A 115,343-nucleotide genomic window follows, 5' to 3' on the forward strand; every position below is an offset into this window, starting at 1 on the left:
TATCTGTGGTGGGCGTTAGAAGATTGACGGGGGCTGCCCTTAGTACGAGAGGACCGGGGTGGACTCACCGCTGGTGAACCGGTTATTGTGCCCACGGTACGGCCGGGTAGCTACGTGGGGTTTGGATAAGCGCTGAAAGCATCTAAGTGCGAAGCCGGCCCGGAGATGAGTCTTCTATTGAAGGACGTTAGAGACGATGACGTTGATAGGCGGCAGGTGCAGGACGGGAGACCGTTACAGCCGAGCCGTACTAATGACCTGAGGGCCGAAGCGTTGACATTGTTGGTGGGAGTCTGGTGATTGTGAATCTCTTTCTTCTTAAAGAAGCTTAAAAAAGAACCATCCACGGTAGGTGTGTCCGTTGAGGCACAGCACCGCACGAGCTGGGATGGTGGCAAGGGTGCGGGGGAACACCTCTTCCCATACCGAACAGAGCCGTTAAGCCCCGTTACGCCGATGGTACTGGAGTCACTTCCGGGAGAGTAGGTTGCCGCCACCACAGATTATCCGTCCCCATTTCAGCAATGAGATGGGGACTTTTTTTTGCCCTTTCCAGAGCTTCTAAATGCTTCTCTACAATTACAGTCTCACCTCTTACCTTTCATCTTCAAAAACTGGTAGGTTCATCCGAAAAAACAGCCGTTTCACTCCTTAGTGGTTGTTCATCTTACTATTTAAGAGGAAATTTGTATATGTAGTCAGTCTTCCAAATGGCTGAAATAAAACTAAGGAAACTATGAACTTAATGAAAGTTTCTGAAGTTTCAATTTCAAAAAAGTAGTAAGTCGTTGGAAATCAAGGAGCGTATTTTATCCAAAGCAGAAGCCCTTTTCTGGAAATTTGGTACACGTAGCATCACTATGGACGATATCTCACGGGATATCGGTATTTCTAAGAAAACGCTTTATCAACATTTTACCGATAAGGATGATATTGTCTATCAAGTTATTCAATATCGGATGGATCAGAATCGGGAAAATGTGTCGTGTCGATTAGCGACTGCTCAGGATCCAATTGAAGAGATTCTACTGGCGTCGGAATTAATGCGGCAATATTTGGCAGAAATGAACCCAGCTCTACTAATTGACGTGCAACGGCATTATCCGAGGGCCTGGGAGATTTGTACCGAATTCAAAGAAAAGTTTTTGCTTGAATCCATCCGGTCAAACTTAAAGAGAGGTATAGAACAGGGCCTCTACCGATCGGAAATAGATATTGAAATAATGGCCAGACTTCGCGTAGAACTTATACGCATGGCCTATGATACAGATGTTTTTCCCAGGATGTTGGCGGGTATGAAAGAAGTACAAATTCAGCTACTTCATCATTTTGTGCGTGGGATACTTACTGAAAAAGGATCAATTATCTACAACCAATATGTTCAACAATACCAGAATGACCCCGCATTTTCTCCCAAGTAAACCGTTTCTGCTACTACTGCTTACGGGATTATTGGGTTCGGTAATGGCTCAAACTCCTCATGATTTCTCATTAAATGAAGCTATCCGTTTTGCTACCCAACAAAATCTTAATGTAAAGAATACGCAACTCGATGCACTAAGCGCCGAAGCACGTATTAAGGAAGTGAAAGGCCTCGCGCTACCCCAAATAAATGTTGGAGCGTCGGCAACGTATAATGCCATCATTCAGAAGTTTATTTTTCCTGCGGGTGGTTTCGGTGCGCCCGTGGACTCCACCTCAACCGGTGGGGGAAGTAGCAATGGCGATGATGTTACGGCTATCCCTTTTGGGGTAAAATACCAGGGAAGTGTTGCCGCCAACGTCAACCAATTAATCTTTGACGCATCTTATAAAATCGGTCTCAGAGCTGCAGCGACGTACCGGGAACTGGCTCAGAAAAACATTGCAGCCTCTAAGATCAACGTGGCCGAACAGGTTGCTAAAGCTTATTATGGTGTTCTGGTGAGTACAGAACGGCTAAAGCTGTTGGATTTGAATATCACCCGAGTTGATACGCTTTTGCGGGAAACGAGAGCCATGAACAGCCAGGGATTTGTTGAAAAGATCGACATAGATCGTTTGGAAGTCCAGTTAAATAACTTGAAAACCGACCGGCAAAATGTGAAGAACCTGGTTGACCTAAGTTATAACCTATTGAAATTTCAGATGGGGTTACCCATCAACGCACCCATTCAGTTGACCGACCAGATCGAAACGTATAGCCAGCAGGATCTGGAACGGGCTGCCGTTTTGGACTCGGCTTTTGACTACGGTCAGCGCATCGAATTTTCAACTTTACAGACTCAGATTACACTGGCCGATTTGGATTATCAGAGCATCGGAAAGCAATACTACCCCCGTTTGACCGCGGCTGCCACCTACGGGCACAACAACGGTCGCAATAACTTCATGGATTTCTGGACGACGCAGTGGTTCAATTCAGCGGCTATTACCCTAAACTTGAATGTGCCGGTATTCGACGGCTTTCAAAAACGTTATGCGGCCCAGCAACGGAAGATTGCTATCGACAAGGCCCGGCAAAGCGGAGAACTCCTGAAGAACTCCATCGACCTACAGATCAGGCAGGCAACCGTAACGCTCTCCAATAACCTGCAAACGCTGCAGAGTCAGAAACGCAATATGGATCTGGCGCAGGAAGTGGTCCGGGTTACGCGCATCAAGTATAAGGAAGGCGTCGGTTCTAACATTGAAGTGCTGAACGCCGAAACTTCTTTCCGGGAAGCACAAACCAATTATTTCTCGTCTTTACTGGATTATATGATTACAAAAGTTGACCTCGATAAAGCGCTGGGCAAATTATATACCGGTCAATAATCTCCATTTCTATTCACGCTACTCAAGCACTACTATACAGTAATCAAAGATGAAAACTTACTACATAATCGGATTGGCAACGGCCTTGATGGTGTCTTGCTCGTCAGAGGAGAAAAAGTCGGACTTGGCGTCTAAAAAGCAGGAACTAGCCGAGTTGAAAAGCCAGCAGAGCGAATTATCAACAAAAATCCGTGCGTTGGAAACCGAGGTTGCCAAACTCGATCCAAAGCAGGCTGAACAAACCAGAATAAAGGAGGTAACCGTAACGCCATTAGCGGCCACTACCTTCAAGCATTTTGTTGAGTTGCAGGGGGCAATTGATGCTAAGAACAACGTGCAGGTAAGCCCAAAATCGGGTGGTGCGATTACGGCGGTCTACGTCAAGGAAGGCGATGCAGTTAAAGCCGGTACGGTGCTGGCCAAGATCGACGATCAGATTTTACGGGAATCTCTGGAAGAAATCAAAAACCAGTTGACGCTGGCAAATACCGTGTACGAAAAGCAGGCTAATCTCTGGAAGCAGCAGATCGGTACGGAGATTCAATTTCTGCAGGCCAAAAATAGCAAGGAAGGACTCGAAAAACGGTTGGCCACTCTGAATGCCCAACTGTCGCAATCGAACGTTACTTCGCCGATTTCGGGGATTGTAGACCGGGTAAACGTGAAGGCGGGTGAATCGGCAATGCCGGGCGTTGGGATTGTCAATGTAGTCAACCTCTCACAGCTCAAAGTAGTGGCGAAAGTGGCGGATACCTACGCGGGCAGTGTGCGCCGGGGCGATGCGGTCATCGTTCGTTTTCCGGATATCAACAAAGAGCTGACAACCCGGATCAGTTTCGTGTCCACCACGGTTGATCCCCTCAGTCGCACGTTTACGATCGAAGCCCCGCTGCCGTCGGACAACAGTCTCAAACCGAACATGCTGGCGCAGATCAAGATCAACGATATTTCAAAAGAGAAAGCCATCGTCATCAACCAGAATCTGGTACAGAGTACAGAAAACGGCCAACTGGTTTATGTAGCGGTCAATGAAAATAACAAGAAAGTAGCCAAAGCCCGGCAGGTGAAAACGGGGTTGAGCTACGGCGGTCAGATTGAAATTACGGACGGGTTGCAATCGGGCGATCAGATTATCACGCAAGGTTATCAGGAGTTAGTGGACGGACAACCGATAAATTTCTAAAACAGGAGGCACACGGATTCGGCGGGTTCAACGGATTTTGACTAATATCCGTTCGGATCGGTTTAATCTGCCCGTTTTTGTGTTCCTCTACAACTCTTAAAGCCCATGAAGTTCGAACAGTATAAAACCCTGAGTTTTACCAACTGGTGCGTAGAGAACCGGACGGCCATTTACATCTTTACCATTATCATCACGCTGGGCGGTTTGGTGGTGTATAATAACCTGCCCAAAGAGCAGTTTCCGGATATCAAAGTACCGCAGATTTACATCAACACGGTTTACCTCGGTACGGCCCCGGCGGATGTGGAAAACACCATCAACAAGCCGATCGAGAAGCAGTTGAAGTCCATCAACGGCGTTAAGAAAATTAAATCCAATGCGTTGCAGGATGTATCAGTGATCCTGGTAGAGTTTAACCCGGATGTTCAGATACCGGATGCTTTGCAGCGGGTTCGCGACGCGATCGATAAAGCCCGGCAGGATTTACCGCAGAAACTGGATAACGGCCCGACGGCGCAGGATGTCAACTTTTCCGAATTCCCAATTATGAACGTCAACCTGGCGGGAAATTTCTCACTGAAACGGTTGAAAGAGTACGCGGAGGATTTGCAGGACGCCATTGAAGCCATGCCCGAAATCAGCCGGGTGGATATTGTTGGAGCACTGGAACGCGAAATCCAGATCAACGTGGATTTGCCAAAAATGCAGTCGGCGGGACTGGCATTTTACGACATTCAGCAGGCCGTTCAGGGTGAAAACATCAACGTCTCCGGTGGTGACCTTAACGTTGACGGGGTTCGCCGGACGCTGCGGGTAAAAGGCGAGTTCAATGCCGTAGATCAGTTGCAAAACCTGCAAATCCGGACTTCAACGGGCGCAACGGTTCGCCTGGGCGATGTTGCCCAGGTTCAGGATAGTTTCGAAGAACAGCAGGATTTTGCGCGGCTGAACAACAAATCCGTTGTGACGCTGAACGTGATCAAACGCTCCGGCGCTAACCTGATTTCGGCTTCCGATAAAATCGAAGAAGTCATTAGCGAATACAAGGAAACCCGTTTTCCGCAAGGGCTGGACATCAAGGTGACAGCCGACCAGTCGGAACGAACCCGGGCCGATTTGCACGATCTGGTCAATACCGTAATTCTCGGTTTTATTTTCGTGGTATTGGTTCTCATGTTTTTTATGGGGGTTCGCGATGCCATTTTCGTTGGGTTATCGGTACCGCTTTCGGCGTTGGTGGCTTTTGTGTGTATGCCAATCGTTGGTCCCGTCGTCGGGACGGTATTTACCTTGAACACCATCGTTCTCTTTGCCTTTTTGCTGGGCCTAGGGCTGGTTGTGGACGACGCGATTGTGGTGATTGAAAACACCCACCGTCTGTTCAACCTGAATAAAGATTGGGACATTAAGAAGTCGGTAAAAGCGGCCGCCGGTGAGGTGTTCATTCCGGTATTGTCCGGTACGCTAACCACCATTGCGCCTTTCTTCCCGCTGCTTTTCTGGCCGGGCATTGTAGGGGAGTTTATGAAGTTTTTGCCGCTGACGCTGATTCTGACGCTGTTCTCGTCGTTGTTTGTGGCCTATGTCATGAACCCGGTTTTTGCCGTCACGTTCATGAAACGCCACGATGATGATCACCACGAAGACAATCAGGGTTTTGCCCCAATTCGCCGGCCGTTAATCATCATGGCTGTTCTGGCCGTCATCGGCTACCTGATTGACCGCGGCATTGGTAACTTCCTGGTGTTCTTCATGGTTCTTTACGTTTTTAACCACTATATCCTCACCCCATACATCATCGTTCCTTTCCAGGAGAAACTGTTGCCCAAGCTGAAAAACGGGTATCGGAAGCTGATTAACTGGATTTTGGTCGGCTGGCGGCCCATCGGCGCGATTGCCAGCATGGTTGTCTTGCTGTTTGTGACGTTTTTCCTGATGGGCATCGTGCAGCCGAAGGTTATCTTCTTCCCCAGCGGTGACCCGGATTACATCTACGTTTACAACGTGATGCCGGTTGGTACGGATGCTAACGTGACGGATTCGGTCACGAAGATTATTGAAAAACGGGTTTTTGATGTCTTGGAAAAAAATAAAGCTACGGGCATCGTCAATTCAGTGATCGCAAACGTAGGTAAAAACGCCGGTGACCCCTATAACCCGGATCGTTCGGACACGCCCCACAAATCGAAGGTGACGGTGGCGTTTGAGAAAAAAGAACTCCGGAACGGTATTTCATCCGAAGTGCTGCTGAATGAAGTCAGGACAGCCATGCAGGGCATTCCCGGAACGGAGATTTCGGTGGAGCGGGAAAGCAACGGGCCGCCAACCGGAAAACCGATCTCGATTGAAATCTCCGGGGACGATTTTAAAACCCTGTCAGGTTTGGAGAAGCAGGTGCGTCAGAAAATCGCCCAGTCCGGTATTCAGGGAATCGACCAGTTGAAATCCGACTTGATTACCAACAAACCGGAAATTGTAATCAACATCGACCGGGAAAAAGCCGAGCGGGAAGGAATTTCGTCGGCGCAGGTAGCGATGGCGGTTCGGACGGCTTTGTTTGGTCTGGAAGTATCGAAGTTCCGGGATGATAAGGATGAATACCCCATCATGGTCCGGCTGAAACCGGACGACCGGAGCCAGATCGAGCAACTACTCAGTCTGAATATTGTGTACCGGGACATGAACATGGGCGGTCAACTGCGGCAGGTTCCCATTCAGTCGGTCGCTAACATCAGCTACTCGACAACGTTCAGCCAGATTAACCGGCAGAATCAGGAGCGGGTTATTACGCTGGCTTCTGATGTGGTGCCGGGCTTCAACGCCAACGAGATTGTTGCGCAGATTCAGCAATTGATCACGGACATCGAAGTACCGAATGGGTACGTCATCAAAATGGGCGGTGAACAGGAAGATCAGGCGGAATCGATGAACTTCCTGACGTCGGCATTTGGCCTGGCCATGCTGCTGATTTACCTGATTCTGGCCACGCAGTTCAACTCGGCGGGCAAACCCGTTATCATCTTCTTCACGATTGTGTTGTCGCTGATCGGGGTGTTGTTGGGCTTTATGATCACCGGAAAAACGTTTTCCGTCATCATGTCCGGGGTTGGCATCATCGCGCTGGCGGGTATCGTAGTGAAGAACGGTATTCTGCTCATTGAATTCATTGAGGAACTCCGGGGGCGGGGGATGCCCCTGCGCGAAGCCATCATTGAGGGCGGGGCCATCCGTCTGACGCCGGTATTATTGACAGCTTCGGCGGCCGTGCTGGGTCTGGTTCCGTTGGCGCTGGGTCTGACGATCGACTTTGTCGGCCTGTTCCGGAATTTTGCCCCGCACGTGATCATCGGCGGGGATAGCGCGGTATTCTGGAACATCCTGGCCTGGACGATCATCTACGGGCTAACGTTCTCAACGGTTCTGACGCTGGTGATTGTACCGTGTATGTACTGGGTCAGCGAAAAAGTGAAAGGCCGGATCTCGAAAAAATCAGCCGAATCCGTTCGCGAACCAGAATTAGTGAATGAATAAATAACTAACTGTATTGAACCGAAAAACCCACGGTGTCTGTTTACGCTGTGGGTTTTCTTTTTGCGTCGCTATGAACCGTCTTGTCTTGTTTGTCATTGTATCGGCCATTTTAGTCCTGATCGACTGGTATGTTTTTCAGGCTATCAAAACCGTCATCCGCTCAGCGTCTGAAACCACCCAGCGGATTGTTCAACTCGTCTACTGGGGTTTTACCGCGGTCACCATCGTCACCTACCTGACGATGCAGTTGTTGCCGCCAGACGCGGTCGGGCGCATCGCCCGGGGCTTTATCTGGTCGGCCATTCTGATACCATATTTCTCCAAAGTATTTGCTGTCCTGTTCATTTTCGTAGACGATCTGGGGCGGTTTGTGCGCTGGGTGGCTTCGCTTTTTTACCGGCCCGACATCCGCGAAGCGGTGAACGACACCACGCAGTCGACCATCCCGGCGACGAACGTCATTCCGCGTTCCGAATTTTTGATGAAAACCGCTTTGGTCGCCGGGGCGGTGCCGCTGGTCGCGTTCTCGTACGGCATCATTTCGGGGGCGCACGATTACCGCATCCGCCGGATCAAGTTGCCGCTCAAAAATTTGCCCTCGGGTTTTGACGGGCTGAAAATTGCCCAGCTTTCGGACATTCACTCCGGCAGTTTTTTCAATAAGACGGCCGTGAAAGGGGGCGTAGAAATGCTGCTGCGTGAAAAACCGGATCTCGTCTTTTTTACGGGCGATCTGGTAAACAATACCGCCGATGAGGTCGAAAATTACATCGATATTTTCAGCAAGGTTAAAGCGCCGATGGGCGTTTATTCAACGCTGGGCAACCACGATTACGGCGATTACGTCAGTTGGCCAAACCAGCAGGCGAAACGGCAGAATCTGCAGAATCTGATGGCCGCTCATAAACTGATGGGCTGGAATCTGATGATGGACGAAAACCATATTTTAGAACAAAATGGTGACAAAATCGCTTTAATAGGCATCCAGAACTGGGGGTCGGGCCGGTGGCCGAAATACGGTGATCTGGCCAAAGCCTACAAAGGCACCGAAGATTACCCGGTCAAGCTGTTGCTTTCTCACGACCCCAGCCATTGGGACGCTCAGGTACGGCCACAATTTCCGGATGTTGATGTGCAGTTTGCGGGCCACACGCACGGGATGCAGTTTGGCGTTGAAGTCGGAAGCATCCGCTGGAGTCCGTCGCAGTATGCCTACAAACAATGGGCCGGGCTTTATCAGCAAGGCCAGCAGTATCTGTATGTCAATCGGGGCTACGGGTACCTGGGCTACCCGGGGCGCGTCGGTATCTGGCCCGAAGTCACCATTTTCGAATTGAAAAAAGTGTAAATCTGAACCTGGAGTACGGGAATTAAAACGGTCGGCACGGACCGCCCTGCGCCGTAGCGGAAGCCAGCAATTTAACCCAATGGCTGGCCGATTCTGGTCAAGCTGCGGAATTCAGGTTCAGAACGATAATCCTAATTCAGACAAACAACCCATGAAAAAGCTTTTCCTGCTTGCTGGCGGCCTTCTGGTCGCACTTGCTTCTTACGCCCAGGCTCCGTCCTGCTGCGACCAACCCGTTGCGGAGGTCAATAATGACATGGCCTTGCTGGCCAGTAACAAATCCTTTGTGATGCTTCACGAAGAACCGTTGCCTTTCACCTACAAGAGCGCGGCCGGCGAAATGGTAAAATTCAAAACGCCCGACGGCAAAGAGGCCAACGGCTTTTTGCTCAAGGCTCCGAAGGAAACCAACAAATGGCTGTTTGTTTATCAGGAATGGTGGGGCCTCAACGACTACATTAAACAGGAAGCCGAGAAGCTTTACAACGACCTTAAAGATGTAAACGTGCTGGCCATTGATATGTACGACGGGAAAGTGGCAACGACCCGCGAAGAGGCTTCAAAACTGGTTCAGGTGCCGCGCGAAAGGCTGGGAGCCATCATGCAGGGCGCACTCTCGTATGTGGGGCCACAAGCGCAGATTGCGAACGTGGGTTGGTGTTTTGGGGGCGGTATGTCGTTGCAGTCGGCTATTCTGGGCGGTAAACAGACCATGGGCTGTGTAATTTATTACGGTCAGCCGGAAAAAAACATCGAGCGCCTGAAAGCCCTGAACACCAATGTACTGGGAATTTTCGGTGCCAAAGACTCCGGTATTCCGCCCGCAGCCGTGTCGGAATTCGAGAAAAACATGAAAGAAGCTGGCAAAGACATCACCATCAAAATGTACGATGCCCCCCACGCCTTTGCCAATCCGAGCAATCCGGGTTACGACAAAGAAGCGACGGCCGATGCTTATCAGATCACGCTGAATTACTTGAAAACGCACCTGAAAGTCTAGTCAGATAGTAGGCCAGATTCGAACAAGTTTTTCGAATTATGCGTTAAACCATTATGAACCAAACGGGTCTAACAGGTATCCAGTATTTACCAATAGACTGTTATCATCATGAAAACGCATAATCTGACTTCGTTGCTGGTGATTGCCCTGCTGGGGATTGTATTAACCAGTTGTGCGCCTTCGGTTGGCGTTGGTGTGAGAGCTGATTACGGGCCGGGTCATCCCTATGGCTACGGTTATGCTCCCTACCGGTATTATCGCCAGCCACCCGTTATTGTGACTCCTCCGCCGAGAGTTTACTATAAATCGCATCCCCGGCGTTACCGGGAGCGTCACTACCGAAACGATTACCGGCGGGCCCCGCAATACGGCTACCGTCCCAACCGCGGCAGCCGAGGACCACGTTAACAGAAAATACCGTCGTAAAGGCGGTATTTTTTTATAGTCAGGCCTTGGCATGCTTGCAAAAAGTAAATCGTAAGAAAAACTTTACCCTGATTACGCACTTTTCAAATTTCTTTGCGTTTACTAGATACAAAGAGCCGGAGAATTATGAAAAAGCTTGTATTGCTGGGAATTACGATATGCTTGATGCTTCCACTGGAAGCTCCGGTTGAAGCCGCCGTCGTTAAGACATCCCATAGCGAACTAAAAAATACGGAAAGCTTCAAACGGAAAAAAGCCCGTGGATACCGGAAGAAAAAAGGGTTCATGTGGGGCCTTTTTAAGAAGAAAAACTCGTGCGGTTGCCCTAAGTTTTAATCCGAACGCATCTTAAATTGTACTTATAGCCGGGGCAACCCGGCTTTTTGTTTTTTAGTCGGTTAATAAATTGTAAAATACTGTTATTCAGCTAAAAATTACGTATCTTTGCGGCTTAATTGAGAGGACAACAGAAAACCACCGAAAAACTACCTTCCCACGATCAGACGCAACGAGTCTTTCATCTATTGTCTATACTCTTTTATCACAATATTGTATGCAATCTATTCGCAACATAGCTATCATAGCACACGTTGACCACGGTAAGACGACGCTGGTTGACAAAATTATTCACGCTTCCAAGATTTTTCGTGAAAATCAGGAATTCGGTGACCTGATCCTGGACAACAACGACCTGGAACGGGAACGGGGTATTACGATTGTGTCGAAGAACGTTTCTGTTCGGTACAAAGACGTAAAAATTAACATTATCGATACACCGGGCCACTCCGATTTCGGTGGTGAAGTGGAACGCGTTCTGAAAATGGCCGACGGTGTTTGTCTGCTGGTTGATGCCTTCGAAGGTGCCATGCCGCAAACCCGGTTTGTCTTGAGCAAAGCGCTGCAACTGGGCTTGAAGCCAATTTTGGTCATCAACAAGGTCGACAAAGAAAACTGCCGGCCGGAAGAAGTACACGAAGAAGTATTTGACCTGATGTTTAACCTGGGCGCTACCGAAGAGCAGTTGGATTTCCCAACAGTGTACGGTTCGTCAAAACAGGGTTGGATGGGTCCGGACTGGCAAAATCCGACCGAAGACATTACCTACCTGCTGGACACGATTTTGGAAACCATCCCGCCCGCTCCGGTCGTGGAAGGAACTCCCCAAATGCAGATTACATCGCTCGATTATTCGGCCTTCGTGGGTCGGATCGCCATCGGCCGGGTTGTGCGCGGTACACTGAAAGAAGGCGCTAACATGGCTCTGGTCAAAGCAGGGGATGTGATTAAGAAAGTTAAGATTAAAGAGCTGCAAACCTTCGAGGGACTTGGTAAGCAAAAAGTTGCCGATGTACAGTGCGGTGATATTTGTGCCGTAACCGGATTGGAGGATTTTGAAATTGGCGATACGTTGACCGATGCCGAAAATCCTGAAGCGCTTGAGCGGATTGCGGTGGATGAACCGACGATGAACATGCTGTTCACGATCAACAACTCGCCATTCTTCGGCAAAGAAGGAAAATTCGTTACCTCACGCCATTTGCGTGATCGGTTGTATAAAGAAATTGAGAAAAACCTGGCGCTACGGGTTGAAAACACGGATAGCGAAGACCGGTTTCTGGTATATGGACGCGGGATTCTACACTTGTCGGTCCTCATTGAAACCATGCGCCGGGAAGGCTACGAGCTACAAGTGGGTCAACCTCAGGTGTTATACAAGTTTGATGATAACGGCAATCGGCTAGAACCGGTAGAAACCCTGGTGGTGGATGTACCGGAAGAAACTGCCGGAAAAGTAATTGAACTGGCCACCCAGCGGAAGGGTGAACTGTTGATTATGGAGCCGAAGGGCGATTTGCAACACCTGGAGTTTGAAATTCCGTCACGCGGGTTGATCGGTTTGCGGTCGAACGTTCTGACGGCAACCTTCGGTGAAGCCGTCATGACACACCGTTTCAAAAGCTTTGAACCCTATAAAGGCGCTATTCCTGAGCGGATCAACGGTTCCCTGATTTCAATGACCAGTGGAGTTGCCACGGCTTACTCCATTGACAAATTGCAGGATCGGGGTACGTTCTTTATCGAGCCGGGCGACGAAGTTTATACCGGTCAGGTAATTGGCGAACACAACCGCCAGAACGATATTGTGGTGAACGTACAAACCGCGAAGCAGCTGACGAACATGCGGGCTTCGGGTTCTGACACCAACGTCCGGATTGCACCGAAAGTATCGTTCTCGCTCGAAGAATCGATGGAATACATCCAGAAAGACGAATACCTGGAGGTAACGCCGAAGTCGATGCGGATTCGCAAGATTTATCTGGACGAAAACGAACGCAAGCGCAATCAGCACAAGTTTGCGATGGCCTAAAAAAAGCCCCGGCACCAGCCGGGGCTTTTTGTTTAAAAACTAACGCCTAACCGAAACGCAACCCGGTTGTAAACCCGGTGTTCAACTTTGTGAATCTCGTTCCAGCCCAGCGGTTTATCGGTTTCAGCCTCCTGCCGTTTATAACTGAGGGACATAATAAAGTTGGCATTCTGGGGCCGGCCGATGCGAAAACCGATGCCGGGTGAGATCACCCAGCCCCCCCGCGTTTCATATCCCGTCGGATCTTCGTTAAACCAGGTAAAGCCGTATCCCGTGTCAAAACTAGTAAACACCCGAAGGTTCTTTTTTCCCGGTTGAGCGAGGTCATACCGGACCCCCGCGCAGACCGGCGTCAGCAATACCGTGTTGTACCAGTCAGCCCCCACGGTTCCGCCCAAGGCCAGCTTTGGCCGAATCTGAACACCGTTGAACGTCTGAGCCGTGAGGTTCTGACGTTTTTTGACGTTTTCGGTGGCCAGATTGACGTTGTAACGAACTTGCCCGAATGCCATGCCAACTTCTGTCATGTTCGTAAAAACGGGCTTAAAACGGTCTTTTTGTGCGAAGGTCGGTAAAGCGCAAAAGTACAATAGCCAAACGGCTATGCCAACTAGATTTTTCATGCATGAAGGTGGTTAGCTGGCCGGATAAGGACGTTGAACGGGAATTTTGCTCAGCAAGCGCAGTTTTTTCGGATTGCTGTAATCATACTGGTAAAATCCATCCATCCCGATTAGCAGCAGAGAAGTTCCGAGCGGAATGACATCAAATGCGTGGAAACCTTCCAGATGCTCCAGTTGGTCGATATTCAGCGCATCGTTGGCATTGAAGGTTTTCAGGCCGTAGGCACCTTCACTGATAAACAACGTCGGAAAGTCAATGCCCAAACCGTGCGGGTTTTTCATCGGGTACGTCTTTAGCAAACGCGGGTTATACAGGTTCGATACATCGACCACCTCTAGTTGATTCGTGAATCCGACGCAGGGCGAACCCGAACGCAGAGTTACATAGGCTTTATCTTCGTGAACCACCACCGGATCACAAACCTGAGCGTGCTGGAAGGTCGACATCCGGACGGGCTGTTCGGGATTGCTGTTGTCGTAAATATGCATACCCGTCTGAGCACCGATGAACAGCTTATCTTTGTACGGAAAGATGGTTTCGATACCCCAGCCAAGGTTGATCTTGTTGCCTTTTTTGGGATTGGCGGGCGTTCGGATATCAAACAATTGCATTTCCGACTGGCTGACGGTATACAGGTAGTTGTCGTACAAGGCAAATCGGGCCATCGAGCCACCTGTACCATTTGTGCTGGGCACGGGCGAACCATTCGGAGCGTTGCTGAAATTCTGTGAAAGACCCCCGCGCATATCAAAGAAAACGCAGTTGCGGCACCCGGCGGTCGTTACGGCATCCTCGCAGTCGGTGCTAACGGTTTGGGTAACGTATTCAGCCTTCTGATCACTGATCAAATCCTGCTGAACGTTCCAGAAACCGCCTTCAAACTGCCCATTCGGGAAAACATCTTTGACACGATTCAACTCGCGGATGTTTTGCGGATCCCGAATGTCGAAAGCCACTAGGTCCATGTAGCTGTCGGCGTACAGGATGTTGTTGCGAACGGCCATGTCACCATTGCCCGGAATGCGCAGAAACGAGACCATCTTGGGGTTCGCCGGATTGCGGTTGTCAATCACGTGGATTCCTTCTTTGATTTCATTAATGAACAGAAAGCCGTCTTTGGTGTAGATCTTACCCGGGCTGGCAAGCGTGCGGGGCTGTTCGGTTTGGATACCGTTGCGCACCTGGGCAACGGTTAGTGTGAAGGGCGTGTACTGCCGGAACGTCCGGGTTTCCTTGCATTTGTCGGTGCAGCCGTTCAGGCCCACCAACACGATCCCGAGGAGCGCGTAAAAAGTCAGTTTCATACAACAGGTGTTTAGGTATACCATTCTTCTGACCCCCCTGAATATGAAAGCGTTGGAATATATAGACAAAAAATTACCCGGCAGGCAGGGCCGCCGGGTAATCCGGTTTGCACAATGAATCAGAGGTCAAAGTTTTCGATATGTGTATGTGGCTCCGTCGGCTATCACACCGTCATTCGGGGCTCGTTCGTAGAGCAATAGCGTATTTTCCTGAAGGCGATACGGCTGGTAGGTCTTATTCTGATAATAAAGGGCCTCCGTAAAACCTGCGATGTTTTCAATTTGCGTAATGCGGAAACTCCCGTTTTCTTCTTCCCGGTCGTTTTTTAGCCGTCGAAAAGTTCCGTCGGCGTAATAGTCCAGCGTTTCTGTGTAGCCTGCCTGCTGAGGAGTGGCAACTGTTCCTGTCATACCGTACTTAATCTGGCTCAATTCCCACCGACCCACCAAAGGAGAATATTTTTCGGGAGCGGGCGAGCAGCCGCAGGAGGGCTCGCAGGCTAGGGCCGCAAAAATCAGAGCAAAAAGCAGTAGCGATGTCTGGAACGGTTTCATTTCATAAAAGGGGCGGAGTCCGGCTGGTGTGGATTCTTACCGGCCCCGCTCCCTATTTTCAGGTTGTATTATTTTTGTTTTTCGTATACCAGCGCATCGGCATCACTGCTTCCCGGAAAAAACCGCAGCCGGTTTCCAGTGGCTTCGTACCGTTTTACGGCCTGTAGTTTTTTAAAGTATTCCGTTTCAAACTGCATGGCATCCGCCGGTCCCGCCATTTTGGTCGAACCAATAGCGCTAATCTGCACGTCATCTGATGCCGACGAACCGATCAGTGTTCCGAAGTAGTGATTAACTGACGAGCGGCCGGCAATTTTATAAGCCACCCGGTTGGTAACTTCACCGCTGGTGGAGTCAGAGGTCAGTACCAGACTGATTTCAAATTTTGAACCCGGCTCAACGAGCTTGTAAGTTCCGGCAAAACTGGCGGCAGAGAGCGGTTGAATCGTTGTATTTTTTTTATCGTTGCAGGAAGCAGCGATCAGAAAAATCGCTGAAACCAAGATGAGGATAGTTTTCATTGTACCGTTGTTTGTGGATTCATTATTTTGCCCATAAAGAGCACGGAACCCGTTTCTTTTTCGGTAATCAGAACGACGAACGGCCGGTCACAAATCAGCGATGGAGGCATGGAGGTCGTTTCAACACCAATGCTGGTTACTGCTGCGGCTTCGGTTCCTTTCTCATCGACGGCCACAAACGTATTCTGCTTAACGTAGCTAACTTTCAGCCCTTCCTTTGTGCTGATGCCGGTAAAGTTGGCAGCATCCGTAAAAGCCGTTGGCATTCCCATTTGAGATAGCGCATCGTTAAGATTGGCTTCGTACTCCAGCGTAAACTTGGGCAGCCCAATGGCTACTTTAGTTTCCTTCAGGGACTGCTGCAATTCGGCCCATTCGGTTGCGTTTAGGTTGCTGATGAGCGCATCCACCGACGAGTTTTCGTTTGGCAGCAAAACCGTCATGGAGTAAGTGCCATTGCCATACGGCAGCTGAAAGGCGCCATAGGTGGGGCGGAACGCATGGCGAAGACCGCCCGTCATGGTCATCAGTTTTACCTGCTTAGTGGAACCGGATGCCAGTTCAAACGGTGCATCAACGGTACTCTTGGGATCGAATGGGCGTTTCCAATCGCCTTTGAAGTACAGGGCATTCAGCAGAAACAGCACATGGTTGTCTTTGATTTCCTGAATGACATTCTTGATCTTGGCGTTTGTGTTGTCGCTAGCCCACTGATTAATCTTAGTAATGACCGGAGCTGGATTGTTAAAATCTTCGCCGGAAATCTGGGCGTTAAACGTTTTCTTGGTCGCATCGAGGTACGAGGGCTCCACGGAAAAACCGTTGCGGTACCAGACGGAATTAGCCAGTTTTGTTGTTACTTTCGGATCAGCGGTGGGCAATCCCTGCATTAAAAGCTCATAGGTTTGGTTGGCGTCGGCCAGCGAAACACCGTCCAGATGCATCGCTTTTTTCATTTCATCCGCCGTCTGCCCGGCCGCACCGTTCAGCAACATACCAAGGGCCATGTGCAGACTCAGCGGTGAAACAAAAATGTTCTCGTCTTTTTTTGCCTGCTCGTTGATGCGCTTCAGAAAATCAAACGAAAAGTCGTTGGTCTTCTGGGCAAATAGCCGCGCTTTCGGGGTCGCTTTTAAACCAACGGTCGGCGGGTTTGGCGAGTTTTCGGTCTGACAACTGGCCGTCGTCAGAAAAAAAGCGGCTGCCAATGTGCTTGAAATAAAGGCTACTCTTCTCATCTCAAATAGGATTTAATTTACCATCTTGAGCGCTCAAGAGTAAGGACCCGATTGGAAATGAATTGGTTGTAAGGGAGCTTGAAAAAAAGAAGGAAAAATGAAAATATGTGGGATTCCCCCGCCGGCCGATGCTGTCCAGGGAAATCCCACCTATTAAAAATGATAATTCAACCCAAAGCCGACCCCAACCGCTTGCGGGCGAATTTGCAGTTGGGCGTCCGGGTTAGTTCCGTTTTGCAGCGATTGCTGGTAAGAACCCGTTAAGGAACCCGACCAATGATGAGTAGGATGGTAGTTGATCCGTAAACCCGCCGTTCCGGCCAATGCAGTAGGGCGATAGACCTGGTCCATCGGGTTAACTTCCAGTGCATCGTTAATTGTATTCTTCAGAAAAACGTTGGCCATCAGACCGCCCAGCAGGGAATAGCTGAATTTGTGTTCGGGCAGAATGTGATAGCCGATCTGAACCGGAACCTGGATATACTGAAAGTTGTTGGAAACGACCTGATTGGACGGAACAACCGTCAGGAAGGAGGCATTTCCATTCGATTTATCAACCAGCGTAGGTGCCAGATACGAATTATTGGGCGAGTCCATTGCCAGTTGTGGGAGCGCTGGATTGCTGCTCCGAATGGCGTTGACCAGCAGGTTTTCGGTCTGATTCGTGAGCGCATTGGTCACGACACCGTTGTTCTGGGTCTGCGAGCGCCCGTTTAGGTACTGAATACCCGCTTCCACCGACCAGTGTTTGCTCAACTTGACACCAGAGCTAGCCTGCCAGGCCATGGATACCTGCGCCTGATTCTGGAGCGAGGAGGTGTTGTACTGGCGGCTATTTTGTTGAACACCGTTCATGGCTACATAGGTCTGGCTGAAATTCGACTGCACACTGGCCATCGGATTGAACGACATTGGGGTGGCCGTCAAAGCCGCCCAGTACTCTTTTCGGGAGCGTTCTTTTTCCGTTGGCTCAATCACAGTTTCCGGCGCCTGGTACCAGATGATGCGGCTAATTGGAGCCGGTTTCTTGGCAAGGGCTGACCGGCTGTTGATGTAAGACGCTTCGTAGGCCAGTTGCGTGTCGGCGGTCAGGTCGGCAGCTAGGGCCGTGTTTTGCAAGGTGGCTGGTGTCGCTTCGGAGGGTGTACCACCGTTGACCTGAGCCGCGCCAGTCGGACGGTTGGCCCGGCGCGATTGGTAGGCTATCATTGCCTGCGGCTGAGTAGCCGGATTGTTTTCGGATCTTCTGGCTAAAACGGCTTTGTTTTTGCCAAGCTGATCAGGCGTGCCCGTCGCTTCTGACCGGTTGCGGGCGGTCGTCGCGGGTTGGTTGGCGGCCAGGGTTTCGTCGCGGTTCGGAGCCGTTTCTAATTTCGTATCCGAGTTGTCAGGTGTTACTTCCGGCTGGGCGGAAACGCGGTTCGGCCCGGCCGCTTGTTTACCCGCATTCGAGTTGGTAGCCGAATTGGTGGTTTGGCTTACCGTCGGAGAATTCAAACCGGCATTATCGATGGACTGCGTTGCCCACCAACCTATCAATAGAGTAATAACGGCAGCAGCTACTCCGTATGCCCACGGTTTTGCGCGGGGCCAGAGCGGTATTACCGGCGTCGTGTCTTCCTCGTCCAACTGACGGACAATACCGTCCCAAAGCTCATCGGATGGGCTTTCGGCGGCATCTTCGAAGACCTTGCGCCATTCTGCATTAAATTGTTCTTCGTTCGAGAGACTCATTTCGGAATCGGACGTTCGTTCTGAATCTTTTGTTGCAGCAGCATGCGAGCACGCGAAAACTGCGATTTAGAGGTACCTTCTGAAATATCCAATAATTCGGCGATCTCGGGGTGCGTGTACCCTTCAATTGCGTACAGGTTAAATACGGCCTGACACCCCGGCGGGAGTTCCTGCACCATCTTTAAAAGCTGTTGATAGTGCAGACCCGATAAGCTGTCTTCCGTCTGCGGTAATACATTAGGAGCAACATCATCCAGTTCGGCTTGGTTTTGCCACGGCTTTTGTTTGCGGATGTGCTTAAGTGCTGTGTTAATCACAATGCGCTTCAGCCACGCTTCCAGCGGGCACTCAAACCGAAATGTATCCATATGCTGGAAGGCTTTCACGAAGGCATCCTGCAGCACATCCTCGGCGTCGTCACGGTTTTTGGTGTACCGTTGGCTAACGACAAAGAGCTTCCTGGCGAATAACTCGTACAGTTTTCGCTGAGCAGTTCGGTCCTTATGTCGACAGCCGTCAACTAACGCTCGTTCATCCAACATATCAATTCATGGCTACTGACCCCAACGCCGGTCCAACGGTTGGAAAGGATTATAAAATAAATTTAAGCCTAACTCGCTGGCTACGAGAGAATATTACTTTTTGCCTGTACTTTTGAACAAAATCTATTCCTAAACTTTCATGAATCGACGTACGGCGCTCCGGCAAACGCTGGGTTTTATTGGGGTAAGTCCCCACCTGTCAGCACCTCTTTCAAACTTTAAAATTAGTTTACAAAACCGAAAGGACCAACGTTTTCGCGTCGGGGCCTGTGACTGGTCAATCGGCCAGTCCAGCAAAATCGAAGCGTTCGACGTAGCCAAAACCATCGGCCTCGACGGTATTCAGGTGAACATGGGATCGGAAAAAAACGACATGCACCTGCGCCGGAAAGACCTGCAAAAAGCCTGGCGCGAAACGGCCCGAAAAACCGGTGTACAGATCGGCGGTCTGGCCCTGGGCGAGCTCAACAACATTCCGTACAAAGCCGACCCGCGGGCCGAACAATGGGTCCAGGACAGTGTCGATGTGGCCAGGGCGCTCGGCGCTAAAAACGTTTTGCTGGCTTTCTTTAACAAAGGCGATTTGAAGAACGATCCCCAGGGTCGGAAGGTGGTTATTGACCGGTTGAAAGCCGTCACCCCCAAAGCCGAAAAGGCAGGGGTGGTGCTGGCGATCGAATCGTGGCTGAGCGCCGAAGAGCATATGGCGATCATTGAAGCCGTGGGCTCACCGGCTCTGAAAGTTTATTACGACGTCTGCAACTCCACCGTAATGGGATATAATATTTTAAAGGAAATTCGCTGGCTTGGAAAGCAAAATCAGATCTGCGAATTCCACTTTAAGGAAAACAGCTTCCTGCTGGGGCAGGGCAAGGTCAACTACCCCGAGGTTCGGAAAGCACTTGACGACATTCAATACCGGGGTTGGATACACATCGAAGGTGCTGTGCCAGAGGGTAAAAACATGTTGGAAAGTTACACTTATAATAATAAGTTTGTAAGAGAGATTTTGTCATAGGATGGGACGATCACTGTTCCACGAAATTTTAGAATAAGTACTTATTATAATAAGTTTGACTACTCTTAAATGTTGTTTTTCAGGTAATTATTCCACGTGGAACACCCGATAATGAAAGCAGCTATTCCAAACTCGACCCAACTTTTAAGTACGTCCATCCTACTGGGAGCCTTGTCCTGGTGGAGTATTCAACCGCAAGAAACGCGCCAGTTCGAGCACAGCATGTCCGAGCCGTCAGAACCTTCCAGACGGGGTTCGATGATGGTCGCTGACTCCAGTAAACTGTACCTGCCCGACGACCTGGAGGCTACCGTCTGGGCCGAAGCTCCGATGTTCTACAACCCGACTAACATCGACGTAGATGCCCGCGGTCGGATCTGGGTGACGGAGGCTGTCAACTACCGAAACTTTAACAACAAACCGGGAACCCGTCTCGACCATCCGAACGGCGAACGGGTCATGATTCTAGAAGATACTAACGGCGACGGCAAGGCTGATCGGGCGAAGGTGTACGTGGAAGATAAAGATTTAGTTTCGCCCTTGGGAATTGCCGTAATCGGGAACAAAACCATTGTTTCGGCGGCCCCGCATCTGGTCATCTATACTGACGAAAACGGCGACGACAAACCCGACAAAAAAGAGGTATTTCTGACCGGCTTTGGAGGACTCGATCACGATCATTCGCTGCACGCACTGGTGACCGGACCCGACGGCAAGTGGTATTTCAACACGGGCAATGCCGGGCCCCATACGGTCACCGACAAGGCGGGGTGGACGCTTCGCTCCGGAAGCATTTACACCGGCGGGACGCCCTATAATAAACTCAACAAAGGCAACATGGTTAGTGACGACGGCCGGGTTTGGGTGGGCGGTCTGGCGCTCCGCATCAACCCGGACGGAACGGGGCTGAAAGTGTTGGGCCATAACTTCCGGAATAACTACGAAACTGCCATCGACTCCTACGGCAACCTCTGGCAAAACGACAACGACGACCAGGTGGTGGCCTGCCGGACGAGTTGGCTCATGGAAGGTGGAAACATGGGCTACTTCAGTCAAGACGGGACCCGATTCTGGCAGGGCGACCAGCGGCCCGGTCAGACAATTCCAACGGCCCACTGGCATCAGGAAGACCCGGGCGTGATTCCGGCGGGCGACATCAGCGGAGCCGGATCGCCAACCGGTATGGTATTTTACGAAGGAGATCAGCTCGGCGAAAAATACCGGGGTTTGTTGCTGAGCGCCGAAGCGGGTCGCAACGTTATCTTTAGCTACAAACCCGAACCGCAGGGCGCCGGATACCGGATGCCCCGAACTGATTTCATCAGCACCTTCGACAAAGTTGACGAAGACTACAAATGGAATGACATCAAAGAAGACGTTCGCAAATGGTTCCGCCCGAGTGATGTTACCGTCGGAACGGATGGTGCGTTATACATCGCCGACTGGTTTGACCCGGTGGTGGGCGGGCACCAGATGAAGGACCCCAAAGGCTACGGGCGTATTTACCGAATTACTCCAAAGGGCAAAAGTCTGAAGGTTCCGGAAATTAACACCGCTACAACGAAAGGACAGATCTCGGCATTGACGAATCCCGCCATCAACATTCGGGTGTTGGGTTTCGATAAGCTTAGAGCGCAGGGTGACAAAGTGGTGAAACCCGTCGCCAAACTACTCGACGCACCGAACCCGTACCACCGCGCCCGGGCGGTCTGGTTGCTCGCCCAGCTCGGACCCAAAGGCCGGAAGAAGGCAGAAGAATTGTTGAAGTCGGATCAGGTCGATTTACGGGTCACGGCTTTCCGGGCCTTGAAGCAGGTCCAGCCGGATGTACTGGCGCTGGCCCGGCAAATGGTTGATGATCCATCGCCGGCGGTTCGGCGGGAAGTCGCCATCGCTTTACGGGATGTTCCATTTGAGCAGTGCCGGGACTTGCTGGTAAAATTGGCAAATCACTACGACGGGGTTGATCGGTATTATCTGGAAGCCGTCGGGATGGCGGCAGACAAAAAAGAAGAGGAGCTGTATGCGGCCCTAAAGCCGTTGATTCCGGTCAGCCCCCTTCAATGGGATCAGAAAACCGCTAACCTGATCTGGCGCCTGCACCCGCTCAGTACGGCCGACTTGATGAAGCAACGTGCTTTGGCTCCAACCTTGACTGCCGACGCCCGCAAACAGGCGCTGGTGGCCCTGGGTTTCATGAAAGACCCGACAGCCGCCCGGGCAATGGTACAACTGACCAAACTGGATGACAAAACAATCGCGCAACAAGCCGAGTATTGGGCTAACTTCCGCCGGTCGAACGACTGGGCCACCTTGCTGAACTGGGACGAAGTAATGCCACCAAAATTATCGGAGATTGAGCAGAGGGCGTTGGCCCTCCGGCAGAAGTTGATGGAAGAATACACCCCGGCCGAAGAGAAGCTGAAGCTGGCGAAAGAAATGGCCATCAGCCCGGAAGGCGGAAAGCTATTGGTGGGTCTGGCCGCTGAAAAGAAGCTGCCCGAAAGTTTGAAACCGGCCATCAGTGAAATCATTTTCACCAACCCCGACCAAAGCGTGCGAACGATGGCGGGCGATTATTTCAAACGGCCCAACGGCGCCACGGCTTTGTCCCTGAAAACCATTGCATCCCTTGCGGGCAACGAAACGGCGGGGCTGGCGGTTTTTAAAACCACCTGCGCCACCTGCCATCGTCACGGTGAACAGGGGAAAGACATTGGCCCGGAACTAACGAAGATTCACCAGAAATTCGACCGGAACGGATTGCTCGACGCCATTCTGAATCCGAGCGCGGGTCTGGCATTCGGTTACGAACCTTGGCTGGTGACCACCAAAAACGGACAGACCTATTACGGCTTTCTGATCAGTGACGGCCAGCAGGCGCTGGTCATAAAAGATGCGGCTGGGCAGAAACACACCGTCCCTACGGCCCAGGTTGCCTCCCGCAAACAATACAGCACGAGCCTGATGCCCGATCCAGCCTCGCTGGGGCTTTCGGAGCAGCAATTGGCGGATTTGGTAGCATATTTATTGAAGAAGCCTTAAACGGTCTCAGAGCGGGATTGCACCGACCAGCGGATTGATTGGAAATATGGCTTTTCCCGCTGTCCCTTAAGTCGGTGCAATCCCGGTTGTCGTTATTCCCAATTCAGGTCTTTTCCCGAGCTCATGAGCAGGAAAACCGTTGGCTGACCATTTTGCTGACTTTTGAGGAAGCGTTGTAATTCGGCTGGGTCCGTAAACACGCGCAGATCGGGGCGGTCGAAGGCCGTGATGATATCGGCCGGGTCAATGGCCTCGAGTTTTTTGGCTTCGAGCGTATGCGGACTGTAGAAGACGGCGGCTACATCGGCTTTATCGAGTTTGTCACGGTATTGCGTCAGGAAATTTTTGTTGAGGCTGCTAAACGTGTGCAGTTCGACACAGGCAATCAAGCGGTGATTGGGGTACTGCGCTTTGACCGCTTCGGTTGTCGCTTCAACTTTTGAGGGAGCGTGGGCAAAATCCCGGAAAACCACCGTCGGGCCGTCATCAACCACCTTCTCCAGGCGTTTGTGTGCGCCTTTAAAGCTCTGAATGGCTTCGTAAAACATTTCCTCCGTGATGGCGAGGTGATCGCAGACGGCCAGCGCCCCGCTGATGTTTTTCATGTTGTGCTCCCCGAATATCAGAACCGGTACTGATCCCTGATTTTTGGTCACCAGAAACGTCTTCCCGTCTTCAATCCGGTACGGGTGTACATCATAAGGCTGGCGGGTCACATCCTCCCGCTCTTTCAGGGCAATTACATCTAGCATGTCGTCGGTATCATCGAAAACAATCGTACCGGATTTGAACATCCCGTCGGCCAACAGTTCGAACTGATCAACGTATTCTTCGTAACTGGGATAGAGATTGACGTGATCCCAGGCAATGCCGCTGATGAGAACAATATGGGGTTGGTAATGTAAAAACTTCGGTCGCCGGTCGATGGCTGACGAACCGTATTCGTCGCCTTCAATAACAATAACGGGGGCATCCGGCGTTACCTTAACCATCATGTCAAAGCCTTCGATCTGGGCCCCGACCAGGTAATCAAAATTGCGGTTGTGGTATTTCAGAACGTGCAGGATCATCGCCGTAATGGTGGTCTTGCCGTGACTGCCGGCAACGACGATGCGTTGTTTGTTCAGGCTTTGCTGGTACACAAATTCCGGGTAGGAGTAGATGGGCAGGTTTAATTCCCGCGCTTTCTGCAACTCGGGGTTGTCGGGCCGGGCGTGCATGCCCAGAATGACCGCATCCAGAGTGGGCTGAATGGCATCCGGGTTCCAGCCGGTTTGAGCGGGCAGTAAACCGTATTGTTGAAGGCGGGTCCGGGAGGGTTCGTGAATTTCATCGTCGGAGCCGGTGATGTGGTGTCCCTGTTGATGAAGTGCGATGGCCAGATTATGCATCACACTACCACCAATGGAAATAAAATGAATCGTCAATGGCTTCATTCTGTCAAATTTGTAGCGCTAAAAATACAAGTTCTTTTGATTTTAAACCGAAAATCGCTTCAGAGGTCCCGAAACCGTCCGGATTTTTCAAAAACACCCGCAGCGCATTCTAAAATTTAACTTTGCTAATCGAATCAAAACCCCAGTTTTTTCGTTTTCCTTAATGTGAATGAATTGCCAAGCAGCAGCTTGAAAATCAGGCGTCGGTTCAGGCTTACATTTTGTTTTTGTAAACACGTTCCTGCGTCATTGCAAAGCTGCCTTTTTTATGGCATTTTCGCAGACTTTTTTCGAAACCAAAACACGCTTCTATGCTTCTGCCGAAAGGATGAAAAGCTACAACGACCTGATCGAACAGACCTTTGAATTCCCGACACTTGAGTTCAAAGTTGAAAACAATAATTTGCTGTTCAACAATGTTCCGCTGATGGACATCATCAAGCAATACGGAACCCCGTTGAAACTGACCTACCTGCCCAAAATCACCGAGCACATTGAACACGCCCGTCTGTTGTTCAAGAATGCCATGAAACGGTATAATTACAAGGGTACATACACGTACTGTTACTGCACCAAGTCGTCGCATTTTCGGTTTGTGCTGGAAGAAGCTTTAAAAAATAAAATTCACCTGGAAACCTCATCGGCTTTTGACATTCCCCTGATTCGGGAACTGTATAAAGACGAGAAGATTGATAAAAGTACCTTCATCATTTGCAACGGGTACAAGCGGCCGCTCTATACCCAGTACATTGGTGAGTTGCTGAACGAAGGATTTAACGTTGTGCCGGTGCTGGACAACTTGAAGGAGATCGAAGCCTACCAGGATGTAACCGCCGAAACCGTTAACTTGGGAATCCGGATTGCGACCGATGAGGAACCGAACTTTGCGTTCTATACGTCCCGGCTGGGAATTCGCTACAGCGATATCAATGAACTTTACCGTTCTAAGATTCAGAACAGTGGTAAGTTCAAGTTGAAAATGCTGCACTTTTTTATCAATACAGGTATCAAAGACAGCGCATATTACTGGAGTGAATTGAGCCGGTTTATGTATAAATACTGCGAGCTGCGTAAAATTTGCCCGGATCTGGACTCAATTGACATCGGGGGCGGTATGCCGATCCAGACGTCTTTTCAGTTCACCTACGACTACCAGGCCATGGTCGATCAGATCGTGGAAAGTATCCAGTGGATCTGCAACAAAAACAACGTGCCGGTGCCGCACATCTTCACGGAGTTCGGCAGTTATACGGTTGGTGAGAGTGGCGCCGTTATTTACAAAGTAATCGATCAGAAACTGCAAAACGACAAGGAGTTGTGGTATATGATCGACGGCTCGTTCATTACACAGTTGCCGGATTCATGGGGCCTGGGCCAGAAGTACATTATGCTGGCGGTAAACAATTGGGATAATCCGTATCAGAAAGTCAATCTGGGCGGCCTAACGTGTGACTCACACGACTTTTACAACACGGAAGCCCACAGCGCCGATTTGTACCTGCCCATCTTTGAACAGGATACGGAGGATCAGTACATCGGCTTTTTCCACACGGGGGCTTACCAGGAGTCGCTGGGCGGCTACGGCGGTATTCAGCACTGCCTGATTCCGGCGCCACAGCACGTGATTGTGGACCGCGACAGCGAAGGCAAGCTTACCACCCGGCTTTTTGCGGCCGAACAGGATAGCGATGTCATGCTGAAAATTCTGGGCTATACCAATCCGACGGCACCTAACACGCGCGAAATTGAAGCAGCTAAAGCGGCTGAACAAGAACAGGAGGAGCAGCAGCCCGTTGAGGAACTGGAAAAACAGGAAAATTAAAATATAGCATAGTTTTTGCCTGTCCACAACCATTCGAATGGTTGTGGACAGAAAACGAAAGAAGAAATGAAAAAGATAAGCATCGTTCTGGGCCTGGTTGCCCTCGTATCGCTCGGTTCTTGCGCACGGCGGTCGTGCCCGGCTTATGACAGCCAATTGCAGCCGAAACATCCCGCTCCGGTGAAGCAGGTAGCTTAATTAAAAAGCTGCATTTACGACCATTTTTGACGCTTCCAGTAGATTGGCCGCCTGTTGATCCCCAACGGGCGGCTTTGGTATTTCGTGCGTGATGTGCACAGTACGGACGCCGACGCGCTGACCGGCCTGCATATCGCGCAGGGCATCGCCGATCAGCCACGACCGGCTAACATCGATATTGTACTTGGCAATCGCTTTCTCCAGCATCAGCGAATCGGGTTTCCGAAGCAGCGACTGGGTATCAAAATCAGGGTGGTACGGGCAGTAATAAATGTCGTCAATCAGATGACCGCACCGCTCCTGCAGATACTCGTGACACCGCATTACATCGTTGCGCGAATAAATACCACGGGCAATTCCGGCCTGGTTGGTAACTACAATTAATAAATAACCGGCGTTCTTCAGCAGTTGTAGACCTTCAACGACTCCTTCCGGAATAATAAAATCTTCAACTCGGTACACGTAGTCGGTCCGGTCTTCGTTCAATACGCCGTCACGATCCAGAAAAATACATTTACTCATTGTGTGGAATACGGTTATTTATCGGTAACGGATTCTCTACCGCTAATTGTTTCGTATAAATAGTATTTTATTTGCAACAATTAGTAATAAAATGCTATTTTTTTAGAGGACGTTAACAAAAAAACCGAACGGAATGTGTTTATAGACTGGGATTTATGCGTTAGAAAGTAAGACGAAAAAATAGTATAATGAAACAATGGTTTCTGATTGTATGGTTTTTGGGTTTTGGTGTACTACAGTCGGCCCGGGCGCAGAAGATTGTCCAGCGCGACTATGACCCACCCCAGCGGAATGTAAAAGGGGGCGGAAAAGTGGTAAAGGTGGAATACACCAACCACAAGATGATTGTATTTTTCGTCGCGGAAGACCGGGACTACGCTCAGCGAGCTACGATTTACGGTCCGGGGCACCCCAATTGCTGGCGTTTGTTCGACACGAAAAGCCAGCAGGAGTATGCCCTGTTGTACATCAAAAATATCAAGGCGGACGGGGAACTGGTGGGAAGCATACTGGATGATCCGAGCGGTGTTCGTCTGCGCGACGTAAGGAGCATTACGTGTGAGGCTCACTTTGAGCGGCCGGGTAAAAACGTGCTTTCCGTTGATATGATTGAGCAGGACGTTGAGCGGTATGAAGGGCGGGTGGATCCCCGGAATCCGTTGGGGGGAGTCAGCTCGCAGTGGCCGTACAACGTATACGATCTGCGGGTAATGGTCTACCGGGATGACTTGAAAAATTCCAAACCGCCCGTTCGGAAGGCACCAGTCAAACCGGCTCCAAAACCCACGCCTGCGCCCGCAAAGAAACCGTTGCCCAAAGTAGTAACGCCACCGGACTCGGTGATCGCTCAGATACCGCGCAGAGAGTCGCCCAAACCAGCCCCGGCGGGAAAGGTGGAAAACTTTGGATCGAACGTGGAAGCGGGCCGGACCTACCGGTTGAATAACCTGCTGTTTAAGCAGTCGGCTTACGTAATTGAGCCCAAATCGTACCCGGAACTCGATTCGCTGGTGGCCCTTATGAACCGGAATCCGGGCATGGAAATCGAACTGGCGGGCCATACGGACAATGTTGGCGACCCCAGACTAAACGTGGCGCTGGCCCAAAAACGGGTTGATGCCGTTAAAAGCTATCTGGTAAACAAAGGCATCCAGTCGGCGCGAATCCAGACCAAAGCGTACGGGGGCAGCAAACCGATTGCCGATAATTCACGCGAGGAAACCCGCCGGCTAAACCGCCGGGTGGAAGTAACCATTCTAAAATAAAGCTACACAACAATAGAGTACACGAACTCAAAAGCGCTGGTTTTGGTAAATCAGCAACGCTTTTCAGCGGCAACGAAATCTTGCAGCGATCCGCTGGTGGACTTTCTGTGGGCAATGAGTTAAAAACGGACCAGAATGCCTAGTAGGATGGCCTCCAACCTTTCTTTTACCATTCGGCTGGTTGGAGGACGTGCGCCTTTGAGCGGCCGGCGCGTAATCACTAGTACGTAGCCCTGAAGTTAAAATCTAAACCCTCTGATGAAACGTAAAAAACCGAGCCAGACCGCCAAACGCAGGCTGGTATCAGTGGCTTTTTTGCCCACCACCCGCCAGGTAATTCTAACGGGGCTGGTTTTGGGAAGCTGCCTGTTATACGGAATGCAGGAAGTGATACACCGGCTGGAAGCCGGTCACGACTGGCCCAATTACGGCGGGAATAAAGCCGGTAATCGGTACTCGCCCCTCACCCAGATCAACACCGGGAACGTTAGTAAGTTGCAGGTGGCCTGGATGTACGATGCCTCCGAAAAGCCCGATGCAAACGGCCGCCGGAGAGAACGCGCGATCCAATGCCAACCCATCGTCATCGACGGTATTCTGTATGGAACAACCCCTGAACTAAAACTCTTTGCCCTCCGGGCCGACACGGGGGAGCAACTCTGGAAATTTGAACCTTCAAAAGACGACCGGCTGAACTCCAACCGGGGCGTTATGTACTGGGAAAACGGGGCTAACAAGCGCATTCTGTACACCGTAGGAGCAAGCCTGTACGCCGTCAATGCGCAGAACGGTCAGATCATCAACAGTTTCGGCAACGACGGGCGGGTGGATTTGCACCAGGGGCTTCAGACAAACCTGGATCATGACGTGAGCAAGCTGTCGGTGACAGCCACAACGCCCGGCATTATTCACCGCAATACCGTGGTGATGGGGTCGAGCGTTTCCGAATCGGGCGATGCGGCTCCGGGGCACATCCGGGCGTTCGACGTGGTAACCGGTAAACTGAAATGGGTTTTCCACACCATTCCGCAACCCGGCGAGTTTGGCTATGATACCTGGCCGAAAGACGCCTACAAAAAGATCGGGGCCGTTAATAACTGGAGCGGTCTGTCCCTCGACGAAAAACGGGGCGTCGTTTACTTCGGGACGGGTTCGCCCGCTTCGGATTTCTACGGCGGTGACCGAAAAGGGGCCAACCTGTTTGCCAATTGCATCATGGCGCTCGATGCCGAAACCGGCAAGCTGAAATGGTATTACCAAACCATCCACCACGACCTTTGGGACCGCGATCATCCGAGTCCGCCGAATCTGATCACGCTGAACCGGAATGGAAAACGGGTAGATGCGGTCGTGCAGGCTACGAAAGACGGGCAGGTGTACGTGCTCAACCGCGACACCGGCGAATCGCTGTTTCCGGTGGAGGAACGCAAGGTACCAACCAACGGGTTACCGGGCGAACATCCGTATCCCACGCAGAAATTTCCGCTCAAACCGCTGCCGCTGACCCGGCAGGTTTACACCGAAGCCGACATTACCAATCTCTCGCCGGAAGCCCACGCGTTTGTGAAAGAGCGTTTTGAGAAAATTCGCACCGACCACAAGTTTGCTCCCCCGAGCACAACGGGTACGCTGCTGTTTGGCTACAGCGGGGGCGCTGAATGGGGCGGCAACTCGATTGATGCAGACGGGATTCTTTATCAGAATGCCAACGAAGAGCCCTGGGAGCTGATTATGGCAGAACGGGCCAGTCTGAATAAACCGGAAGCACCCATAACCGCCGGGAATGCACTTTACGTTACCAATTGTGCCGCCTGTCACGGGCAGGACCGGAAAGGTAGTGGCCCGGAACTGCCCCCCCTGGTGGATATTGGTAAAAAGCGCTCGGCCGACGAAATTAAAGCCATTCTGAAAACCGGAAGCGGCCGGATGCCGTCATTCCAGCACCTGCCGGAAAAGGACCGCGACGCCATCGTCAGCTTTCTGCTGAACCAGGAAACCGGTCCGAAGGTGGCTAATAACCAACCGAACGCTACGGCTGCGACGAGCAAAAGTGGCTTTCCGTACCAGCCGGCCTACGTAAGCAAAGTCTGGCGACGGTTTACGGATCAAAATGGTTATCCCGGAATCAAGCCGCCTTGGGGTACGTTGAACGCCATCGACCTGAACACCGGCGAGTATCTGTGGCGGGTTCCATTGGGCGAGTACCCGGAACTGGCCAAAAAAGGCGTGCCAACCACCGGGACCGACAGTTACGGCGGGCCGGTATCCACGGCGGGCGGGCTGGTGTTCATCGCCGGAACCAAAGACGAAAAAATCCGGGCGTTCGACAAAAAGACGGGTAAGGTGGTCTGGGAATACCAGCTTCCGGCGGGCGGTTTTGCCACCCCGATTACCTATGAAGTGGCCGGTAAACAATACGTGGTGATTGCTGCCGGTGGTGGGAGAGGGCAGAAGATTGGCGGGAACTACATCGCGTTCGCCTTGAAATAACTTTTTACGATCCTTAATCTGCTAAACCCAATCATGAAAAATTCTGAAATTCAAAACGAAAACACCCGCCGGAACGCCCTGAAAATGCTCGGCTTGGGTTCGACGGCCGGCATTTTCGGCTTGTTCGACAGTCCCCAGGCCCGCGCCGAGAAGTACGTTACCCCGTCCTACGCCAAAGGTATGGCTCCCGTCACGATTAAATCCGTCCGGGCCATTACCACCGCGCCGGGCGGCCCTAACCTGGTGATCGTCAAAGTAGAAACGTCGGAGCCGGGGCTGTACGGTTTGGGCTGCGCCACCTTCACCCAACGGGCGTTGGTGGTCGTTCCGGCCGTTAACACCTACCTGAATGAATTTTGCGTGGGCAAAGATGTGGATAACATCGAGGATATGTGGCAGGCGGCTTACGTCAGCTCCTACTGGCGCAACGACCCGGTGTTGAACAACGCACTTTCCGGGCTGGATCAGGCGTTGTGGGACATCAAGGGCAAACGGGCCAACATGCCGGTGTATCAACTGCTGGGTGGAAAAGCCCGGATTGCCGTTGATACGTACACCCACGCCAGCGGACCGACGCCCGAAGCCATTGCCGACAAGGTTCAGCAGTTTATGGAGCAGGGATTCCGGCACATCCGGATTCAGCAGGGTGGTTACGGGGGCGTTGGGGCGATGGCCGAACTCAAACCGGATTTCAAAGCCGCCGGATTTGGCAAGGAGTCCGACGATTTTTCCGATCAGCGAACCTACTTGAAGCGCGTGCCCAAAATGTTCGAGGTGGTTCGGAAGCGGTGCGGGGAGGACGTAGAACTGCTGCACGACATGCACGAACTGACCGAACCGATGGATGCCATCAACATGATCAAGCAACTGGAAGAATACCGCCCGTTTTTCATCGAAGACCCGTTCTCGCCCGAAAACATGAAGTGGTTTAAAACGCTGCGGCAAACGACTTCGGTGCCCATTGCGATGGGCGAGTTGTTCAACAACACCAACGAGTTCAAGGAACCGATGGTGAACCAGTGGTTTGACTACATCCGCATTCATATTTCGCAGATTGGCGGCATTACCCCCGCCATGAAGGTGGCCCGGCTGGGTGAGTGGTTCAACATCCGCACGGCCTGGCACGGTCCGGGTGATACCTCGCCGGTCGGTCACGCAGCCAACAACAGCATTGACATTGCCGTCTGGAACTTCGGAATTCAGGAGTCACAGATGTTTAATGACCGCGTGAAAGAAGTCTTTCCGGGCTGTCCGACGATCAAGAACGGCTATTACACTGTAAGCGAATCGCCGGGGCTGGGCATCGACATCAACGAGAAGGAAGCCGCCAAATACCCCATCGGCACCAAATCCCGCTGGACCGTCCGCAAAAATGACGGCACCATGCTGCGGCCTTGATTCTTAGCGTAGAATGGTCTAAATCTGGCTCACTTCGGTGGGGCCAGATTTTTTTGTTTCCGTATTTGACGCCGGGCTTTCAAACGAATGGCGGAACGTAAAAGCGTAAGGAGTAGGGCCCAACTGGCTCAGGGCATTGAGCCGCTGGCGGGCTTCCAGCGGAGTTGGAAAATGACCGGCTTCTATCCACCACAAAACCATATAAGCGCCCTGGAACTTACTGAACCACTCCCGGCGACGCTTCATGATGGCCGTGTGGGCGGTATGGTACGTATAGTTTTTGAGAGCGTCTATCGTTTCCCAAACCGAGAGGTTGACCAGAATCAGGTTATCGTCGAAGGCCTGGATTGCGGTAGCGTCTCCTTCTTCGGTTTTAAGCCGCCAGACGAAGCCGGGGCTTTGATCGGCCAGCGCGTTGATGGGGTCCAGGTTCGCAACGAAGTCGGCCATCAGAGGGCTGTCAAGGGGAGCCAGCATCTGGGCGACGTTGACCTGGGCAAGTTGATAGGTAGCCATAAAAGAGCAGTTGAGGAGCCAAAGTTGGGACGGTGCGGACGTCCGTTCAACGCCGGTCTGCCTGAACTGCCAAAAGTCCCGCTTGAAATAGCCGTAGCGAAGTACGGGCGGTAAGCGGGCTTACAGAAGCTCCCGATGCTAGTGGGCAGGCCATAAAAAGATAGTCCGTGCCTGCATTTCCCGGACGGAAGCGCAAAACACGGACTACGTTGTAACAAATGTACGGTACTATAAAGCCGCCAGGTTCTCTTCCAGCGTCTTGATTTTCGCTTCGGCGTCGGCCAGTTTCTGCCGTTCGCGTTCGATGACTTCCGGTTTGGCGTTGGCCACGAATTTTTCGTTGGACAGCTTTTTCATTACCGACTCCAGAAAACCTTTGGCGTAGGATAATTCCTTCTCAATATTGGCCCGTTCCTGCTCAACGTCAATTTCTCCGGCGATGTTGACGAAGAACTCCGTGCTTTTAATCAGGAAAGATACCCCTTCAGCTTTTTCGGTAACGTAGCTGATTTCGGAAACCACCGCCAGTTTCTGAATCAAACTTTCGAGCGGCCGGAAACGGGCTGCGTCGTCGGTTTTGATTGCCAGCGGAAGGGCGGTTTTCGGGCTGATCTGCTTGCTGTTCCGCAAATTCCGAACGGCAGAAATGATTTCGAACAAGGTATCAAAATCCGCCAGCAACGCCTTGTCAACGGCTCCGGCGGTTGGGTAATCCGAAACGCAGATGCTTTCACCCTCTTTCCGCTCGCTCACCTCCTGCCAGATTTCTTCCGTAATGAACGGCATGAACGGATGCGCCAGCTTCATGAGTCGTTCGAAAAAATTAATCGTCGCGTCGTACGTAACCTGGTCGATGGGCCGGACCTGATCCTGCTGCTCGTAGCCCGGCTTAATCATTTCGAGGTACTGCGAACAGAAATCGTCCCAGATCAGCTTGTAAACGGTCTGCAGGGCGTCCGACATCCGGTATTTGCTGAAATGGTCTTCCAGGTCGATTAGTGTCTGGTTCAGCTTCGATTCAAACCACTGAACTGCCAGCGGTTTTTCAACCACCGACGTATCTTCGCTCACCCGCCAGCCTTTCACCAACCGGAAAGCGTTCCAGATTTTGTTGCAGAAATTACGGCCTTGCTCCACCAATTTCTCATCGTACAGCAAGTCGTTGCCCGCCGGGGAACTGAACAGCATACCCGTCCGCACACCGTCGGCCCCAAATTGTTCAATCAAGTCAATGGGGTCCGGTGAATTTCCTAACTGTTTCGACATTTTACGGCCAAGTTTATCCCGTACCATTCCGGTAAAATACACATTCTGAAACGGTTCCTGACCCTTGAATTCGTAACCTGCCATAATCATCCGGGCAACCCAGAAAAAGATAATGTCAAAGCCGGTAACTAGGTCATTGGTGGGATAATAATAATCCAAATCGCCCGGCGCGGCTTTCGGATCGTTCGAGTCGTTGGATGGCAGAAAAACCGACATCGGCCAGAGCCATGACGAAAACCAGGTGTCGAGCACGTCCTCGTCCTGTGTCAGGTCGGTTTCGCTCAAGGCAAACAACTGGTATTTGTCGCGGGCAATCCGCAGGGCATCCTTCTTGGTTTTGGCAACGATGATGGTGCCATCTTTCATGTAAAACGCCGGAATCCGGTGGCCCCACCAGAGTTGACGGCTGATGCACCAATCGTGCGGAGCTTCCATCCACGAGCGGTACATGTTCTTGAACTTTGCCGGGTGCAACTGAACGGTATCGTTCATGACGTTTTCGAGCGCCGGTTTCGAAATCTCCTTCATTTTCAGAAACCACTGCAGCGACAGCTTTGGCTCAATAACCGCGTTGGTCCGTTCCGAAAACCCGACGTTCGATTTGTATTCTTCGGCTTTAACCAGATACCCTTTTTCTTCCAGTTCCTTGATGATGGCTTTCCGGGCCGCAAACCGGTCCTGGCCGACGTAAATCTGCGCTTTTTCGTTCAGCGTTCCGTCGTCGTTCAGAATGTCGATCACCGGCAGGCGGTGTTTGATGCCCAGTTCGTAGTCATTCGGGTCGTGGGCGGGCGTTACTTTCAAACCACCCGTACCGAAATCCATCGTCACGTAGTCGTCGGTGATAATCGGGATTTCCCGGTTGATCAGCGGAATCAGGGCTTTTTTGCCGTGCAGGTGCGCATACCGTTCGTCGTTGGGGTTCACGCAGATGGCAGCATCGGCCATGATGGTTTCGGGCCGAACCGTGGCAATGGTGATGTAATCCGGCTCACCGCCCGACTCGGCACTGCCCGCAATTTCGTACCGAATGTAAACCAGTTTCTGCTGAACCTCTTTGGTAATCACTTCCTCATCCGAAACCGCCGTCCGGCCCTGCGGGTCCCAGTTCACCATCCGAACACCCCGGTAAATCTGACCTTTGTTGTACAGATCCACAAACGTGTCAATGACGGCATCGTACAGCGCCGGTTCCATGGTGAAGCGCGTACGGTCCCAGTCGCAGGACGCACCTAGCTTGCGGAGTTGTTTCAGAATGATACCCCCGTATTTGTGGGTCCATTCCCAGGCGTGTTCCAGAAACTTCTCCCGGCCAATGTCACGTTTTTCAATGCCCTGCTCCTTCAGCATCGCCACCACTTTCGCTTCCGTTGCAATGGATGCGTGGTCGGTTCCCGGCACCCAGCAGGCGTTTTTGCCCTGCATCCGGGCTTTCCGAATCAGCACGTCCTGAATGGTATTGTTCAGCATGTGGCCCATGTGCAGCACCCCGGTTACGTTCGGGGGCGGAATGACGATGGTGTACGGTTCGCGCTCGTCGGGAATGGAATGAAAAAAGCGGTTTTCCAGCCAGTACTGGTACCACTTTTCCTCGATGTCTTTCGGATTATACGTCTTTGAAATCATGTCGATGCGAAGTGCGAGGTGAGACTAGAGATAAAAGATTGTTCCGATTGGCTAAGTCTTTTCTCCTTTGTCTTACTTCTCTTGTCTATTTCATCCACAAAATTAGTCAATTCAGAACGGGCGCGAAAACGAAACACCGGATTTGGTGGTTTTACGTTCACACGACCATCTTTCTACGCTCATGGACTTCGGAAAACTGCCCAACGTTGATACCGTTGACTTTACGTTACCGGCCGACTCGCCCTTCAATCAGACGGTTTGGGACAAGGTAGAGCCGGCCGCGGCTCCGGAAGTATTTATTGGCGGGCCGCTCTGGTCGAATAAAACGTACGTAGGCCGAATTTATCCGTCGCAGGCCAAAGAGCGGGATTTCCTGCATTATTACACCCAGCAATTCAATACCATTGAACTGAACAGCACGCACTACCAGATTCCGACGGCGGGGATGATCGAAAAGTGGAAAACCGAAGCCGCCAGTTCGTCGATCCGCCCCCGGTTTGTCTATTGCCCCAAGTTTCCGCAGGCCATCAGCCACGAGCGGGCGCTGGTGGCCGCCGAATCGCTGACGGAGGAATTCGTCAATGCCGTGCTGAGTCTGGAAGAATTTCTGGGCACCACCTTTCTGCAACTGCCGCCGAATTTCGGACCGGATAAATGGCCGGTGCTCGAAAAATACCTGAAAAGCTTGCCCGACGATCTGGAAGTGGCCGTGGAGTTTCGGCATCCCGACTGGTTTCGCAAACCGGGCGTCTGGCAGCAAACGCTCGAACGGCTTTGCGCCCTGCACCGCCATGTGGTCATGAGTGACGTGGCCGGTCGGCGGGATGTGCTGCACATGAGTCTGACCAGTCCGAATCTGGTGCTACGGTTTGTGGCGAACGATGGTCACCGGACGGATCAGGAAAGGGCCGACGCCTGGGTGGAACGCCTACACACCTGGTTTGGCAAGGGGCTGCAAACCGCTTATCTGTTTATTCACGGCGGGGAAGAAAACGACACGACACCCGACCTGATTCGGTACTGGGTGCAGCGGCTTAACGCCGTTTGCGGCCTGAACCTGCAGGAGCCAACGATTCGGCCAGAAGTGGTTCAGGGCAGTTTGTTTTGATATAGTTGTCCTGAGATTTGCTATCTTAGGATATTAAAGAACCGGGCTATGAATTATAAAGAACGAATCGTTGCTGATCATCAGATTATGCTGGGAAAGCCGGTTATCAAGGGAACCCGAATCACGGTTGAACTTTTGCTGCGCAAAATGTCTCAGGGGGCAGCGGTACAAGATTTGCTGGTTATGTATCCGCATCTGGAAGAGAAAGATATTCAGGCGGCTTTACTGTATGCTTCTGATGTGCTGGCTAACGAAGAGGTGATTCATTTGAACGCGGCATGATCATCGCCGATGAGAATATTGATCACACCCTCATTGAAGCAATTCGGGCGGCTGGCATTGAAACTGATTCTGTGTATGAAACCCGGCGAGGCATTCGGGATGAGGTTATCATTGAAGCGTCACGCAATCCGCCCCGCATCATTCTGACGGAAGACAAAGATTTTGGCGAATGGGTGTTTGCCCATCATGTGACAGACATTAGTGTTGTTTTCCTGCGTTATGATTTCAGAGACACGGGTCGAATGAAGGAAATTCTGGTAAAGTTGTTCATAAATAGAATAGAAGATTTGATTGGTTGTTTTACAACAATAACGGTTGACAAAATCAGAATACGGCGTATTCGTACCGACTAGCAACAATGTTTTGATTTTATAACGGGCCGGTTTACATTTGCCCTATGAATTCCGCAGAAACCATTCGTTACCATCATCATTCTGTCTGTTAGTACGGCAGAACGGATGCGTTTTTGGGGTTGAGCAACGAAACAACGAATTCCCGATACCAGACCCGGTTCTGCCACGAGCCGGGTTTTTTATTATGAAAACCGTCATAATCAAATACAACGCCGGAAATGTGCAGTCGGTTATGTACGCGCTGGACCGCATCGGCGCCAGTTACCTGCTGACCGACGACGAAGCCGAAATTCGCTCGGCCGATAAAGTGATCTTTCCCGGTGTCGGTGAAGCCAGTACCGCGATGGCCTACCTGCGCGAGCGGGGGCTGGACCGGGTCATCCCGTCTCTGAAACAGCCGGTGCTGGGTACCTGCGTCGGGATGCAACTACTTTGCCGGTATTCGGAGGAAGGCGATACCACCTGCATGGGCGTGTTCGATGTCGATGTCCGGCGGTTTCCGGCAACACCCGGTTTTAAAGTGCCGCACATGGGCTGGAATGGCCTGACGGAACTGAAAGGACCGCTGACCGAAGGGTTGCCGGATAATGCCTACGTCTATTTTGTGCACAGCTACTGCGCCGACGTTTGCCCGGAAACCACCGCGGTTTGCAACTACGTTCGGCCGTTTAGCGCCATGCTGCAGAAGGAAAATTTTTACGCGGCCCAATTTCACGCCGAAATCAGCGGCAACATCGGCCAGCGGATTCTGGAAAATTTTTTAAAAATAGATTTATAGACATGAGAAGATAGACAAGAGAATAAAGACGAACAAAAACCGTCAAAACATCCTCTTGTCTCAACTCTCTTGTCTTAACGGTCCGCCGTCGCGGCTCTTTTGTCTAAAAAAATGCACATTATACCCGCAATTGACCTCATTGATGGCAAAGCCGTCCGGCTGACGCAGGGCGATTACAGCCAGAAGAAAGAATATAACGCCCGCCCGCTCGAAGTGGCCCAGCAATTTGAAGATGCCGGTTTGACGCGCCTGCACCTGGTCGATCTCGACGGTGCCAAAGAGAAACGCGTCATCAACTGGAAAGTGCTGGAACTGATTGCGGGCAAAACCCGGCTGCAGATCGATTTTGGCGGGGGCGTTCAATCCGACGACGATTTGCGGATCGTGTTTGAATGCGGGGCCAAGCAGGTAACGGGCGGCAGCATCGCCGTTAAAAAACCGGACGTATTCGAGCGGTGGCTGAGTCAATACGGTCCGGAAGCGATCATTCTGGGCGCAGACGCTAAAAACGAGAAAATTGCGGTGAGCGGCTGGGAAGAATCCACGGAGGTCTGGGTGTACGACTTTGTGGAAAACTATGTGGAAAAGGGGATAAAATACGTGATCAGCACGGATGTTGCCAAAGACGGCTTGCTGGAAGGGCCGTCGTTTGAGCTATACCGGACCATGCAGGATCAGTTCCCCGCTCTGAACATCATCGCCAGCGGGGGCGTCAGCGGGATGCAGGATCTGGAGGTGTTGGCGGACATGAACGTTTTCGGCGTCATCGTTGGAAAAGCCATCTACGAAGGCCGGGTGGAGCTGAAGGAATTGTCGAAGTTTTTATAATGAGAACAGCTGTTACATAGAGTTTATGCCTAGTTAACTCTAAACAACGGCACTTTAACGTATGCTGACCAAACGCATCATTCCCTGCCTCGACATCAAAGACGGGCGGACCGTAAAAGGCACCAACTTTGTTAACCTGCGTGACGCGGGCGACCCGGTTGAACTCGGCGCAATTTATGCCCGGCAGGGGGCCGACGAACTGGTTTTTCTGGACATTACGGCGACCGTCGACGAGCGCAAGACGCTGATTGAACTGGTCCGACGGGTGGCGCATGTCGTCAACATTCCGTTCACGGTCGGCGGAGGCATTTCGTCGAAAGCGGACGTGTCGGCGCTGCTCAACGCCGGGGCGGATAAAGTTTCCATCAATTCTTCGGCGGTTCGGAATCCGGCGCTGGTGGATGAACTGGCGCAGGAATTCGGCAGTCAGTGTATTGTGGTGGCCATCGATACCCGGTTTGTCGACGGAGAACACATTGTTCATACGCACGGCGGGCGGAAACCGACCGAAATCCGGACGATTGCCTGGGCGAGAGAAATTGAAAGCCGGGGGGCGGGGGAAATTTTGCTCACGTCGATGGACACTGACGGCACCAAAGCCGGTTTTGCGCTCGAACTGACGGCGCAGATTTCCGGCGCGGCTAACATTCCGGTGATTGCGTCGGGCGGGGCCGGTTCGATGGAGCACTTTGTCGATGTGTTTACCAGCGGGAAAGCCGACGCCGGGCTGGCGGCCAGCATTTTTCACTTCAAGGAAATCGAGATTCCGGCCCTAAAGCGGTATCTGAGCAATCAGGGAATTCCCATGCGCACCACCGACTGACTTATTGGTCGTACAATAAATTAACCGGTCGGCTTCGAACTGCGGAAAACCGTCGGGAGTTGTGTATATTTGACTCTTACCTACAAAGCAAATGGAAAACCAAGAACCTGATCAGGAAGGTCAGATCAACGTTGAATTGACGGAAGAAATTGCGGAAGGCATTTACGCCAACCTGGCCATGATTGCGCATTCCAACAGCGAATTCATTATTGACTTTATCCGACTGATGCCGGGCGTTCCCAAAGCAAAGGTTAAATCCCGTATCATCCTGACGCCCGAACACGCCAAGCGTCTGTTGACGGCTTTGAAAGAAAATATTCGCAAGTTTGAAGACAGCTACGGGTCGATCAACGGTGCGGAAGAAGCCTTTCGGTTCCCGACACAGTTTGGCGGACCCATCGGCGAAGCCTAATTCGGTAATGTCCAGCGAAATACTGAAAATTAATTCACCGCGCGTTTGGGTTTTCCGTCCGGTTTGACTAATTTTGCACTCCTATTTTTGCGGAGGACTGTAGTAATACCAATTCTGATAAAATGCCTACGATACAACAATTAGTACGCAAGGGCCGCGAAAAGCTGACATTCAAATCGAAGTCACCGGCGCTGGACTCTTGCCCACAACGTCGTGGCGTGTGTACGCGCGTGTACACCACCACCCCCAAGAAGCCAAACTCGGCTTTGCGTAAAGTAGCCCGTGTGCGTCTGTCGCACGGCAAAGAAGTGAACGCCTATATTCCGGGCGAAGGCCACAACCTGCAGGAGCACTCCATCGTGCTGGTGCGCGGTGGTCGGGTAAAAGACCTTCCAGGGGTTCGTTACCACATCGTTCGGGGTGCGCTTGATACCGCCGGTGTAAACGGCCGGAAACAGGCTCGTTCGAAGTACGGTGCAAAACGTCCGAAACCAGGTCAGGTAGCGGCTCCGACGAAAGGCGGAAAAGGAGGAGGTAAGAAAAAATAAGTTACCCCTTCATTTTAAATTGACTGAGCGTTGAAAAGATGCGCAGCGCTTAGAGTAAGATTTATCATCTGAAGATCATGAGAAAGGCAAAACCAAAAAAGAGATACGTATTACCCGATCCTAAATTCAAGGAGACGCTGGTAACGAAATTTGTAAACAACCTCATGTACGAAGGGAAAAAGAGCCTTTCGTACGCCATTTTCTACGACGCGCTCGAGCTGGTTGAGAAAAAAACCAACGACAACGGTCTGGATATATGGAAAAAGGCGTTGAACAACGTAATGCCTTCAGTTGAGGTAAAAAGCCGTCGGGTGGGTGGTGCAACATTCCAGGTTCCAACGGAAGTGCGTCCTGATCGCAAAGTATCAGTAGGCATGAAATGGCTGATCAAGTATGCCCGTTCACGTGGTGAGAAAACCATGGTAGATCGTTTGGCTGCGGAAATCATAGCCGCATCAAAAGGTGAAGGCGCTGCCGTTAAGAAGAAGGATGACACGCACCGGATGGCTGAAGCCAACAAGGCTTTCTCGCACTTCCGGTTCTAATCCAACCGAGTTCGATTTATCAAAAAGGCCGCTCATTCCGAGTGGCCTTTTTGTTTAGAATGCCATCATAAATTCATTCAGGTTGGCTTCCGGTTCCAGATTCAACCGTTTCCGAAGTCGATACCGTTTCAGTTCAACCCCGCGTACGGTAATGTTGAGAAGTTTGGCGACCTCCTTGCTCGAAAGGTTCATGCGCAGGTAAGCCGCCAGCCGCAGGTCGTCGGGTGTCAACCCACTGTACTGACTGAGCAGCTGCTTGAAAAACTGCTCGTGGACCTTGTTAAAATTCTTCTCAAACACTTTCCAGTCCTGCCGGCTTGAAAGATTGGAATCAATCAGCTTGATCAATTGGTTAATATGTCCCGTCGCCCGATCAATGGCTTGCCGTTGCTGCACTTCGTCTTTCAGCTTCTCAACTTCGTCTTTTAACTTGATTAACAGGTCATTCTTGTGAATCAGATTCATAGTGGTGTTGGCGAGCTCTTCGGCTTTTCCAATGACATCCTGTTCCAGCTTTTCCTTTTGAAGCTGAATCATTTGCTGCCGGTGCCGTTCCTGCTCGCGGGCCAGCTTTTCCTCCATTTGCTGCCGTACTTTCAACTGGTGGGCGCTCACCTGTCGGCGGTGAACGTAAAAGCTCAGACCAACCGTCCCGCAAAGCAGCAAAAAATAACTCCAGTAAGCCCACGGGCTCTGGTACCAGGGCGGTAAAATTTCAAATGGTAGGGCTGTAAACGTACCGTCGGTGCTGGACCTTACCTGAAACGAGTATCGACCCGGCGGTAAGCTGGCGTAGTCTTTTTCGGCAACCCGGCTGAAATCAGACCAGTGATCGTCCAGTCCCACCAGTCGGTAACTGAACAGCGGCTCCTGAATCGACTCGGGTAAGCTAAACTGAAGGACGAGGTGATTTTCTTCGGCATCCAGAATCGGCGATGTTGACAACAGAGCAGCGGCATCACGAAACGTAAAGAACCGTTGTTCCGAGCCACTTACCACGGCTAGTTGCCGGATCAGCGGTTTTGTGGTCAGTTGCCGGTTACTCACCGTCAAAATTTCCTGGCGTGGCAGGAGGGCATACCCTTTTTCAAAGCACAACAGGTAATAAGCCGAGTCGAGCGGCACGATGTTTTCGTAGTCATCCATCCAGGAAAAATTGCTGACGGCAAACTCGGCTTTCAGGCCGTCGGGTCTGGCTACGAGCAGATTACCGTCCTGCCGCAGAAAGAGAAGTTCGTTTTTCCAGCCCGCAAAAACCCGCCGGATACCGCCGGAAATCCGAAAGTTGCGTTTCAGTTGTTCGTCTTTTGGATACGTTGGCGCCCACTTTAACCCGCTTACCTTCCGCAGATCGGGCGACAGTTTAACGGCATACACTCCATTATGAGCGTGGCGCAGCCAGATCTGACCGGCCGAATCTTCCCAAATTTCCCGGATGGGTTCGTTGAAGCCGCTTACCGTATGGCTAAACTGCCATCGTCCGTTACCGTCGCGCTGATAAACACACAGCCCCGTATAGGTTCCCTGGAGGGCCAATCCAGGACGGGAAGCCAGCGGATGCAGTCGCCAGCCACCCGCCTGTTGGGATAGCCGCTCCCAGCCACCGTCGGCCGCAATCCGGTACGTACCCGAATTGTGTCCGCACAGCAGTTGATCGTCCAGAACCGTTAAATCCCAGACCTGCCCCTGCGATCCTTCAACGAGGTGATAAACCGGCATCCCGGAAGGGAGAAAGTCGCTCCAGTAAACCCCGTGATTCGTACCTAAATAGAGCTTGTTGTGATACAGAACGGCATCGTAAGGGGTACCCAGCTGCCCGTTGGGATCGCTGTAATATTTCAGCGGGTAACTGAAAGAAATGGCGTCAATGCCGTCATCGAGTCCAGCCCATAAATTTTCCCGTTGGTCGAGCGTCAGCGAAAGGACGGTGTTATTTTGCAAACCTTCCCGCTGATTGGCGGAATACAGAATCGCTCCGGTGGTGTCCGTCACAACGATGCCGTTCAGAATGGTACCAAAAGCGTAGCGCCCATCCGGCAATGCCAGGCCTTTATTACACTGATACCGTTGCAGCAACTGACTGGCCGCGTGTTGAAAGCGGGCAAGCCGTCCATTGCGGTAACTAAACAACCCGTGGTCGTGCGTACCAATCAACAAACCGTCTGACCCAAGCGGCAGGATGGCATGAACCGCCGTTGTAGCCAACGATGCGGTGCCGGGAAGCGGCACAAACTTTCCATGGATCATTTCATACAAACCGCTTCCAATGGCCTGCAGGTAGTAGCGATTCTTGACGGCGTACAGAAAAAGGACGTTGCCCGGCAGATGAAGTTCTTCCATGCGGCCAAGGCGGTAAAGAAAGGCGGTTGAGAAAGACTGAAAGAAAACGAAATCCGGGCCGACGACGATATTCCAGATTTCTTCCTTCGCAAACCGCTTGCTGCGAATCAGCGTCGTCAAAGAATGATACTGAAGCTCGCCGGTTCGGTTGGCCTGCCAGTAGCCAATTTCGCCCAGCCCACCCGTAAAGATTTTCCCCCGCTGGTCTACCGCTATAGCACGGACAATCGCCTGCCTGGGAAGCCGGTAAAGTTTCCACCGGGTTCCATCAAATTCCAGCAGACCCTTGGAATTTCCGGCGTATAGAAATCCCGTCGTTGTATCCTGGCAGAGTGACCAGTTTTGGTTGTAAGCCTGGTAGTCCTGTTTGGAAAAATTACGGATGAAAGGAGCAAAGAAGCGATTCTCAGAAGCCGGAGCCGCAGCCGCTCCTGACAAGATAAAGAACCAGACAAGTGCAAGAAAATACTTATCCGGCCGATTAAAGAAACTCATGGTGATGGGTAACGGAAATTCTCGAAAAAATTTGCTAAAGGTACAACAGCTTCACTGCTAATGCATAAGGAAAGAAAATAAACCTATAAAGAGTGGTGTAACTACAAAATTAGTTAAAATGATGTAGTAGTGATGTACCGGTTTTGTAACACTATACGGCACCAGTTAGTTTATATTTGAGCTTCAAATAATAAAATAATTTACAGGAAAAGTTATGAAGAGGAGTATACAGCTTTTGACGCTACTCTTGCTACTGGTAACCCAAGCCTGGGCACAGCAAAGAGTCAGTGGGCGAGTGACTGATAGCGAAGGGACCGGCCTTCCGGGGGTGAGTGTTCAAGTTAAAAACACAACGCAGGGCGCCAATACCGACGCTAATGGGCAGTATAGCATTGAAGCCAATCAGGGTGATGTGCTGGTATTTAGTTTTATCGGCATGAAGACGGCCGAGCGCAGCGTAAGCGGTTCATCGCTGGATATTCAGTTGGAGGAAGATGTTACCACCCTAACGGAAGTTGTTGCGGTCGGGTACGGGGTTCAGCGGAAAGCAGACGTAACAGGTTCTATTTCGTCGGTCAAAGCCCAGGACATTGCCAGTCGACCGGTGGCTTCGGCTACGCAGGCGCTACAGGGCAAAGCCGCTGGGGTATTGATCACGACCAACCAGGGCTTACCGGGCGCAGCTCCGAACGTGCGGATTCGGGGTGTTGGAACCGTGGGAAACAGTAACCCGCTGTACGTGGTCGACGGTATGTTTGTGGACGACATCCGGTTTCTAAACCCTTCCGATATTCAGTCCATCGATGTCCTGAAAGATGCCTCTTCGCTGGCCATCTACGGAGTACGGGGTGCTAACGGGGTGGTGCTTATTACAACGAAAGGCGGCAAATCGGGCCGTACCGCCTTCAATTATGAAGGTTTCGCGGGCGTCACGCAACTCAGTAAAAAGCTAAAAATGACCAACGCCAGCGAATTTGCCACGCTGGTGAACGAAGTGGCGGTGAACGAGGGCGGGCAACCCAAGTTTCCAAACCCCGGCTCGCTGGGGGCCGGAACCGACTGGTTTGATTACATCTTCCGTACAGGTAGCATTCAAAACCACCAGATTACGGCTTCGGGCGGCAATGAGCGGGTGACGTTTAACGCGAGCGGAAGCTATTACGACGAAAAAGGGATCGTTCAGCAATCGGCCTATAACCGCTTGACGTTCCGGGTGAACAATACGTATAAACTGACGAGCAATTTCCGGCTTGGTAACAACCTAGCTTTCTCGCGGTCGCAGTCCAACAACATACCCGGCGGTATAGTACAAACGGCTTACAATGCCGACCCGACCATCGCGCCCATGAACGCCAACGGTTCTTACGGTTTTTCGAGCGTCAGCACCGTCGCCAACCCGGCGGCTACGCTGGCTTATGAAACTGATAACATCGTGAAAAGCGGTCAGTTAGTCGGTAATATCTACGGCGAACTGGATTTTCTGAAATCGTTCACCCTGCGTTCCAGCTTTGGGGTGGATCTGGGTCTGAACAATACCGGAATTTACCTGCCGCAGTATTTTGTTTCGGCCAGCCAGCGGAACGATCAGAGCAAACTGACGCGCGAATACGGTCTGAATACCACCTGGCTGTGGGAAAACACCCTGACATTTAATCGGACGTTTGGCAAAATCCATAACATTAATGCCCTGTTCGGAGCAACTGCCCAGAACACCCGGGCCGATTTCCTGCAGGGAATCCGGTTTAACGTACCGGGTTACAGCAACGATGTGAAATTCCTTTCGCTGGGAAGTACCGTCGGGGCACAGACAACGGACGTTCCGAGTTATGAATTTACGTACGCGTCCTACCTGTTTCGGGTGAATTACAACCTGATGGACCGCTACCTGTTGACGCTGAGTCTCCGGCGGGATGGATCGTCGCGTTTTCCGCCCGAAAGCCGGTGGGCAACGTTTCCGGCCGTTGGTTTGGGCTGGCGGATCATCGACGAATCGTTTATGAAAAACCAGCAGTTATTCAGCAACCTGAAATTGCGCGCCAGTTACGGAAAGCTGGGGAACACCAACATTCCTAACTACCTGTATTATTCCCGGATCACCAGCGGGTTGAACGGCATCTTCGGACCCGGGCAGAACATCCAGCAGGGAGCCACACTGGAAGGAATCAACACCTCTAACCTGATCTGGGAAACCGTAACCCAAACCGATATTGGTCTGGAAATGGGCTTCCTGAATAACCGGCTGACGGCGGAGATTGACTACTACAACCGGCAGACGTCCGACATGATTCTGAACGTTAACATCGGAAACGGTCGACAGGTACAGGCCAACGCTGCCAGCGCCTACAACCGGGGCTTTGAATTGACGGCGGGCTGGAATGATAACGTTGGCGATCTGAAATACAGCCTGAATGCCAACCTGACGACGGTACAGAACGAAGTCACCAACCTCGGTAATGGCGGTATTCCCATCATCGGCGGTAGCCTCGGTAACGGCCGGACGGCTACGCTGACGGATGTAGGTCGGCCTATTGGGGCCTTCTACGGCTATCGCATGGTTGGCGTTTTCCAGACGGCGGATGAAGTGCGGGGCAGTGCACAACCCGGCGCGCAGCCCGGTGACCTGCGGTATGAAGACGTTAACAGCGACGGGGTCATCAATGGCGACGACCGCGTTTACCTGGGAACGCCCATCCCAAAAATGTTCTGGGGCTTTAATACCAACTTTTCTTTCAAAGGCTTCGATCTGGGAATCGACTTTCAGGGATCACACGGGAACAAGATCTACAACGGTCGGCGGGCCGTGCGTTTCGGAAACGAAAACTACGAGCGGATCGCCCTGGAACGCTGGACCCCGCAAAACCCGTCGAATACGCAGCCACGCTTGACCAACGGCGGCCAGAACTATGAGGTGTCGGATTACTTCATCGAGAGCGGCTCTTTCGTACGGATTCGGAACATTCAGATTGGTTACACCCTGCCGTCGACGCTGCTGAGTTCGATCGGTATCCGTTCCGTCCGGGCGTACGTCAATGCATTGAACCCGGTTACGTTCACCAATTATTCCGGATTCTCGCCGGAAGTGGGCGGCAACGAAGGCAGCACTTTGAGCCGGGGTGTTGATCTGGACGTGGTACCGGTTTACCGGACAACGACCGTTGGATTACAAATTGGCTTCTAAATTTTAATAGGCAACAACCATGATTTCCATATCAAAACAGTTTTTAAGAATTGCCTTGGCGAGTTCCCTGCTGTTGGTAGGGCAGGGCTGTAGTGAAGAGTTTCTGGAGAAAAGGCCGCAGGGTGAACTGGTCACTGACGACTTTTTCAACAGCCAGGAAGGGGCCGTTCAGGCTACCAACGCCATCTATTGGCAGCTTCGCCAGTGGCCAACGCACGTGTTTGCGTTCCTGGCCGTGTCGAGTATGACCTCCGACGATGCTGAGAAAGGCAGCGAACCGGGCGATGCGGTTTTCCTGAGCGAATTTGATATGTTCACCCTAACGTCGACCAACGGCGGGGTAAACGATTTTTGGAGCGGGCAATACCTCGGCATTGCGAAAGCTAACCAGGTAATTGAGCGGGTTCCGGCCATTGCAATGGACGAAACCCTGAAGGCGCGTCTGATCGGTGAAGCGAAGATGATTCGGGCGTACCTGTATTTTAACCTCGTCCGGACATTCGGTGGTGTTCCCCTGATTACGCAGCTTCAGGGTGATGACGCCCCGGCGGTGCCGCGGTCAACCAGCGCGGAGATTTACGCTCAAATCGAAAAAGATCTGAACGACGCCATTGCCGCACTGCCGGAGAAATCCGCTTACGCAGCGACGGATCTGGGCCGGGCCACCAAAGGAGCCGCCAAAGGCTGGCTGGCAAAGGTATCTATGTACCAGGGCAAATGGAGCGAAGTACTGCGGCTAACCAACGAAATCATGCAGTCGGGCCAGTACGACCTGAAAACGCCCTACAACGTGATCTTTACCGAAGCTGGCGAAAACTCATCAGAGTCGTTGTTTGAAGTACAGGCTGCCGCCCTGCCGCAGGGGGGCGGTGGATCGCAGTACGCCGAGGTGCAGAGTGTACGCGGCCAATTCGGCTGGGGCTTCAACGTGCCGTCTGAAGATCTGGTGAAAGCCTACGAACCCGGCGATCCGCGCAAAGACGCGACCATTATCGAGCGGGGCGAAACCATGCCCGACGGGGTGGTTATCATCTCGAACGCGGTCAACCCGTATTACAACCAGAAAGCGTATGTAGCTCAGAACGAGACGAGATCACCCAACGGTTTGGGGGATGCCAACAAAAACATCCGCTTGTTACGCTATGCCGACATCGTGCTGATGAACGCCGAAGCCGCCAACGAGCTGAACCAGTCGCAGCAGGCCGTTACTTCGCTCAACTCCGTTCGGGCGCGGGCGCGGGGCAACAACACCGGCATTCTGCCCAATGTAACTTTCACCAGCAAAGAACAACTCAGAGCGGCCATCTGGAAAGAACGCCGGGTGGAGCTGGCGATGGAGCACGACCGTTTCTGGGATCTGGTTCGGCAGGGCCGGGCGGATACGGTATTGCGGGCACTGGGTAAACAGTTTGTAAAAGGGAAAAGCGAACTGATGCCGATTCCGCAGCCGCAGATTGATGCCAGCGGGGGCGTTCTGACCCAAAACCCAGGCTATTAAGTAACACTTATTTTGCATAAACCAAGTGCCGAAGAGGCTATAGCGATTTGTTTATAGCCTCTTTTCTTTTAAACAGCAACCGAATGAAACACATAAAAATAGTTTTCCTCTTTTTACCGGCTTTAATCAGCCAACTGGCCTGCCGGGCGCAATCGACTCCCCCGGCAACGGGCGTTGCCAACGAATACAGCGAATACATGGAAACCGTCCAGAAAGCCACGTTTGGCTATTTCTGGGACTTTGCTCATCCGGTCTCCGGGCTGGCTCCCGAACGAACGGCCACGCCCAACGTAGTGACAACGGGCGGAACGGGGTTTGGCATCATGGCCATCGTCGTTGGGGCCGACCGCCGGTGGGTAAGCCGCGCCGAAGCCGTTCAGCGGTTGCAGAAGATGGTCGGTTTTCTGGAAAAAGCTGATCGGTTTCACGGCGTATGGCCGCACTGGCTGGATGGCAACTCAGGGAAAGTCATTCCGTTTTCGCAGTACGACAACGGGGGCGATCTGGTCGAGACGGCTTTTCTGGTCAACGGTTTGCTGAGCGCCCGGGCATATTTTGACAGGGCAGCCGGGGCCGAAAAAGACCTGCGCCAACGAATCGATAAACTCTGGCGTGAAGTGGAATGGGACTGGTACGTCCGCGACGGCAAACTGCTCTGGCACTGGTCGCCGAATCACGAATGGAAAATGAACCACCCGCTGCGGGGCCACGACGAAACCCTGATCACGTATGTGCTGGCGCTGGGATCACCGACGCACGCCATCAAACCGGAAGTTTATCAGAATACCTACAAGCAGAGTGACCATTACGTCAACAACCAGACTTACTTTGGTTACAAGCTTCCGCTGGGTTTTCCGATGGGTGGGCCGTTGTTCTTCACGCATTATTCGTTTCTAAGCCTTGACCCGCGGCTGATGCAGGATGAGCAGACAAACTACTGGCAGCAGAACATGAACCACACGCTCATCAACCGGGCGCACTGCCTGCAACCCCGCCAGGCTATGTTTGGCTACGGTCCGGGCAATTGGGGCCTGACCGCCAGCGACGACTATAATTTCTATGACGCCCACTCACCCACGAACGACAACGGTACCATCAGCCCAACGGCGGCCTTATCGTCTTTTCCGTATACGCCCTATTATTCAATGCAGGTGTTGCGAAATCTCTACCTGCGGGAGGGCAACCGCCTGTTTGGATCCTACGGTTTTTACGACGCCTACAACAAAGGGTTAAACTGGTACTCGAATCAGTACCTGGCGATTGACCAGGGGCCAATTGTGGTGATGATGGAAAACTACCGCTCCGGCCTGATCTGGAAACTGGGCGAGAAAACGCCCGAGTTGTGGACGGGTTTAACCAAAATGGGCATCAAAAAACCGGCGTATCCGACGGGTTTTTACTCCTACGCGCCCGACTTCCGCACCGGCTACATCGATCTCTGGAAACACCCTGATCGTGGAGCGTACGTACTGGATTTCGCGGTAAAAGGCGCTCAGCCCGTAACACTGACGGTGCGGGACGAGACCGGTCGGGAGGTGCAAAAATTAATCCATAACAAGACCTACCCCGAAGGAACGCACCAGTTGACGGCCCAGCTTCCGGACGGAAAGTACGAATTTGAATGGGCGCAGGGTGAGGCAAAGCAGCGTGTTAAGATTTCACTTCATCAAGGGGTAGATAATCAGTGAGTATGAAAAAAATAATCATCCTGTATGGTCTGGCGATTGGCTCCGTACTGGCTCAGCCAACGCCCCGGTCCAACCCGGCGGCCATGAACCTCTTCATCGACCGTTTGCTGAAGCAAATGACGGTGGAGGAGAAAGTGGGGCAATTGACCCTGTTTACGAGTGACATGGACGTGACCGGCCCGACGTTGCGCTCTACATATAAAGAGGACATTCAGAAAGGCCGTTGCGGGGCCATCTTTAACGCCTATTCGCCCCCGTATGTACGGCAGTTGCAGGATCTGGCCGTAAAACAATCGCGCCTGAAAATACCGTTGCTCTTTGGCTACGACGTGATTCACGGACACCGCACCATTTTTCCGATTCCGCTGGGCGAAGCCTGCACCTGGGACATGGGATTGATGGAAAAAACGGCCCGTGCCGCTGCGGTTGAAGCCAGCGCCGACGGTCTGCACTGGACGTACTCGCCGATGGTCGATATTGCCCGCGATCCGCGCTGGGGCCGGGTAGCCGAAGGCGTAGGGGAGGATACTTGGTTTGGAGAGCAGGTGGCCCGGGCGAAAGTGCGCGGGTATCAGGGTGATTTGACGAAGCCCGATCAGGTACTGGCGTCCGTGAAACACTTCGCACTATACGGGGCAATTCAGGCCGGACGTGATTACAATACCGTTGACATGAGCCACCGGGAAATGTTTCAGACTTATTTGCCGCCCTACAAAGCCGCCGTTGACGCGGGAGCCGCCACGGTGATGACGTCGTTTAACGAGGTGGACGGGATTCCGGCAACGGCCAACCGCTGGCTGATGACCGATCTGCTCCGGAAGCAGTGGGGCTTCAAAGGGTTTGTGGTAACGGATTACACGGCCATCAACGAAATGATTCAGCACGGGGTGGGTGCCAATGAGTATGAGGTGGGCGCGCTGGCCCTGCGGGCGGGCGTCGACATGGACATGCAGGGCGACGTATACCGGACTCAGTTACCGAAATTGCTGGCCGATAAAAAAATTACCATGCAGGAGCTGGATGCCGCAACCCGGCGGGTGCTCGAAGCCAAGTATCGCTTGGGGTTGTTTCAGGACCCGTATAAATACATCAGCGAGGAGCGGGCGCAACGCGAAATTATGAGCGCCGACAAGCTGGAACTGGCGCGTGAGGTGGCCCGCAAGTCCATCGTTCTTCTTAAAAATGAAGCCGTAGCCGGAAATCCGGTGTTGCCGCTGAAGAAAAGCGGAACGATTGCTCTCATTGGCCCGCTGGCTGATAACAAACGCGACATGATCGGTAACTGGAGCGCAGCCGGTGACTGGCAGAAAGCCGTTAGTCTGCGCGAAGGATTACAAACCAAACTGGGCAACAGCGCAACGATTCTTTACGCCAAGGGGGCCAACCTGATTGATGATAAAGAACTGGTAACGAAGCTGAATAACAACGGAGGAAACATCTCGACCGACGAAAAAACGCCCGAACAACTCATTGCCGAAGCCGTGGCCACGGCGCAGAAAGCCGATGTGGTGGTGATGGCAATCGGCGAATCGCAGGGCATGACCGGTGAAGCCGCCAGCCGCTCCGAAATTGGGATTCCGGAGAATCAGCGCAAACTGCTGGAAGCCATTCTGGCAACGAAAAAACCAGTGGCGGTAGTGCTCATGAATGGCCGTCCACTGACCCTGGAATGGGAGCATCAGCACGTTCCGGCGTTGCTGGAAACCTGGTTTCTGGGCACGCAGGCCGGTCACGCCATTGCCGATGTGCTGGTGGGCGACTACAACCCGGCGGGCAAACTGACGATGACCTTCCCGCGCCGGGTGGGCCAGATTCCGGTTTATTACAATGCCAAAAACACGGGGCGCCCCATTGATCCGAACAACAAGTATACGTCCAAGTACCTCGATGTACCGAATACCCCTTTGTACCCATTCGGCTACGGGCTAAGTTACACGAACTTTTCTTACAGTGACATTACGTTAAACAACCCGACGTTGACAGCAACGGGTAAGCTGGAGGTTAGCGTCACCGTCAAAAATACGGGCCAATACGCGGGCGAAGAGGTTGTGCAGCTTTACATCCGCGACCTGGTGGGCAGCGTAACCCGGCCGTTGAAGGAGCTGAAAGGTTTCCAGAAGATTTCCCTGAAACCGGGCGAGAGCCGAAATGTGACCTTCACTTTGAAAGAAGCCGATCTGCGGTTTTACGATGCTGCCATGAAATGGACATCCGAGCCGGGCGATTTTACGGTATTTGTCGGGACCAATTCGCAGGAAGTGAAAGAAGCGCGTTTCAAACTCGTCCGTTAAGAGAATACAGAAACCGATTTTGTTGACAATGAATCAAATCATCAGCCCACAGTTTGCGCCGTGGGCTGATGATTTAGAAAAGCGAATAGATAAATGGCGCGAGGGCTGAGCCGGTTGTCATGACGGTCAATGCGCTCAGCAGCAATAGCAGAATCAGCAGCGGGTAGAGCCAATACCGTTTGCGGGTCCGCATAAAGAGCCAGAACTCGTGTATAAATTCCATCGGGTTACGGTTTAAGGGTTTGAAGCTGGGCTTTCAATTGCAACGCTACCGGATTGCGGGGATCCAGCCGGAGCGATTTGGCGACGTATTTGGCGGCCCCGGCCGTATTCGCAAATTTCAGGTAACCAGCCGCTAGCTTATTGCTCAGGGCCACGTTTGTGGTGTCGGTCAGGTAGCGGTTTTTGGCCGAAACCAATTGTTCTACAAAGGTTTGGAGTTCATTCAGGCTGAACCGGGTTTCGTTGTGAGCGGCTGCGTAACGGAGGTACGGTAGGGCTTCGTCCGGTCGGTCGAGTTTCAGCAGCGTAATAAACAGGTTCTGCGCCACCCCAAACGTTTCCTCCAACTGGAACGCCTTCTTCAGTAACCAGACCGCCCGCTCCGGCTGATTCAGGCTGAGGGCCAGTTTCCCGGCCTGCCCGTAAAAAGCCGGATCATGCGGGTACTCCAGCATCAGCGCTTCGGTCACGCGCAAGGCCGCCTGCGGGTTCTGCGTTTTCTGGTAATGGGCCAGCAGTTGCTGCATGGCGTCAGGCCACGAAAGTTGCTTCACCACCAGCGCACCGGCCAATTGTTCTTCAGCGGTTTTGGGCCGTTTTTCTTCCGGCGGCATCGGCTCGTTAAACGGCCAGCCCTCCTTCAAAATGAGCATTTCAAACGCGCCCTTGAGCGAATCCAGCGGTGTAATCGGCATTTGCTGGCGTAGCTGGGCCAATGAAAGACCATCTTTCCACTCGGCGGCAATCAGTCGCTTCTTTTTCAGGGCTTCGTAAAACGCATCGGAAAGCAGCGCGTACCCATACAGGTTCGGATGAACGTGTTCCAGCAGAGTTTCCCGGCCCAGAATACCGTTTGGCGATTGCCGCTCGAAAACCGATTTGGTATCTACAACGGTAATGTCCGGATACCGGTTTGCCAGCTCCCGAATTACCTGATTCATGGCTTCCGGGGCCCGAAACCGCAGCAAATCCAGTTCCTTGGCCTGCCTAAATCGTTGTTTTGCTTCAGCGAAGCGGTCGTTGGCATACGCCCGGGTAGCCTCTTCGAACTGGTGCTGAGCCGATACCGTGGTATTGCCCGGTGCACTGACAAACGGTTTTAAATCTTTCTCGTTGCTGACCAGGTTGCTAATAAAAACCGGAATATGCTTTTCCGAAAATAACCGGCAAAGATCGTTCAGGTTGGTTTCAAACTGCGCAATGCCTTGCCGATACGTATCCGACCCGTAAGCAATCTGCTGATCGGCAGCCATGCGTTTCATCAGGTTTTCGCGCAAATCCACCTTGCCGCCCGATACAGTTTTACGAATACCGCTCAGCGTTTGGTTCAGCAACTGCATGATCCGCAACTCGCGTAGCCTCAGCACCAGCCGCACCAGCGCCGGATGACCGCCCAGCGAACTGGTAGACCCTACGCCCATAGCGCCGTAATACTCATTATGCCCCGTGTAAACGAGAACGGCATCCGGCTCATAGTCGGGCAGTTGCTGGGCAAAACCAAAAACCGTGTAGGAGTTAACCGCCGTCAGCGACAGGTTAATGACCTCAAGATTCCGGTCCGGAAAGGTGTGCATCAGCCGGTAGTGCAGCCAGCGGTGGAACGAGCCGTTGTGGAAATACGGGTAGCCAATCGTTGTCGATTCGCCCAGCACAAAAATGCGGAACGTGCCCTCGGCTTTGCGTTGTCGGAACGGTTCAAAATTGCCGACGGTGGCGTTATCGGTTTCGGTAAAATACCGTTCCGACGCATGCGGATTCATGATCCAGTACCCCTTGCGTTGCGGGTCCTCGATAAACAGGCGGTAGTCGTGACCATATCCAGCCAGCCGAAGCAACCCTTCAACCAACAGCAGCAGCAACAGGGGCGAAAGGGCCGCAAGTCCTTTAAACAGCCACAACCGTTTTTTCATGGCTAAAACCGTTTATCGTTTGGCCGTCAGGTGGTACTGACCAACTTCTTTTCCGTCGTCCAGCAGCATGAGCAGGTGCAAGTCTTTCCGGTCCGCTTTCAGTTTGATCAGCGTCCGGGTACCGTCTTTCGACCCTCCGCCGATGATGATCGGGTAGTTGTGCTGGCCCGCCACCGGTTCGTGAACGTCGTATTTATGCGTGTGGCCGCTAATGCACAAATCGACCTTATGCTTGTTGAACAGGGGCGTAAAAAGTTGCTGGCAATGCATGGGGCCGTGCCAATTGTTGTGGTGATGGGTCGGGATGTGCATAAAAACCACCCGGAATTTCGCTTTCCGAAAGGCGGCACTCTGCATAACCTGATCCGCCCAGCGGGACTGTTCCTGCCGATAGGCGTCAAAATCAACGATGCCCGCGTAGACGGGTTCGCTGTCTGGCTTATCCTCGCCGGTGTCGATTACGGTGAAATGTACCGGTCCCCAGGTGTAGCTGTAATACGGTTTGCCTTGCGGATTGGTAAAATACTGGTGGATTTCACCCCGGTATTTGCCGCGCGTTTCGTGGTTGCCCCGAACAAACAGAAACGGTTTTTCCTGCGCAAAACCGGCTGAACACGGTTTCAGAAGGTGGTCAATCAGTTGCTGCTCATCGGTCTGGTAATCGAAAAGATCACCGTTCAGAAAAACAAAATCGAACGGATCGCTTCCCTTCAAACTCAGCAGGTGCGTGATGGTGTCGGGCCGGTCGTGAACGTCGTTCAGCACCAGGCAGCTTACGGTATCGGCCTGTTCATTCGGGGTCGTAAAGCGGAGCAGACCGCTTTCGATCGTGTTGCCGTAGGTAAGTTTATACGGTTTGAACTCGGTAATTTCTTTGGAAAAAACGCGGTACTGGTAGGTCGTGCCGGGTTTCAGACCGGTGAGGGTGATTTTATTGATCCGGTTGTAGGCGTCAACCAACCCGTCGGTAACGCTGTGCGCCTTCTGGCCGAGCGATTCGCTCTCACCGTATTCAACCCAACTGTAGGAGGGCAGGTTAGCCACCCACATAACCGTCATGGAGCCCGGACCGACGTATTGCAGATACGGTTCGCTCAGAAAAACGTGTCCTTTGGCCGGGTCGGGCGAACGCAACGACGGATTTTGGGCCAACACCGATGCGGGCAAGACGCTACCCAGCGCCCCCGTTGCGCCAAGGCCAGCCGCCGATTTGAGAAACGACCGTCGATTGGCGGATTGTTTGGGATTGTTCATGAGGTAAAAAATGTGGCAGTGGTCTATCGGAAAACGTTTCCGAATCCGATCAAAATTCGGAAACGTTTTCGGAGCCAGATTGGTCTTTTTTACGGCCGGATGATGGTTCCGTCGGCTTTGCGGACCTGCCAGTTTGATTTGGTCGTGATCGGATATTTGGCCGCTTCCTTCTCGTTGATGTCCACGCCCAGTCCCGGCGCTTCGTTGACCGACATGTAGCCTTTGTTCATCGTCGGGCAGCCGCTGAACACTTCCTTCATCTTATCCGAAAACTGCACGGCTTCCTGAATACCGAAGTTCCAGACGGCCAGATCGATGTGGGCGTGGGCCGAGTGACCGACCGGCGATACGTCGCCCGGGCCGTGCCAGGCCGTGCGGATATTGAACCACTCGCCCAGCCGGGCGACTTTCATGGCGGGCGTAATACCGCCAATCTGCGAAACGTGAATTCGAATAAAATCGAACCACTGGTTCACCATCGGCTCTTTAAACTCGTTGATGTTGTTGAACAACTCGCCCATCGCAATGGGTACCGAGGTGACCTGACGCAACTGCGCGAACCACTTCATGTTTTCGGGCGAGAACGGATCTTCAATGAAGAACGGCCGGTAGTCTTCCAGCTTTTTGATCATATTGATGGCATCGATCGGCTGAACGCGCTCGTGAATGTCGTGCAGCAATTCAATCTCCTCACCGCATTGTTTACGAACTACGTCAAACATCTTCGGCACCGATTTGAGGTAGAGCTGCTCGTTCATGTAATTGTCGGTAGCTCCTCCAAAATTGGCGGCTTTGAAGTCGGGCTGGCTGTTGCTCGCATTGGCCCCCACGGCCCCGTAACCGCCCTGCTGGATGCGAATGTATTTATAGCCCTGCTCCATGAATTTTTTCACGCTTTCGGCGGCTGCTTCGGGGGTATTACCGCCCGCGTGGGTATAGCACGGAATAGCGAACCGGGCTTTTCCACCCAGCAGTTGATACACCGGCATGTTGGCCCGTTTGCCCTTGATGTCCCACAGCGCCTGATCCAGCCCGGAAAGCGCGTTGTTCAGCACCGGACCGTTGCGCCAGTAGGAGCTGACATAAGCCGCCTGCCACATATCCTCGATGTTGTCCACATCTTTGCCCACACAAAATTCATTCAGGTACGTATTGATGGCCACAATGACCACGGCCGCCCGTTGCGTAAACGTGGCGCAGCCCAGGCCGTATAAGCCGGGTTCAGTGGTTTCGACTTTGACAACAATCAAATTGGAACCCTGCGGAGCGGTGGCAATGGCTTTGACAGACTTGATTTTAACCGGAGCCAGCCCTTTGGCGTACTGGGGAGTTCCCTGCCGTTCGCGGGCTTCGGCGTTGGAAATACCCCCGAACAAACCCAATAGACCGGCTGACGAGCCAAAGCCTATCTTTTTCAACGTCTCACGACGGCTGTTGAATTCGGCGGGGTTTTCGATTTCTTTCATGATTCAGGAATTAAAGGTTTATCAACAAAATGTACCTACAAAAGCATCAAAAGACGTTTCGTTACTGTTGGACTTCACGGTAGGGCGAAGGCAATGTATGAACCTCCCGGCTTATGACCATTTTTTACGCCACCGGCGGCAATAACGACATACTGTTTACCAGCTACTTCGTAGGTAATCGGGGTAGCAAACCCGCCCGCCGGAAGCTGGTATTCCCAGACGATTTTGCCCGTTTTTTTGTCGAACGCCCGGATGCGCTCGTCTTTGGTTCCGGCGATGAATAGCAGGCCACCCGCCGTAACAATGGGGCCGCCGTAGTTTTCGGTGCCCGTAACCGGAATGCCTTTTTTGGTCAGTTCGGGAAATTCGCCCAGCGGCACCCGCCAAAGATATTCGCCGGTGTTCAGATCGATGGCGTTGAGCGTGCCCCAGGGTGGCTTGACGGCCGGATAACCGTTCGGGTCGAAAAAGCGGGTGTAACCGTTGTTGATGTACGGCGGAATGTACGGAAACTCGGTGTTTTTATCGGTTTGAGTCAGAACCGGGGCGTTGTGCTGATCCTGGCTTTCGGCGGGTTTGGGTTCGGGCGCTTTGGTATCGGCGTTGAGCAAATACCGAATCAGCGTAAAGCGGTCCTGGTCGGAAATGTGCTGGAACGACGGCATTCGGCCCCGGCCGGATTTCAGCACGGCGTTGATTTCGGGAGCGGAAAGCCGTTTGCCAATATCCACCAGGCTGGGGTACTCCTGCCCGCTGCCCTTGCGGTCGGGGCCGTGGCAGGCCATGCAGTTCGCCTGGTAGATGGTTTTTCCCTTGGAGGCAATTTCGGCGTTTCGGGTTGCCAGATCCGACATTTTCAGGTCCCAGACCATTTCGTTGGAGTTCTGGTACAGAATACCGTCCGGGTCCGACGCATTACCCCCCCATTCGGCCCCCCCGCCGATCCCGAAAAACAGCGTTCCTTCCAGACTGGGCGGCATAAATTTGTCACCGGAGCGCGTCTTCAAAAACCGCTCTTTAACGAATTTGTGCGCTTCGGGCGTCAGGTTCGTAATGTCGGCTTCGGTAAAGACCTGCCGGGCAAAGGGCGCGGGTTTGATCGGAAATTTCTGCGTGGGCCACGGCACTTCGCCGGGTAGGGCGGGCGAGGTAGGCACCTGGCGTTCTTCCACCGGAAACAGTGATTCGCCCGTATCGCGGTTCAGCACGTACACCAACCCGTCTTTGGTTGTTTGGGCGACAGCGTCCACCAGGCGGCCGTTGTGCTTCACCGTCATCAGGTTGGGCGGGCAGGGAATGTCGCGGTCCCAGAGGTCGTGGTGAATGGTCTGGTAAAACCACTTCATCTTGCCGGTTTCCGCGTCCAGCGCCAAGATGCAGTCAGAATACAGATTTTGGCCCGCGCGAATACCGCCGTAAAAATCGACAGATGGGGAGCCGGTTCCAAAATAGACGGTTTTCCGCTTTTCGTCGAGGACCATGCCGGCCCAGTTGTTGGCACCCCCGATGCGCTTATAGGCGTCTTTCGGCCAGGTTTCGTAACCCGGTTCGCCCGGTTGCGGAATGGTGTGGAAGACCCACAGCACCTTGCCCGTGCGAATGTCGAATCCCCGCACGTGGCCCGGAGCCGCGTCGCCCTGCTCCGAAACCGTCGAGCCCATCACCAGAATGTCCTTGTAAATCACGCCCGGGGTGGTAGACGTTACGGACACTTTGCTCATGTCCCGCTTCGATTCATCATCCAATCCCTGCCGCAAATCCACTTCGCCGTTTTTGCCAAACGAGGCCACGGGTTCGCCCGTGAGGGCGTTCAGGGCATAAAGCGTTGAACCAGCCGTATACAGGATGCGTTTGTCTGCCCCGTTTTCCCAGTACATGACGCCCCGGCTCTGGTTGAAGCGCGGAGATTTGTCTTTGAACGGATTGAAAATCCAGCGTTGCTGGCCGGTTGCCGCATCCAGCGCAAATACCTTCAGCATGGGCGTGGTGCCGTACAGCATACCATTGATGACGATGGGCTGGCACTGGATTTCGAGTTGCTGACCGGATGGCCCGTCTGCTCCGGCGGCATTATACGACCAGGCCACTTTCAGGTTTTTGACGTTTTGGAGATTGATCTGCTTGAGGGACGAATAACGGTTTCCGGCCTGATTACCCCCGTAAGCCGGCCAGTTTCGTCCGCCCGGCTGATCCCGAACGCCCGTTCCCGGCAGGGGAGCGATGGACGAACTGCTTCCCATCAGGAGCCACAGCCCGACTACGATTGGTTGCGCATATTTCATGGTTGTTTACTGAAGAATTGAAAAGGGTTTAGGAACGGTTTACTTGACGGATGCGGTTTTGGGCAGCTGGTAAAATTCGTACGAGATCGTCCACCGAAACGTCTGGCCCGGCCCGGCGTTGACCTGGATGTAGGGTTCGGGGCACACCGTGGTGGGGATGGACCAGAACGCCAGTTGAACAATCGGTTTGTCGCCCACAACCCGGACGCCCGACCCGCTGCTGCGGTTTTCAACGCGGAAGTCGTAGTCTTTGGCCGAGTCGCCGAAACCGGTCAGGTAGCAGTGCGTGCTTTCACCTTTGGGAAGTTCTTTCAGGTAGACAAAACGGTTTTCCTGAATGTCGGCCAGCGTACCGATGCCGCGCGTGGGTTTGACCTGAAGCGGGAAGGGAAACGTAACCGATACATCCGGCCCGGTGGGCTGGTGGTCCATCACAAAAAAGTTGTGGTTATACACCGTCGTCGCGATGGGTTTCTGCCCGGTGTTTTTCAGGCTGTGCTCCAGCGTCAGAACGGGTTTGCCTTTGAGCAGCTTGACGGTTTTCTGGTAATGATAGGAATAGCCAGCGGCATCAGTCAGCGCGTGGGTGAAAACCACGGCGTCACGCCGGGTTTCGACGGTCCACGTTCCGGGGTTAACAAGGGCGTACGGCGCGGCAAATCGGTACGGCATGTCTTTGACTTTGCGTAGCGAACCCACCCCAATTTTCAAAAACTCGTCGCCCGGTTTGGCTTCTTCGTACCCGATGGGCGTAAATTCTTCGACGGGGCCGCTGATGGCGTCGTGCAGTTTCGGGTCGTATTTCTCGAACCACTGACCGAAATACGAATGGTCCTTGTAATTCAGGCTGGCCAGCACGCCCGACCAGTCGAACCGGACGCCCTGATAGTATCCGTTGGCCGAGTCGGGGAGGTAGAGTTTGGCGCGAAGAATGCCGTTGGAAATTTCGACTTCCGGGAAGGGCGGTTTCAGCGTTGTGCTTACCAAGCCAATCAGTACACCAACAAAAAGGACTATTTTTTTCATAGGTCGAAACGTAAATCCGGAGGGGTGAGGGAGAACGGAGCAGCGCCCAGTAGGCCACTCCGTTCGTAATCTGATGGGCTTACGGCCTAATACCCGGGATTTTGCTTCATGCTTGTGTTGGAGTTGATCTCGTCAATGGGGATCGGCTGGGCGTAATCGGTGGCTTCCCACTGAATGGTTCCGCCCCGAACCCGTTGGTAATAAGCGGCTTCCTGCGGACCCAGCTGCCAGCGTCGCACGTCGATCCACCAATGGCCTTCGCCAAATAATTCGGCCCAGCGTTCGTATTTGAGCGGGTCGTTCTTCAGGACCGGATCAGGCGCTTTCGTAACGTCGGTCAGGCTTTTGTAATCCACCGGCGATGCTCCGTTGACCGGATACCCGTAGGCCCGTCGTTTGACCTTGTTGATATATTCCAGCGCCGTGGCGTTGTCGCCGGTCTTGGTGAGCGTTTCCGCATAAAGCAGGTAAACGTCGGCCAGCCGCAGGAGCAGAATGTTATTGCCGTTGGCCATGTTGACCTCGGTTTCCGTCGCGTCGAGGGTCAGGTATTTGCGGAAACTCCAGGCTTCCATGTCCATTTCACTGATGTCGAGGAAGTGTGAAAGAGGCCGTTTGCGGGTGCTGACCACCATGCTATCCACGTACGGCTGCCAGCAGGACACCCATAAACGGGGGTCAACGGTTTTGGCCTGACGGGCCTGGAGCGAGCGGGTAACGTAGGCCGGATCAACGTTGGTGGCCAGTGGCTGCGTAGTACCGGCTTTGAAATAGTGGCCTTCGTTGAAACCGAAGCGGGCGATGTTTTTAGCGTGCGGAAACACGTTTGACCAGGCCGAAGCCGCGGGCAGGTTGTTGTCGCCCACGTAGGTCGGAGCCAGCACCATACCCATGCTCGAACCCGTGGACGTTTCCGTGTTGCCGCGCGCGGTCATGTCCACGTTCAGGTTCATTTCCACCAGCGATTCCGAGTTGAACTCGTTTTTGCCGTTGAACATATCCTTATAAACATCAAACGAAACGAGCGATTTGCCGCTGTTGTTGATCACGTCGGCCAGCGAAGTTTTGGCGTTGTTCCAGTCCTGCGTATACACGTAGGCTTTGCCCAGCGCGGCTTTGACGCCCCACCCGCTGATCTTGTGTTTTTCGTTGGCGCCCGGCCAGGTTTTTCCGGCCAGCAGGGTTTCGGCCGCTTTCAGATCGCTGATGATGAAGTCCCAGACTTCCTTGACCGTGGCCCGCGGCACCTGCGTCTGGTCAAGGCTCGTGGCCGCTTCGGTAACGATCGGCACGCCCATCTTGTCACCGCCTTGGTTGTTGATGATGAACGATTCGCCCCAGATCGTGATCAGGTACTGATAATACCAGGCCCGCAGAAACAGCGCCTGCCCTTTGATCAGGTCGAGGGATTTTTTATCAGCTTCCAGGGTAACTTTCGGACGGATTTTTTCAATGTTGACCAGCAGCGTATTGGCCCGTTGGACGCCCTTCCAGGTATCGCGCCAGGTTTCCGACAGAAAGCCGTCGTTGGGTTGTGAGTTGTTCTGCGCCAGTTGAATCCAGGTTGGCGTGCCCTGCCAGCTCAGGTCGGCGGTGTGATCCCACATGTAGTAGCCTTTGCCGTAGATGTTGTGCCCGAACAGGCCCGCCGAGTGCTGCGTGCCGTATACGCCCGTCAGCAACTGCTCCAGGTCCGTGAGGGTATTCGGGTAGTTGTTGGTCGACAAGGCCCCGGGGTTGGTTACGTCAATGAAATCTTCCTTACAACCCGCCAAACTGATCAGGGTTAGAAAGAAGGTTAGTTTGAGAAATGACTTCATGGTATGAAACATCGTTTTTCAACGGGTTAAGGTCTGGTGATTAGAAACTGGCGTCGATGCCCAGCGACATCAGCGTGGTGCGCGGGTAGGAATAAATCGCATCGATACCGCGGCCGGTGGTGCCATTGCGTCCGAGTACTTCGGGGTCCATGCCGGTGTAGTTCGTCAACGTCATCAGGTTCTGGCCCTGCACGTAAATGCGGATGCTGCTCATCTTGATTTTGCTCGTTACGGCATTCGGGATGGTGTAGCCAACCTGCAAGTTGCGCAGTTTCAGGAAAGAACCGTTTTCAACGTAGTAATCGGAAATCCGGGTGTAGTTGGAGTTCGGGTCGCGGACGTAGTTGCCGGATGCATCCGTATACCCAACGCGCGGACGATCGGTCAGCCCGTTGCCGTTGAAGAACGATGTCTTGAAAATGTCGCCCGTGGTGTTGTAATCGCCCACGAAAAACTGGGTGTAATACCGGTTGGCGTTATATACATCCACCCCCTGAACACCCTGCAACAGCGCCGACAGGTCGAAACCTTTCCAGCCCAGATTCAGCGTCAAACCGTAGGTCATTTTGGGCCAGGGATTACCAACGTAGGTTTTGTCGTCAATTGTAATCCGGCCGTCGCCGTTGATGTCCCGGAAGCGCAAATCACCCGCCCCCGTTCCGGCGTTCTGGTAAAAAACACCCGTGGTGGGTCTTCCGGCGGCTGCGGCTTTTTCCTGCGCCTGCTGGTTGAGGGTCGCTACTTCCGCGTCGCTTTGGAAAATACCGTCGGTGACATAGCCGTAAAACTGACTCAGCGGGTAACCGGCCTGCGTGCGGGCAATGGTGCTTTCCAGGTAATCACCGCCCGCGCCGTCGTTAATCGGGTTGTTGTTGGTACCGCTCAACTGCTTCACCAGGTTCTTGTTGAAAGCGGCATTGGCGGCAATGCTGTAGGTGAAACCGCCTTTTTTACCCCGGTAATCGACGGCCAGTTCAAGCCCCTTGTTGCTCATCTGACCGATGTTCGTGTACACGCGGGAACCCGAAAAACCGGCTGAATTGGGGACCGGCACCTGATAAATCATGTCCTCGGTCTGGCGGCTGTACCAGTCGATAACCAGGTTCAACTGGTTGTTGAACAGGCCTATGTCGGCGCCTATGTCGGTCTGTTTAACTTCCTCCCACTTGATGTTTTCGTTGGGCAACTGCGCCGTCAGCGCATACCCTTTGGCGCGGTTTCCATCCGGCAAGCCGTGGATGTTTGTGCCGCCTGTTCCGCCGTAGGATGCCTGATACGTAAATTGCGGAATGTTGCTGGTGCTGCCCAGTTTTCCGTAGCTGGCCCGCAGTTTCAGCGTTGACAGCACCGGGATATCCCGCATGAATGCTTCGTCGGTCACGCGCCAGCCCACCGAGAAAGACGGAAAGACGCCCCAGCGGTTGGCCGGACCGAAGCGGTCGGAACCGTCGCGCCGGACGTTGGCCGTCAGCAGGTATTTTCCGGCGTAGGTGTAGTTGATCCGGCCAAACTGCGACAACAGCCGGGTCTGCGGGTATTCGCCCCCACTGGCGCGGTACGTGCTCGGGTCGGTGCTCAATCCCAGGTTGTACGTAATAATCTGGAAGCCCTGCGCTTCGGCGTAGAGGTTGCTGAGGTCCTGCTGAAACGCTTCGTAACCGGCCATCGCCTTGAACTCGTGCTGACCAATGGTTTTGTCGTACGTCAGCACGAAGTTGGCGGTCAGGTTGCGCTGGCTGGTTTGCTCCCGGCTTAAATACGCGATCGGGTTTCTGACCACCCCAAAATCGTGGGATTCCCGGAAGGTATAATTCCGCCCGCTATAGATCGACGCTCCGAAAGTTGAGCGCAGATTCAGGCCCTTGGTGATTTCCCAATCGGCGTAAATGTTGCCTTCCAGCGCGTATTGGTCGTTCAGACGGTGGTGAATATTTTCCCAGCCCACCAGGTTGGGGCCGGTAAAAAACGAACCGGTTTTGGCCCAGCCACCATACGGGTTTGTTTCGTCCCGAAGGGCGACCAGTGGGGCCGAACGAAAGGGGAACGTCGTATTTTGTGCGGGGTTGGTGCTGGTTTTCCAGGCAAACAACGTTTCACCCACCTTAAACCGTTTGTTGATTCTAAAATCCGCGTTGGAGCGCAGTCCGTAGCGTTCGAACGAGTTGTCGATGATGGTGCCGTCTTCGCGCTGGTAGTTGGCCGAGAGGTAATAATTGGCCTTGGCCGATGCACCCGCCAGCGAAAGCGAATAGCTCTGCTCTTTGCCGTTCCGGAAAATTTCGTCCACCCAATCGGTGTTTGGCAGGCTGGCCGGGTCGCCCCAGCCGTTGGTATTGACGCCCGATGCTTTTTTGGCCGTAATGTAATCCGTCGTATTCAGCATCTGGTAGAGGTTCCGGGGTTGCCGAACACCATAATAGGCATTGAAGTTGATGTTCATTTTGTCCATGCCGCCCCCCCGTTTGGTGGTAACCAGTACAACCCCTCCGGCTGCCTGCGCGCCGTAAATGGCGGCTGCGCTGGCGTCTTTCAGCACTTCAATGGATTCGACATCCTGAAGGTTGAAGTTGTTGCCCGCGCCCATCCGGATACCGTCGACGATGTACAGCGGAGCCATCCCGCCAATGGAGCCAACGCCCCGGATGACGATGTCGGAGCCACCACCCGGCGTTCCGTCCGGACGGGTTACCTGTACCCCGGCGGCCCGGCCCTGTAAGGCTTCGTTGACGCTGCGAACCGGCAGGTTCTTTACTTCGGCGGCTTTGACCGACGAAACCGATCCCGTTAAGTCCGACCGTTTCTGCGTACCGTAACCGACCACAACCACTTCGCTGAGGTTTTTGGTATCAGTCACCAGACTCACGTTAATCTCCGTGCGGTTATCAACGGCAATTTCCTGTGACGTATAGCCGACAAAGCTAAATACCAGAATGGCGTCGCCGGTCTGCAAGGTCATTTTATACTGGCCGTTGCCGTCTGTGGTGGTACCGCGCGTGGTTCCTTTGACGACCACGCTCACCCCCGGCAGCCGGCCACCGGTTTCGTCGGAAACCGTTCCGGTGATGGTCTGATCGACGGGGGCCGCGTCGGTTCGGCGGAGAATCTCTTCGGGAGAGGGGAGTGGGCGGGGTTCCAGGTTCAGGATAATCTGCCGGCCTTTCACCTGGTAGTTCAGGTCCAGTGGTTTCAGGAGTTTATCCAGAATTTCGCTCAGGGGCTGATTGGCCGCATTAAACGTCACCCGCTGGTTCAGCTGGACCAGGGATGAACGGTAGGCAAAGCGAACATCGGTCTGTTTGCCCAACTGGTTCAGGACGGTTCTCACGGGCAGGTTTGTCACCTGAATCGTCACGCGCTGATCCATGATTCGCTGCGCTTCCACCGGGCGGGCCAGGGCCAGTCCGGTGAAGATCGCTGCCAGGAGTAACTGGTAGAAAGTCAATTTCATAAAGCTACGCAACAGGCTAAGCGGTTGTCGAAGTTTTTCCATACTTTTGGTTGTTTTTTGGCTGTTTGAGGTTTCGAATGGACAAAAGATTCCCTCATCATCCCGGCACAGGTTGATTAGAAAAGGGATTTGTCAGGTCAATGATGCTGGTACCATCATTGACCTTTTCTGCTAAGAAGGGATTTGTAAATCAAATCATAGGCAACAGGGTTAAGCTAGATGGAGTATATAGGGGTTTAGGAATAGTTCAGCGTTTACTGACAGCCTTTGCTGGTGATGACGATCTGCCCGTCCAGTACTTCGTACGACGCACCTATGGTCTGGCAGATTACCTCCAGGCGTTCCATCAAATTCTCTTCGTTAAACGTCACGTTCACCAGACAGGCCGCCAGCGCTTCTTCGTCGAAGAGCAGTTTGACGCCGTAAGTCCGCTCCAGACTCGAGAAAACCCGGGCCACCGACGCATCTTCGAATACCTGCTCCCGACTCGGCCGGTTGGCGACCAGGGCCGCGGGTTTTTCAACCAGTGCCTTTACAAGCCGATTTTCTGCCAGGTTATAGGTCATCTGCTGATTGGGGGTCAGCACCACACCCTCAACGCGACGGACCCCGCTCTGCTGGGCCTTCTCGTAATCTTTCTGCGAGTAAACCGACACCCGCCCCGTTTTTACCATCACCGTTACTTCTTTTTCCCGGCAATAAGCCCGAACTAAAAAGCTGGTACCGAGCACTTTCGTGACGGTTTGGTTGGCGTAAATCAGAAACGGTTTAGCCGGATTTTTCACCACGTCGAAAAAGGCTTCGCCATTGAGGTAAACCGTCCGGGAAAGGGCATCAAACCGGACTGGATAGCTTATCCGGCTTTTGGGGTTCAGGGTTACCACGCTGCCGTCGCTCAGCAAAATGTTCATTGGTTTAGGGCTGGTGTTGACCTTTTCCTGGAGCGGTATAGTAGCGACCGTTCGGGTTAAGTATTCGTACGAGCCCACTGCTGGTTTGGGCGTCCGGCCCAGGTAGAACCAGGTGCTGAAAGCCGCCACCAGCAGAACCGACGCGGCCACGGCCCCGCGCCACCAACTCCGCTGCCCCAGCGGAATAACCGGGTGTTCGGTGTCTTCTTCCTGTTCGGCTTCCCGGCGTTCGGCGGCTTTGGCAATGAGCTTATTCAGTTCGAGCGCGATCCGGTTGTCGGTGGCATCATCCCGATAGTGGTTATCCAGGGCACGGATCAACTCCTGTGCCTGCCGGACCACCTCGGCACGATCCGGATTCTGGGCCAGCCACTGTTCCCAAAAATGGGCTGCCTGAGGGGAAGTGCCCGCGGTCCACTGTCGGAACGATTCATCAAACAGAAAGTCTTCCGCTTCGTACGTTCTGTAATTAATCATTGAGCAAATTGAATCTAGGACTTCTACTTACTTAGTGTCGAATTTTGAGAATTGATACTCAGAAAAAGTAAAATTATTTTCTGGTAAAATTCAATTGTTGCTAACTGTCGCTGGGCCAATCGTTTAGCAGGCTGGTTGATAGAGCATGAAAATGTCGGGGCGAATTGAGGGCATCCGGCAGGGTAGGAAGTGCTGGCTGATTACAGGGACCGCATCAAGACCAGCAAGGCCAGCAAAAGACTGGCCGACCACTGGCTGCGGAGTTCTTTGAAGGTGCGGTAGAGCAGATTGGCAACGCTTTGCCGCTCCAGGCCCATGATCTGGGCAATTTCGTGATTATCCAGATTCTGGTAAAAACGCAGATACAGAACTTCCTGCTGACGTTTAGAGAGCGACGCCATCAATTGGTGCAGCAAGCGGGTTTGTTCGGTATGGCTTTCGTCATCGATGATCTGTTGTTCAATGGAATCGGAGAACGGCAATTGAGTCGCTGCGGGTTCGTCGAGGTGAATGGAAGGCGACTGCGGCAGGATTTTCAATAATTTGTAGCGCAGTGCTTTCAGCAGGTAGGCTTTTACAAAGACCGCATCCCCCACGGTCTGGCGGTGGTCCCACAAGTCCACGAGCAAATCCTGAATCGCATCCCAAATCAGTTCAGAATCCGCCGTAAGCCGCAGGCCGTAGTTGTATAGGCTACGGTAGTGCACCTGGGCCAGTGCGCCGAAAGCCAGTTCATCACCTGCTTTAAAGCGCTGCCAGAGCTCCTGGGGGGCAAGGGTTTTATAATCAGCGGCTGTAATGCGTTCCAAGGCAAGAAAAAGGTCACGTACCGACTAGAATTAAGTCGGCCACCGAGCCAATTTACTTACTGAAAATGACATATTTGTAAACTAATGTAATTAAATTAATTTAAAATATGATATTCCGGCTGCGCCTTAGCGGGAAGCGGCCGGTTAGCCAGCAAAAATGCTCCGGCGGTTTTCAATAACCTGGCAGTTAGTTAACTTTGGTATATTATTCTTTTTCAACATCCAGTGCCGACAACGGTATTGATTTACTCAGACCACACCATGAACAACCGGTTTAAAACATGGCTCAAGCGCGTCGGCTGGCTGGGCTTTCTTTTCTTCCTTATCAAGGGCCTGCTCTGGCTGATTATTCCTTATTTGATTGCAAAAGGTGTTTTTTCTAAATAAAACCCACTGAAGTAAGAACATACCTATAACATAATCCCTGTTATGCGGTTTATTGGATAAGTCGGGTAGACCGGCTATATGGTACCGGATGCTGCTTTTCGTACCCAGAACTAGCCGGTACTCAACATTCTTCGTCTAAGCTGCGTATTGGTGTACAAGACCGATACCGGCAAGCTGGACGGTAAGCTATCCGCAGACTGATAATAAGGAACGTGAAAAAATTTCTGACGTTTTTTCTTCTTGCCATACTGGCGTTGATCTTTCTGGTACTTGGGTTTCTCGGGGTCATTGCCACCACGACCTGGGGCCAGGAGTTCGTTACCCGGCAGGTCAATAGTTACTTAGCCGGAAAAATAAAAAGTCCTTTCCGGATTGGCCGCATCACCTACGACATTCCTGATTACGTCGGTCTGGAAGACGTCCTGTTTATCACTCCGAAGGGCGATACGCTGCTGGCCGGGGAAAAACTCCGGGTGGATCTGGACATGATGGGGCTGCTCAAAAACCGGGTGTCGCTCAATCAGATTGAACTCGAAAAGGTGCGCATAAACCTCAACCGGACGCTACCCGACACCGCCTTTAATTTCCAGTATATCATCGATGCGTTTGACACTGGTGGCCCTCCGCAACCAGTCGATACCACGGCGGCTCCGATGGACATTAGTCTGGCGGCCGTGATTCTGAAAGACGTCGGGATTCGTTACAAAGACGATGTGGTTGGAGCAGATGTTCGCGCCCATTTGGATAGCCTGCGGGCCAATTTTGATGAAACGGACGTTGCTAAATCACAATACCACCTTCGGACGGTTAACATCGACGGTCTGGTGGCCAACACCCGGCTTTATTCGGCAATCGACACCCCGGAAACGCCCACGACTTCCGCACCCGGCGACACCCTGGATTTGAAATTAGGCAGTTGGCGGGTCAACCGGGCGCGCTGGGATGTGAAGGTCGAGGAAGCGGACTTCCAGACCCGCGGATCGCTCGGGCGGCTGGCGATGGATGCCGATTATTTGTACCTCGACGGGCAGCGGGTTGGAATCAAATCGCTGGAACTGGCTAATGCCGACATTGCCGCCATTTTGACCAAAGCAACTGCCAAACCCAGTTCTGCGGCTCCGGCGACCCCGGAAACGGCCGATGAGTCGGGCGGCTGGCGGGCCAGCATTGGCCGGGTGGCGCTGGCAAAAAACCGGATTCGGTTTGAAGACCAGAACCAGCCCCGGCAGAAAACCGGTCTGGATTACGGACACCTTGACCTTCAGGACTTTTCACTGACCGCCCAGGCGCTGCAATACACCCCACAACTGATCGCCGGGAAATTTCGCGGGGGCCAGTTTCGCGACCAGAGCGGTTTTGCGCTCCAGCGGCTCGACGCCGATGTGGTCTACAGCGATACAATGACCTCCGTGACCAAACTTTACGTTCAGACGCCCCAGACATTGCTCCGCGACCAGCTGATTCTGCGCTACGATTCAATCGGGCAGTTGAGCCGCCCGCGGGAAGCCGGGCGCGTGGGCGTTCGGGTCAACCTGAACCAAAGCCGGCTGGCGGTGGCTGACATGCTGCAACTGGCGCCGTTTCTGGCCACTACTTCCCCGTTTTTTGAAGACCGCCGGGCCGTTGTTCGGGTCAATACGCTGATGCGGGGTACGCTGGCTAACCTGAGCATTCCGACGTTTGAAGTGGATATGCTGTCGGGAACCCGGCTGCGGGCCAGCGGGCGTTTGCGGAACGTGACGGATGTAGACCGCCTGGCCCTGGACATTAATCTGACCGAAGGGTCGACGCGGCTCACCGATATTCGAAAAATCGTTCCCAAAGGCACCCTGCCCGATTCGTTCAACATTCCGCCCAAGCTCCGGTTAACGGGGCGTTTTCAGGGTGAACTTGATAATCTGAACATCAATTCGGCCCTTCAGACTGATTGGGGAAATGTTGATTTCGACGGCAACGTGCGCGGCTTTGTTTCCGGAAAAGGGCAGGCCTACAAAGGAACGCTGTCGCTGGCGCGGCTGGAAGCCGGGCGCTGGCTGGGCCAACAGGCAACCATTGGAAGCATTACGGCGGATGCCACCGTTGACGGTCGGGGCATCGACGTGAAAACCATGCAGACGGCTTTCCGGCTTAATGTGCGCCAAGCGGAACTGATGGGCTACAATTACCAGAATTTTGCTGCCGATGGCCGGTTGGATCAGGGGAATCTCAGCATGAGAAGTACGTTGAATGATCCAAACGCTAAACTGACACTGAACGCCCGCGTGGGCATGTTACAAGATTTTCCCAGCGTGCGGGGCGGGCTGGCGATTGAAAAACTGGATGTTACCCAACTCAAACTCTACAAGGACCCGCTTAGTGTGGAGGGAAATCTGCGGTTTGATTTTGCGTCCACCGATCCTGCCAAACCGGTCGGTATTCTAGCGGCCCGCGAAACGGTGGTGCGGCTGAACGGCAAAACGTATCCGCTGGATTCTTTTTACGTCAGAGCGGATGTAGATGGTGTTCGAAAAATCGTGGAAGCCCGGCTGCCGTTCGCAACCATGAATCTCGATGGTCAGTTTGATTACACGCGTCTATATGACATTGCCGTTGGTGAAGTCAGTAAGTATATCGAGCTGCCCGATCTGACCTACAAGCCGGTCAATCCGCCATATAGTTTCAACGTCGACATGACGCTCCGGCAACATCCGCTTCTGGCGGCTTTTGTGCCCGCGCTGACCCGAATGGATCCGGTTACGTTTAAGGCGTACGTGGATAATGTTCGGGATACGACGTTTGCCGCTTCCCTCCAGGCTGGTGTCGTTGAATACGACAGCATGCAGATTCAGGGGGTTGCTATGAAGCTGGCCGGTTTGAACGGACGACTGGGAATTACGGGCCAGGTCAATGCCGCCAACGCCAGCGGAATTCGGTTAAATGTGACCAAATTGAATGCGGAAGCCGTCGAAAATAAGCTATGGTTTGAGATTGAGTCGGATGATTCGACCGGCCGGGCGTGGTACGGTATATCGGGTAGTCTGGCCATCGCCGACCGGGCCTACCAATTCCGGTTTAATCCGGATGGTATGTTAACCAATTACCAGCGCTGGACCGGCGACACCACTGGCTACATTCAGTACAGCGAGAAAGGCATTGTGGCCGATCGCTTCCTGCTTCAGACTGGTTCGCAGCGGATTCTGGTTAATAGCGAAGAGAAAATACCCAATGCGCCGATGCGGGTCAAGGTAGAAAGCATCAACCTGACCAACATGGCAAAACTGGCCAATCAGGACACGACGCTGGTGGGCGGTATGCTCAACGGGGATGTTGTGCTCCGGGACGTAATGACAAATTTGTCGTTTACCGGCGACGTGACGGTGGATAGTCTGAAAGTGATGGAAAAGGCCATCGGGAATCTGACGGCCCGGTTTGCCAATACCACCGACCAGCGGATTTCAACCGATATTGCGCTGACGGGCAACGGCAACCGGGCGCGGGTTACGGGTTTCTACAATCCGTCAAACGCGGACCAGGCGCTGGATTTCAAAATTAATCTGGACGAGTTGACAGCCCAGACCATCGAGGCATTCAGCTTCGGTCAACTGCGGCAAACCAGCGGACGGTTGCGCGGTCAGGTCGATGTAACCGGCTCAACGGACCAGCCCCGTATGAATGGCGCCGTATCGTTCGATTCGCTGGCTTTCAACGTGGCTTACCTGAATGCGACCTACAAGATTGACAACGAAACGATCCGGTTCAGCGAGAAAACCATCAATTTTCAGGATTTCAGCATTCGCGACGGGCAAAACCGCAACCTGACAACGAACGGGACCATCACCATCCGGGAGTTGCCGGATATGGCCTACAACCTGAACATCAAAGCCGATAAATTTCAGGTGCTGAATGCCACCCGGAAAGACAACGATCTGGCCTACGGCAATGCCGCCATCAGTGCCAATCTGGCCATTCGCGGCAGCGGTACCAGTCCAACCATTAGCGGTTCCATCAAACTGGAAGACGAAAGCAAAATCACGATGGTATTGCCTGATGAAAGCGATGCCGTAAACGAAGCGCGTGGGATTGTTACGTTCATCGACCACAACGATTCGCTGGCTTTGCGGAAGTACCTGGTGGTTGCCCGGCCCGATACCGCCCGGCCCAAACTGGCTTTCCAAGACCTGAGCAACGCCCAGATTGATCTAAGCCTGGAAGCAAACGAAACCTCGGAAATCACCGTCGTTGTGGATGAGCTCAACGGCGATAACCTGCGCATCAAAGGAAATGCCCGGTTAAACGTAGGAATCAGTCAGAGCGGGGCCATCTCGTTGCTGGGCCGCTACGACGTTACGGAAGGAGAGTATTCGCTGACGTATGAAGTTCTGAAGCGTACGTTTTCGATCCAGAAAGGAAGTAACCTGACCTGGACGGGCGATCCGTACCGGGCACAGCTGGACATTACCGCGGTTTATGAGACGACGGCCGTGCCGTCCAACCTGATTGCCAACGAAACCAGCGAACAGCTTCGGACGGCTTCCAAGCAGAAAATACCGTTCAACGTCCTGTTGAAAATGAAGGGTTTGTTGTCTTCGCCTGATATCAGCTTTGACATTGAAATGCCGGAGGAAGGTTTCCTGGCTTCCCGGACGGTAATCGATGCGGTTAATTCCAAGCTCTCCCAATTGCGTCAGGACCCCTCGCAGTTGAACAAACAGGTTTTCGGACTGATGGTACTGGGTAGTTTCATTTCTGAAAGCTCATCCAGCTCATCAGGGGGCGGTATTAATACCGAAGAAATTGCCCGAAGCAGCGTCAGTAAAATTCTTTCCGATCAGCTGGAACGGTTTGCGTCCAGCCTGCTGAAAGGATTTGACGTAAACTTCGATCTGCTTTCGTCCACTCAGTCGGCGGGGACCAACAACACCGTAGGAACCAGAACCGATTTGAATGTGGATGTGTCCCGGAGCTTTTTGCAAGGTCGGCTGACGGTTTCGGTGGGTCGAAATTTCATGCTGGAAGGAAATCAGAACGCCATCACGCGCAATCCTAACGAAGTATTTGATAACCTGTCGTTGAACTACAACATTACCCGCGACGGCCGCTATATGCTACGCGGTTATCGCAAGAGTGATTACCAGGCGGTTCTGGAAGGTTACGTAATCGAAACGGGGGTTGGTTTTGTAATTACGGTCGATTACAACGCCCTGAGTGAAATCTTTGGCAAATCGGCGGAAAATCAGAATCAATGAAAAAGAGTCTATTCTATAGTATTGCCTTGCTTGCACTGACCGGCTGTCACGTGGCTCGCCACATTCCGCCCGGGGAAAAACTGTACATGGGAACCGAAATCAACGTTCAGGTTGATTCGACGGTTTCCAAATCTGAAAAAGAACAGATCGAAACGCAGCTGGCCGAAATGGCGCGGCCGCGGCCTAACAAGAAACTGTTCGGGTATCCGTACCGCGTTGGCCTTTACTACTTTGCGGGTGAGCCCAAGAAAGAAAAGGGATTACGGGCCTGGTTCCGACGCAAATTGGGCGCAGAACCGATTTTTGCAAGTGCCAATGCGCTCTCATCCAACGCGGCTAATTGGGTCGCTTTTCTGGAAAATGAAGGCTATTTTCATTCAACAGCTTCCGGAAGTTTGCGCGAAGAAGGGTACAAGGCCTTCGGGGTTTATCAGGTTCAGGTCAGACAACGCTATCTGATTGATTCAGTCGCTTTTCTAATGGATTCAACGTCCCTGAAGGAGTCTATGGATGAGATTCAGAGTCGCAGTTTGCTCAAAAAAGACAATCCTTATCGTCTGGAAATGATCAAGCTGGAACGCGAACGGATCAATCAGGCTTTACAGCGTCGGGGCTTCTTTTACTTTCAGCCTGATTTCATTGCGGTGCTGGCCGACAGTGCTCAGGGGAGCCACCGGACACGTTTGTATCTAGCTATCAAGCCCGAAACCCCTCCAGCGGCCCTGCTTCCCTATTCTGTGCGGGATATTTACGTGTATCCTAATTACAGTCTTTCATCCAACAACCTGCAGGCCGATACCACCGCCAGCCCAAGGCGTGTTGTTGAATTTGGCAATTACAAAATTGTCGATCCGGATAATGTGTACAACCCGAAGCTTTTCCGGGATATCATAGCCTTGCGGCCGGGACGGCGTTACAACAGCCGGGCGCAGGACCTGACTTTGTCGCGCTTCATTAACGTAGGGTCGTTTAAATTCGTCCGCAATCGGTTTGAACCGACTCAGCAGGGCGATTCTACGGTAATGGACGTTCACTATTATCTGACGCCTTACCCCAAAAAGTCGGCCCGGCTGGAAATTGCCGGTACCAGTCGTTCCAACAACCTGGTAGGGTCGCAACTCAGCCTGAACTGGCGGAATCGAAACGTCTTAGGCCGTTCTGAACTGTTTACCGTCAATGCCAACGCGGGTATCGAATTTCAGATAGGAGCCCGCGGCACGGGTGTGACCAACTACCGGTACGGGTTACAAACCAGCCTGACCTTCCCGCGCCTGGTGTCGCCCATCCCGATCAAATATTACCAACGCGGACAAACGCTGCCTCAGACAATTGTTTCCGTGGGCTATGACCTGATTGTGCGGGGCGGATTATACCACCTCAACTCATTCCTGACCACGTACGGGTATACCTGGCGAAGCAATCCGCAAACCGAGCACATCTTTCAACCCATCAGCATCAACTACGTTTTGCCGTCCAGCTTTGGCGAAAAGTTTTATGCGCTGGAAGACGATCCCACTACGCGGCAGCAGTACATCAACATCCTGCGTTCTGAGCAGCTTATCCTCAGTACGCTTTATACGTACAATTTGAGTTCATCGCCCCGTACAAATACCTCGTACACGTATCGGCTGAGCGTTAACGTTGAACCCGCCGGTAACCTGGCGTCTTTGGTAACGAAAAAAACCAATGAACTGGGCCAGGAGGTGATTTTTGGGGTGCCGTATTCCCAGTTTTTCCGGATGGATGTCGACAGTCGGCACTTCTTCCGATTATCGCCGGGTATTACCTGGGCCAGCCGGTTCTTTGGTGGTCTGGGCGTTCCGTACGGAAATTCAGAACAGCTGCCGTTTGTCAAGCAGTATTTTGTCGGGGGTGCTAACAGTTTGCGGGCGTTTCGGCCTCGGGCGGTTGGGCCGGGCGTTTATACCCGAAACCTCGATGGTACCGTTCAGCTTCAGGATGGAGGGGGCGATATCAAACTGGAGGCTAACACGGAAATTCGTCCTAAGATAAATAAGTACCTGCAAACGGCTTTGTTTGTGGATGTTGGCAACGTCTGGATGTATTCTGACGAGAGTACCTACGGCGCTGGCACCCAGTTTCGATCAGACTTTTACAAACAACTGGCCGTGGGCACCGGTCTTGGCCTGCGGATTGACGTGTCGTATTTTGTTCTACGGTTTGATCTGGCTTTCCCGCTGCGTAAACCGTGGCTACCGGAAGGACAACAGTGGGTGTTTGATGAGATTAATCCGGGAAGCCGGAGCTGGCGTCGGGATAACCTGATCCTGAACGTAGCAGTGGGTTATCCGTTTTAGGCCATCTCCGGTATTGATTTAGTCTTCCCGACCCTCCTTGCGGTTGGCATCGGCCATCCTGACAATTTTCGGGGTGAACTTTGCCAGCACCGACACCAGGTCGTGCTGGGCGCTGATAACGGTTTCGATGTTTTTATAGACCATCGGCGCTTCATCGAGGTCGCCCCCGATCAGCTGAATGTCGGCTTTGAGCAAAGCATCGTCAAGCTGCGCGCGGGTGATGCGGTTGAATGCCTGCGTTCGTGACATCAACCGCCCGGCTCCGTGCGAAGCCGAGTTCAGCGCATCCGAAAAACCGCGCCCCCGAACCACAAAGCCGGGCTGCGTCATGGAGCCCGGGATGATCCCGAGCACGTCAGGACCCGCCGGAGTAGCGCCTTTCCGGTGAACAACTACCTCGTGCCCGTCGGCCAGTTGTTCTTTCCAGGCAAAGTTGTGGTGGTTCTCAACCATTGTCAACGGGTTATGACCCAGCGCTTTCGCCAGTTTATGGTGGATTTCGTGGTGATTGGCCGATGCGTAATCCCCGGCCAGATTCATCGCAATCCAGTATTCCTGCCCTTCCTCGGTGTTCAGATCAAGCCAGGCCAGGTGGGCCGCCTGTTTGGGCAGCTTCGTTTTCTGCATGGCAAGTCTGGAGTAATACCCGGCGACGGCTCCCCCGAAACCCCGCGAACCCGAATGCGACAGCAGAGCCAGGTACTCGCCCGGCGGTAGGTTTAGCTGGTCGTCCTGTTCGTACACTTCGATCAATCCCCATTCGACAAAGTGGTTGCCCGTACCGGAGGTGCCAAGCTGGCGGTAGGCTTTGTCTTTCAGGTCCCGGATTACCTTGGTAGACTGCCATTCCGGCAAATCCATGACAGTTTCGTCGAACTTCTCACGGGTTTCGCCCCCGATACCAAACTTGGTTTTTTCCAGCAGGATGGTTTTCAGCAGGGGCGACTCCTGTTTCAGAAAAGCACCTGGCAGATCGAATACCGATAAACACATTCGGCAGGCAATATCAACGCCAACGGCGAACGGAATAACCGTGTGGGCTTCGGTGGCCAGAACCCCGCCAATGGGCAGCCCGTAACCTTGGTGGGCATCGGGCATCAGCGCACCGGCCACCGAAATTGGCAGGCTGGCGGCCGTTTCCGTTTGGTTTAAGGCTCCTTCCTCAATGTATTCCGGTCCGAAAACCGCATATGGCAACGGTGTTGTACGCAGGTCAAACGCCTGAGAAGTTTGCTTTTCGGCTGTATTCAGAACATAAGGCGCTGGCTCCGGCGGCAGATACGTCCGGCCGGTTTCGCTCAACGGCACCGCAATACCCTGCTTGTTGAGGTCGTAAATGGCCCGCGCCAGATTGGTTACTTTATTTCTGGAGAAAGCATACTTTTTGGGATTCTGAAGCATTTGCGCCAGCAAGCCCATTAGTTTGGCTTTGGGGTACTGAGCGCGCTCGACCAAACCGTTTGCTACCCGCAGAAAAGCCGTGTGCAGCTGGTCGGGAATGGGCGCCAACGTCAGGATATCATCGATTGTAACGGAGTTTTCCATGATTAAAGGAGAAGATACCCCCGAACGGGTTCTCATTCGGGAGGTTATTGGTTAAAGTACGGATTGATGGTCAGGAATTACGGCTTCGGCCCCGGACGAAAAGCTGCTTCAGCTGGTCGACCATCGAACCGTCGCTGGAAACGGAAATAGTGCTGATTTTGTCGGCTATTTTCTCCACGTATTCCATTTCTTTCAGTTTCCAGAGCATTTCGTTGTCTTCCATCAGCTTGGCCGTATTCAAGAGGCTGCGGGTTGAGGCCGTTTCCTCCCGGCGCATGATGCTGTTGGCCTGTGCTTTCTTTTCGGCCATCAACACCTGGTTCATGATGTCGCGCATATCGCCGGGCAAAATGACATCCCGTAGGCCGCCATCCCGTAAATCCACGCCAAGTTCGGCCGCTTTGGCAGCCGTTTTAGTGAGAACATAAGGAGCCACTTCGCCCTTTCGGTCGAGCAGTTCGTCCAGCGTCAGACCACCCACGTATTCCCGCAGGGCCAGTTGAACCGATACGTACACCTGTTTGTCGTATTCTTTATTTTCGACCAGTGCTTTCACAACGTTCTTGACGGCATACTGCAGGTAGAAACTCAACCGCAACGATGCCTTGTCTTTGGTCAGGATTTCCTGCCCCGATACTTCCATCTGCTGCTGGCGGGTATCGACTTTTGCAACATGGACCGGGATGCTGTTTTTCCACCAGTGGTAGGTTCCGGGTGACAACAACCGTTCAAACTTCCAGTCGATAAACAATACGCCTTGCTCGTACGCTTCGACGGTGTACGTGCGCACGAAGGGCGATAAGGGTTGCGGCATCAACGAAACCAGGTCGATGCTGCCGGGAATAGCAAGTTGACTTAGATCGGCCTTGATGTATTCGTAGTGTTTAATTCCTTTCCAGTACGCCCAGCGGCCTTTTTGCAAAATGGTCTGGAAACGGCCGCTCTCAAATTGTAGGGCAATTTCATGATCGTTCACCTCGACGACGTCGAGCAGGGCGGCAATTTCCGGATACGCCAGCAAGACCGTCAGATCGCAGAGCGGATTTTGCAGCGGGGTGCCCTGCTCGTAGACGTAGGCGGTTTCGCCCGGCCAGAGCCAGTGATTCCCGGCCGTAAGCAATCGTTTGTATCCGCCGTGTTTGAAGACCAATCCAATTTGGCGAGCCAGGATACGTACAGTTTTCATGGATGTATGGACTTTGTAAAGGGTTACTAAGGTTGATAAACCCGTTCGGAGCCATCCGAAACTTTGCCGAAAAGTTTCGGATGGCTCCGCGCCCCGGCAGCCGCTCCGACTACCAAAACGCGATCATCCGGCCTATTTTCGCAAGCAACGTACGCCCGGCCGCCCCGACACGACCCTGCTGGCCCCGTCTGAACCGTTGCGTCTGGTTTAAAACCGTTCCGACGCAACCGGATAGCTCCGGCGGATTATGAACATCTGGTAACCTTTTTAGAAGTGGCCGCTTCTCCAACCAACGGATCAGCCTTTTGGGCTGATAGCAGGATTCGAACCCGCGTTTGTCTGCTGCTCTACCCTTGAGCTATCCTGCCGAAACAGGAGAAGGATTCGAACCTTCAACCAGCAGGTTAGGGACAGAATTTTCCACCATCAACAGCATATCGCCTTAGCCAGAGGCCGCGATACTACGGGGCTATGCCGAAACCCGCGTCTGGTTTGATACCTGGGCCGTTCTATCGTTACAAAGCTTGGAGCCTCCTGCGCAGTGTTTTTGCGCAGTTCAGATTTTTTCTCCATTTTTCTAAAAAATTATTCTCCAATGCCCGCCAACCGCAACGCCCTTATTCGCTACAAAACACTGGACAATTGCCTCCGGAACCGGCAGCGCCGTTGGACGCTCGACGACCTGATTGAAAAAGTATCGGAGGCTCTCTACGAGTACGAGGGCATGGACAAAGGCATCAGCCGGCGCACCGTTCAGGCCGATCTGCAAATGATGCGAAGCGACAAACTGGGTTATTTTGCGCCCATCATTGTCATCAACAAAAAATACTACACCTACGAGGACCCGTCGTACAGCATCACCAACCTGCCGTTGTCGGACGGCGATCTGATCCGGATGAACGAAGCCGTTGAGGTCCTGAAGCAATTCAAGGGATTTTCGCACTTCGCCAAGCTCAACGAAGTGGTGCAGAAACTGGAGGATCATGTGTACTCCACCGGCCGGAAGTCGGCACCGGTCATTGATTTCGAGAAGAACGAAGAACTAAAAGGGCTTCATTTTCTGGATGAGCTTTATCAGGCCGTTATCCAGAAAAAAGTGTTTCAAATTCAATACCAGTCGTTTTCCGCCCGGTTTCCGCAATTTTTTACCTTTCACGTCTGGTGGCTGAAGGAATTTAAAAACCGTTGGTTTGCGGCCGGTGTCTGCGACGGCAAAAACAACCAGTTCATCATGCATCTGGCCCTGGACCGCATACTGGCGTTAAGCCCCGCGCCGGAGATAGATTACCGTCCCAACCTGGCCATTAACCCGGAGGAGTACTACCAGGATGTTGTTGGGGTGACGGTCAGCAAGAATATACGGCCCGTTGCGGTAAAATTGCTGGTGAAATATCCACACGCGCCTTATGTGGCTACAAAACCGCTTCATCGTTCCCAGAAAGTGTTGGAACGAACGCCCGAAGGGATTCTTATTCAGCTTTGTGTGCAGCACAACTTTGAATTGGAGAAGGAAATTCTCGGTTTTGGCGATGGGATGGTTGTAATCGGACCCGAACGACTGCGGATTGCTGTTCGAAAACGCCTGCAGGCTGGTCTGCAAAACTACGCGGAAACGGATACTGTTCTCCCTGTGCCGGATGGCGTCTGATTATCCTGAGATGCCACCGCTAGTACGGTTCTAGCGCAATGTGTTCCCAGTTTTATCGGCGGTAAGACTCCGCCAACAAAATAATAATGGCAGACTCGGGTAACTTCCATAATATCAGTTGACAATAGTTTTGTTTTTACATCATAAATTATCTATCTTTGCGGTCTGATTCGCGAAAAGTGTCTTTTTGAATAGACCCAGACGATTCTTGCGTACCCGAATTTGTATATTAACTTCTGAAATTATACTTCATTAATTATGGCAACTGATCTTCGATACCTGCGAAACATTGGTATCGCTGCCCACATCGACGCCGGTAAAACGACTACGACCGAGCGGATTCTTTATTACGCCGGGGTGAGCCACAAAATCGGCGAAGTACACGAAGGGGCTGCTACCATGGACTGGATGGAGCAGGAACAGGAACGCGGTATCACCATTACGTCGGCTGCTACAACCGTCAACTGGAAATACCGTGACCAGAACTATCATGTCAATATTATCGATACCCCGGGTCACGTAGACTTTACGGTAGAGGTAAACCGGTCGCTGCGCGTACTGGATGGTCTGGTGTTCTTGTTTAGTGCAGTAGATGGTGTTGAGCCGCAGTCAGAAACCAACTGGCGATTGGCCAACAATTACAACGTGGCCCGTCTGGGTTTCGTGAATAAAATGGACCGGGCCGGTGCCGACTTCCTGAACGTTGTCAATCAGGTAAAAGAAATGCTCGGTAGCAATGCCGTACCGCTGCAATTGCCGATCGGTGCCGAAGATAACTTCAAAGGTGTGGTTGACCTGGTTAACTTCCGCGGTATCCAGTGGAACGAGCACGACAAAGGAATGACCTTCCAGGAAGTGCCCATCCCGGATGATATGCTCGAAGAAGCCCGCGAATGGCGTGGTAAACTGCTCGAAGCCGTTGCGGAATACGACGAATCGTTGATGGAGAAATACTTCGAAGACGAAAACTCGATCACGGAAGATGAAATCCTGACGGCTCTGCGCCAGGCTACCATCGAGATGAAAATCGTTCCGATGTTGTGCGGTTCTTCGTTCAAAAATAAAGGGGTGCAGACGATGCTCGATTACGTGATGTCGCTGCTGCCTTCTCCGCTCGACAAACCGGAAATCAAAGGAACTAACCCGAACACGGATCAGGAAGTCGTTCGTCACCCGACGGAAAGCGACCCGTTCACGGCATTGGGCTTTAAAATTGCGACCGACCCCTACGTTGGCCGTCTGTGCTTCGTACGCGTTTACTCAGGTGCATTGGAGTCAGGTTCTTACGTTCTGAACACCCGTTCAGGCAACAAGGAACGGATTTCTCGGATTTTCCAGATGCACGCCAACAAGCAGAATCAGATTGATAAACTGCGGGCGGGTGATATTGGTGCAGTCGTTGGGTTTAAAGACATCAAGACGGGCGATACCCTTTGCGATGAGAAAAACCCGATTATCCTGGAATCCATGATCTTCCCGGATCCGGTTATTGGTTACGCCATCGAACCGAAGAAAACGGCTGATCAGGATAACTTCTCGAAAGCCATTGGTAAACTGATCGAAGAAGATCCGACTCTGAAAGTAGAAACGGATGAAGAAACCGGTCAGACGATTATCCGGGGTATGGGTGAGCTTCACCTTGAAATTATCATCGACCGGATGCGTCGGGAGTTCAAAGTAGAAGTAAACCAGGGTGCTCCGCAGGTGGCTTACAAAGAAACGCTGACGAAAAACTTCGAACACCGCGAGCTTTACAAAAAGCAAACGGGTGGTCGTGGTAAGTTTGCCGACATCGTATTCGAAATCATGCCGGGCGAAGAAGGTAAAACCGGCCTGGAGTTCATCAACGGAATTGTTGGTGGGGTTATTCCGCGTGAATTCATCCCGTCGGTAGAGAAAGGCTTCCGCGAAGCCATGTCAACAGGTCCGTTGGCGGGTTATCCGGTCGACTCTATGAAAGTACGGTTGTTCCACGGTTCCTTCCACGACGTTGACTCCGATTCGCTATCATTCGAATTGGCGGCTCGTCTGGGCTTCCGTGAAGCTGCCAAACAGGCCGGTCCGAAACTGCTTGAACCGATTATGGCGGTGGAAGTTCTAACACCGGAAGAATACACCGGTCCGATCACGGGTGACCTGAACCGTCGGCGTGGTATCATGAAAGGGATGGATAGCCGGGCTGGCTCACAGGTTATCAAAGCAGATGTTCCGCTGTCGGAGCTGTTTGGTTACGTAACGGATCTGCGGACAATGTCATCCGGTCGTGCAACGGCTAACCTGACGTTCTCACACTACGAACAAGTGCCGACTAACTTGGCAGAAGGCATCGTAGCCAAAGCAAAAGGAACGGTTAAAGCTTAAATTTAGACAAGACAGAGAGCGGTTAGCGATACCTGCTCTCTGTTTTTTATAAAAGCCGGATTGCTGGAGTAAATGGTTCTTTCAGCATCGGGCCGCCGGCCATAAACCGGTTACTTTTATCAGAACCACAAATTGTCATGAATCAAAAAATTCGGATTAAACTGAAGTCGTTCGACCACATGCTGGTCGACAAATCGGCTGAAAAAATTGTCAAAGCCGTTAAATCAACGGGCGCTATCGTAAGCGGTCCGATTCCTCTGCCTACGGAGAAAGAAAAGTTTACGGTTCTGCGTTCTCCGCACGTGAACAAAAAATCTCGGGAACAATTTCAGCTTTGCACCTATAAGCGTTTGGTAGACATCTACTCGACGAGCGCTAAAACGGTCGATGCACTGATGAAGCTGGAACTGCCGAGTGGGGTAGATGTTGAGATCAAAGTTTAAGGCTAAAAATCTTTCTAACTTTTTCGCAAAAAATTTTTAGAAAGAAAAGAAATAGTCTATATTTGCAATCCGAATCGCGAAGTAAAGGCAACGACATAAATCGGATGAAGGTCCTCTTCGGAAACCGCATCTGACTATTTTAGTCCGGTAATCCATGAAACTTGGATCAACCGAGCAGAAGGTCAGGTGTAACACACCTGGCCTTTTTTGTTTTTGACCGAAATAGTTGATAATAAATAAAATACGGTTTGGAATAGAGGGTAGTAATTCGTACTTTTGCACTCCGTTTTTTGGGTTTATACTTATAAATTCCTGCTTTACAACCACTTATTTATGTCTGGTTTAATTGGAAAGAAGATTGGGATGACCAGTCTGTACAATGCTGACGGGCAGGCTCTGGCATGTACAGTCATTGAAGCTGGTCCCTGTGTTGTTACTCAGGTAAAAACGCAGGAGTCGGACGGTTACCAAGCCGTCCAGTTGGGTTACGGTGAAAAGAAAGAAAAACGTACCACTAAGCCTTTGCTTGGTCACTTCAAAAAAGCTGGTACGACGCCGAAACGCAAATTAGTTGAGTTTAAAACATTCGAGAAAAACCTGGACCTAGGTCAAACCCTGGAGGTTGCGGATGTTTTTGTTGAAGGCGACTTCGTAGACGTTGTTGGAACGGTGAAAGGTCGCGGCTTCCAAGGTGTTGTGAAGCGCCACGGTTTTGGCGGTGTCGGTGGACAAACCCACGGTCAGCACAATCGCCAGCGTCACCCGGGTTCAATCGGTGCCTGTTCGTTCCCATCGCGGGTTTTCAAAGGCTTGCGGATGGCGGGTCGTTACGGCGGCAACCGGGTTAAAGTACAGAACCTGCGCGTTCTGAAAGTTCTGCCCGAGCAGAATTTGATCGTAGTGAGCGGCTCGGTACCGGGCGCAAAAAATTCGTTCCTCATTTTAGATAAGTAATCATGGAGGTAGCAGTTTATAACTCGAAAGGAGAGGATACAGGCAAAAAAGTGAATTTGTCTGATGATATCTTCGGAATTGAGCCGAACGAGCACGCGATCTACTTAGACGTGAAACAATACCTGGCAAACCAACGTCAGGGAACGCACAAGGCAAAAGAACGGGGTGAGAATGCTCACTCAACCCGTAAGATTAAGAAACAGAAAGGTACGGGTGGTGCGCGCGCCGGTTCTATCAAATCGCCGGTATTTGTTGGCGGTGGAACCATCTTCGGTCCTCGTCCCCGCGACTACTCGTTCAAACTGAACAAGAAAGTTAAGCAACTTGCTCGTAAGTCGGCGTTGGCCGCTAAAGCGAAAGGAAACAGTGTTTCAATCCTGGATAACTTTACGCTGGAAGCAGCCCGTACGAAATCATACATCGAGTTTCTGAATGGTTTTCAGGCATTGAATACTAAAACGTTGTTGATTCTGCCAGAGGTAGACGCAAACGTAGTTCTGTCAAGCCGTAACCTGCAGAAAGCGAAAGTAACGACGGCTGATAACGTCAACACCTATGATCTGATGCACGCTGATCGTCTGCTGATTGCGGAAGGTGCCTTGTCGAAACTAGAATCTCTTCTCCAGTAATTGACTATGGAAAACGTACTGAAAAGACCGATCATTACCGAGAAGGTGACGGCCCAGAACAAGAAAGGCCAATACGGATTTGAGGTATCGATGAATGCCAACAAAATCGAAATCAAAAAGGCCGTCGAAAAACTGTACGGTGTTACGGTAACGGAAGTAAACACGATGCGGTGCATTGGTCATAAAAAATCAAAAAGCACGAAAAAAGGCGCAATCACTTCTGGCCGTACATCAACCTGGAAAAAAGCAATCGTTACGGTTGCCGAAGGAGAGATCATCGATATTTACGCCGAAGCATAAGGGGTAACCCAACCACGAACGACTAAACGAAGTAGTTAGGAATCATGGGAGTTAAGAAACTGAAACCAACAACCCCGAGTCAGCGTTTTCGGGTGGCCCCGGACTTTGCCGAGATCACTACCGACAAACCGGAACGGAGCCTGCTGGTAACGATAAAAAGAACCGGTGGTCGTAACAACCAGGGACACCGGTCGATGCGCTACATCGGTGGCGGTCACAAAAAACAATACCGGATTATCGACTTCAAACGCGATAAGATGGATATTCCGGCAACGGTTAAAACGATCGAGTACGATCCGAACCGTTCCGCTCGTATTGCGCTGCTTTTCTATGCTGATGGCGAGAAACGCTATATTCTTGCTCCACAGGGCATTACCGTTGGACAACAAGTGATTGCGGGCGCATCAGTCGCTCCCGAAGTAGGAAATGCCCTGCCACTGTCGTCCATGCCGATTGGTACTATCGTTCACAACGTTGAGCTAAAGCCTGGCAAAGGTGGAGCGATGGTTCGGAGTGCGGGTACATACGCACAGTTGGTTGCCCGGGAAGATAAATACGCGATCTTGCGGATGCCTTCGGGGGAACAACGGATGGTACTGGGAACTTGCATTGCAACGGTCGGTTCTGTGTCCAACCCGGACCACATGAACGTCAGCATCGGTAAAGCGGGTCGTACTCGCTGGCTGGGCCGCCGTCCGCGCGTTCGTGGTGTTGCCATGAACCCGGTCGATCACCCAATGGGTGGTGGTGAAGGACGGGCGTCTGGTGGTCACCCACGTTCACGTACGGGTCTGTATGCAAAAGGCAAGAAGACTCGCCCGGTAAACAAATATTCAGATCGTTTGATCATTAGTAAACGGAAAAAATAAGAGGTAGATGGCACGCTCACTTAAAAAGGGTCCCTACATAGATTTTCGTCTGGAAAAAAAGGTGGAAACCATGAATGATTCGGGTCGTAAGTCCGTTATCAAAACTTGGTCACGCCGTTCAATGATTTCTCCGGATTTCGTTGGCCATACGTTCGCCGTCCACAATGGCAATAAGTTCATTCCGGTATATGTTACCGAGAACATGGTCGGTCATAAGTTAGGCGAGTTTTCACCAACCCGTAACTTCCGGGGCCACGTTGCGAAGAAAGACAAAGGCAAACGATAGAATTGTTTAACGTTTACCGCTTGAAAGTTTACTGAAGGCGTTAAACCTGAAACCAAAAAAATGGAAGCAGTAGCAAAGCTAAAAAATGTGCCTTCGTCTCCTCGTAAAATGCGGCTGGTTGCCGATATGATTCGGGGGCAGAAGGTGAGCAAAGCGTTGGGAATTCTGCGTTATCAACCTCAGGCTGGTGCTGCATTGCTGGAAAAGCTGCTGCTATCGGCGGTTGCTAACTGGCAGCAAAAAAACGAGAACGAACGTGCTGAAGATGCCGATCTATACGTAAAAACGATCTTTGTAGATGGTGGCCGGATGCTGAAGCGTCTGCGTCCTGCTCCTCAAGGACGTGGCCACCGGATTCGTAAACGTTCTAATCACGTAACGATCATCGTTGAAAGTGCCGCAACCGGCCTTACCGTTGCACCAGAAGTTTCAACAGAAAACGCAGAATAACAAGACAATAAAATGGGACAAAAAGTAAACCCCGTTGGTTTTCGGCTTGGCATCGTTAAGGGATGGGATTCTAGCTGGTATGGCGGCAAAGAGTTTCCGGATAAGCTGGTTGAAGACGAACGAATCAGAAAATATATCCAGGCTCGTATTCCGAAAGGATCGATAGCCCGGGTTGTTATCGAGCGGACCCTGAAACGCATTACGCTGACTATTCACACGGCCCGTCCGGGTATTGTGATCGGTAAAGGTGGTGGTGAAGTCGATAAGATTAAGGAAGAGTTAAAGAAAATCACCGGTAAAGACGTTCAAATTAATATTTTCGAGATCAAACGTCCGGAAATTGATGCGAAACTGATTGGTGAGACGATTGCTCAACAACTTCAGGCTCGTATTTCATACCGTCGGGCCATGAAGCAGGCGATTAGCTCGGCCATCCGGGTTGGCGCTCAAGGAATCAAAGTTCGCGTATCGGGTCGTCTGGGCGGTGCTGAAATGGCTCGTACAGAAGAATACAAAGAAGGTCGCGTACCGCTGCACACGCTGCGTGCGGATATCGACTACGCCATTTCAGAAGCTCAAACGATTTACGGCAAAATCGGAATCAAAGTTTGGGTTTTTAAAGGTGAGCTGTACGGTAAGCGGGATTTGTCACCAGCTGCTCAAATCACGGCTGCTCAATCGGAGCGCGGTGGCGAGCGGAGCGAACGCCGTGGCGATCGCGGAGATCGTCGTGGGGATCGCGGTGGTGATGGCGAGCGCAACGACCGTCGCCGGGGCCGGAACGATCAGAACCGGGGTGGTCAGCGTGGTGGTCAAGGCCAGGGCGGACGCAAGAGATAGTAAGAACATCGGGCGTCAGCTATAGCAGCGTCCTTTAGATACGACTAAAGATGTTACAACCAAAAAGAACCAAGTTTCGTAAGCAGCAGAAAGGCCGGGTTAAAGGCGTCGCCGGACGTGGTCACCAAATCGCTTTCGGATCGTTTGCCATCAAGTCGCTGGAACCCGGTTGGATTACAGCCCGTCAAATTGAAGCGGCTCGTATTTCCGTAACCCGCGCTATGAAACGAGAAGGCCAAGTATGGATTCGGATCTTCCCCGATAAAGTAATTACGAAAAAGCCTGCCGAAGTACGGATGGGTAAAGGGAAAGGTGCTCCCGAATATTGGGTAGCTACCATTAAGCCCGGTACGATTTTGTTTGAAGCAACCGGCGTACCGCTGGATGTGGCAAATGAGGCCCTGCGGTTAGCAGCACAAAAGCTGCCGATCAAAACAAGATTCGTTGTTCGTCGGGATTATCAAGAAACAGAAGGCTAACTCGGGAAAAGGTTGCCAGTTAAGGAATGAATCCCAAAACGGGCAACTACCAACAAAATTCAGTCATGAAAAAGAACGAGATTAAGTCGCTGACGGTTGAACAATTGAATGAGCAGGTAGCGGCTGAAAAAGATCGCTTGCAAAAGTTAAAGTTTGCGCACGCTATTTCGCCAATCGAAAACCCGTTGCGAATTCGCACAACGCGAAAACTGATTGCTCAATTACTGACCGAGCTGACTAGTAAACAAAAAGCCAGCTAATTTAACGGTATTGACTCATGGAGCAGCAAGGAAGAAATCTAAGAAAAGAAAGAATTGGTAAAGTGGTCAGCAACAAAATGGAAAAATCCATTACAGTTGCGGTCGATCGGAAAGTGCAGCACCCAATTTATGGGAAATTTATGCACCGTACGAAGAAGTTCATGGCCCACGACGAGAAAAATGAGTGCGGAATCGGAGATACCGTTCGCATTATGGAGACCCGTCCGTTGAGCAAGAACAAATGTTGGCGGTTAGTCGAAATCATTGAAAAGGCGAAGTAATCATGATCCAGCAAGAATCACGTTTGGGCGTAGCCGATAACAGCGGTGCCAAAGAAGTACTTTGCATCCGGGTACTGGGTGGAACCGGCAAGCGTTTCGCTACAGTTGGAGATAAAATTGTAGTGACGGTAAAACAGGCACTTTCTTCAAGTAACATGAAGAAAGGGACAGTTTCCAAAGCGGTAGTCGTTCGGACTAAGAAGGAGGTACGCCGGAAAGACGGGTCGTACATCCGGTTTGAAGATAACGCGGCTGTGCTGCTGAACAACAATGACGAGCCCCGGGGCACCCGCATTTTTGGGCCCGTAGCCCGTGAATTGCGCGAGAAGCAGTTTATGAAAATCGTTTCCTTAGCTCCAGAAGTATTGTAACTATGAAGAATGTAGCAGATAAACCTGCGAAGTTACACATCAAAAAAGGAGATACTGTCAAAGTTATTTCCGGTAACTCGAAGGGTCAAACCGGTACGATATTGCGCGTTTTGGTCGATAAACAACGCGCCGTGGTTGAAGGAGTGAATATGATCACCAAACACGTAAAACCATCGGCAGCCAACCCCCAGGGGAGTTTGGAAAAGCGTGAAGGAACAATTCACATCAGCAATCTGATGATCATTGATCCAACGACTAACGAACCTTCCCGGACTGGCCGCAAACTGAACGATAAAGGTAAGTTGCAACGATTCTCGAAGAAATCGGGTAATTTTATCTAATTTATTAGGAATCAGGAACGTATAACAAGGTACGAAAGTGGCAACTCCGAGACTGAAAGAGAAATATACGAACGAAATCGTGTCCCAACTGAAGGAAAAGTTTCAGTACAAAAGCATCATGCAGGTGCCGAAACTGTCCAAAATTGTTGTTAACAAGGGGATTGGGGCCGCCGTTGCAGATAAGAAATTAGTAGATGTAGGTGTAGATGAACTGACTATGATTACAGGTCAGAAGGCTGTACCGACGATTGCGAAAAAAGCCGTCTCTAACTTCAAACTGCGTGAAGGAATGCCGATCGGGGCGAAAGTTACCCTGCGCGGAGAAAAGATGTATGAGTTCCTGGATCGTCTGACCGCTGTTGCTCTACCGCGCGTTCGTGACTTCAAAGGAATCAGCGACAAGGGCTTCGATGGTCGTGGTAACTACACGTTCGGTGTTCAGGAGCAGATCATTTTTCCGGAAATTACGATCGACAAAGTGAATCGGATTTCAGGAATGGACATTACGTTCGTTACAACGGCGAACACGGATGAAGAAAGCTTTGCATTATTGAAAGCGTTGGGCATGCCCTTCGCCGGAGGTAAAAAATAACGCATAACGCGACTAAAAACATGGCAAAAGAATCCATCAAAGCAAGAGAGCGTAAGCGGATTGCCTTAGTTGCAAAGTACGCTACAAAGCGTGCTGCACTGAAAGCAGCTGGTGATTACGCCGGATTAGATAAACTGCCGAAAAACGCTTCTCCGGTGCGCCTGCACAATCGGTGTAAGTTGACAGGCCGCCCACGTGGGTATATGCGGAAGTTTGGTATCTCCCGCGTAACCTTCCGCGAAATGGCCTCGGCTGGTAAGATCCCGGGTGTAACAAAGTCAAGCTGGTAAGTTTTACGCTATCTAGCGATTATCAAAACAATTCCCTAATTTTGCAGGCCCGTTTGAAAAGGCTTGCAGTTACTAATCAGGAGGAAATGAATACTGATCCCATAGCAGATTATCTGACTCGCATCAGAAATGCGATCCGCGCCAAGCACCGGGTCGTCGAAATTCCTGCTTCCAATATAAAGAAGGAGATCACTAAGGTACTCTTTGATAAAGGCTTCATCCAGAACTACCGGTTCGATGAGACAGGCCCCCAAGGAAGTATCAAGATTGCGCTGAAGTATAATCCTGTAACGAAACAGCCAGCAATTGTTGACTTGCAGCGGGTAAGCCGTCCAGGTCTGCGTCAGTACAAAGGAGCTACGGACATTCCGCGCATCTTCAACGGCCTAGGTGTCGCCATCGTCTCTACTTCAAAAGGAGTTATGACGGACAAGGAAGCCCGGACGCTGAACGTAGGTGGTGAGGTATTGTGTTACGTATATTAATCAGAAACTATGTCACGCGTAGGTAATAAAATCATTGCACTGCCCGAGAAAGTATCAGTTTCGGTCGAGAACGGTAACACAGTTACGGTGAAAGGCCCGAAGGGAACACTGTCGCAGAGCATCAACCCGGACATCAAACTGGAAATCGCTGACGGCGAACTGAAAGTGGTTCGTCCCAATGATCAGAAGCGTTTTAAATCCCTACACGGATTGTATCGCGCTCTGGTAAACAACATGGTAACAGGCGTTAGCACGGGTTACCGGATTGAACTTGAAATTGTAGGGGTCGGTTACAAAGCTGTTGCCTCAAACAATATCCTTCAGTTGACTTTAGGTTATTCGCACGATATTTACGTTGCGATTCCGAATGAGCTGAATGTAACGGCTGTTACGGAGAAAGGGCAAAACCCGAAAGTGATTCTGGAAGGGATTGACAAGCAACTGATCGGTGATGTAGCCGCCAAGATTCGGTCCCTGCGTAAAGTGGAGCCGTACAAAGGTAAAGGTATCCGGTTTGTGGGCGAAGCAATCCGTCGTAAAGCTGGTAAATCTGCTTCTAAGAAATAAGCAGTAATAGGTGAACCATATAATAAGCACAGGCGAAAATGGCTGTCACAAAAGAAAGCAGGAGACTGCGCATTAAAAGACATATTCGGAATAAAGTATCCGGAACGGCAGATCAGCCGAGATTATCAGTGTTCCGGTCAAACTCCCGGATTTATGCTCAAATCATTGATGATGAGAAAGGCCACACGCTGGTGAGTGCATCTTCAATTGATATTAACGGCAAAGATAAAAAAGGCGTCAACGTTGACACGGCAAAACAAGTCGGACAAGCGTTGGCGGAGAAAGCAACTACCAACGGCATTACCAAGGTAGTTTTTGATCGGAACGGTTATTTGTATCATGGTAAGGTGAAAGCTTTGGCCGACGGTGCTAGAGAAGGCGGCCTTCAATTTTAAGCAAAACAATGGTAACCAGCACAAGACCTGCTAAAGTTAACGAATCAGACCTGAAGGAACGCGTGGTAGCTATCAATCGCGTTGCAAAGGTGGTGAAAGGTGGTCGGCGTTTTAGCTTTGCCGCTATTGTTGTCGTCGGTGACAGCAACGGTGTGGTTGGCTACGGCCTGGGCAAAGCAAACGAAGTAACGGATGCTATTGCTAAAGGAATTGAGGATGCGAAAAAGAACCTGGTACAGGTTCCTTTGCTGAAACATACAGTTCCTCACGAAATGGAAGGAAAATTCAGCGGTGGTTTTGTCCTGCTGAAACCTGCTTCAGCCGGTACAGGCGTTATTGCTGGTGGAGCTATGCGTGCCGTTCTGGAGAGCGCAGGTATCCGCGATGTATTGGCCAAATCAAAAGGTTCTTCCAATCCGCACAACGTAGTTAAAGCGACTATCGATGCGCTGCTGAAAATGCGGGCTCCGCATCAGGTGGCATTTCAGCGTGGAGTGAAGCTGAGTAAGGTTTTCAACGGATAAGCGTCCTTTATAACTGCAATAGAAATGGCACGGATTAAAATCACACAGGTTCGCAGCATCATTAAGCGGCCGAAAACACAGAAGCTAGCGATTCAGTCGCTGGGTCTGGGAAAAATCAACCGTAGCGTTTCATTGGAATACAATGACGCAGTCGGTGGAATCATCCGTAAAGTACAACATTTAATTAAAGTAGAAGAAATTTAATCTCATGAATCTGAATACGCTTAAACCTGCGCAAGGATCCGTCCGGGAGCGCAAGCGAGTAGGTCGAGGTACGGGTTCTGGCATGGGTGGCACGTCCACCCGTGGCCATAAAGGCGCCCAATCGCGTTCTGGTTACAGCGCGAAGAAAAACTTCGAAGGTGGTCAAATGCCCTTGCAACGCCGGGTGCCGAAATTTGGCTTTAAAAATATTAACCGGGTTGAGTATAAGCCAATTAACCTGGATACACTTCAGCAACTGATCGAAAAAGCTGGTGTTACTTCGATCGATGTTGATGTGTTGCTACAAAACGGTTTAGTCGGTAAAAACGACAAAATAAAAATTTTGAGCCGGGGCGAATTGTCTTCTGCAATCGAAGTAAAAGCACATAGCTTTTCGCAGAAAGCGATTGAGGTTATTGAGAAAGCAGGCGGTAAAGCAATTAAGCTCTAATCAGCTCGCTCGTTCGTAGTAGATTTAGCCAATATTTTTTCGTAAATTTGTTGACTTTTTTCGGACGAGCAGCTTGATACACTAATGAAACGATTAATCACAACCCTTCAGAATATTTTTTCGATTGAGGAACTGCGTACCCGCATTCTCAACACCTTGTTGTTTGTGACGGTTTTTCGCTTGGGCTCTCAGATCGTACTACCCGGTGTTGATCCGGATAGACTAAATCTGACTCCGCAAGGGTTGTTAGGTTTGGTAGATATTTTTGTGGGAGGAGCTTTTAGTAAAGCATCAATCTTTGCGCTGGGAATTATGCCATATATCTCGGCATCGATTGCCATACAGCTCCTAACGCTAGCATTACCTTACTTCCAAAAAATGCAGAAGGAAGGTGAGTCGGGTCGCAAACGGTTGAATCAAATCACCCGGGTGTTAACGATTTTCGTTACAGCTGCGCAGGCCATTACTTACTTGACTACGACCATTCCGAACGAAGCTGTGATGATCAATCCAACAACGTTTCGGATCGTGTCTGTGTTTATCCTGACCGGTGGCACCATTTTCTGTATGTGGTTAGGTGAGCGGATTACGGATAAGGGAATCGGTAACGGGATTTCCATGCTGATTATGATTGGCATTGTGTCTCGCTTTCCAGGCGCGGTTTACGGAGAAGCTTTATCCCGTGGATCGGGTGGTGCACTCCTCTTCGTCCTAGAGATTGTTGCTCTTTTCTTTGTTGTAATGGGCGCTGTTGTACTGACCCAGGCTGTTCGTCGGATACCCATTCAATATGCAAAACAAGTAGTTGGCAATAAAGTAGTGGGTGGTCAACGTCAATATTTACCACTGAAATTGAACGCTGCCGGTGTGATGCCCATCATTTTTGCTCAGGCTTTGATGTTCGTACCATCATTGGTTGCCTCTTTCTTCGCTGAGAAAAGTGATTTGGCGGGATCGGTACAGACGGTTTTCTCCGATTATACGTCTTGGCAGTACAATGTGCTGTTTGCCGTATTGATCATTGTCTTTACCTTTTTTTACACGGCAATTTCAGTCAACCCGAATCAGATCGCGGATGATATGAAACGGAGCGGAGGTTTTATCCCGGGTGTTAAACCTGGTTTTATGACCTCTGAATACATTGGACAGGTACTGGACCGGATTACCCTTCCAGGGGCATTGATGTTGGCAACAGTAGCTATATTACCTGCTATTGCTGCTCTGATGGGAATGACGCGAAATTTCTCGCAGTTCTTTGGAGGGACCTCCCTGCTAATTATGGTCGGTGTTGTGCTGGATACGTTGCAGCAAATAGAAAGTTATCTTTTGATGCGCCGTTACGAAGGCTTGATGAAGTCAGGACGTGTAACGGGCCGCACAGAAAGTGTAACCGCCTAAGGTAAGAAAATGATTTACCTGAAATCAGACGCCGAAATAGAGTTGATGAGAATCAGCGGCCAGGTTCTTGGTAAAGCTCATGCTGAAGTTGCTAAGCGGATTCGTCCGGGTGTAACGACGAAGGAATTGGATCGCGTGGCTGAAGAGTATATTCGTGATAACGGCGGTATTCCTTCCTTCAAAGGGTTTAACAATTTTCCGGCGTCCCTGTGTATCTCCGTGAATGAAACCGTTGTGCACGGATTTCCGAGCAAGTACGAACTAAAGGAAGGGGACATCATTTCGATTGATTGCGGAGTGAAACTTAACGGATACCATAGTGACAGCGCTTACACGTATCCTATTGGTGAAATTAGTCCAGAAGTCCGCGATTTGCTCGTCCGTACGAAGCAATCTTTGTACTACGGCATTGAGAAAGCTGTGGAAGGAAACCGGATTGGTGATATTGGATTTGCCGTACAAAGTTACGTAGAGAAGTTTGGTTATTCTGTTGTTCGAGAGTTAGTCGGTCATGGTCTTGGAAAAAGCCTGCACGAAAGCCCCGAAGTTCCCAACTACGGTAAACGAGGTCAAGGAATTAAGCTTAAAGAGGGGATGGTGCTGGCGATTGAGCCGATGGTGAACTTAGGAAAGAAAAACATCGTTCAGGAAAGAGACGGCTGGACCATTCGAACTGCTGACCGTAAGCCGTCTGCTCATTTTGAACATTCGGTAGCCATTCGAAAAGGAAAGCCGGAAATATTGACCACATTCCAATATATTGAAGAAGTAACGGCAAACACCAGTTTAATGGTTGAAGCCGCTGAAGCGACCATAATGTAACGAATGGCAAAACAGACATCCATCGAACAAGACGGTACCATTGTAGAAGCACTCTCCAATGCGATGTTTCGTGTACAACTCGAAAATAAGCATGAAGTAATTGCTCACATTTCTGGGAAAATGCGGATGAATTACATTAAGATTTTGCCGGGTGACCGCGTAAAGTTGGAGATGTCACCGTATGATCTGACAAAAGCACGAATTGTTTATCGATATAAATAACGCTTGGCGTTAAGCAATTTTTGAGACCGAGCAGTAGATCTTAAACGAAGGGAAACCATGAAAGTCAAAGCGTCTATTAAAAAGCGCAGCGCTGAATGTAAAGTGATTCGCCGGAAGGGCAAACTTTACGTTATTAACAAAAAGAATCCAAGATACAAACAAAGACAAGGATAATCACTGAATATGGCACGTATCGCAGGGGTTGATATTCCCGACCGGAAGCGCGGTGAAATTGCGTTGACCTACATCTTTGGCATTGGCCGTAGTTCAGCGCAGACGATTTTAAACAGAGCAGGCGTTTCTGTTGACAAAAAGGTTAGCGAATGGAATGACGAAGAGTCAAACGCCATTCGGACCATCATCAGCGGAGAATACAAAGTAGAAGGTGCGCTGAAATCTGAGGTCCAACTGAACATCAAACGTCTGATGGACATCGGATGTTACCGGGGCCTTCGGCACCGGAAAGGTTTGCCGGTTCGTGGACAGCATACGAAGAATAACTCTCGTACGCGGAAAGGTAAACGTAAGACCGTAGCGAACAAGAAGAAAGCAACTAAATAATAAGGTTTAAAGTTTGAAGTTTAGGTTTTACAAGCCGTTGTGCTTTTAAAGCTTAGACTTTGAACGTTAAACGATCAACTAACAATGGCTCAGGCAAAACGCAAGGATAAAGCGAAAAAACGGGTAGTAGTGGTTGAACCTGTTGGTCAGGTTCACATCCGGGCTTCGTTCAACAACATCATCATTTCTATTACTAACAGTTCCGGCCAGGTAATCTCTTGGGCGTCGGCAGGTAAAATGGGCTTTAAAGGCTCAAAGAAGAACACGCCGTATGCCGCACAGACTGCTGCTCAGAACTGCGCCACGGTAGCGCATGACCTAGGAATGCGCAAAGCCGAAGTTTTTGTTAAAGGACCGGGTTCAGGCCGTGAATCGGCTATCCGTACTATCCAGAACTCTGGTATTGAAGTGACGTCGATCAAAGATATCACTCCGTTGCCCCACAACGGTTGCCGCCCCCCCAAACGCCGTCGCGTTTAATCAATATTGTTCAGTTATGCAGTTCACTGTTAAGAAGCTGCTCCATCAATGAATACGGACAGGCGACATTAGGTTGTGTCTGTTCTTTTTCGTTATTCATTATTTACGTTACAAATGGCAAGATACACCGGCCCCAAGGCCAAAATCTCCCGCAAATTTGGTGAGCCAATCCTCGGCCCCAGCAAAGCATTACAAAAGAAAGCCTATGGTCCTGGTCAACACGGACGTGGCCGCAAACGGAAACAGTCAGAATATGCTGTTCAGTTGCAGGAAAAACAAAAAGTAAAGTATATCTACGGTATTCTGGAGCGTCAGTTCCGGGGCTTATTCCACCGGGCCGTTGTGAAAGAGGGAATTACGGGTGAAAACCTGCTGAAACTTTGCGAAGCACGTCTGGATAATACAGTTTATCGTTTGGGCATTGCTCCAACGCGTCGGGCCGCCCGTCAATTGGTATCACACAAACACATTGCCGTTGATGGCGAAGTGGTAAATATAGCTTCTTATTCATTGAAGCCCGGTCAGTTGATCAGCGTTCGTGAGAAATCAAAATCACTCGAAGCCGTCTCTGCGAGCTTGAGCACCCGCGGTGCTAAACGCTACAACTGGTTAGAATGGGATCAACAACAACTGCAGGGCAAGTTCACGAACTACCCGGAGCGTGATCAGATTCCTGAGAACGTCAACGAGCAGTTAGTTGTCGAATTATATTCGAAATAATAGTTGCGGTTTTCAGGTTACTGCTCTGGTGAGTCATGAAAGCAGTAACAAACTGGAAATGGTATACTACACATTTTATTTGAACTGTTAACAACAAAATCGTATGTCAATATTAGCGTTCCAAATGCCCGATAAAGTTGTCATGGAGCGAGCTGACGACTTTCACGGGTTGTTTGAGTTCAAGCCACTCGAAAAGGGCTATGGCGTGACCATAGGGAATGCGTTGCGGAGAATTCTGCTGTCATCGCTGGAGGGCTATGCCATCACCAGCGTACGGTTCCCTGGCGTACTGCATGAATTCTCTTCAATAGAAGGCGTCGTTGAGGATGTTACCGAGATCATTCTGAACCTGAAAATGGTGCGGTTCAAGAAGGTTTCGGACATGGTCGACAACAAAATTACCGTTACGATTAAGAATCAGTCGGTGTTAAAGGCTGGTGATATATCTAAATTCTCAGCGTCATTCGAGGTGTTGAATCCCGATCTGGAGATTTGCCACATTGATGATACGCGTGAATTGGAAATGGAAATCTACGTGGAAAAAGGTCGTGGCTATATCCCGGCTGACGAACCACGTGCCAACGAATTGCCGTTCGGTCACATTCCAATCGATGCAATTTACACGCCGATCAAAAACGTACGTTATAGTGTTGAAAACACGCGGGTTGAGCAAAAAACTGACTATGAGCGGTTGCTGCTTGACATTGAAACGGACGGTTCTATTCACCCGGAAGAAGCCCTGAAAGGTGCGGCTACGATCCTGATTCAGCACTTTATGTTATTCTCGGATCAAACGATGACGTTTGAAACCGCGAAAGCTGAGGAAGACAACGTAGTAGATGAAGAAATGCTGCACATGCGGAAGCTGTTAAAGACTCCGCTGGCCGATCTTGATCTGTCCGTACGCGCTTACAACTGTTTGAAATCTGCCGACGTAAAATCACTGGGCGATCTGGTGAAACTGGAGATTTCAGACATGATGAAATTTAGAAACTTCGGTAAGAAGTCGCTGACTGAGCTTGAGCAGTTGGTTGCCGAAAAGAATCTGACCTTCGGCATGGACATTTCCAAATACAGATTAGACGAGGACTAATACCATGAGACACGGTAAAAAAAATAATCATCTTGGCAGGACCTATTCACACCGTGCAGCTATGCTGTCGAACATGGCGTCCTCGCTAATTCTGAGCAAGCGTATTGAAACAACGGTTGCGAAGGCGAAAGAGCTGCGGAAATACGTTGAACCGCTGCTGACCCGCGCTAAAAACGATTCGTACCAAAATCGTCGGGTTGTTTTCTCATACCTCCAGAATAAGGAGACGATGAAAGAACTTTTCAACGTTGTTTCAGATAAGATTTCAAATCGCCCGGGTGGCTACACCCGTATCATTAAGCTGGGCAACCGGATTGGTGATAACGCTGAAACCTGTATCATCGAGCTGGTTGACTTCAACGAAACGTTATTAGCAGCAGCTACTGAAGATCAGAAAGCAACCCGTACCCGCCGTAGCCGTCGTAGCGCTGGCGCTCGTAAAGCTGACGAAACTGCTGAAGCTACCCCGGTGGCTGAAGCGACGCCAGCAGCAGAAGCAGCACCGGCGGCCGAAGCGGCTGTTCCGGCCGAAGAGCCAGCGGCAGAGAAAGCTCCGGAGACTCCGGAAGCTTCAGCTGAATCAACGGACGAGGAAGCAAAATCTTAATGCCATAGAGTCCGGATAGCTTTGAAATTCACTGCCTATACGACGACATGGTCACGACCGGATACTGCTGTTTGCTGTATTAACCTTGATAAGTTAACGGCTTACGAACTAAAAAGCAGTCGAGCTGGTTTTACTATTGTGAAGAACAAACTCACATACAAAACAGAGGGTTAACCGTAATGGGTTAACCCTTTTTTTTAACTCAGAAACTCCAAAGCAATTCATGAAACAGGTTCAGCAACCAGCTGCTTTATTGGTTTTGAAAGATGGTTCCGTATTTAGAGGAACGGCCCTTGGTAAAATTGGAACGGCGGGTGGCGAAATATGCTTCAACACAGGCATGACTGGCTATCAGGAGATTTATACAGATCCTTCGTATTACGGTCAGGTGATTGTTAACACCACTTCGCACATTGGTAATTACGGAGTGCAATACCGGGATGAAGAAGAGTCGGGTAATGTAACAATCCGGGGAATGGTCTGTAACTTCTTCTCGCAAATTCATTCGCGGAATACGGCTGATACCTCGTTGCAGGAGTACTTTGAACGCGCAAATATCGTCGGGATCAGCGGGATTGATACTCGTCAGGTGGTGCGGCACATTCGGGACAAGGGTGTAATGAACTGCATCATCTCCTCCGAAATTCTGGACCCCGCGGTGTTGCTGGAACGCCTGCACCAGATTCCGGACATGGAAGGACTGGAGCTTTCGTCTGAAGTGAGTACGAAAAAAATATATGAAGTAGGCGATCCGAACGTTTCCGACTTCAAAGTGGCCGTGCTGGATTTGGGCATCAAAAAAAGTATCCTGAATAACCTGGCTGGTCGGGGTGCTCATTGTCGGGTGTTTCCGGCTAAAACGCCCTTTGAAGAGATTAATGCTTGGAACCCGAACGGCTATTTTATCTCGAATGGTCCAGGTGATCCGGCAGCCATGCCGTACGCCGTTGAAACCGTCAAGCAGGCGCTCGAAACCGATAAGCCGCTATTTGGCATTTGCCTGGGCCACCAGATTCTATCACTGGCCAGCGGTATTTCAACCTACAAAATGCACAACGGCCACCGGGGACTCAACCATCCGGTCAAAAACCTGATCACCGGTCGTTGTGAAGTAACATCTCAAAACCACGGTTTTGCGGTGCGGGCTGACGAAGTAATGGACAATGCGGATATTGAACTGACGCACGTCAACCTGAATGATAAAACCATCGAAGGAATTCGTCGGAAAGATCGACCGGCGTTTTCGGTGCAATACCACCCCGAAGCTTCACCGGGGCCGCACGATTCGCGGTACTTGTTCGATGATTTTGTGAAACTCATTGAAGTGGAAGCACGATAATAAAAAATCCGGCCTGCGAGCCGGATTTTTTTATGCGGTCTTGCTTAACACAGGTTTATTTAAATACTAAATTAGGAGGGGAACTAAGCTAAACCGATGATTCCCGCAACTGCCCCTTCACAAAGCCGGATTGCAAGCCGTATCCTAAGCATCGACGTGGTGCGTGGGCTAGTCATGGTCGTTATGGCGTTGGATCATACCCGTGATTTCATTCATCGAAACGGCTTCTTTTACAACGCAACGGATTTAAACACGACCTCCCCGATTCTATTTTTTACGCGCTGGATAACTCATTTTTGCGCCCCCGCCTTTGTCTTTCTGGCCGGCACTTCGGCGTATTTGATGGGCCGTAAAATGAGCAAGCCGCAACTTCGGTTTTTCCTGATTACGCGCGGGCTCTGGCTGATCGTTCTAGAGGTGACGGTTGTAAACCTGAATTTATGGTTTGATGTCACATTTTCCGTTCTGGCGCTGGAAGTCATCTGGGCGACCGGCGTGAGCATGGTGGTTCTGGGCGTGCTGCTGACAGTACCACAAAACCTACTTTTGGGGCTTGGCCTGATTATTTTACTCGGCCATAACGCGCTGGATTCCCTGTCGTTTCCGGCGGGAAGCGCTTTGGATATTATCTGGTCGATACTACACCGGCCAAATGCCATTCCACTATCGCCCAACCAGATCGTGTTCATTATGTATCCTGTACTGCCGTGGATCGGCATTTTGATTGTGGGTTACTGTTTCGGAGCGTTATACAGCCGCGACGTTGATGCGGAGCACCGCAGAAAATGGCTACGTTGGATAGGAATCGCCAGCGTTACCGCGTTTATTTTGATTCGAGCGATAAACCGTTACGGCGATCCGGCGCCGTGGTCGGTACAGAAAACGCCGTTATTTACGCTTCTTTCGTTTATCAACGTTACCAAATATCCTCCGTCGCTACTTTTTGCTTTAATGACTTTAGGACCGGTTGTCTGGCTCTTGAGCGCACTAGAAAGGAAGCGGGGGAACTGGATGTTATTTTTTATCACCTATGGTCGAGTACCGCTTTTCTACTTTATTATACACTTTTTTTTGGTCCACGCGCTGTCAATCGGGTTGCTGCTGTTGGATGGGGTCGCCTGGTCAGAAATCAACTTTCAGAACCGCATGGGGGGCGTTGTACCGGAGCATGGGTTGCCGCTGGGAATAACGTATGGAGTATGGATAGGAGTTGTCCTGATCATGTATCCGCTTTGTGAATGGTACGGACAAATTAAAGCAAAAAGCCGTCACCCCATCTGGAGTTATCTTTGAGCTCGGGTTTTTGCACCGGAAGTTATTGCTTTAGAGGATCTCAGAAGTATAGAAAAACACTGACGTTTTGTTCCCAGGCATTTGGGGGAAATGCGAACAGGTACAGTTGGCGAGCTTTCTCAGCAAGAATATGAAACACTATGGAGTAGCTGGCAAAAGGCGGAAAGGGAATGTACGAGCTACGCTGCACTACGTTAGCTCGTACCTAAAAACATAAGAGAGCAGAGAAAATAATAGTATACAATATTCCGAAATTTCAGATAGACGCAATCGCAATTTTTAGACAAATACCCTTAATTTTCAGACAAGACACTACGGATATAGTCGCTGGGAGATAAGGCAAATAGTTCCTTGAAGCACTGGCCAAAGTACGAAGGGCTCTCAAAACCAACCAGATAAGCCGTTTCGGATACGGAATGGCCGGCTTTTAGCAATTCGGCGGATTTGCGTAACCGGTAGTTGCGAATAAACTCGCTCGCCGTCATGCCCAATACTGAAGCCAGTTTACGGTTTAGGGTGCGCGAACTCATGCCCACTTCCAGGGCTAATTCGTCAACGGTTAAAGTCGCATTGTCGAGGTGTTTTTCAAGAGTCTGATAAAGCTGGCTCAAAAAAGGGTGGTCCTGTACCGGGAGAGCGGCATCGGCCGGTTTGGTCAGTTGCAAACGATAAAAATCGCGTAATGTGGCCTGATAATGCAATAGGTTATCCACTCGAAGCTGCAATTCAAGCAGGTCAAAGGGTTTGGTTAGGTAATCATTGGCACCCGCAGTCAATCCTTCAATCTTACTTTCTGCCGCGGCTTTTGCCGTGAGAAGAATAACGGCAATGTGATTGGTTAGGGCGGTTTGCCGGATAAGGCGGCAGAATTGATAGCCATCCAGAACCGGCAGCATAATGTCACTTATTACCAGATCTGGTAACTCCTTCTGGCAGATTTGCCAGGCTTCCTGCCCGTCGATAGCGGTTTTTACCCGATAGGCGCCAGTGAGATGCTCAGCAATGAATTGGCGTAGATCATCATTATCTTCAACAACCAGCAAAAAGGGGGCTTGCTGGTCCCCGGCGTTTGGCGAAATTTTAGCCGTAGGAAGCGGACTGGTAGCGATCGGCGCTTCAGCTTTGTGCAAATTGGTGAGCAGCGGAGAATGCAGAAACGGATGGTCGGCGTAAGGATGGCGAACAGGAAACGTTGCGGTAATGGTTGTACCCCGGCCAACCTGACTTTCGACGGTTAATTTTCCGTTGAGCAAATCTGTTAATTCTTTGACCAGCGCCAGGCCGATACCGGTTCCTTCAAAAGACCGGTTTCGGGAATCGTCACCTTGGTAAAAACGATTGAAAATATACGGTATCTGGTCCGAAGCAATGCCATAACCGGTATCAGCTACCGACAGACGTAACGCAAAATGACCGTTTAATCCTGTCGGCTCGGTTGCCAGTCGTACCCAGACGCTGCCCCCGTTGGGCGTATACTTCAAGGCGTTGGAAACAAGGTTGGAGCAGATTTTGCCCCATTTGTCGTCATCAAACAGAACTTGTTCCGGTATTAATAGGGGTTCAAAATGCAACCGGATCTCTTTCGCTTCCGCCGTCAGTTGAAAGGAATTGACCAAATCATCCAGAAAAGCAGCTAGATTCCCCGGCAATTCGCGGACTTTCAGATGACCCGCATCCAGCTTCGACAAGTCCAGTAACTGATTGATCAACTGCAACAATCGGCGGGCGTTGCGGTTGACCATCGTCAGCGTATTCTGCAACGGAGTTTTGTCCAACGTTGCGGAAGGGTTGCTAAGCGTCTGGAGCCACTGTTCAACGGGCGAAATAATCAGCGTGAGCGGTGTTCGCAATTCGTGGGTAATGTTCGAGAAAAAGTGGGTTTTCATTTCCTCCATTTCCTTGCGCTGCTCGGCGTCCTGTCGTTGCAAAATGGTTTGCTCAATGGTTTGATTGGCCGTTTGTAGTTCAACCGTCAATGCTTCGGTTTTGCGGAATGAAGTATAAAACCGAATGGCCAGCAGCAAAGACTGGCAGATCGTAAAAATGAACAGGGAGCTTGACAGTAAAAAAAAGCTGTGAATTACGTGCGACTGATGGAGGATGTCGTTGAGAACGCAAAACGTCAGCAAGGCCATATCGCAGAGGAGAATCAGGCCACCTTCTTTTTTCAGTTGTGCCGCCCGGACGGCGATCCACAGAAAAAAACCGCATTCCAAAACCGCCAGCGGACTGATCAGAGTAGCCCAGGCCGCGTACGTGGTAGCCGGGGTGGATACCACCAACGCCAGAAAGGTCAGGTTGATAACAATAATGATTCGCCGGACAACGGGCGATACCAGCGTTGGAAACAACGTGTGCAGATACAGCGTCAGGCTAATGATTCCAATCGGAAAAGTGCTATACAAGGCTTTGAAAGCCAGCGCCCAGTCAACGTCGGGAAAGAAAAGAAAGAATACCGTCTCGGCCGTAAAAAGTTCGCGCAAGGCAATCGTCAGACAAAGAATTCCGAACAACAATGGAGCCTTGTCTCTGGGCCGAAGCGCGTACAGCAGAAGGTGATAAAGGCCAATGATGAGAAGGGCGCCAATGACGGAAGACGAAAACAGCAGACTTTTCTCGCGGTCCTGCGTTATAACGGAGGGGTTACCAAATTGTAAAGGTTTCCGCAGTCCGCCGTAGGCGAAATGGTAATTGGCTACGTGGATCAGAATAAAGGCTTCTTGATCCGGAATTAGAAAGGAAACCACTTTTGATTCGGTCCAGGGTTTCGTTGCTGGGCCGGGTGCCAATTGCCCCGATAGAGCCACCAGTTGGTTGTTAACATACAGCTTGTAGGCCGTTCGGATTGGAGGGATTCGCAGCGACCAGATTTGGTTGGATTCCGGAAGCCGTATCCGAAGGCCGTACGTACAGTGACCTAACTCCCGCGGATAAAGGGGGTGGTTGCCGGTGTAAGTGCGCCAGGTGCCGGGGACGGTAAAATAGGTTGGGCTTTTGACGAGACTGACCGGGTCGGTAAACTGATTCCAGCGAAAAAACCATTGTCCGGTAAGGGCCACCGCCTTGTCGGAGTGATAGGCGTAAGAGGACAGGTCGAGGAGGCCCTTCTGCGCCACGTTTTGATCAGATTGCTGGGCGGAACAAACTGTAGGCCATGCCCCTAAACCAAACGCACTCAGGCAAAAAAGAAGGATGTCTTGAAACCGTACTAAACGTCGCATAGCCCAGGTTCTGCTAAGGCCCAAAGCCGGGTCGAGTGTCCAAAACGTCCTTGGGTAATAATTCCGTAATAACGAATTGCTTAATTGAAAGGGCGTTCCCTACAAACCGAAAAAATCGCTTACTTTGCAGGGCCAAAATTGTGCTACGGCGTAAGATTCAATGAAGATAGCATAAAAATCCGTATCGGAACGTTTTCTACTCCTTTGTTTCTTTTTGTACATAAGTATTAACCAACTTTTTCTGACACAATGAGTATTATTCAGTCCATTCATGCCAGACAGATTCTGGATTCGAGAGGCAACCCAACCGTGGAAGTCGATGTTCGTACCGAAAACGGGTTTCTGGGCCGGGCGGCCGTTCCGTCAGGGGCCTCAACCGGCTCACACGAAGCCGTCGAATTGCGCGACGATGATCCGAAACGGTATGTGGGCAAGGGCGTATTGAAGGCCGTTCAGAACGTCAATGAACTGATTTTTCCGGAATTGGTTGGGTCATCCGTGTTTGATCAGACCCTGATTGACCGGATTATGATTGAACTGGATGGTACTTCCAATAAAGGAAAGCTGGGTGCCAACGCCATTCTGGGTGTATCGATGGCCATTGCCAAAGCCGCTGCGCAGGAAGCCGGTCTGCCGTTGTACCGGTACATCGGTGGCGTCAACGCCAACACTCTGCCGGTTCCGATGATGAACATCCTGAACGGAGGTAGCCACGCTGACAACTCCATCGACTTCCAGGAATTCATGGTTATGCCGGTTGGCGCACCGACGTTCTCAGAAGCGCTGCGCTGGGGAACGGAAGTGTTCCACTCGCTGAAAAAAGTTCTGAAAGGCAAAGGCATGTCCACCAACGTGGGTGATGAAGGTGGCTTTGCCCCGAACATCCCGTCGAACGAAGAAGCCATCCAGATCATTCTGCAAGCCATCGAGAAAGCGGGATACCGGCCCGGTCAGGATATTTACATTGCCATGGATGCCGCTGCGTCGGAGTTCTACGAGGCAGAGTCAGGAGTATACCACTTCAAAAAATCGACGGGTGACAAGTTGAGCTCGTCCGAAATGGCAAACTACTGGAAAGAATGGGTTGAGAAATATCCGATTATTTCCATCGAAGACGGTATGGCCGAAGACGACTGGAACGGCTGGAAACAACAGACCGAACTGATTGGCAAGAAAACCCAGCTGGTGGGCGACGACCTGTTCGTAACGAACGTAACCCGTTTGCAGCAGGGCATCGACCAGGGAATTGCCAACGCCGTTCTGGTGAAGGTAAACCAGATCGGTTCGCTGACGGAAACCATCAACACCGTTAACCTAGCGAAACGCAATTCATACAAAAACATCATGTCGCACCGCTCCGGCGAAACCGAAGACGCGACCATTGCCGACCTGGCCGTTGCGTTGAATACCGGTCAGATCAAAACGGGTTCCGCTTCCCGTTCGGATCGGATGGCGAAATACAACCAGTTGCTGCGAATCGAGGAGGAACTCGGTGATACCGCTTACTTCCCCGGCATCAACATGTAATTTGATTACCCCCAACCGGTCTGCGGTTGGGGGTTTTCTGATTTAAGCCTAATCCATCAGCAAAGATGTTCAACAAAATCCTCCGAATCGCCAAGAATTTCTATGTAGCCACCGGCTTGGGTTTGTTCATCTGGATGGCGTTTTTTGACACCAACGACATTATTTCGCAATTCAAGAACAGTATGAAATTGCGGGATCTGGAAGCCGATCGGGTGTACTATGACGAGAAAATCGCGGAAGTGGAAGAGCAGCGTAAGTCATTGCTGGGCAATACCCGCTTGCAGGAGAAGTACGCCCGCGAAAACTACTTCATGAAAAAGCCCAATGAAGACGTTTACGTGTTGGTCGATGAGAAAAACGAATTGTTAGAAAAATAATGATGAACTGTTCATCGATTCCTGTTCCCACTTCATCATTATGATTAACGTCCTCTTTGTTTGTTTGGGTAACATTTGCCGATCCCCGCTGGCGGAGGGAGTCTTTAAACACTTCATTAAAGAGCGGGGTCTGGAGGCATCGATCCAGTGCGACTCCGCCGGTACATCTTCCTACCACATCGGTGATCTGCCCGACCGCCGAACCCGCGAAAATGCCCTCGAACACGGTATTAAGCTGACCCACCGTGCCCGCCGGCTGGCCGGGGAAGACCTCTCGACGTTTGATTACCTGGTGGCTATGGACGAATCAAATTACGAAGCCATTCAGTATTTTAGCCATCGCAGTACCGGCCTTTACAGCGAAGACAATACCGTTCTGCTGCGGGAATTCGATCCGTTGCCGGATAACAGCTCGGGCGGTTTGAACGTACCGGACCCGTATTACGAAGACGCTGCGGTTTTTGAACAGGTCTACCAGATCGTTCACCGAAGCTGCGAAAACTTGCTCAACTACCTGATTGAACAGCACCAGCTACAGCCGCAGCCCGATCCGCAAATCCGTGAATAAACCGGTTTTATGCCGTATTTCACAGAGAGCAGGCATTTGGACGGACAAGCGCATGGCTTGTAAAAGATATTTCCTCGTCCGAAAAATTGGCTTGGATTGACATAATTTGGTAAGTGATTTGCTGAAACTATACAACGATTAAGCCTGAAACGATTCCGATTATATGATGCGAATTAAAAAAGCCGTCATCACGGCGGCTGCCCGGGGTGAACGGTTGTATCCGGTTGCCGATACCATTCAGAAAGCCATGCTGCCGGTAATCGATACCGATGGCCTGCACAAACCCGTTATCCAGATTATTGCTGAAGAGGCATTCAGCAGCGGCATTGAAGAGTTGTGCGTGGTTTGCGCGCCCGGCGACGGTGACCGGTATCTCAAAGCCTTTGCTTCCCTGCGGGATAATCTCTTTCATTCCTTCAAAGGAGTTGACTGGGCCAAAAAGGAAGCCGAAAAAATCGATCACCTGATCAGCCGGATTCAGTTTGCCGAACAGAAAGAACCGCTGGGTTACGGTCATGCCGTGTATTGCGCCCGGGAATTCGTCAATAACGAGCCGTTTCTGCTGCTTCTGGGCGACTACCTCTACGTCTCCAACCTGTCTCAGAAAAGTTGCGTAGCCCAGTTGATGGAGCTGGCTTCTCAGGAAAATTGTTCGGTTTCGGCCGTCAATCCCACCATCGAACACCAGATCGGGCGCTACGGAACGCTCACCGGCAAGCAGCTTTCCAACCAGTCGGGCGTTTACCAGATTGAAAAAATCATTGAAAAACCGTCGCTGAGCGTGGCCGAACTTGAACTGCAGACGCCCGGATTGCGGGCCGGTTACTACCTCTGCTTTTTCGGGATGCACGTCTTTACCCCCGCGGTTTTCGATATTTTGAAAAAATACATCGATCAGGACGGCGGTAATATTTTACTGACCCCCGCACTCCAGGAACTGGCCGAAACCGAAACTTACCTGGCGCTGGAAGTGAAGGGAAATCGCTACGATTTAAGCCGGAAACACGGTCTGTTGCGGGCGCAGATTGCCTTGGGGCTGGCCGGTGAAGCCCACGGCGAAATCTTGTCAACGATGGTCGAATTACTGGCCGAAGCAAACAGCCGAACTGTCTGATCCATGAATGTTTTTATAGAAACCATTACCTCGACAGATCCCGCCAAACGCGACCGCTCTTTTTACGAGATCAGCGCGCGGGTTTCGGCGAAAGAATTGCTGGAACTGCTGCGGGAGCTGGACGAATTTCGGAAGACAACCCCCAACTTATACGACAAGGTTCGCGCTATTCTCTTCCTGTACGCGGGTTTTCGGTTCTTCCTGATGGAAGCAGCCGCAACACCATCGACCGGAAAAATACCGTATGCGGGTTTTGAGGATTTGCTGGCCCGCCGGTTTGAACAGTCGATTGCTACGCTCTGGCAGGAAATCGACAAACAAGGACCGAATGCGGCTTTGTTTAGCGGCCTGGCCGAAAGCTACCACCATTTGTCGTTCCAGATTCTGGCCGGTCAGGTGCGTAAAAGCGTGCGGTCCAGCAAAGGAAACCAGTGGATGTTTCGGGTCGGGCACCGCGAGGAACACCCGATTCGGATTCACTCCGCTTTGCTGAAACGTCCGGACGGCTCGCTTTTCTACCCCGTTCTGCACGAACAAACGTCGGTGCGGATGGACCTGACCCACAGCGGCTGGTCGGATATTTTTTTCCTTGGGATGGACTATCCGGAGGGCGCACGCGTCATCAACATTTCCATTGATCTGGGCGTTTTTGGCCGCGATGCCGACATTCGCCCGCCCCTGAACTGTTACGTCCGGGTAATTCCCGAACCGGTTCTGCGCCTGACGAGTATCGACCTGAATACAACCAAGGACATCGACGATCTGGAAGATTTGTTCAATTTCGGAAACGACTACCTGAGTCTGGTAAAGGCCGGGGTGATCGCGTCCGGTTTGATACCGCCTTCGTTTGAAGGAACCAACCAGTCGCTGCCGGATATCCTGTCGCGCATCGTAGCGCCGGGTATGGGTATTGAACTGGTGACGAAGGTAAATGATATTCCGAAAGGCTCGCGTTTTGCGGTTTCGACCAACCTGTTGGGCTCGATCATTAGTCTGCTGATGCGGGCCACCGGCCAGACGCAGAGTCTGGAAGGGGGCTTGCAGGAAAGTGAACGGCGATTGGTGGCATCACGGGCCATTCTGGGCGAGTGGATTGGCGGGTCCGGGGGCGGCTGGCAGGATTCGGGCGGGGTCTGGCCCGGTATCAAAGCCATTCAGGGCACGTTTGCGCAGGAAGGTGATCCCGAGTTCGGCATCAGCCGGGGCACTTTGTTGCCGCGTCACCGGGTTTTGCAGGGTGAAAACATGCACCCTGAGATGGGGGAGAAGATCATGAACTCGCTCGTCCTGATGCACGGTGGAATGGCCTCCAACGTGGGGCCGATCCTGGAAATGGTCACTGAAAAATACCTGCTCCGGGGCGAGAAGGAATGGAACGCCCGCCAGCAAACCAACCAGATTTTTGATAATATTCTGGCGGCCATCAAAGAAGGTGATATCCGGAAACTGGGCACCAACACGGCCCGCAACTGGGAGGGGCCCATCAAAACCATCATTCCCTGGGCGTCGACTTACTTCACTGAGCAGATCATTGCGAAGGCCAAAGCCGCTTTTGGCGAAGATTACTACGGTTTTCTGATGCTGGGCGGTATGTCCGGGGGCGGTATGGGAATGTTTGTTAACCCGGCGGGTTACGAAGAGTACAAAATGAAGGTACTCGACATCCTGCGGAAAACGAAAGCTGAGTTGTCGGCCGCCCTGCCGTTTGCGATGGAACCGGTGGTTTACAACTGGAGCATCAACAACAAAGGCACCTGGGCAACCCTGAAAGAAGGCACCAACGCCCTGATGCCGGAGCAATATTACGGGATTCACGTTTCGGAACTGGTGCGGAAAGATCCGGCTTCCATTTCGTACATCCGCCGGGCTGAAATGGATGTTTTCACGACGTATTGCGAGAAAAACAACCTGGCTTATCCGCTCCTGCGGACCATCATCAGCAACCTGTTCAAAGTTTCGGATCCAACGTCGCAAAGCAACCGCAGCGTTGAAAACGAAAAGGCCGACCGGATTAAAAAGGAAAACGGGTTTGACTACATCCAGCACGAAGAAATTCGGGAGGATTTGCAGAAAGGCCGCATTGGCTTATCGCGTAACCGCTTGCCGGCCGAAACCAGCATTGACGATGTGCAGCCGGGTGATCTGGTGCAGCTCGAAGACCTGACCACCGCAACCCAAGCCGGCGAAGCCGCCATCCGGGCCGGGAAGGTTGCGGTATTGAGCCTGGCCGCTGGGGTGGGAAGCCGCTGGACGAAAGGTGCCGGGGTCATCAAAGCCCTGAATCCGTTCGTGGAAATCGGAGGAAAACACCGGAGTTTTCTGGAAATCCATTTGGCGAAAACCCGCAAAGTGTCCGAAACCTACGGCCGCCCGATTCCGCACCTGGTAGCAACCAGCTACATGACCCACGAACCCATCCGACGGGCGCTGGAAGAAACGGATAATTTTGGTTATTCCGGACCCACCTACCTGTCGCCGGGCCGTTCGATTGGCCAGCGGTACGTGCCGATGGAGCGCGATCTACGGTTTATGTGGGAAGAGATGCCGCAGGAGACCCTCGACGAAAACAAACAGAAAGTGCGCGATGCCGTCCGGCAAACCATGATCGGCTGGGCAAAATCGAAAGGCGAAGGGTCGGATTACGTCGATAATATTGCCGCTCAGCGGTTTTCGCCCCTGGGGCACTGGTATGAGGTATCCAACCTGCTGCGCAACGGTACGCTGGCGCAGTTGCTGGCCGAACACCCGCAGGTGGAAACCATCGTACTGCACAACATCGATACGCTGGGCATGGACGTAGACCCGGCCGTGGTCGGGCATCACCTCGAATCGGGCCATATGCTGACGTTTGAGGTAGTTCCGCGCCGGATCGAAGACCGTGGGGGAGGGCTAACCCGCGTCAACGGACATCTTCGTTTGCTGGAAGGGCTGGCGCAACCCCGCGAGGAGGATGAGTTGAATCTGAGCTACTACAACTCCAACACGACCTGGATTCAGATTGATCCGCTGCTGGCGTTGTTCGGTCTGACGCGTCAGGACTTGCAGGAAGGCGACGAAGCCCGGTTGGCGAAAGCCGTCCGGAGCGTGGCCCACCGCATTCCGACCTACGTAACCATCAAAGAGGTAAAATACCGTTGGGGCCACGGCCAGGAGGATATTTATCCGGTTGCTCAGATCGAAAAACTGTGGAGTGATATGTCGGCGCTGACGGATGTGCCGTGTGGTTACATTGCCGTGCCGAGAACGCGCGGGCAGCAGTTGAAAGACCCGGCCCAGCTCGATGCCTGGGTGATCGACGGCAGCAAAGATTACGTGGCTGCCTTGGGTACGTTCTCGTAACCGGCTTCCCAAGGCTCGATCAGCCGGTGGTTAAATTAAGGTTAATAATTCGATGAATCGATAACCATTTAACCGCTTTTGCCATTTAACCATCAGACGGATTGACGCCATTTTATCCTTTAAACTAGTGGCTCTTCGCTACTTATGTTATTACTTTGAAGCATGAATAAGAAAGTCATTTTGATGATTCTGGACGGCTGGGGAATTGCCGGAAAGGTCGATGTTTCGGCAATCGATGCCGCCAAGACGCCGTTTATCGATTCGTTGTATACGAAATATTCGCACAGTCAGTTGCAGGCTTCGGGTTTGTCCGTGGGTTTGCCACTGGGTCAAATGGGCAATTCCGAGGTCGGTCACATGAACTTGGGAGCGGGGCGGATTGTGTACCAAGATCTGGTGAGAGTCAACAAAGCCGTTGAAGAACATACATTAGATCAGGAGCCGGTTCTGGTAGACGCGCTGAATTACGCCAAAACCAACGGAAAAAAAGTGCATTTCATCGGGCTGGTTTCCGACGGGGGCGTTCACGCGCACATCGAACACCTGAAAGGACTCTGCTCCATTGCCCACAACCAGGGCCTGACCGACGTGTTTATTCACGCCTTTACCGACGGGCGCGATACCGATCCCAAAAGCGGATACGGATATCTGGCCGATCTGGAAAACCACCTGAAAACCACCACGGGGCAGATCGCTACGGTGATTGGACGGTATTACGCCATGGACCGCGATAACCGCTGGGAGCGCGTCAAACTGGCCTATGATGCAATGGTCAAGGGCGTCGGTCACGTGACCTGCACAGCCGATCGGATTCTGGCGTCCGTACAACAGTCGTACGACGAAGAGGTAACGGATGAATTCATCAAGCCGATTATTGTAACAAACGCTAACGGCAACCCGCTGGCGACCATTCAGGACGGCGATGTGGTTCTCTGCTTCAATTTCCGTACGGATCGGGGCCGCGAAATTACCCTGGCGCTCAGCCAGCGTGATTACCCGGAGCAGGATATGAAAAAGCTGAATCTGTACTACGTCACGATGACCAATTACGACAACGATTTTGTGGGCGTCAAGGTCATTTACGACAAAGATAACCTGAGCCAAACGCTCGGTGAAGTTGTGTCGAGGGCGGGGAAAAAACAGATCCGGATTGCCGAAACCGAGAAATATCCGCACGTTACGTTTTTCTTTTCCGGCGGTCGCGAGGACGTTTTTGAAGGAGAAAGCCGTCTGCTGTGCCCGTCTCCGAAAGTTGCCACCTACGACCTGAAACCGGAGATGAGCGCGTTCGACATCCGCGATTCCATTATTCCGGAACTGGAGCGTGAGGACGTGGATTTTGTCTGCCTCAACTTTGCCAATACCGATATGGTAGGTCATACCGGCGTATTTTCAGCGGTGGTGAAAGCCGCTGAAACCGTCGATCAGTGCGCGCAGGCGGTTATCGCAACGGCCCTGGCCCACGGTTACTCGACCCTGGTCATTGCCGACCACGGTAACGCGGATTACATGGTCAACGAAGATGGTTCGCCCAATACCGCCCATACCACCAACCCGGTGCCGTGCATTTTGGTCGATGATGCCTACCACCCGAAATTGAACAACGGAGTTCTGGCAGACATCGCTCCGACGATTTTGCAGTTGATGGGCATCCCGCAACCCGCCGTCATGACGGGTCATAGTTTGATTGCGGAATAAACAATAGGGAACGACCAGAGAAGCGGGAAGAAAGATAAAAGACCGTTCTGAAGCCTATTTTACCGGTCTGACCTCTCTTGTCATCCAAAACAAACTTTTCGGCGCAGGTTGGTGTTGGCCAACTGAGTACTTCTTTACTCCCCTGATTGAAAAGTCAGGGGTTCTTTTTTATCCATGATGAAATACCGTTACGCCTTTGTTCTGGTCCTGGGATTGGCAGCCTGTACAAATCCCGCCAAAGAAGCGCCGGTCGGAACGTATTACGACCTGAAATCCTACATTGAGCAGCAGATCAGCCAGTTGCAGAAACAGCAACCGACGGTGGAGAAGCAGGCCGGTTTTGGAAAGGAGAAGGATCAGCAAACAACAAAAGAAATCGACTGGAGCCGCGAGCTGGATTTGTTTCTGCAAGCCGATATCAACAAACAGGCCTACCAGACCAGTTATCAGAAAAATCGCCCGGATTCACTGACGTACGAGTACACGCTGAAAACGACTGAGAAACTGCCGGTGCAGTTTCTGCGCATTGAACTGGATTCGGCAACCCACCAGCTTCGGCGGGTTAAAGCCACGCTGCGCACAAAAAATTCACTCTACGAATCGGAACGAAACGTTTGGTTGGAAGCCGAAAAAGGCAACCTCAAACGGTATCACATCGACGGTTTTCAGCAACTGGCCTGGCTGGATCCAAAACAGTTTTTGATTGAAGGAAAAATACAATGAGTGGAAAAATTAAACGTGACTAGCTGGCTGGCGCATTCTATTGCAACGAAGCCAACTAGTTACGTTTAACGCTTACTGGTTAGTAGTTTCCACCGGCGCCACCCCCGCCGAAGCTACCCCCGCCGAAGCCGCCGAAACTACTGCCGCCACCACCTCCTCCGCCCCAGTTGCCGGACGAACCGCCCCAGCCGGAATACGTGGATGTTGGGAACGGTACGGGAAAGAAGCCGCCCCCCCGGTTGCGGTTGTTGCGCCCTCCGCCCCCCCGGTTGCGACTAATCCAGATAAAGACGATAAAGACGATGAAAATGATCAGGAAGAAGAGGATTCCGTCACCTCCACCATCGCCCTCGGAAGCTTCGGCCTGATACTCGCCGTTAGCGCGTCGGATGATTTCATTGGTCGCTTCGTCGAGACCGGCATACCACTGTTCGCTTTTGAAACGTGGTCCGATGATCTGGCTGACAATCCGCTTGGCAATGGCATCGGGAATGGCCCCTTCCAGGCCGTAGCCCGTTGCGATAAAAACCTGGCGGGTGGAAGGCACCCAGGTTAGGACCAGACCGTTATTTTTCCCCTCCTGGCCAATGCCCCATTTTCGGCCCACCTGAAAGCTAAAGTCGCCGATCGGGTAGGGTTCCGTCGTTTTTACGATTAGAATGACGATTTGCGTGGAGGTTGAATCGTTGTAGCGCCGTAGTTTTTCTTCCAGCCGGCCCCGTTCATCGGGCTGCAGAATCCCTACGAAATCATTCACCAGGCGCGGGGGATTAGGCCGGTCGGGAATCACATCATTTTGCCCATACAGCCGGAACGACACGATCATCAACAGCAGAATCGCGGCAATCCGGAATGGTTGAGCAAAACGATATAAAAAAAAGCGAAGCGTCATTTAGTGTGAAATTTCGTCGGAAAGCTCGTTGGAATCGTTCTCCAACCGTGGAAAATACTGGCGCAACTGCTGGCCTGCGCGTTCAATACCCCGGCAGAAACCGT

General features: G+C 51.8%; 100 protein-coding genes and 2 rRNA genes (2 of these 102 running past the window's edge). 75 read left to right on the plus strand and 27 right to left on the minus strand.

Translation table 11 applies throughout. The features are described from left to right. The 11 genes from OQ371_RS08385 to typA all read left to right on the plus strand — a co-directional run. Positions 1 to 274: ribosomal RNA gene (locus tag OQ371_RS08385) — 23S ribosomal RNA — on the plus strand (it extends 2,623 nt beyond the left edge of the window). Between the two features lie 113 nt (positions 275 to 387). Then, positions 388 to 499, plus strand: a 5S ribosomal RNA gene (gene rrf / locus OQ371_RS08390). Positions 500 to 788: 289 nt separating this feature from the next. Then, positions 789 to 1,421, plus strand: coding sequence for a TetR/AcrR family transcriptional regulator (locus tag OQ371_RS08395; RefSeq protein WP_265993332.1), 633 nt, complete (start codon positions 789 to 791; stop codon positions 1,419 to 1,421). Further along, positions 1,336 to 2,796: a TolC family protein gene (locus tag OQ371_RS08400; RefSeq protein WP_265993333.1), complete on the plus strand. Its 1,461-nt coding sequence runs from the start codon at positions 1,336 to 1,338 to the stop codon at positions 2,794 to 2,796. Before OQ371_RS08395 ends, OQ371_RS08400 begins: the two co-directional genes overlap by 86 nt. Before the next feature lie 49 nt (positions 2,797 to 2,845). Beyond that, positions 2,846 to 3,979 carry an efflux RND transporter periplasmic adaptor subunit gene (locus tag OQ371_RS08405; RefSeq protein WP_265993334.1) on the plus strand — a complete coding sequence of 378 codons (1,134 nt, stop codon included), beginning with the start codon at positions 2,846 to 2,848 and terminating at the stop codon, positions 3,977 to 3,979. Positions 3,980 to 4,084: 105 nt separating this feature from the next. After that, a complete protein-coding gene (locus tag OQ371_RS08410; protein WP_265993335.1) occupies positions 4,085 to 7,510 on the plus strand; it encodes an efflux RND transporter permease subunit in 3,426 nt (1,141 codons plus the stop codon). Positions 7,511 to 7,580: 70 nt separating this feature from the next. Then, complete coding sequence (locus tag OQ371_RS08415; protein ID WP_265993336.1) at positions 7,581 to 8,858, plus strand: metallophosphoesterase; 1,278 nt, start codon at positions 7,581 to 7,583, stop codon at positions 8,856 to 8,858. Positions 8,859 to 9,009: 151 nt separating this feature from the next. Beyond that, positions 9,010 to 9,858: a dienelactone hydrolase family protein gene (locus OQ371_RS08420; protein WP_265993337.1), complete on the plus strand. Its 849-nt coding sequence runs from the start codon at positions 9,010 to 9,012 to the stop codon at positions 9,856 to 9,858. Between the two features lie 108 nt (positions 9,859 to 9,966). Continuing rightward, complete coding sequence (locus tag OQ371_RS08425) at positions 9,967 to 10,266, plus strand: hypothetical protein (protein WP_265993338.1); 300 nt, start codon at positions 9,967 to 9,969, stop codon at positions 10,264 to 10,266. Positions 10,267 to 10,410: 144 nt separating this feature from the next. Next, a complete protein-coding gene (locus OQ371_RS08430; RefSeq protein WP_265993339.1) occupies positions 10,411 to 10,620 on the plus strand; it encodes a hypothetical protein in 210 nt (69 codons plus the stop codon). Positions 10,621 to 10,837: 217 nt separating this feature from the next. Further along, positions 10,838 to 12,652: a translational GTPase TypA gene (typA, locus tag OQ371_RS08435; RefSeq protein ID WP_265993340.1), complete on the plus strand. Its 1,815-nt coding sequence runs from the start codon at positions 10,838 to 10,840 to the stop codon at positions 12,650 to 12,652. A gap of 32 nt (positions 12,653 to 12,684) precedes the next feature. Here the strand turns inward: typA and OQ371_RS08440 are convergent, their stop codons facing one another. From OQ371_RS08440 to OQ371_RS08470, 7 genes are all read right to left on the minus strand, one after another. Beyond that, positions 12,685 to 13,179 carry a hypothetical protein gene (locus OQ371_RS08440; RefSeq protein WP_265993341.1) on the minus strand — a complete coding sequence of 165 codons (495 nt, stop codon included), beginning with the start codon at positions 13,177 to 13,179 and terminating at the stop codon, positions 12,685 to 12,687. Positions 13,180 to 13,287: 108 nt separating this feature from the next. After that, a complete protein-coding gene (locus tag OQ371_RS08445) occupies positions 13,288 to 14,580 on the minus strand; it encodes an LVIVD repeat-containing protein (protein ID WP_265993342.1) in 1,293 nt (430 codons plus the stop codon). Positions 14,581 to 14,706: 126 nt separating this feature from the next. After that, positions 14,707 to 15,135 (minus strand): hypothetical protein, encoded by a 429-nt coding sequence (locus tag OQ371_RS08450; protein ID WP_265993343.1) that lies wholly within the window; start codon positions 15,133 to 15,135, stop codon positions 14,707 to 14,709. Between the two features lie 68 nt (positions 15,136 to 15,203). Next, the gene (locus OQ371_RS08455; RefSeq protein WP_265993344.1) at positions 15,204 to 15,656 is read right to left on the minus strand and encodes an META domain-containing protein; all 453 of its coding nucleotides are present in this window, start codon (positions 15,654 to 15,656) and stop codon (positions 15,204 to 15,206) included. Further along, positions 15,653 to 16,894: a serpin family protein gene (locus OQ371_RS08460; protein ID WP_265993345.1), complete on the minus strand. Its 1,242-nt coding sequence runs from the start codon at positions 16,892 to 16,894 to the stop codon at positions 15,653 to 15,655. Before OQ371_RS08460 ends, OQ371_RS08455 begins: the two co-directional genes overlap by 4 nt. A gap of 153 nt (positions 16,895 to 17,047) precedes the next feature. After that, positions 17,048 to 18,628: a hypothetical protein gene (locus tag OQ371_RS08465; protein ID WP_265993346.1), complete on the minus strand. Its 1,581-nt coding sequence runs from the start codon at positions 18,626 to 18,628 to the stop codon at positions 17,048 to 17,050. Continuing rightward, entirely contained in the window at positions 18,625 to 19,170 is a 546-nt protein-coding gene (locus tag OQ371_RS08470) for an RNA polymerase sigma factor (RefSeq protein WP_265993347.1), read from the minus strand. Before OQ371_RS08470 ends, OQ371_RS08465 begins: the two co-directional genes overlap by 4 nt. Positions 19,171 to 19,309: 139 nt before the next feature. Between OQ371_RS08470 and OQ371_RS08475 the strand changes: the two genes are divergently transcribed. Together OQ371_RS08475 and OQ371_RS08480 are read left to right on the plus strand one after the other, a co-directional pair. Next, positions 19,310 to 20,188 carry a sugar phosphate isomerase/epimerase family protein gene (locus OQ371_RS08475; RefSeq protein ID WP_265993348.1) on the plus strand — a complete coding sequence of 293 codons (879 nt, stop codon included), beginning with the start codon at positions 19,310 to 19,312 and terminating at the stop codon, positions 20,186 to 20,188. 111 nt (positions 20,189 to 20,299) lie between these two features. Further along, on the plus strand, positions 20,300 to 23,233 hold the full coding sequence (locus tag OQ371_RS08480; RefSeq protein ID WP_310586627.1) for a PVC-type heme-binding CxxCH protein: 2,934 nt from the start codon (positions 20,300 to 20,302) through the stop codon (positions 23,231 to 23,233). Between the two features lie 92 nt (positions 23,234 to 23,325). Here the strand turns inward: OQ371_RS08480 and OQ371_RS08485 are convergent, their stop codons facing one another. Beyond that, positions 23,326 to 24,669, minus strand: coding sequence for a UDP-N-acetylmuramate--L-alanine ligase (locus OQ371_RS08485; protein WP_265993349.1), 1,344 nt, complete (start codon positions 24,667 to 24,669; stop codon positions 23,326 to 23,328). A 328-nt stretch (positions 24,670 to 24,997) separates the two neighbouring features. Between OQ371_RS08485 and OQ371_RS08490 the strand changes: the two genes are divergently transcribed. Both OQ371_RS08490 and OQ371_RS08495 read left to right on the plus strand, forming a co-directional pair. After that, the gene (locus tag OQ371_RS08490; RefSeq protein ID WP_265993350.1) at positions 24,998 to 26,491 is read left to right on the plus strand and encodes a type III PLP-dependent enzyme domain-containing protein; all 1,494 of its coding nucleotides are present in this window, start codon (positions 24,998 to 25,000) and stop codon (positions 26,489 to 26,491) included. Between the two features lie 66 nt (positions 26,492 to 26,557). Continuing rightward, positions 26,558 to 26,689: a hypothetical protein gene (locus OQ371_RS08495; protein ID WP_265993351.1), complete on the plus strand. Its 132-nt coding sequence runs from the start codon at positions 26,558 to 26,560 to the stop codon at positions 26,687 to 26,689. Here OQ371_RS08495 and OQ371_RS08500 read toward each other — a convergent pair whose 3' ends face one another. Beyond that, entirely contained in the window at positions 26,690 to 27,211 is a 522-nt protein-coding gene (locus tag OQ371_RS08500) for a D-glycero-alpha-D-manno-heptose-1,7-bisphosphate 7-phosphatase (protein ID WP_265993352.1), read from the minus strand. 188 nt (positions 27,212 to 27,399) lie between these two features. On the opposite strand from OQ371_RS08500, the gene OQ371_RS08505 reads away from it, so the two are divergent. The 3 genes from OQ371_RS08505 (at position 27,400) to OQ371_RS08515 (ending at position 32,364) form a co-directional block, all read left to right on the plus strand. After that, positions 27,400 to 28,476 (plus strand): OmpA family protein, encoded by a 1,077-nt coding sequence (locus OQ371_RS08505; RefSeq protein WP_265993353.1) that lies wholly within the window; start codon positions 27,400 to 27,402, stop codon positions 28,474 to 28,476. A gap of 378 nt (positions 28,477 to 28,854) precedes the next feature. After that, positions 28,855 to 30,966: an outer membrane protein assembly factor BamB family protein gene (locus OQ371_RS08510; protein WP_265994285.1), complete on the plus strand. Its 2,112-nt coding sequence runs from the start codon at positions 28,855 to 28,857 to the stop codon at positions 30,964 to 30,966. Between the two features lie 33 nt (positions 30,967 to 30,999). Then, positions 31,000 to 32,364, plus strand: coding sequence for an enolase C-terminal domain-like protein (locus tag OQ371_RS08515; protein WP_265993354.1), 1,365 nt, complete (start codon positions 31,000 to 31,002; stop codon positions 32,362 to 32,364). 18 nt (positions 32,365 to 32,382) lie between these two features. Here the strand turns inward: OQ371_RS08515 and OQ371_RS08520 are convergent, their stop codons facing one another. After that, positions 32,383 to 32,880 (minus strand): DUF3291 domain-containing protein, encoded by a 498-nt coding sequence (locus OQ371_RS08520; RefSeq protein WP_265993355.1) that lies wholly within the window; start codon positions 32,878 to 32,880, stop codon positions 32,383 to 32,385. A 228-nt stretch (positions 32,881 to 33,108) separates the two neighbouring features. After that, positions 33,109 to 35,772, minus strand: coding sequence for a valine--tRNA ligase (locus tag OQ371_RS08525; protein ID WP_265993356.1), 2,664 nt, complete (start codon positions 35,770 to 35,772; stop codon positions 33,109 to 33,111). A 181-nt stretch (positions 35,773 to 35,953) separates the two neighbouring features. Here OQ371_RS08525 and OQ371_RS08530 point away from each other — a divergent pair, with 181 nt between their 5' ends. The 9 genes from OQ371_RS08530 (at position 35,954) to rpsG (ending at position 41,449) form a co-directional block, all read left to right on the plus strand. Beyond that, a complete protein-coding gene (locus OQ371_RS08530; RefSeq protein ID WP_265994286.1) occupies positions 35,954 to 36,880 on the plus strand; it encodes a DUF72 domain-containing protein in 927 nt (308 codons plus the stop codon). Positions 36,881 to 36,928: 48 nt separating this feature from the next. After that, complete coding sequence (locus OQ371_RS08535) at positions 36,929 to 37,162, plus strand: DUF433 domain-containing protein (protein WP_265993357.1); 234 nt, start codon at positions 36,929 to 36,931, stop codon at positions 37,160 to 37,162. After that, complete coding sequence (locus OQ371_RS08540) at positions 37,159 to 37,515, plus strand: DUF5615 family PIN-like protein (RefSeq protein WP_265993358.1); 357 nt, start codon at positions 37,159 to 37,161, stop codon at positions 37,513 to 37,515. The genes OQ371_RS08535 and OQ371_RS08540 overlap by 4 nt, the downstream gene beginning before the upstream one ends. A gap of 184 nt (positions 37,516 to 37,699) precedes the next feature. Then, positions 37,700 to 38,293, plus strand: a complete 594-nt coding sequence (gene hisH, locus OQ371_RS08545; protein ID WP_265993359.1) for an imidazole glycerol phosphate synthase subunit HisH — start codon at positions 37,700 to 37,702, stop codon at positions 38,291 to 38,293. Between the two features lie 111 nt (positions 38,294 to 38,404). Next, complete coding sequence (hisA, locus tag OQ371_RS08550; protein WP_265993360.1) at positions 38,405 to 39,121, plus strand: 1-(5-phosphoribosyl)-5-[(5-phosphoribosylamino)methylideneamino]imidazole-4-carboxamide isomerase; 717 nt, start codon at positions 38,405 to 38,407, stop codon at positions 39,119 to 39,121. A gap of 61 nt (positions 39,122 to 39,182) precedes the next feature. Further along, complete coding sequence (hisF, locus tag OQ371_RS08555) at positions 39,183 to 39,944, plus strand: imidazole glycerol phosphate synthase subunit HisF (RefSeq protein WP_265993361.1); 762 nt, start codon at positions 39,183 to 39,185, stop codon at positions 39,942 to 39,944. A gap of 91 nt (positions 39,945 to 40,035) precedes the next feature. Then, positions 40,036 to 40,356, plus strand: coding sequence for a DUF3467 domain-containing protein (locus OQ371_RS08560; protein ID WP_265993362.1), 321 nt, complete (start codon positions 40,036 to 40,038; stop codon positions 40,354 to 40,356). A 122-nt stretch (positions 40,357 to 40,478) separates the two neighbouring features. Continuing rightward, positions 40,479 to 40,904 carry a 30S ribosomal protein S12 gene (gene rpsL, locus OQ371_RS08565; protein ID WP_111626164.1) on the plus strand — a complete coding sequence of 142 codons (426 nt, stop codon included), beginning with the start codon at positions 40,479 to 40,481 and terminating at the stop codon, positions 40,902 to 40,904. Positions 40,905 to 40,981: 77 nt separating this feature from the next. Then, positions 40,982 to 41,449: a 30S ribosomal protein S7 gene (gene rpsG, locus OQ371_RS08570; RefSeq protein WP_111626165.1), complete on the plus strand. Its 468-nt coding sequence runs from the start codon at positions 40,982 to 40,984 to the stop codon at positions 41,447 to 41,449. Between the two features lie 54 nt (positions 41,450 to 41,503). Here the strand turns inward: rpsG and OQ371_RS08575 are convergent, their stop codons facing one another. Continuing rightward, positions 41,504 to 44,284, minus strand: a complete 2,781-nt coding sequence (locus OQ371_RS08575; RefSeq protein ID WP_265993363.1) for a triple tyrosine motif-containing protein — start codon at positions 44,282 to 44,284, stop codon at positions 41,504 to 41,506. 214 nt (positions 44,285 to 44,498) lie between these two features. Between OQ371_RS08575 and OQ371_RS08580 the strand changes: the two genes are divergently transcribed. The 4 genes from OQ371_RS08580 to bglX all read left to right on the plus strand — a co-directional run bounded on the left by OQ371_RS08580 (position 44,499) and on the right by bglX (position 52,939). Continuing rightward, positions 44,499 to 47,462 (plus strand): SusC/RagA family TonB-linked outer membrane protein, encoded by a 2,964-nt coding sequence (locus OQ371_RS08580; RefSeq protein WP_265993364.1) that lies wholly within the window; start codon positions 44,499 to 44,501, stop codon positions 47,460 to 47,462. A 19-nt stretch (positions 47,463 to 47,481) separates the two neighbouring features. Then, positions 47,482 to 48,960, plus strand: coding sequence for a RagB/SusD family nutrient uptake outer membrane protein (locus OQ371_RS08585; protein WP_265993365.1), 1,479 nt, complete (start codon positions 47,482 to 47,484; stop codon positions 48,958 to 48,960). Positions 48,961 to 49,043: 83 nt separating this feature from the next. After that, complete coding sequence (locus OQ371_RS08590; RefSeq protein WP_265993366.1) at positions 49,044 to 50,648, plus strand: glucoamylase family protein; 1,605 nt, start codon at positions 49,044 to 49,046, stop codon at positions 50,646 to 50,648. A 2-nt stretch (positions 50,649 to 50,650) separates the two neighbouring features. Beyond that, positions 50,651 to 52,939: a beta-glucosidase BglX gene (gene bglX / locus OQ371_RS08595; RefSeq protein ID WP_265993367.1), complete on the plus strand. Its 2,289-nt coding sequence runs from the start codon at positions 50,651 to 50,653 to the stop codon at positions 52,937 to 52,939. A gap of 73 nt (positions 52,940 to 53,012) precedes the next feature. Here bglX and OQ371_RS08600 read toward each other — a convergent pair whose 3' ends face one another. From OQ371_RS08600 to OQ371_RS08645, 10 genes are all read right to left on the minus strand, one after another. Further along, positions 53,013 to 53,162, minus strand: coding sequence for a DUF5989 family protein (locus OQ371_RS08600; protein ID WP_265993368.1), 150 nt, complete (start codon positions 53,160 to 53,162; stop codon positions 53,013 to 53,015). A 4-nt stretch (positions 53,163 to 53,166) separates the two neighbouring features. Next, the gene (locus tag OQ371_RS08605) at positions 53,167 to 55,071 is read right to left on the minus strand and encodes an SGNH/GDSL hydrolase family protein (protein WP_265993369.1); all 1,905 of its coding nucleotides are present in this window, start codon (positions 55,069 to 55,071) and stop codon (positions 53,167 to 53,169) included. A 12-nt stretch (positions 55,072 to 55,083) separates the two neighbouring features. Beyond that, on the minus strand, positions 55,084 to 56,325 hold the full coding sequence (locus OQ371_RS08610) for a metallophosphoesterase (protein ID WP_265993370.1): 1,242 nt from the start codon (positions 56,323 to 56,325) through the stop codon (positions 55,084 to 55,086). Positions 56,326 to 56,414: 89 nt separating this feature from the next. Then, entirely contained in the window at positions 56,415 to 57,791 is a 1,377-nt protein-coding gene (locus tag OQ371_RS08615; protein WP_265993371.1) for an enolase C-terminal domain-like protein, read from the minus strand. A 74-nt stretch (positions 57,792 to 57,865) separates the two neighbouring features. Continuing rightward, positions 57,866 to 60,073 carry an outer membrane protein assembly factor BamB family protein gene (locus OQ371_RS08620; protein ID WP_265993372.1) on the minus strand — a complete coding sequence of 736 codons (2,208 nt, stop codon included), beginning with the start codon at positions 60,071 to 60,073 and terminating at the stop codon, positions 57,866 to 57,868. 39 nt (positions 60,074 to 60,112) lie between these two features. Next, positions 60,113 to 61,099, minus strand: coding sequence for a hypothetical protein (locus OQ371_RS08625; RefSeq protein ID WP_265993373.1), 987 nt, complete (start codon positions 61,097 to 61,099; stop codon positions 60,113 to 60,115). An 86-nt stretch (positions 61,100 to 61,185) separates the two neighbouring features. Then, positions 61,186 to 62,919 (minus strand): RagB/SusD family nutrient uptake outer membrane protein, encoded by a 1,734-nt coding sequence (locus OQ371_RS08630; protein ID WP_265993374.1) that lies wholly within the window; start codon positions 62,917 to 62,919, stop codon positions 61,186 to 61,188. A 40-nt stretch (positions 62,920 to 62,959) separates the two neighbouring features. Beyond that, the gene (locus OQ371_RS08635; protein WP_265993375.1) at positions 62,960 to 66,409 is read right to left on the minus strand and encodes a SusC/RagA family TonB-linked outer membrane protein; all 3,450 of its coding nucleotides are present in this window, start codon (positions 66,407 to 66,409) and stop codon (positions 62,960 to 62,962) included. Between the two features lie 212 nt (positions 66,410 to 66,621). Continuing rightward, positions 66,622 to 67,755, minus strand: a complete 1,134-nt coding sequence (locus OQ371_RS08640) for a FecR family protein (RefSeq protein WP_265993376.1) — start codon at positions 67,753 to 67,755, stop codon at positions 66,622 to 66,624. A 200-nt stretch (positions 67,756 to 67,955) separates the two neighbouring features. Beyond that, complete coding sequence (locus tag OQ371_RS08645) at positions 67,956 to 68,564, minus strand: RNA polymerase sigma factor (protein ID WP_265993377.1); 609 nt, start codon at positions 68,562 to 68,564, stop codon at positions 67,956 to 67,958. 261 nt (positions 68,565 to 68,825) lie between these two features. On the opposite strand from OQ371_RS08645, the gene OQ371_RS08650 reads away from it, so the two are divergent. The 3 genes from OQ371_RS08650 (at position 68,826) to tamL (ending at position 76,494) form a co-directional block, all read left to right on the plus strand. Further along, on the plus strand, positions 68,826 to 68,951 hold the full coding sequence (locus tag OQ371_RS08650) for a hypothetical protein (RefSeq protein ID WP_265993378.1): 126 nt from the start codon (positions 68,826 to 68,828) through the stop codon (positions 68,949 to 68,951). Positions 68,952 to 69,163: 212 nt separating this feature from the next. After that, positions 69,164 to 74,176 carry a translocation/assembly module TamB domain-containing protein gene (locus tag OQ371_RS08655; protein ID WP_265993379.1) on the plus strand — a complete coding sequence of 1,671 codons (5,013 nt, stop codon included), beginning with the start codon at positions 69,164 to 69,166 and terminating at the stop codon, positions 74,174 to 74,176. Beyond that, the gene (gene tamL, locus OQ371_RS08660) at positions 74,173 to 76,494 is read left to right on the plus strand and encodes a translocation and assembly module lipoprotein TamL (RefSeq protein ID WP_265993380.1); all 2,322 of its coding nucleotides are present in this window, start codon (positions 74,173 to 74,175) and stop codon (positions 76,492 to 76,494) included. Before OQ371_RS08655 ends, tamL begins: the two co-directional genes overlap by 4 nt. A gap of 18 nt (positions 76,495 to 76,512) precedes the next feature. Here tamL and OQ371_RS08665 read toward each other — a convergent pair whose 3' ends face one another. Beyond that, complete coding sequence (locus tag OQ371_RS08665; RefSeq protein ID WP_265993381.1) at positions 76,513 to 78,039, minus strand: RtcB family protein; 1,527 nt, start codon at positions 78,037 to 78,039, stop codon at positions 76,513 to 76,515. 70 nt (positions 78,040 to 78,109) lie between these two features. Then, positions 78,110 to 79,225 carry a slipin family protein gene (locus tag OQ371_RS08670; protein ID WP_265993382.1) on the minus strand — a complete coding sequence of 372 codons (1,116 nt, stop codon included), beginning with the start codon at positions 79,223 to 79,225 and terminating at the stop codon, positions 78,110 to 78,112. A 595-nt stretch (positions 79,226 to 79,820) separates the two neighbouring features. On the opposite strand from OQ371_RS08670, the gene OQ371_RS08675 reads away from it, so the two are divergent. The 34 genes from OQ371_RS08675 to OQ371_RS08840 all read left to right on the plus strand — a co-directional run bounded on the left by OQ371_RS08675 (position 79,821) and on the right by OQ371_RS08840 (position 101,780). After that, positions 79,821 to 80,873, plus strand: coding sequence for a helix-turn-helix transcriptional regulator (locus OQ371_RS08675; protein ID WP_265993383.1), 1,053 nt, complete (start codon positions 79,821 to 79,823; stop codon positions 80,871 to 80,873). Between the two features lie 258 nt (positions 80,874 to 81,131). Beyond that, a complete protein-coding gene (fusA, locus tag OQ371_RS08680) occupies positions 81,132 to 83,234 on the plus strand; it encodes an elongation factor G (RefSeq protein ID WP_265993384.1) in 2,103 nt (700 codons plus the stop codon). Between the two features lie 137 nt (positions 83,235 to 83,371). Then, the gene (gene rpsJ / locus OQ371_RS08685) at positions 83,372 to 83,677 is read left to right on the plus strand and encodes a 30S ribosomal protein S10 (protein WP_111626176.1); all 306 of its coding nucleotides are present in this window, start codon (positions 83,372 to 83,374) and stop codon (positions 83,675 to 83,677) included. Between the two features lie 333 nt (positions 83,678 to 84,010). Then, on the plus strand, positions 84,011 to 84,631 hold the full coding sequence (gene rplC / locus OQ371_RS08690) for a 50S ribosomal protein L3 (protein ID WP_265994287.1): 621 nt from the start codon (positions 84,011 to 84,013) through the stop codon (positions 84,629 to 84,631). A 2-nt stretch (positions 84,632 to 84,633) separates the two neighbouring features. After that, positions 84,634 to 85,260: a 50S ribosomal protein L4 gene (gene rplD, locus OQ371_RS08695; protein WP_265993385.1), complete on the plus strand. Its 627-nt coding sequence runs from the start codon at positions 84,634 to 84,636 to the stop codon at positions 85,258 to 85,260. A gap of 6 nt (positions 85,261 to 85,266) precedes the next feature. Continuing rightward, the gene (gene rplW / locus OQ371_RS08700) at positions 85,267 to 85,560 is read left to right on the plus strand and encodes a 50S ribosomal protein L23 (RefSeq protein ID WP_111626179.1); all 294 of its coding nucleotides are present in this window, start codon (positions 85,267 to 85,269) and stop codon (positions 85,558 to 85,560) included. Positions 85,561 to 85,604: 44 nt separating this feature from the next. Continuing rightward, entirely contained in the window at positions 85,605 to 86,429 is an 825-nt protein-coding gene (gene rplB, locus OQ371_RS08705) for a 50S ribosomal protein L2 (RefSeq protein ID WP_265993386.1), read from the plus strand. A gap of 7 nt (positions 86,430 to 86,436) precedes the next feature. Next, complete coding sequence (gene rpsS, locus OQ371_RS08710) at positions 86,437 to 86,715, plus strand: 30S ribosomal protein S19 (protein WP_111626181.1); 279 nt, start codon at positions 86,437 to 86,439, stop codon at positions 86,713 to 86,715. A 60-nt stretch (positions 86,716 to 86,775) separates the two neighbouring features. Continuing rightward, complete coding sequence (gene rplV, locus OQ371_RS08715) at positions 86,776 to 87,165, plus strand: 50S ribosomal protein L22 (RefSeq protein WP_111627419.1); 390 nt, start codon at positions 86,776 to 86,778, stop codon at positions 87,163 to 87,165. A gap of 12 nt (positions 87,166 to 87,177) precedes the next feature. Then, on the plus strand, positions 87,178 to 88,005 hold the full coding sequence (gene rpsC, locus OQ371_RS08720; RefSeq protein WP_265993387.1) for a 30S ribosomal protein S3: 828 nt from the start codon (positions 87,178 to 87,180) through the stop codon (positions 88,003 to 88,005). A 50-nt stretch (positions 88,006 to 88,055) separates the two neighbouring features. Further along, complete coding sequence (gene rplP / locus OQ371_RS08725) at positions 88,056 to 88,484, plus strand: 50S ribosomal protein L16 (protein WP_265993388.1); 429 nt, start codon at positions 88,056 to 88,058, stop codon at positions 88,482 to 88,484. A 65-nt stretch (positions 88,485 to 88,549) separates the two neighbouring features. Then, positions 88,550 to 88,744 carry a 50S ribosomal protein L29 gene (gene rpmC / locus OQ371_RS08730; protein WP_265993389.1) on the plus strand — a complete coding sequence of 65 codons (195 nt, stop codon included), beginning with the start codon at positions 88,550 to 88,552 and terminating at the stop codon, positions 88,742 to 88,744. Positions 88,745 to 88,761: 17 nt separating this feature from the next. Beyond that, complete coding sequence (gene rpsQ, locus OQ371_RS08735) at positions 88,762 to 89,025, plus strand: 30S ribosomal protein S17 (RefSeq protein ID WP_265993390.1); 264 nt, start codon at positions 88,762 to 88,764, stop codon at positions 89,023 to 89,025. 2 nt (positions 89,026 to 89,027) lie between these two features. Continuing rightward, on the plus strand, positions 89,028 to 89,396 hold the full coding sequence (gene rplN / locus OQ371_RS08740) for a 50S ribosomal protein L14 (protein WP_134032187.1): 369 nt from the start codon (positions 89,028 to 89,030) through the stop codon (positions 89,394 to 89,396). A gap of 2 nt (positions 89,397 to 89,398) precedes the next feature. After that, positions 89,399 to 89,737, plus strand: a complete 339-nt coding sequence (gene rplX, locus OQ371_RS08745; protein WP_265993391.1) for a 50S ribosomal protein L24 — start codon at positions 89,399 to 89,401, stop codon at positions 89,735 to 89,737. Between the two features lie 37 nt (positions 89,738 to 89,774). Continuing rightward, positions 89,775 to 90,329: a 50S ribosomal protein L5 gene (gene rplE / locus OQ371_RS08750; RefSeq protein ID WP_265993392.1), complete on the plus strand. Its 555-nt coding sequence runs from the start codon at positions 89,775 to 89,777 to the stop codon at positions 90,327 to 90,329. Between the two features lie 20 nt (positions 90,330 to 90,349). Continuing rightward, positions 90,350 to 90,619 (plus strand): 30S ribosomal protein S14, encoded by a 270-nt coding sequence (rpsN, locus tag OQ371_RS08755; protein WP_134032179.1) that lies wholly within the window; start codon positions 90,350 to 90,352, stop codon positions 90,617 to 90,619. 86 nt (positions 90,620 to 90,705) lie between these two features. Further along, positions 90,706 to 91,104 carry a 30S ribosomal protein S8 gene (rpsH, locus tag OQ371_RS08760; RefSeq protein ID WP_265993393.1) on the plus strand — a complete coding sequence of 133 codons (399 nt, stop codon included), beginning with the start codon at positions 90,706 to 90,708 and terminating at the stop codon, positions 91,102 to 91,104. Positions 91,105 to 91,113: 9 nt separating this feature from the next. Then, positions 91,114 to 91,671 (plus strand): 50S ribosomal protein L6, encoded by a 558-nt coding sequence (rplF, locus tag OQ371_RS08765; RefSeq protein ID WP_265993394.1) that lies wholly within the window; start codon positions 91,114 to 91,116, stop codon positions 91,669 to 91,671. A gap of 38 nt (positions 91,672 to 91,709) precedes the next feature. Then, positions 91,710 to 92,066 (plus strand): 50S ribosomal protein L18, encoded by a 357-nt coding sequence (gene rplR, locus OQ371_RS08770; RefSeq protein ID WP_265993395.1) that lies wholly within the window; start codon positions 91,710 to 91,712, stop codon positions 92,064 to 92,066. 8 nt (positions 92,067 to 92,074) lie between these two features. Continuing rightward, positions 92,075 to 92,590 (plus strand): 30S ribosomal protein S5, encoded by a 516-nt coding sequence (gene rpsE / locus OQ371_RS08775; protein WP_111626193.1) that lies wholly within the window; start codon positions 92,075 to 92,077, stop codon positions 92,588 to 92,590. A 24-nt stretch (positions 92,591 to 92,614) separates the two neighbouring features. Further along, positions 92,615 to 92,794 carry a 50S ribosomal protein L30 gene (gene rpmD, locus OQ371_RS08780; RefSeq protein ID WP_265993396.1) on the plus strand — a complete coding sequence of 60 codons (180 nt, stop codon included), beginning with the start codon at positions 92,615 to 92,617 and terminating at the stop codon, positions 92,792 to 92,794. A gap of 4 nt (positions 92,795 to 92,798) precedes the next feature. Continuing rightward, the gene (gene rplO / locus OQ371_RS08785; RefSeq protein WP_265993397.1) at positions 92,799 to 93,245 is read left to right on the plus strand and encodes a 50S ribosomal protein L15; all 447 of its coding nucleotides are present in this window, start codon (positions 92,799 to 92,801) and stop codon (positions 93,243 to 93,245) included. Positions 93,246 to 93,329: 84 nt separating this feature from the next. Next, positions 93,330 to 94,643 carry a preprotein translocase subunit SecY gene (secY, locus tag OQ371_RS08790; protein ID WP_265993398.1) on the plus strand — a complete coding sequence of 438 codons (1,314 nt, stop codon included), beginning with the start codon at positions 93,330 to 93,332 and terminating at the stop codon, positions 94,641 to 94,643. A gap of 9 nt (positions 94,644 to 94,652) precedes the next feature. Beyond that, positions 94,653 to 95,465 (plus strand): type I methionyl aminopeptidase, encoded by an 813-nt coding sequence (gene map, locus OQ371_RS08795; protein WP_265993399.1) that lies wholly within the window; start codon positions 94,653 to 94,655, stop codon positions 95,463 to 95,465. A gap of 3 nt (positions 95,466 to 95,468) precedes the next feature. Further along, positions 95,469 to 95,687 (plus strand): translation initiation factor IF-1, encoded by a 219-nt coding sequence (gene infA, locus OQ371_RS08800; RefSeq protein WP_038119936.1) that lies wholly within the window; start codon positions 95,469 to 95,471, stop codon positions 95,685 to 95,687. A 57-nt stretch (positions 95,688 to 95,744) separates the two neighbouring features. Continuing rightward, positions 95,745 to 95,861 carry a 50S ribosomal protein L36 gene (rpmJ, locus tag OQ371_RS08805; protein WP_038119933.1) on the plus strand — a complete coding sequence of 39 codons (117 nt, stop codon included), beginning with the start codon at positions 95,745 to 95,747 and terminating at the stop codon, positions 95,859 to 95,861. Positions 95,862 to 95,870: 9 nt separating this feature from the next. After that, on the plus strand, positions 95,871 to 96,248 hold the full coding sequence (gene rpsM, locus OQ371_RS08810; RefSeq protein ID WP_111626198.1) for a 30S ribosomal protein S13: 378 nt from the start codon (positions 95,871 to 95,873) through the stop codon (positions 96,246 to 96,248). Between the two features lie 84 nt (positions 96,249 to 96,332). Next, positions 96,333 to 96,728, plus strand: coding sequence for a 30S ribosomal protein S11 (gene rpsK / locus OQ371_RS08815; RefSeq protein ID WP_265993400.1), 396 nt, complete (start codon positions 96,333 to 96,335; stop codon positions 96,726 to 96,728). Positions 96,729 to 96,842: 114 nt separating this feature from the next. Then, positions 96,843 to 97,448, plus strand: a complete 606-nt coding sequence (gene rpsD / locus OQ371_RS08820; protein ID WP_265993401.1) for a 30S ribosomal protein S4 — start codon at positions 96,843 to 96,845, stop codon at positions 97,446 to 97,448. 103 nt (positions 97,449 to 97,551) lie between these two features. Continuing rightward, entirely contained in the window at positions 97,552 to 98,541 is a 990-nt protein-coding gene (locus OQ371_RS08825) for a DNA-directed RNA polymerase subunit alpha (protein ID WP_265993402.1), read from the plus strand. 4 nt (positions 98,542 to 98,545) lie between these two features. After that, the gene (gene rplQ, locus OQ371_RS08830) at positions 98,546 to 99,148 is read left to right on the plus strand and encodes a 50S ribosomal protein L17 (RefSeq protein ID WP_265993403.1); all 603 of its coding nucleotides are present in this window, start codon (positions 98,546 to 98,548) and stop codon (positions 99,146 to 99,148) included. Positions 99,149 to 99,371: 223 nt separating this feature from the next. Beyond that, on the plus strand, positions 99,372 to 100,487 hold the full coding sequence (gene carA, locus OQ371_RS08835) for a glutamine-hydrolyzing carbamoyl-phosphate synthase small subunit (protein WP_265993404.1): 1,116 nt from the start codon (positions 99,372 to 99,374) through the stop codon (positions 100,485 to 100,487). Positions 100,488 to 100,583: 96 nt separating this feature from the next. After that, a complete protein-coding gene (locus OQ371_RS08840) occupies positions 100,584 to 101,780 on the plus strand; it encodes an acetyltransferase domain-containing protein (RefSeq protein WP_265993405.1) in 1,197 nt (398 codons plus the stop codon). 293 nt (positions 101,781 to 102,073) lie between these two features. Here OQ371_RS08840 and OQ371_RS08845 read toward each other — a convergent pair whose 3' ends face one another. Next, entirely contained in the window at positions 102,074 to 104,896 is a 2,823-nt protein-coding gene (locus OQ371_RS08845; RefSeq protein WP_265993406.1) for a hybrid sensor histidine kinase/response regulator transcription factor, read from the minus strand. A gap of 354 nt (positions 104,897 to 105,250) precedes the next feature. Between OQ371_RS08845 and eno the strand changes: the two genes are divergently transcribed. The 7 genes from eno (at position 105,251) to OQ371_RS08880 (ending at position 114,347) form a co-directional block, all read left to right on the plus strand. After that, positions 105,251 to 106,528: a phosphopyruvate hydratase gene (gene eno / locus OQ371_RS08850; RefSeq protein ID WP_265993407.1), complete on the plus strand. Its 1,278-nt coding sequence runs from the start codon at positions 105,251 to 105,253 to the stop codon at positions 106,526 to 106,528. Positions 106,529 to 106,593: 65 nt separating this feature from the next. Then, positions 106,594 to 106,905, plus strand: a complete 312-nt coding sequence (locus OQ371_RS08855) for an FtsB family cell division protein (protein WP_265993408.1) — start codon at positions 106,594 to 106,596, stop codon at positions 106,903 to 106,905. 40 nt (positions 106,906 to 106,945) lie between these two features. After that, positions 106,946 to 107,473: a low molecular weight protein-tyrosine-phosphatase gene (locus OQ371_RS08860; RefSeq protein WP_265993409.1), complete on the plus strand. Its 528-nt coding sequence runs from the start codon at positions 106,946 to 106,948 to the stop codon at positions 107,471 to 107,473. Positions 107,474 to 107,636: 163 nt separating this feature from the next. Further along, positions 107,637 to 108,587, plus strand: a complete 951-nt coding sequence (locus tag OQ371_RS08865; RefSeq protein ID WP_265993410.1) for a UTP--glucose-1-phosphate uridylyltransferase — start codon at positions 107,637 to 107,639, stop codon at positions 108,585 to 108,587. A 3-nt stretch (positions 108,588 to 108,590) separates the two neighbouring features. Continuing rightward, positions 108,591 to 111,926, plus strand: coding sequence for a UTP--glucose-1-phosphate uridylyltransferase (locus OQ371_RS08870; RefSeq protein WP_265993411.1), 3,336 nt, complete (start codon positions 108,591 to 108,593; stop codon positions 111,924 to 111,926). A gap of 162 nt (positions 111,927 to 112,088) precedes the next feature. Continuing rightward, positions 112,089 to 113,624, plus strand: coding sequence for a 2,3-bisphosphoglycerate-independent phosphoglycerate mutase (gpmI, locus tag OQ371_RS08875; protein ID WP_265993412.1), 1,536 nt, complete (start codon positions 112,089 to 112,091; stop codon positions 113,622 to 113,624). A 174-nt stretch (positions 113,625 to 113,798) separates the two neighbouring features. Further along, on the plus strand, positions 113,799 to 114,347 hold the full coding sequence (locus OQ371_RS08880) for a hypothetical protein (RefSeq protein ID WP_265993413.1): 549 nt from the start codon (positions 113,799 to 113,801) through the stop codon (positions 114,345 to 114,347). A gap of 79 nt (positions 114,348 to 114,426) precedes the next feature. Here the strand turns inward: OQ371_RS08880 and OQ371_RS08885 are convergent, their stop codons facing one another. Further along, a complete protein-coding gene (locus OQ371_RS08885; protein WP_374761440.1) occupies positions 114,427 to 115,239 on the minus strand; it encodes a TPM domain-containing protein in 813 nt (270 codons plus the stop codon). After that, positions 115,240 to 115,343 carry the 3' portion of a TPM domain-containing protein gene (locus tag OQ371_RS08890; RefSeq protein ID WP_265993414.1) on the minus strand. 331 nt of this gene lie beyond the right edge of the window, so 104 of the gene's 435 nt are visible here — the last part of the coding sequence; its start codon lies beyond the right edge, outside the window — the gene reads right to left on this strand; its stop codon occupies positions 115,240 to 115,242.

The organism is Larkinella insperata, from assembly GCF_026248825.1.
GTDB classification, from domain to species: Bacteria; Bacteroidota; Bacteroidia; order Cytophagales; family Spirosomataceae; genus Larkinella; species Larkinella insperata.

Coding starts and splice junctions, on each gene's coding strand:
- OQ371_RS08405 (WP_265993334.1), top strand. CDS start 2,846: ATGAAAACTTACTACATAATCGGATTGGCAACGGCCTTGATGGTGTCT.
- OQ371_RS08410 (WP_265993335.1), top strand. CDS start 4,085: ATGAAGTTCGAACAGTATAAAACCCTGAGTTTTACCAACTGGTGCGTA.
- OQ371_RS08415 (WP_265993336.1), top strand. CDS start 7,581: ATGAACCGTCTTGTCTTGTTTGTCATTGTATCGGCCATTTTAGTCCTG.
- OQ371_RS08420 (WP_265993337.1), top strand. CDS start 9,010: ATGAAAAAGCTTTTCCTGCTTGCTGGCGGCCTTCTGGTCGCACTTGCT.
- OQ371_RS08425 (WP_265993338.1), top strand. CDS start 9,967: ATGAAAACGCATAATCTGACTTCGTTGCTGGTGATTGCCCTGCTGGGG.
- OQ371_RS08430 (WP_265993339.1), top strand. CDS start 10,411: ATGAAAAAGCTTGTATTGCTGGGAATTACGATATGCTTGATGCTTCCA.
- typA (WP_265993340.1), top strand. CDS start 10,838: ATGCAATCTATTCGCAACATAGCTATCATAGCACACGTTGACCACGGT.
- OQ371_RS08440 (WP_265993341.1), bottom strand. CDS start 13,179: ATGACAGAAGTTGGCATGGCATTCGGGCAAGTTCGTTACAACGTCAAT.
- OQ371_RS08445 (WP_265993342.1), bottom strand. CDS start 14,580: ATGAAACTGACTTTTTACGCGCTCCTCGGGATCGTGTTGGTGGGCCTG.
- OQ371_RS08450 (WP_265993343.1), bottom strand. CDS start 15,135: ATGAAACCGTTCCAGACATCGCTACTGCTTTTTGCTCTGATTTTTGCG.
- OQ371_RS08455 (WP_265993344.1), bottom strand. CDS start 15,656: ATGAAAACTATCCTCATCTTGGTTTCAGCGATTTTTCTGATCGCTGCT.
- OQ371_RS08460 (WP_265993345.1), bottom strand. CDS start 16,894: ATGAGAAGAGTAGCCTTTATTTCAAGCACATTGGCAGCCGCTTTTTTT.
- OQ371_RS08465 (WP_265993346.1), bottom strand. CDS start 18,628: ATGAGTCTCTCGAACGAAGAACAATTTAATGCAGAATGGCGCAAGGTC.
- OQ371_RS08470 (WP_265993347.1), bottom strand. CDS start 19,170: ATGTTGGATGAACGAGCGTTAGTTGACGGCTGTCGACATAAGGACCGA.
- OQ371_RS08475 (WP_265993348.1), top strand. CDS start 19,310: ATGAATCGACGTACGGCGCTCCGGCAAACGCTGGGTTTTATTGGGGTA.
- OQ371_RS08480 (WP_310586627.1), top strand. CDS start 20,300: ATGAAAGCAGCTATTCCAAACTCGACCCAACTTTTAAGTACGTCCATC.
- OQ371_RS08485 (WP_265993349.1), bottom strand. CDS start 24,669: ATGAAGCCATTGACGATTCATTTTATTTCCATTGGTGGTAGTGTGATG.
- OQ371_RS08490 (WP_265993350.1), top strand. CDS start 24,998: ATGAAAAGCTACAACGACCTGATCGAACAGACCTTTGAATTCCCGACA.
- OQ371_RS08495 (WP_265993351.1), top strand. CDS start 26,558: ATGAAAAAGATAAGCATCGTTCTGGGCCTGGTTGCCCTCGTATCGCTC.
- OQ371_RS08500 (WP_265993352.1), bottom strand. CDS start 27,211: ATGAGTAAATGTATTTTTCTGGATCGTGACGGCGTATTGAACGAAGAC.
- OQ371_RS08505 (WP_265993353.1), top strand. CDS start 27,400: ATGAAACAATGGTTTCTGATTGTATGGTTTTTGGGTTTTGGTGTACTA.
- OQ371_RS08510 (WP_265994285.1), top strand. CDS start 28,855: ATGCAGGAAGTGATACACCGGCTGGAAGCCGGTCACGACTGGCCCAAT.
- OQ371_RS08515 (WP_265993354.1), top strand. CDS start 31,000: ATGAAAAATTCTGAAATTCAAAACGAAAACACCCGCCGGAACGCCCTG.
- OQ371_RS08520 (WP_265993355.1), bottom strand. CDS start 32,880: ATGGCTACCTATCAACTTGCCCAGGTCAACGTCGCCCAGATGCTGGCT.
- OQ371_RS08525 (WP_265993356.1), bottom strand. CDS start 35,772: ATGATTTCAAAGACGTATAATCCGAAAGACATCGAGGAAAAGTGGTAC.
- OQ371_RS08530 (WP_265994286.1), top strand. CDS start 35,954: ATGGACTTCGGAAAACTGCCCAACGTTGATACCGTTGACTTTACGTTA.
- OQ371_RS08535 (WP_265993357.1), top strand. CDS start 36,929: ATGAATTATAAAGAACGAATCGTTGCTGATCATCAGATTATGCTGGGA.
- OQ371_RS08540 (WP_265993358.1), top strand. CDS start 37,159: ATGATCATCGCCGATGAGAATATTGATCACACCCTCATTGAAGCAATT.
- hisH (WP_265993359.1), top strand. CDS start 37,700: ATGAAAACCGTCATAATCAAATACAACGCCGGAAATGTGCAGTCGGTT.
- hisA (WP_265993360.1), top strand. CDS start 38,405: ATGCACATTATACCCGCAATTGACCTCATTGATGGCAAAGCCGTCCGG.
- hisF (WP_265993361.1), top strand. CDS start 39,183: ATGCTGACCAAACGCATCATTCCCTGCCTCGACATCAAAGACGGGCGG.
- OQ371_RS08560 (WP_265993362.1), top strand. CDS start 40,036: ATGGAAAACCAAGAACCTGATCAGGAAGGTCAGATCAACGTTGAATTG.
- rpsL (WP_111626164.1), top strand. CDS start 40,479: ATGCCTACGATACAACAATTAGTACGCAAGGGCCGCGAAAAGCTGACA.
- rpsG (WP_111626165.1), top strand. CDS start 40,982: ATGAGAAAGGCAAAACCAAAAAAGAGATACGTATTACCCGATCCTAAA.
- OQ371_RS08575 (WP_265993363.1), bottom strand. CDS start 44,284: ATGAGTTTCTTTAATCGGCCGGATAAGTATTTTCTTGCACTTGTCTGG.
- OQ371_RS08580 (WP_265993364.1), top strand. CDS start 44,499: ATGAAGAGGAGTATACAGCTTTTGACGCTACTCTTGCTACTGGTAACC.
- OQ371_RS08585 (WP_265993365.1), top strand. CDS start 47,482: ATGATTTCCATATCAAAACAGTTTTTAAGAATTGCCTTGGCGAGTTCC.
- OQ371_RS08590 (WP_265993366.1), top strand. CDS start 49,044: ATGAAACACATAAAAATAGTTTTCCTCTTTTTACCGGCTTTAATCAGC.
- bglX (WP_265993367.1), top strand. CDS start 50,651: ATGAAAAAAATAATCATCCTGTATGGTCTGGCGATTGGCTCCGTACTG.
- OQ371_RS08600 (WP_265993368.1), bottom strand. CDS start 53,162: ATGGAATTTATACACGAGTTCTGGCTCTTTATGCGGACCCGCAAACGG.
- OQ371_RS08605 (WP_265993369.1), bottom strand. CDS start 55,071: ATGAAAAAACGGTTGTGGCTGTTTAAAGGACTTGCGGCCCTTTCGCCC.
- OQ371_RS08610 (WP_265993370.1), bottom strand. CDS start 56,325: ATGAACAATCCCAAACAATCCGCCAATCGACGGTCGTTTCTCAAATCG.
- OQ371_RS08615 (WP_265993371.1), bottom strand. CDS start 57,791: ATGAAAGAAATCGAAAACCCCGCCGAATTCAACAGCCGTCGTGAGACG.
- OQ371_RS08620 (WP_265993372.1), bottom strand. CDS start 60,073: ATGAAATATGCGCAACCAATCGTAGTCGGGCTGTGGCTCCTGATGGGA.
- OQ371_RS08625 (WP_265993373.1), bottom strand. CDS start 61,099: ATGAAAAAAATAGTCCTTTTTGTTGGTGTACTGATTGGCTTGGTAAGC.
- OQ371_RS08630 (WP_265993374.1), bottom strand. CDS start 62,919: ATGAAGTCATTTCTCAAACTAACCTTCTTTCTAACCCTGATCAGTTTG.
- OQ371_RS08635 (WP_265993375.1), bottom strand. CDS start 66,409: ATGGAAAAACTTCGACAACCGCTTAGCCTGTTGCGTAGCTTTATGAAA.
- OQ371_RS08640 (WP_265993376.1), bottom strand. CDS start 67,755: ATGATTAATTACAGAACGTACGAAGCGGAAGACTTTCTGTTTGATGAA.
- OQ371_RS08650 (WP_265993378.1), top strand. CDS start 68,826: ATGAACAACCGGTTTAAAACATGGCTCAAGCGCGTCGGCTGGCTGGGC.
- tamL (WP_265993380.1), top strand. CDS start 74,173: ATGAAAAAGAGTCTATTCTATAGTATTGCCTTGCTTGCACTGACCGGC.
- OQ371_RS08665 (WP_265993381.1), bottom strand. CDS start 78,039: ATGGAAAACTCCGTTACAATCGATGATATCCTGACGTTGGCGCCCATT.
- OQ371_RS08670 (WP_265993382.1), bottom strand. CDS start 79,225: ATGAAAACTGTACGTATCCTGGCTCGCCAAATTGGATTGGTCTTCAAA.
- OQ371_RS08675 (WP_265993383.1), top strand. CDS start 79,821: ATGCCCGCCAACCGCAACGCCCTTATTCGCTACAAAACACTGGACAAT.
- fusA (WP_265993384.1), top strand. CDS start 81,132: ATGGCAACTGATCTTCGATACCTGCGAAACATTGGTATCGCTGCCCAC.
- rpsJ (WP_111626176.1), top strand. CDS start 83,372: ATGAATCAAAAAATTCGGATTAAACTGAAGTCGTTCGACCACATGCTG.
- rplC (WP_265994287.1), top strand. CDS start 84,011: ATGTCTGGTTTAATTGGAAAGAAGATTGGGATGACCAGTCTGTACAAT.
- rplD (WP_265993385.1), top strand. CDS start 84,634: ATGGAGGTAGCAGTTTATAACTCGAAAGGAGAGGATACAGGCAAAAAA.
- rplW (WP_111626179.1), top strand. CDS start 85,267: ATGGAAAACGTACTGAAAAGACCGATCATTACCGAGAAGGTGACGGCC.
- rplB (WP_265993386.1), top strand. CDS start 85,605: ATGGGAGTTAAGAAACTGAAACCAACAACCCCGAGTCAGCGTTTTCGG.
- rpsS (WP_111626181.1), top strand. CDS start 86,437: ATGGCACGCTCACTTAAAAAGGGTCCCTACATAGATTTTCGTCTGGAA.
- rplV (WP_111627419.1), top strand. CDS start 86,776: ATGGAAGCAGTAGCAAAGCTAAAAAATGTGCCTTCGTCTCCTCGTAAA.
- rpsC (WP_265993387.1), top strand. CDS start 87,178: ATGGGACAAAAAGTAAACCCCGTTGGTTTTCGGCTTGGCATCGTTAAG.
- rplP (WP_265993388.1), top strand. CDS start 88,056: ATGTTACAACCAAAAAGAACCAAGTTTCGTAAGCAGCAGAAAGGCCGG.
- rpmC (WP_265993389.1), top strand. CDS start 88,550: ATGAAAAAGAACGAGATTAAGTCGCTGACGGTTGAACAATTGAATGAG.
- rpsQ (WP_265993390.1), top strand. CDS start 88,762: ATGGAGCAGCAAGGAAGAAATCTAAGAAAAGAAAGAATTGGTAAAGTG.
- rplN (WP_134032187.1), top strand. CDS start 89,028: ATGATCCAGCAAGAATCACGTTTGGGCGTAGCCGATAACAGCGGTGCC.
- rplX (WP_265993391.1), top strand. CDS start 89,399: ATGAAGAATGTAGCAGATAAACCTGCGAAGTTACACATCAAAAAAGGA.
- rpsN (WP_134032179.1), top strand. CDS start 90,350: ATGGCAAAAGAATCCATCAAAGCAAGAGAGCGTAAGCGGATTGCCTTA.
- rpsH (WP_265993393.1), top strand. CDS start 90,706: ATGAATACTGATCCCATAGCAGATTATCTGACTCGCATCAGAAATGCG.
- rplF (WP_265993394.1), top strand. CDS start 91,114: ATGTCACGCGTAGGTAATAAAATCATTGCACTGCCCGAGAAAGTATCA.
- rplR (WP_265993395.1), top strand. CDS start 91,710: ATGGCTGTCACAAAAGAAAGCAGGAGACTGCGCATTAAAAGACATATT.
- rpsE (WP_111626193.1), top strand. CDS start 92,075: ATGGTAACCAGCACAAGACCTGCTAAAGTTAACGAATCAGACCTGAAG.
- rpmD (WP_265993396.1), top strand. CDS start 92,615: ATGGCACGGATTAAAATCACACAGGTTCGCAGCATCATTAAGCGGCCG.
- rplO (WP_265993397.1), top strand. CDS start 92,799: ATGAATCTGAATACGCTTAAACCTGCGCAAGGATCCGTCCGGGAGCGC.
- secY (WP_265993398.1), top strand. CDS start 93,330: ATGAAACGATTAATCACAACCCTTCAGAATATTTTTTCGATTGAGGAA.
- map (WP_265993399.1), top strand. CDS start 94,653: ATGATTTACCTGAAATCAGACGCCGAAATAGAGTTGATGAGAATCAGC.
- infA (WP_038119936.1), top strand. CDS start 95,469: ATGGCAAAACAGACATCCATCGAACAAGACGGTACCATTGTAGAAGCA.
- rpmJ (WP_038119933.1), top strand. CDS start 95,745: ATGAAAGTCAAAGCGTCTATTAAAAAGCGCAGCGCTGAATGTAAAGTG.
- rpsM (WP_111626198.1), top strand. CDS start 95,871: ATGGCACGTATCGCAGGGGTTGATATTCCCGACCGGAAGCGCGGTGAA.
- rpsK (WP_265993400.1), top strand. CDS start 96,333: ATGGCTCAGGCAAAACGCAAGGATAAAGCGAAAAAACGGGTAGTAGTG.
- rpsD (WP_265993401.1), top strand. CDS start 96,843: ATGGCAAGATACACCGGCCCCAAGGCCAAAATCTCCCGCAAATTTGGT.
- OQ371_RS08825 (WP_265993402.1), top strand. CDS start 97,552: ATGTCAATATTAGCGTTCCAAATGCCCGATAAAGTTGTCATGGAGCGA.
- rplQ (WP_265993403.1), top strand. CDS start 98,546: ATGAGACACGGTAAAAAAAATAATCATCTTGGCAGGACCTATTCACAC.
- carA (WP_265993404.1), top strand. CDS start 99,372: ATGAAACAGGTTCAGCAACCAGCTGCTTTATTGGTTTTGAAAGATGGT.
- OQ371_RS08840 (WP_265993405.1), top strand. CDS start 100,584: ATGATTCCCGCAACTGCCCCTTCACAAAGCCGGATTGCAAGCCGTATC.
- eno (WP_265993407.1), top strand. CDS start 105,251: ATGAGTATTATTCAGTCCATTCATGCCAGACAGATTCTGGATTCGAGA.
- OQ371_RS08855 (WP_265993408.1), top strand. CDS start 106,594: ATGTTCAACAAAATCCTCCGAATCGCCAAGAATTTCTATGTAGCCACC.
- OQ371_RS08860 (WP_265993409.1), top strand. CDS start 106,946: ATGATTAACGTCCTCTTTGTTTGTTTGGGTAACATTTGCCGATCCCCG.
- OQ371_RS08865 (WP_265993410.1), top strand. CDS start 107,637: ATGATGCGAATTAAAAAAGCCGTCATCACGGCGGCTGCCCGGGGTGAA.
- OQ371_RS08870 (WP_265993411.1), top strand. CDS start 108,591: ATGAATGTTTTTATAGAAACCATTACCTCGACAGATCCCGCCAAACGC.
- gpmI (WP_265993412.1), top strand. CDS start 112,089: ATGAATAAGAAAGTCATTTTGATGATTCTGGACGGCTGGGGAATTGCC.
- OQ371_RS08880 (WP_265993413.1), top strand. CDS start 113,799: ATGATGAAATACCGTTACGCCTTTGTTCTGGTCCTGGGATTGGCAGCC.
- OQ371_RS08885 (WP_374761440.1), bottom strand. CDS start 115,239: ATGACGCTTCGCTTTTTTTTATATCGTTTTGCTCAACCATTCCGGATT.